This is a genomic window from Candidatus Babeliales bacterium (assembly GCA_040879965.1).
In the GTDB taxonomy this organism is placed as follows: domain Bacteria; phylum Babelota; class Babeliae; order Babelales; family JACPOV01; genus JBBDJI01.
Genome location: JBBDJI010000013.1, coordinates 346,029 through 461,371, shown reverse-complemented (window position 1 = coordinate 461,371; position 115,343 = coordinate 346,029). Strand labels below are relative to the sequence as shown.

Genomic DNA, 115,343 nt, shown 5'->3' with positions numbered 1-115,343 from the left:
ACAATCATATGCGCAAGCGCAAGCAGCAGAAAAACAGCAAAATATTACTGCCGCTATTAACTTATATCAAAAAGCGTATGAAAGCTTTGTGCGTGGTGGCGATGCAGTTGATGCACAACAAGTAAGTAGTAAAAAAAATCAATTGCAAGCAGATTACAATATAAAAGAAGGTGCTGCATATCTCTCTGCTTTTTTAAAAAATTATAACGCATTATTTAAATCATATATGGCTTATATTAGTTCAGTTGATGATGATAAAGAAGCTTTAAATTATAAAGATATATTGGATGAATTTACACAAGCAATTGAAAAAGCAACACAAGCATATCAAAAAGCAAAACCTTATTTTAAAGCAGTCGGTAAGAATACTACCTTTTTAGATAATTCTATAAGCGTGCTTGAGAATATTAATAAAGCATTTGAACAAGTATTAAATGCAGATCGATTAGCAACATTAGCCACTACTAATGGATTAAATCAGGCAAAGTCTATTTATGCACAATCACTGCAATTTGCAAAAAATGCTGATGATATATTTAATAAAGCTTTATCGAGTTATGTTTTAATTTATCCTTCTTTAATCGCTGATCAAGCATTAAATAATACACTTACTAAAGACCAAGTATGGACGATTCAGACATTGATCAATCGGCATATTGCGCGAATATATATCAAAGTAGCAAGCGCATTAAAAGCGGAGCCACTCGTTGCTCTTCAATATTATATTCAAGCAAGTGGTGGTAGAACACGTTATCTTTCAGAACAAATGAATGCTTTTTTAGCCGAACAATTGCAAGCAATTTCAGAAACAAAAGAAAATGTTATGGCACTATACGAAGCTGCGCAAACGCAAGAAAAAAATGTATTACAATTAACTCAAGATGCTTGGCAATCAAAAGATAATAATGGTTATACAAGTGAAGCGAATGATATATGGCAAGATGTATTACAAAAATATTTAACCGCTTGGCAATTCGGTAAAGCAGAAGCTCGCGGTGATTATTTACGCGTAATCTCCGAATATGCCGAACAATACAAGCAAAATGTATCAGAATTGTATTATCCAAATATTGGTACCGCATTAATTTATTATCGCCAATATGTTATCTATGTTAAAGATAAAGAAGATGAAAAACGCAATGCGATATTCAAAAAAATAAAAAATTTAAGCCAACCATTTTTCAATACCATTCAAGCATTAGTTAAAAAAATAACGATAACGCAAGATATAGAAACATTAAAATCTGACACAAAAAATATTACTCGATGGTTTGAGCGATTTGATCAAGTATTAAATACGCAGCAATCAATTATTACGGCATTGGCACCACAGCAAGATCAGAAACAATTTATTTTATTTGAAAAAAACATTGATAATGCTTCAGGCAACATTACTTATCAATTAAAACCTATGAATAATAAAGCAGAATTATCAATTACTATTTCTTATCCGGATGCTATGTTTGCTGAAGCATTTAAAAAATTGGCTGATTCATTATTTGATAAGAATAATTATGAACAAGCATACCCTATTTATTATCAAGCAGAAAGTTATTATCAAAAAATTGATAATCCATTAAAAGCGGATGAGGTTAAGAATAAAGGGGATTTAGCATACACGCGTTCCTTGATAAATTCTTATCAAAAATTAGTTATTCCACATAAAGAAGATATGCATGGCATAAAAGAAGTTAATGTTGCGGGATTATCAGTCCCTGAACGATACGAAATTTATAATTTTATACAACCATTACCTGATTATTTTCCGTTGCCAATTAATTTGCAAAATCTTGCAAAAAATCCAACAAAGGAGGGATTAAAGCAGGCAGAAGAAACATTAAAAGTATATGCCTATCTTTTATATGTAGGCAATATTTTAAAAGATAAGGGAATAGCATTTTTTAATGTTTTTACGCCAGAATTGCAATTAAGAAGTGCACCAAATGTATCTCAAGAACAGCTATCAGTTGTGACTGATATACTTGCACAAGCAAATACATTTAGAGAGATGCTTAATCAAAGAATACAACAACAGAAATCCTCTATTCATTTACAATTACGCCAATCACCGATGGGTGATACTTATTTGTTATCAATCTTATACCAACCAACTTTCGCCGTGCCGCCATTAAATCAAACGCCAATGTCTGAATTACCATATCGTGGATATCCAATGGCCTATACTTATTATTTTTGGACGCAAAAGCTCGCTGATCCATCAGTTAAAAATATACAATATGGCCAACAATTATTAGTTTCTGGTGGCCAACAAGATATTTATCAAGAAATGAATGATAAATTGGGTAATGCTTATCTTTCAGCAGCTTATTTGGCAAAAAAAAGAGTTGATTTCCTATTGAATGGAGGAAATGTAAATACGATTGATCCAATGATGAATGTTGAAGAATTAAATCAGCTTGAAAAAGCGCGTAAAGATATTGTTGCAATAAAAAAAATTAATAAAGAAAATATGCATGTAAAATTAGCTGATTTTATTGATTCATATGCGATTATTAAGGGATATATAAAAGACGTCATTATTACTTACTACCAACTAGGTGCTAATTTTTACAAAAAAAATAACAATGTGCTTGAGAAAGTTAATCAACTATTAAGTGAAAATTATATATTACTCGGTGATACTGCTCAACTATTTTTAATTGGCAATCCGCAAGCGTTTGAATATTTTGCTGGAGCTCGAGGTTCATGGAGTGGCGTGCTTGCAGAACTTATGAATTTTTATCAATTGGCACGAGCCTTAGAACCTGACCGTGTTGATGAATTACAATTAAAAATTGCACAACCATTTATTAATGCAGGCGATTTACTTATAAAACAAGGAAATAATTTTGGCTCATTACGTTATTATAAAATTGCGATTGCGGCAATAAAAGCAATGAAAAATATAAACCCACAAAAACTTTCTGAAATAAGTATCAAATTTTTACGTGCCGCATTTGAAGGATCTACTGATAATATGATGCAATATCGGCAAGCATTGTTAGCACCTTTAAAAATAGATCAACAAGAAATAACTTTAGAACAACTAGTAGGCAAGATTCAAATTTGCCCATCCCCATTAGCGAGCCCTGCTGAGTGCGAAAAATTTGAACAATTACGAACAACCTTGCTTGATGCATTAATCTATTATCAAGATTGTTCAGCATGGGCAAATATTTTTAGAGAAACAAAGAATGGGCAAGCAGATTATTCTGAGCAAACCAAAAAAGCAGCGGAGCTCGTTGATGCATATATGAAACAAAATAATCTATCATTTGAAACATTTGATGAAGTCAAAAAAGTAATTATTCGTTCTGATTTCAAAACAATTATAAATGGTGGTTTTGAACAATTTAGTAAAAAAATAACGGCGGCAAGTTCAACTGAGCGTATGATTGGTTATTTAGCAATTCAAAAATGGGCCAATACGTTATTTTTATCATTTGGTAAAATATATATAGAATACTATTTAAGCGGCGTATCTCCTGAAGGACGATTTGCCGAATTTTTTAAAGCAATTTCTGCTGAACGTGGCAGTATCAATGCGCCCGCAGAAGAATGGCTTGGAGAGCAGTAAATATAAATTTAGCTTAATGCTTGCTTGAATTTTTTAGCTTCGTCTTCCGGATTTTCTGCTTCTGTTATTGCTTTACTAATAACAATGCCATCAGGTTTAAGAAGCCTCATTTTATCAATATTATCTGCGGTAATTTTCCCCGAAACATATATTGGTAATGATGAGTTGCCTTTTACCATATCCCATGTATCCATGAATTTAAGGGCATCTTCTTCATCATGAGGACGATGTAATAAGAGCGCATCAACACCCATACTTTTTGCTTCTAGGGCAGATTGTCCTAAAGAACAAGAATCAAGAAGATCAAGCATTACTTGTTTGCCAAGATCATGTGCTGTAGTGCTTACTGAATGGATAATATTCTTTCGGGTTCCTGCCATGACAGTTACCCAATTAGTTCCTGCTTCTGCTAATATTGTTACTGCATTTTTGCCGTTATCAACTATTTTTGCATCAGCAAGCAACACTTTATCAGGAAATTCTTTGCGAAATTGTTCAATGGCATGTAAACCATATTTATAAATGAGAATTGAACCTATTTCAAGAGAGTCCGCATAAGGAGCGACTTTTGTAGCAATAGAAAGTGCTTTATCTAAATCAGTTAAATCAAAAGAAATTTGAATTTTCATACGAACCCTTCATATACACAAAATTCATTTATGTTCTAGCAGTGTACCAATATTAAAAGCATTTGAAAAAAGGTACCCTTAGCATAGCATTATTTTTAGTTTATTTTGAAGTAATTTGCTTTGAAAAATATGTATCAGACTGCTTTTTGACAGTATAATCTATTGGGCTAAAAAAGTGTTTAATGGTTAATAACCATAATGCGCGCGCTATTAAATTTATTGATTTTTTTGCATACATATCAGGTAAATAAATTTGAGGATTTTTATTTGTCAGCTTTTTGCCAAGCGGAATAAACATATTTTGTGGTTTACTAAAAATAACAATAGTATCAAGTGATATTATATTGTTTTCTGGCAAATCAATTTCTGTAGTATTCCAAAAATATTCTTTTGTTTCAGGATTTTGTTCGCGTTCGATAACAAATAATTGTGCTGGTACGGTTGGATTTAATTCCCAATGATGTACCGTAGCGCCAATCATCATAATAGGCGTTATTTTTTCAGTGATAAGTATTTTAAATATATCTTTTTGATGTTTGCGAGGAAAAATAATTTGGCCATTAAAATTGGAAATTGCTAAATAACCAGTATAAGTACTAAAAATACCTTCAGGGCTAAATGTTAAGTAATTTTTTTTAAGTATTTTACCTATTGTTTTTCCAGGAATAGTTAGTTTATGCATAGCATTATCATCGTTATCTATTTTTTCTGTTTTTGGATAAGGACGAATAAAAAAGGTAATAATATTAATACTAGTAGTATTCTGATACCCTACTATTAGTACAAGCAAAATAGAAAAGCGAATACTTTGTTTCATTAGTATCCTACTTTATAGAAGTTTTCATATGGGTAGATTAACAGAGTTGAAAATACAAAATCTATGGTTTGAAAAGAAAGGTTTAAATAATGTATAAATTAAACCCACAAGAAGAACGTTTGTTTGAACAATTTATTATAGATGAAAAAATTGATGCTGATAAAGCACAAAAATTTAAACAATATCTTTTGGAATTATTTTCATGGAATGAGCGTATTGATTTAACTGCTATTACTACAGTAAAAAATGCGCTGTTATATCATTTTCAGGATTCGTTACAGATTAAAGATTATGTTGATTTTCAGCAGATATCAATGATTGCTGATATAGGAACCGGCGCTGGATTTCCCGGATTACCATTGAAAATTTTTTATCCTTCTTTGGCGCTTATATTAATTGAAGTGAGTTATAAAAGAATACAATTTTTAGAGTCAGTAATAGAAACTTTAGGTCTTGAAAATATTGAAATCGTTCGTTTAGATTGGCGTACTTTTTTAAGAAAAACAGAATATCCAATTGATATTTTTTGTGCACGCGCTTCTTTAGCACCGAGTGAATTACTTAGAATGTTTAAACCTGGTTGTATTTACAAAAAAGCTCAATTAATTTATTGGGCATCAACTGATTGGCAACCGGCGGATAAGGAATTGCCATTTATAAAAAAAGAGAAACATTATAAAGTTGGCAATAGAAAACGAAAATTTGTGTTTTTTAGTGCACAATAAAAAGGAGAGAGAGTGAATAATTTAACCCAAAATGAAGCGCTTAATAAGTCGCACAATGCTATGCGCAAAAAATCATTAGTTGAAAGTTATGCGGAAGGTATTTTTGATGTGAGTAATGGCGAATCATATGGAAAAATTCTTTCTTATTTTTTCCCTGAGTTTATTACCGCGCTTGTTTTGTATGCGCTTATTCCGCTGATTGATACTCGATGGATTGCAGGATTAAAATCGACCTCTTTATATGCTACTGTGGGGGTTACCAATACACTTATACATTTTATTATTAAAGCAGCCGAAGGCTTTTCTATTGGCACGGTTATTTTGGTTGGCCAATATAATGGCAAAAAAGAATATAAGCAAGTAGGGCATTCATTAGCAAGTTCTTTTTGGATAACTTGTATCGTTGGGGGTTCTATAGCGCTGATGCTTTATTATAGTGCTTACTGGATTTACTTGTTATATGGTGTGCCACCAAAAATGATTGCATTTGGGGTACCGTTTTTACGTTTAAAAGCCATTGCGCTCTTTTGTATGTTTGTATTTTTTGCCTGTATTGGTTTTTTGCGTGGCATAAAAAAGCCAAGAATTCCCATGCAAATTTTTTTAATTGGAGGTCTTATTTTTCTGGTTTTAGATTACGGGCTTATTTTTGGGCATTTTGGATTACCAGCTTTGGGATTAATGGGTTCGGCATGGGCGTCGGTATTTCAATACGCAATAATGCTTATTTTAGCAATTGGATATGTATTGTTTGATGCGGAAAATAGAAAATATGGCATTTATTTATTTACGCATTTGGCACATTGGGATCATATTGTTTCAATTTTTAAACTAAGTTGGCCGGTAGTGCTTGATAAAGCAATTTTTGCGGCTGCTTATATTTGGTTGGGTTATTTAATCAATCCAATGGGCAAATATGCAATCGCGAGCTATAGTGTTATCAAAGATTTAGAACGATTAGCTATTCAGCCGGCCGGTGCTTTTGCGCAAGTAATTACGTTTTTAGTTAGTAATGCTTATAGTATTGGTAATTGGCAGGGAATAAAATCAAACATTAAAAAAACCATTCTGATGGCTTCTCTATTTGTATTTTCAATATTGGTTGTGTTTTCTTTAAATCCAAAGTTTTTTATTCAAATATTTGATCAAAAAGGCAAATTTACTGATTTTTCAACAAAAATTTTTCCGATTATCAGTGTACTTGTGTTTTTTGATTTGCTACAATTGATTTTATCGGGAGCTTTACGGGGTGCTGCAAACGTTAAAATTGTTATGTATACACGTTTATTCATATTTTTAGCGTATTTTGTTCCGGTATCATATTTTCTTGCGCACTTGACGATTGAAAATCAAATGCTCAAATTTTTATTTATTTATGGATCTTTTTATATCGGTAATGGATTAATGAGTCTTGTATATATCTATCGATTTCGTGGTGAACGATGGAAGCAAAAAGCAATTTAGTTAGGTGAAATATGACAAAAATTTCTAAAGAAGAATTACTCAAAATAGCACAAATATCACAATTGCGGCTTGATGAACATGAAATAGCACCATTAGCTAAACAAATTCAAGATTTATTAACTTATGCTGAGCGTGTACGCGAAGTAGTCGCTGGTGATATCGAGCAACCATCAAATCAAAATGTAAATGTATTACGAGAAGATGTAGTGGCAAAAACTAATCCCGAACCTATATTAGAACGTGCTCCTGAACGCGAGCAAGATTATTTTGTTGTTCCAAAAATTATTGAAAATAAATAAGGATGTACATGAACTCGTTGGCATTTGCAACTATCAGTGAACTACGAGAAAAACTTGATAAAAAAGAAATTTCTCCTGAAGAACTATTAGATTATTATTTAAAACGCTTTGCAAAGTATGATAATAAAATTGGTTCAGCGCTTCAAGTATTCGATAAAGAATCGATTTTAAAAGAAGCGGGTAATGGTTTTTTATCGGCTATTCCTGGTATTATCAAAGATAATATTTCCCAAAAAAATAGAAAATTAACTTGTGCATCAAAAATACTTGAAAATTTTGTAGCAACATATGATGCTACTGCAGTTGCCCGTTTAAAAAAAGCAGGCGCATTTTTAATAGGCCGCGCAAACTTAGATGAATTTGCAATGGGCAGTTCAACAGAAACTTCAGCGTTTCAAAAAACAAAAAATCCTTGGGATTTAGAACGTGTACCGGGCGGTTCAAGCGGCGGTTCAATTGCTGCAGTTGCAGCCGGATTTGTACCATGGGCTTTAGGGTCTGAAACTGGTGGATCAGTTCGCCAACCCGCCGCTTTTTGTGGTATTGTTGGTTTAAAGCCAACTTATGGATTAGTTTCAAGAAATGGGTTAGTTGCCTACGGTTCTTCATTAGACCAAATTGGTATCGCTACTCGTACGGTAAAAGATAATGCATTAGTGTTATCGGCTATTGCAGGGCATGACGTTAAAGATTCTTCAAGTGTATTTGTTGATAAAAAAGATTATACGCAATTGCTGGATGGCAAAATAAAAGAAGGTCTAAAAATAGGCGTCATTGAAAATGCGCTACATGCTGAGGGTGTTGATCCTGAAGTGTTTGAAGCGATAGAAACAGCTATTAAGCAGTTAGAAAATCAAGGTGCTATTATTAAACGCATTCAAATGCCTATTTTAGATTATGCGGCAGCAGTTTATTTTGTTTTAAGCCGTGCAGAAGCAGCATCAAACTTAGCACGCTTTGACGGTGTACGTTATGGCATGCGTGATAAAAAAGCAAAAACATTAGCGGATATGTATGCAAATACACGGCATGATGGTTTTGGGCAAGAAGTTAAAGCACGTATCATGACCGGTAATTATGTATTATCAGTTGGGCATGCTTCAGACTTTTATGTTAATGCCAAAAAAGTGCAGCGAATGATGCATTATAATTTTATAGAAACGTTTAAGGAAGTTGATATGCTCGTTGCACCCACAACGCCGGCACCAGCTTTTAAATTCGGTGCTTTTGCAGAAAATAAACTACAAATGGATTTACAAGATTATTTTACTTGTGCGGTAAACATTGCGGGTATTCCTGCAATTTCCATTCCGTGTGGATTTACGAAAGATAAATTACCAATTGGTTTTCAAATAATTGGCCCACGTCTTTCTGAAGCGCGTTTGTATCAATTGGCATATGCATATGAGCAAGCAACGCCGTGGCACAAAATGCATCCGGAAGATTTTAGAGATTAAATATTAAAGGTGCGAGAAGAGGATTTTTTGATAAAAGAATATGCAAATTCCTTTATTTGATCTCTAATTTTACGAAAAATTTCTAATTTTTTTTCTTCATTTCCTGAAATTTTTGAAGGATCTTGAAAAGGTATATATAATATATTTTTTATATCTCCTGAAAAAGTTGGGCATTCATTGTTTGCTTCATCGCACACGGTGATCACATAATCAAAGGATTGGTTAAGAAAATTTGATACATGAGCTGGCTTATGAGCACTAATATTAATAGAGTCTTCAGCCATGACCTTTACTGCTAATGGGTTTACTTTGTCTGAAGGTTGAGTGCCAGCAGAATATATTTTCCATATTGGTTTTAATTGCTTTAAATAGCCTTCTAGCATAACCGAACGAGCAGCATTATGTGTACAGATGATTAATATGCGCATATATCCCTTTGGGTTCACATTAAGTTGAAGGATTTTTCAAGGAATAAATTTTTGTATAGTAAGAAAAATTTATAATATCTACGCATTATTTTTTAGGTTTCAATTTTTGTATTATTCCTTGTTCATGTTCAGCGGGAGCATAAATGGTAAATAATTTTAAATCTTGCTTGCCAGTGTTAATAAAGTTGTGTTGAGTTCCTGCTGGCACTAAAAAAATATCTCCAGGGGAAATATTATATTCTTTATCATTAATGCGAGCTAAACCATTACCTTCTGTAAAAACCAAAACTTGATCCACATCATGATGAACTTCGTATCCGATGTCCTCACCCGGTTTTAAAGACATTAATACAATCTGACTATGTATGCCCGTTGCTAAAACATTACGAAAGTTATCATTCTCTTTGGTTAAATGCATAATATTTTTGTGAAAAATCATATTATTTTCCTTTGTATGGGTCAGAATTGAAACAAAATAGGCGATATATAAAAACGTAAATATAAATAAGAATTTTTTCATAGCTCTTTTCCCTATAATTATTCTATATGCGATTATTTTTTATTTTACGATAATGATTCTCTATTTGTCAATATACCATTCGGGTTTTTCCTTTTTGTTTTGCTAAGGATAGTTTAAAAAAAATTGATATTTTAACTGTTTTATTCATGAATACTAATTGATTTTATTGCTCATTGATTCTATAATAATAGTGAATAGATTATGCATATTCAGAGTAAGGGTACCCTTCTTAAGGCTTTCATTGAAAAAATGATTCTCATGTTGGCAAAATGCCATTGAGGATCATTAGTATTTAAACGTCTTATTAAGAAAGGACCTTTATGGTTACGAATATCATACATTATTTTTATCCCGATCTAAAAAAAGATGAAATCAAAAAATTTTCCTTATTATCAGGTATATTTTTTCTTATAATAGGCGCTTATTGGCTTTTACGTCTTTTAAAAAATACCATTTTCTTAAAAATAGCTTTTCCGGAATGTTTAGGCTGGGCAACAGAACAAGGATGTTTATTCCAGCCAGTCGCTAAATTTTGGTCTCCATTCGTCGTCCTTTTGATGGTACTTATTTATTCAAAATTAGTAGATATTGTCAAAAAGCATCAACTTTTTTATATTATTTGTACATTTTATACTATTCTTTTTGCAATAGTTGCAGGATTACTATTTATTAAAGATTTATATGGTGCAGAGTATGTGGGAAAAATGGCGCTTGCTGCAATTGGATGGATAACTTATTTTGGCATTGAGAGTTTTGGTTCATTAGTAGTAGCTTTATTTTGGTCATTTACTAATAGTATTACGAATTCTGACTCAGCAAAACGTGGATATCCTTTTATAGCAGCAGTAGCACAATTGAGCGCAATTTTAGGCTCTTCAATGTTATTTTTTTCTGCATATATCGGTTCAGTTTGGCCTATTTTATTATTGGCAAGTGTTTTAGTGGCTATGGTAATTCCTCTCGTTTCTTATTTTTTAAAAGCAGTACCGAGTGAGCAATTAGTTGGTAATGTTGAGGCTGCGCAAACAGAGAAGAAAAAAGAAGGGTTTATTGAAGGATTTCTTTCAGGACTAGTTTTATTATTTTCTCGTCCTTATTTACTTGGAGTTCTCATTATTTCTACTTTATATGAGGCAGTTGCGCAAATTGTAGAATATCAAATGCAAGTCTTTGCAAGCATGTCACCGCAATATACGAGTGAAATTGCTTTTGCTCAGTTTCAAAGTTTGTATGGGGTAAGTGTAAATTTTATATCATTTCTCGTTGCGCTTTTAGGCACTCGTTATATTATAAAGAATTTTGGTATTCGTATCAGTCTTTTAATTTTTCCGGTAGTTTTTGGTGGTGTATTACTTTCCTTGTTTTCATATTTTATTTTAATGAAGCCAGATACTGTGTACCTTCTATGGGCTACATTTGCCGCGATGGTAGTTATTAAAGGAGTTGGTTATGCCGTTAATAATCCAACAAAAGAAATAATGTATATTCCAACCAGTAAAGATGCAAAATTCAAATCCAAGGGATGGATTGATACATTTGGTAGTCGTTTTTCAAAAGCTGGTGGTGCGCAAGTTACGAATGCTTTTAAATATAATATGGCCGATTTAATGATTTATGGGTCAATATTTGGTTTTGGTTTTATTGGAATTTGGATAGTCGCCGCTTTATTTGTTGGATCTAAAAATAAACAGCTTATTCAAGATAAAGAAATTATAGAATAAAAAAAATTATTGAAAAATTGTAGCAATTGAGGGGCCTTGAGGCCCCTTTTTATTTCTGTGCTTCTTTGATTAACTCTGTAAGATCGATTGAGGCATTTACTGTTTTTTCGCCTTGATCGGTATCGGTTTCATTTATTTTAAGTGCAAGATATAAAACAAATTTTGCTTGTAATTCAGCAGTGGTGATCTCATCAATGTTTGCAAACCCATTATTTTTTAAATGTGCCTGTATTTCAGCTTTCAATGTGGGTATAGATTCAATTTGCTTTGCGAGTTCTTGTAATTGTGATTTAAGATTTTCAATTATTTTTTCAACACCCGCTTCAGAATATTCAAGCCCTTGTTGTATCATGCGCATATCTTTTGGCTCTGGATTTTGAGCTTCAGGTATTTCGACCTTTTTTTTCAAAAAAGAAGGCAGTTCAAATGAATAAAGCGCTGAAGAAGCTAAAGTGGAAATTAAAATAAAAGCTAATTTTTTCTTCATTATATCCTTTCCAAAAAAAGTTATTTTTTATGCAACTCAAAATCAACTTAAAGAAAATCGAATTTTAAAACAATGCTTGGTAGCTAATTGATGGGATACCTGTATAAATGTATACTTTTTAATTGAGAATTTGACATCAAATGAATACAATTTAAGCTAAAAATATATTCATTGGCCTAGGCAATATTTTCATTGTTGAAAGGAAAGGATCATAATGAAAAAGTATCTTGTGTTAGTTTTATTGAGCGCGGCGACAAATATTTGTGCAGAAAAATTAGAAATCGTAGTTTCAGCACCAGATAGAGAAGTGACTGAAGCAATCGTAGCAGAAGATGTAAGAAATGATATTACGGTAAATGCAAAAGTAGAACCGATGGATGAACGCGTTTGCGTTTCTTTTGTTATTGAAAAAGAAGGTATGCCGATCGCAAATCCTCATGTAATAAACTACTGGGGAGAAAAAAGCTGTATTAAGTTTGATGATGAATGTGCGCCTCTAGAAGTTGAAATAAGAACATGCAAATCACCAAATCGTTCTATGACCGTTAGAGTTACTGACGAAGAAAAAGAAAAAGAAGAACAGGAAGAAGAAAACGGTGAAGAAGTAAACTAAATAACCAGCCTTAAAATTTAGTTTGCCACAATATTGCTTAGCCATGAATAAAAAAAAGGTAGGAAAAATCCTGCCTTTTTTATTATAGAGCAAAAAATGCAAATACTTCTGATACTGGTGCGCTTTACCAGAAGTTAAATCTAAAAAACTGTCCAAAAAATATTGATTACCTTAATTCTTAGGCCTATAGCGGTTGTTAATTGAAATATTCTATTGTAAAATAATAGATAGAAATTAATATGTATATAAGAATCCAAAGATTATTGTGGAGTTTCAATGAGTAAAAAAATAAGCTTTCATGTACTCTTATTATTTACAAGCTATTTAGGATTTATTATTTCGAGTAGTAGTCTTTTATCGGTTGTTGTGGGTATCTCTTGTTTGGAAAACAAATCATTGAGCCAAAAAATTATATTACTTCATGATAAACATGAGAATGCATCTGATCGGAGTGAAGATGAAACAAAGCAGCATCAAAGAGAATTATCAGAATTTATTGCTGCTTTAGTTAAACATAGTAATAAAAGTTCTTTTTTTATAGAATTCCCTTACAAAACTAAAAATTTCAAAAGTACATACAACAACAGTACAATCCACGTTCCGATAAAAGATGCGATCGCTCATGATATGGAACATGCTTCAATAGAATATTGTTCTTTCGATGAAAGAAATGAAGGTGACTTTTGGGTGCGTGAAATGTTAACAAATACCGAAGGAGTGGCGCAAGCGCTTAAAAATGGTTGTCAGATCCCTGAAGAATTTAATAAAACTTCGATTGAATCTTATTTAGATAGTTTGCAAATACAAGAAAAAATTGCAAGTGAAATCATAAAAAAATTACCTAATGAATTACAAAAAATAGTCTTTGAAAAATTAGATTTTTATAAAAGTGTTAATAGCTTTATTTCTTACCAAGTAAAAAACAAAAATATGAATAATGAGTTGCATTTTTTCTATTTAGTTAAAGCATTGCAACCTGATTTAAAAGCTCAATTGTTTATCAATATTAGCTATGCGCAGTCAGTTGTCTCAGATTTATCTTTACTCCATAAAATTCTGAATAATAAAAATAAATTTTTAGTGGTTTGCGCTGGCGCTTTTCATACTTACAATTTAGAAAAACACTTATTAGTAAATGGATTTGAGATATATGCTAATAAAGATCAAAAAAATGGTCTTAATGCCGAATATTTAAGCAATATAATTTGGCCGAGTAAAATTCCTTCTTCTGTTAAGGCTCCAATATATGAATTTTTTTCTTTATGCGATATCTGTGGAAAAGAAACAGCAAAAAAATGTGGTAGTTGTAAAACAACCTATTTTTGCAGCAGAGAATGTCAAAAAAATGGTTGGTCTAAACATAAGCTCAACTGTAAAAAATAAATTTTATCGATCAAAGAATACAAATGCTTCTGAAACTGGGCGTGCTTTACCAGAAGTTAAATCAAAAGAATTACTGAAAAATTGTTAAATACTTTTTCATTTTCAAGAGATGTAAGCTGCCATTTTGAGCATGTACATGTTTTTTTGATTTTTTTTTTGTAGAATCTAACTTTTAGAATTTATTGACAATCGCTGTGGTATTTCTTATATGATATCTTTATATTTTAAACCTAATGCGATATAACATGAATCATTATAAACTATGTTTTTAAAAAAAACTATGAGCATAAATATGTCTTTTGGATTGAAAGCTAATGTTTAAAGATCGTTATGATGCGGCTAATCAATTGTTGACGCAATTAAAAAAATACAAAGATCGCGATGATGTAGTAATACTTGGCATACCGCGTGGGGCATTGGAAATTGGCTATGTGCTAGCCAAAGAATTACATGCACCATTAGATGTTACTTTTTCAAAAAAAATTAGTGCGCCTGGTCAATCAGAATTAGCCATTGGTGCAGTTAGTTTGCATGCAGAAAATATCAACCCTCTTTATCAAAATGCATATCCGGATCATATAAAACAAGAAAAACAGAAAGTTCGCGAATTATTAGAAAAAAGATACAAGCAATATCGACAAGATAAGCAACCGATTGATTTAAAAGATAAAATTGTAATTGTAACCGATGATGGTATTGCAACCGGTCAAACAATGTTGCTTGCTTTAGATGAAGTAAAAAAACAAAATCCTAAAAAGATAGTAGTGGCAGTACCAGTAGCTCCACAAGATATTTTAGATCAATTAGAAAAAAAAGCGGACGAAGTAATTTGTTTATTAACGCCAACTACTTTTTGGGGTATTAGTCAATTTTATAATAACTTTGCACAGGTTGAAGACGAAGAAGCAATTCGCTTATTACAAGAGGCCAATGCATGAAAGTTTTTGCTACCCGTTCTTGTGCACATCTATTAAATCAAATGAATCTTCCACAGGGACGTCTTACAATTAAAACATTTTCTGATGGTGAGCTATATATTAAAATTGAAGAAGAAGTTGCTGACCAAAAAGTTTGGGTTATTGCTTCTACTGAAGCACCGGCAGAGCATTTAATTGAATTATTTTTATTACTAGATGCACTGGAGCGGGCTGGAGCACAAATTCATATTTTGTTTACTTATTTTGGTTATGCACGTCAAGATCGTATGCTGCCAGGTGAGCCACTTAGTGCAGCAATGATTTTTCGGTTTTTACAAAATTTCGTAATTCAGCAGACGATAATCATACATATTCATAGTACGCGCTTAAAAATGTTTTATGATTTTGAAGATCTTATTTTGCTTGATTTTTTTGTTCCTTATATTGATATGGTTGATTCGGTAATTGCACCAGATAAAGGAGCGGGTGCATTAGTTCGTATTTTAGCTGAACATGAAAAGAAAACATCACGAGTAATAGAAAAAATACGCAATACGCATGAGCATATTGAACGCATGATTATTCATGATGGTTTGCAAGGAAAAAATGTTTTAATTGCTGATGATATGATTGCTACCGGAAGTACGGTGATTAAAGCAGCGCAGCTTCTAAAAGAGCATGGCGTCAAAGATATTTATGTGGCAGCTACACATGGAATTTTTTCTGCAGATGCCATTAAAACTATTGAACAAAGTCCAATAAAAAGAGTTTTTGTTACTAATACGATAGATCAAAGAAAAGAATCCGAAAAAATAGAAGTTATTGATTGTGCCCCGATGCTTGAAAATATTATTCTTGCTCAAGAAGATAATAATCTTTGGTAATATTAATCATAGTGATTGATGCAAAATTATTTAACTGAGTATAAGAATGAGACGATTTTTTCAAGTCTGCATCATCTTTTTACTGAGTATTGTTTTTTTTAAAGAAGAATTGTTATTTCCAGCATCGAATAATGCTAATCCATTTATATGTATGCACAAAATAAAACCTACAAAACAACGATTTGCGCATAAAGCAGGGTATTTTTTAGGCGATGTGATTATGGATGCTTTGCGTTTGCATCGCTATTTATTTTCAGTAACAACGGCACAAGTTATTACCGGTATTACGCCATTTTATATTATTTCCCGAAGTATTGATGAAGATTTACAATCACGATTTTATGATTCTACATGTCATAAAAATAGAAATCAATTTTCTTCAAAATGCCACAAAGTAGCTCAGCATGGTATTGGCGTGCCAATGATAGCATTATCAAGTCTAGCGTTATTTGGTTGGAATGAAGATGTGCGGACTACCGCGCGTGTTTTTGCCATCGGATTGCCATTTGTGCATTCAGGCAAAGATATCATAAAAAAAATAGATACCAAGGCATGTTTACGTCCATGGCATGAAGAGTTTAGTTGTAAACAACGATCGTGTGGTGGATTTCCGTCTGGCCACATGGCAAATATTACGTATGCAACCGCACTTTTTGGGATGCGGTTTGGGCTAAAATGGGCAGTGCCGCTTGGATTATTTGCTTCTTTTGTTTTTGCCGATTTTATCAATTGTAATCGTCATTATCTTTCACAAATTATTGCTGGTGCTGGTCTTGGTCTTGTTTATGCTTTTGCAGCAAATAAAGTTATTGAACAAAAATTGAACGAACGATTTTCGGTTTGTTTAACGTGTGATCCTGCAGGTAGACCAAATCTGAAAATGGCATTTAATTTTTAAATCTAATTTTTTTTTAAATCCTGTATATATATTTTACATATAAAATTTGGCCTAATGCCAGCCAGCGTCATAAGAGTATTGCGTGCCCAATGCTTTTAACCAAACGTTCCTATCCTGAAAAACTCAGTCATTTATACTTCAGGTTCTCAATCGTTGTCTTCAGGTATTTCAAACAGGTTTAGCTCAATGAAATTAATAAAATAAAAAAATCTTTACATTCGCATGGTATACAATTGCAAATGAAAAAAATATAATATTATACGTTTTAAAGGTTTCTTTTGAATGGAAAAAAATTAAAATTGGAAAGTAGTTATTAATTTGAAGGTTTCGGTTTGAATAAACCATTACGCTTTGTAGCTTATTTTTTAATATTTTTAATAGGTGTTTTTTTACTTGGCAATATAGCTGGGTCGATTGACCAAAAAAGCAAATCAGTTATTAGCGTAATCCTTTATCCATTTTTAAAATTACAACATTTAATATTATTTCCTTTCAAGACGCTTTCTGCCAATATTTTTACCTATAATATTACGCAAAATCAATTCGATAGCTTATTAGTTGAACGGGATATGCTATTAGCAGAAAATATTGCATTACAAAGTTCAATACAATTTAAAAATGAAACTGATGAATTGCTTAAATTTAAATATCGGTATCAAGAGAGCGAAAAAAAATTAACCCAGATAATTCTTAAAAATTTTTCTCAAGAACGATGTTTTTTTCTGGTGGATAGTGGCAGCAATCATGGTATTTATAAAGATATGATTGCAATCTATAAAAATTGCTTACTGGGAAGAGTTGTTGAGGTATATCCTTTTTATAGCAAAGTGATGTTAATTTCTGATCGCAATAGTAAAGTAGCGGCATTTTGTACAAGATCAAAAACGCGTGGAATTTTAGAAGGATTAAATGATATTGAAAAAGTTGCGCTTGCGCATGTGAGCCATTTTGAACCATTGCAAGAAAATGATTTAATTATATCGAGTGGTGAAGGGCTTATTTACCCGCGCGGTTTTGGCTTGGGCAGAATTTACTCATTTAAAAAAGATGGCGTTTATCAGATAGTTCAAGTTACGCCGCTTATTAATGTTGAAAAAATCAGTTATTGTTATCTTATTGGCAAAGGCCAGGAGCATCTCTAGAAAAATAAGGGGGGCTTTTGGCAATAAAATACAAAATATCTAATATAGAGTACTGGTTAAGTGAAGTTTGCATAGTATTGGAAAATTCATTTATATCGCGGCTTCCGGTAAAAAAACTCCATAGCCCTTGATCTTTTGGTGGTATTACCCATTCAATTTCACCATCAATAATAGCTAATTTTTTAAGTTGATTGATAGCATTTGTTTGAGAACCTACTTCATTAATAAGCCCTAATTTGAGTGCTTGGCGTGCCGTAAAGAGTTTGCCATTGGCCCATTCTTTTGCATTATCAAGCATAACTTGTGAGCGATTTTTGGCCACATGTTCAATAAAATTCTGATAACTATCATCAGTAACGCTTTGCAATTGTGCTATTTGTTCAGAGGTGATTTCAGCAAAAGGATCGGTTGAATCTTTATATTCTCCTGATTTTATAGGAATATATTTAATATTAAAATGTTTAAGAAAGTCATTCAGCTTAAATTGATAGGGTATTTTAGTGCCGATACTGCCAATGAGTGCAGAAGGAGGTGCGATAATATAATCGGTAGTTGAAGCAATATAATAACTGCCAGAAGTGCAAAGGTTTTCGCAAAGTGTGACAATTGGTTTAGGAGATTCTCGCTTCATAATCTCAATTTCGTTGGCAATAGCCTCAGAAGAACCGGCAGCACCACCGGGGGATTCTATTTTGAGTAAAATCGCTTTGATATTGGTATTTTTAAAAAATTGCTTCAAAAATTTAATATAATAATCGGAATCATAAACTATTCCTTTAATAGTTAAAAGCCCAATTTGCGTTTTTGGCTCCAAAACCTCAAGATATTGCTTTTTTAGGCTTTGAAGGATGGGCGGAGCGATTTGTAATAAAATAAGGATTAAAAATATATTTTTTAAATAATCAAAAAGCCTTGCCATACGAACTTCCTTGCCGATCTGAATTAATTGAGTTGAGAATTAAATTTTGCTATAATTATATACAAGAATAATAGATTCTTAAAAGAGTCTAATTTTTATTTTGACTTTTTTTATCTTTTTATTTACCATTTTAGAGTCGTAAGACGTAGGGCGGTTAGCTCAGTTGGTAGAGCACCAGTCTTACAAACTGGGGGTCGTAGGTTCGAATCCTACATCGCCCACCAAAAAAAATTCTGTTCCTCGGTAGCTCAGTTGGTAGAGCACACGACTGTTAATCGTTAGGTCGCTGGTTCGAGTCCAGCCCGAGGAGCCAAATTTCTTGAAATTCATCTCAGATTTGGGGGCTGTAGCTCAGTTGGTTAGAGCGTTCGCCTGTCACGCGAAAGGTCGTGGGTTCGAGTCCCATCAGCCCCGCCAGTCTTCGCCCAAAAGGGCTACGCCTGGCACAGCCAGTTTTTTAAATGAATTTATTTAAATAGTAAGACAATTCTGATATTACAAATGCGAAGTACGCCTTTCGTAGCTCAAAGATCGAAGTAGGGCAGTCAAACTAACTTAGCCAAGGCTTCGAATGGTATGTCACTTTTATTCTGCAAATATTAATATTTTATGGGGGATTTTTATGTTATATCAAACAAAATTACGTAATTTTGTTTCCTTTCTTATAGTAGTTGTTTTATCAATTACTTATTTAGAAGCAATGGAAAATAATAATCTTGTTCCTGATGTGTGTGCAAATATAAAAAAAATTAATTCTGCAGCATTGCCAGAAGATTATGAAAATCTTGTTTCTAAGATACATAATGCAGGATTAACAGTAGAAAAATGCATTAAGTGTATTCAGCAACAACGATATGAAAAAGTAAAAACAGCGCTAAAAAATCAATATAAACTTTCAGATGAAGATTTGCAGCAATTTGAACTTGCAATTAAGCAGGTAAAGAAGGAAGATAAAGAATATTATACGAAAAATAAATCTGAAATTACAATATCTGGTGAAGATATGCTTGAATTTTCTAAGTCAGATTTAATTAATGAAGTAAGGAACAAAGCTGCGCAATTAGGAGTAGATATAAATATTGAAGTAGAGATTATTTCTAATTATGAGTATTATCCTGGATCACTTAGTTCTTATCGCGAAAAGTCAAAATATAATGAAAAATCAAGCGGTTATATTGCTTTTCAACAACAATTTATTAATGATGAATTACAGCGTAAAGGGATGTTATCACATGAATTACAGCATATTAAAAATTACGATATGCTTATTCAACAGGAGTTACAGAAAGTTATTGTTGAAAAAAATGAAAGTATAAATTGCGATACATCAGATTGGCAAAAAATGAGGAGATGGCAGGAAACGAATGCAGACCGTAAATCGGCAGTTAAGAATCTGCGAACAGCAAATGATACTAAAAATTGTATTGATTGGGTATTTAGTTCTACTCCAGAAATACCAAAAGGTGAATATCCTACCAATTTAAAACGGAAATTATGGATTGATCGTATTGTTTGCTTGCTGAAAGCAGAAGAAAAGCTAACAAAGTAGCTTTATTCATCAAGGCAAATGATGAAGAGATGAATCAATTCATTTTTGCCAAAAATCCTCTAAAATTAATTAACTTTTATACCTGAAATCCAAAATAACGCTGCGATGGTACTTGCCTGCATCTCAAATTATATATTAGGGAAACGATTGTTTTTAAGATAATAGTTATATTTTCTTAGTAATCGTTTTGAGTATCTGATCCAATTTTTTTAATGCAATTTCCAAATTTGTTAACTGTTGGGATAAATCATTAAATTTTTTTACAGATTTTACTCTCGGTTTTTTTTCGATAAATTTTTTTAATTCGGTTAAATTTTCTTCAAACACTGAGCCGGGAATTTTTGCTTTTTCACTTCTAATGGAAGCGGCAATATTTAGCCATTCGGTTAAGTAATCATTTTTGAGAATGGTCAGATTTTCTAGTTCACCTTCGGATATTAATATTTTTTCAATTCCATCAACGTCAAGAGAATGCCACCAGCTTCGATAAAAAGTGTCATTAATTGTAAAATAAATGCCATCGTGAGGTTTTTCTTGCTGATTCAAAGGGTCTTTAATCGAGTTAAAAATGATAACGTTGGAAAGATTCAGTATCTGATTTTCCACTGGCTTAGGCCAATTCTTGATATCATTTTTTACCGAGAGATTTTTAATAATGAACATTTTTTGGGGATGTAAGCCGCCAAAACTCGAATCAATTATATTCCATAGACCAAAATCTAAAGCATTTACACCGACTAATTCATGTACCGCATTGCCACTAATCATCGAAATAAAAGTTGGAAAATTTAACTCCTCAGCCTTAGTACCTGGTGGGGCACTAAGGCGAAGCTCAAATGGAATTTTCTCAGCATAAAGCAATATTACTTCAGGATAAATCATATTCAGTTTTTCTCTTTTTTTTCCTAGTCGACCAGCAAAAAATTGTGAGACATTTAGTGAATGATGTGGACTTCGAGAACGAGCAAGTGACTTACCTATAGAAACAATTTTTTCAGGAATATCGACCATCGATACCCATTCAAGACCGGGAAGTTTAAGAAGTGGTAAGTTTCCTGGATAAACAATTTCTTTTTCTTCAGGCAAATAGAAGCCAAACACATAATTGAGTGTTTCTTCAAAATCAATAGGCTTATCAGTACGCAGTGCCCTAAAAAATTTATTAAAGTTTAAAAATTCAATGCTGGTGACCGCTTCTACTTCTGCACTTGCGGCTGAAGCAATAATATAGTTATAAATTTTTTGCACCGTATTTTTTTGAGCTTGATATAAACGGTTAAGGCTTTCTCCGCCTGCATAGCAGGTAAGAAAGCAAAGAATTTTAGTTTTTATTTTGGTATCAAGAAATGATAAGAAATTTTGAAAGTTAGGCATAGATAATCCTGCAAAAATATTGTAAATATTTTTGTTCTGCATTTTTTGTTCTGCAATGGATAATTCTTCAATTCTGAAAAATTTAGTTACTTCATCGAGTTGTGATTGCAAATCTTCTCTTCTATTGTGCATTTTTTCTACAAGTGTTTTTAGGCTTATTTTTTTTTCTTTGACTAAATTAATCATTTTTTTTAATGGCTCTGTTGCTAATTCGCGAATGTTAATAATTTTTGAAACCTGCTGTAATAAGTTGTTAGCTGCCTCAAAGATTTCAATTTGCTTGATAATATTTGTGATTTTTTTGTCAAAGTCGGTTTCTTTATCATGTTCCCGTTCTTTTTCTAATAAACTTTTCCATAATACTGAAACCTGATTTAAAAAGGTATATATTTGCATAAGTTGTTCTTCAGTAATCTTGTTTTGTCTATCATGTTTTTCTAGGATGCTTCCGTGACCGATAAGATAAAATGCCCAAACAGGTTTTTTTTGAATAGGTTTAGCTTTTTCGTATTTTTGATTCAAAACAAAAATATTGCTCAGATTTTGAATAAGACTATTTTCGAAATCAATAGTTAATGTAGGTGGATATAATTCATTGACTATAGTTTTTGGGTTAACCTTTTCAAAATGATCAATTTTTAAGCCTAATAACCACTCAAGCGTAGTTAGAGGAGCGTCTTTTTTGAGGTTTTGAGAAGTGTAATTTTTTAATTCTGGGATCTCATTATAGTTAGTTGGAATAAGTAAGTAAAAATCATTATCAATTTTTTTGTAGATCCATCCATCTTCTAAATTTAAATCATGATATTTCTTTTTGATCAGATCTATATTTTCGATAACCTTTTTTAATACAGAAAAAGAAACAAAAACTGGAGCAGCTTTTTCTTTTAATGCAGCAATAAGCGTTAGTTCATTAACCATAAAATCTTCGAATTTTTTTTTTGGATGCAGAAATTCAGTGTTGTCGACTATAAAGATTAAGCTGCTATTTGTGAAATTTTGAGCAAAAGATTCACCAAAATATGCATTAAAGAAACACAAAATAAATATAAATTTACGCATTGATAATCTCCTCTTATGGATCAAACAATACTCGAATTATAACTTTTTGATCAATGGTTTACTCCTGAAATATTTTGTTAAGAGACGAGTAATGATTTTTACTTTAAGTTTCCAATTATTTAGAGATTTAAAAAACAAAGATATTATTAATTGGAACAATTAATCTGGACTTTTTAACTAAAAATCCAATAAAATTGCCCGATGATCACTTGGTGTTAATCCACCTATTTGGTAATCAATTACATTATACTGTTGCACTTCTATAAGATTGCTGTTCTGCAACAAGAAATAGTCGAATGTTCTTTCAGAGGGGATAAACGTAGCTAGTTGGTTGACTACATTTTTTGCAATGAGTTTACCATCTTGAAAATTATAAGGTTCCTCAAAAATCCAGGGCACAGAATAAAGTAGATTTCTCATGTTTAAGTCACCAGCTAAAACAGCAAGCTCATTGTTGGATTGTAGTTTTATTATTGTTGCCAGTAGACGTAATCCTTCGATGCGTGCTTCATTAGATCTGTGATCAAGATGAGTATTGTAAACCCAGAATTTCTTATTTAAGATATTATCTTGAAATTGAGCGTAAGTACATGTGCGATTGGTGTTTACGCCCCAATCTGTTGAGAATGGCTTATTATCCCTATTAATCCAAATAACGCCGGTTTGGAGTAATTTATATTGGTTTTTATTATAGAATATAGGGTTCCAATCGGCATCATCATTGCTATCGTTTTTTAAATTTTCGCTTAATGCTTGAGGATCAATTAAAGCATAATTTGGAAGTTTTTCGTTAAATACAAATTTGTCATAATTATTTTCTTGAAAACAAATTATATCTGGTTGTTGTTCATTAATTACTATAATTGCAAGTTCGCGACGTATTAGATTCAATGTGTGTTTAAGGTTTTCAAGTTCCAAAAACTCAGGTAAAGAAGTTACTTGCGAAAGACCTTTATCTTTTATAATTTCCACTATATTTTTTAATGGATCTATTAGAGTGTTATAAATTTCACCGCCGACTGATAATGAAGTAAGGTAGGCTTGGCTTGCTATCAAATTTACTTGTGCTTGTGAAAATTTAGATTGAATATATGCAATGCCATCTAAACTCTTTTTTGCAACCTCAAGCGATGCTGAGGCAGTTTTATAAGCATATTCGAGAGCAAATTTTTGGCTTAAAAGTATAACTTTATTAAAATAAGAAGCCTTTTGACATTCCGCTTCAATTTGTTTAATTTTTTGTTTTAATGAGTTTACTTTATCTTGTAAGCTATCAATTTCTTTTTTAATTGGATCATATTGTTCTCTTTTTTCTACTTGCAAATCGGCAACTATTTTTTTATTTTCTTCTACAATAATTAACTGTTTTTGATATAGTTCTTGCAGTTTTTTTTGCTTACTTTCTAATTGTGCAACTGCATCTTGCAATTCTTCATCAAGTTTTTTTCTTTCATCATTAACAATTGCAGATAATTTATCTCTTTTTTCTAATAAATTTCTTATATTGTTGTCAGATAGATCAAATGTAGTTGGTTCTTCAAAAAATGCAGAACCAAAAGCACCAGTCCTTGTACTCTGAAAATTAAAAGTCATGAGGCGTACATCTTGGCTTTGGATTTGGATAAAATTAATGCAGAGAAAAAATATTAGTTTCCGTTTCATAAAAAAATCCTTTTTTTAAGCCTATTTTTCCTAAAATTTACTTTGATTTTACGATATGTTTTTTATTATTATCAAGGATTTTTTTTAAGATAAATTTGTGAACAGTTATAAAATAAGCTTTTAATAAAAGCGATTAGCGATTCAACCTGAAACTTTATATTGATTTAGAAGGTTAAAAAGTTCATTTAGAAACAATTTACACCAATATGTTGGTTTAAAGCTAGAATCTTGATTTTTTATTTATTTAACTTATAATTAAAATTACAAATTGTTAATATTCTTAAAAAGAAATAAGGTTAAAACTATGAAAAAGATAATATTTTTTATTCTAAGTGTATTTTGTATAAGCATGTCAGGTGCATTTAACGCTATGGAGTGTCAACCTGAACAAGATATCATTGAAGAGGGAAATGAAACTGAACTCGTTTATAATTATTTATTCCAGAAAAATGATGAAGATAAAAAAGCGATAGTTCTTAAAAATAATGATTTTCGAGACATTTTACCTCAAATAGGAGGCTTTGTATTAGCACGTCCTGAATACAAATGTTCGTTAAATGAGGAAATGAAAACTTGGTTGCTTAAGCAATTAATTTTTGTAAATAATTATCATAGAACAATGGATGATCAATTAAAATATCCAGAACAAATCAAAACATTTAATTTAAAAGTGGATCTTAAAGAAAATCATATTCAAGGTGATTATTCTATAGAGATAATTTGTTGGGTAGGTATTTATACAAAATTTAAGAATCTTAACCAGACTTATGCTTCTTCATTTGATATAACAAATTTCCATAGTTCGGAATTTCCAAAGCCAATAATAAGAGCTGCGATATATTTAGATGAAAAAATTAGTAAATTACACAAAAAGTTATTGAATAATATTTATGCAAAAGGCATAATGCAAAACAAAAAATATAATCTAAGTGAATCAGAAGAAAAGCATTTTAAACTATTGCCTGTTTCATTTCAAAAAGCTTTAAAGCCTCATGTTAGTGGGCAAATAATTGATTCTGATTCTAGTTCTAATTATGTAATGTTTGGCCAGATCAAAAAGTTTTTAGGTTGGTAACTATTTAAAAATAAAACAATTTTTTTAATACAAAATAAAGGCCTACATAACTTGTGGGCCTTTATTTTGTATTTCAGGTCTTTTCACTATTTTCTTGATTGTTTTTACTTTTTTAATTCTTTTGATAAAAGCATTAATACATATGCGCCGATAGCCATTGCAATATCACGCACTGCCACATCATAATGTACCATAGCATGTCCATTATGTGTATGGGTACCCATAGAAACCAAGTTAATAGAAATAAGAATCAACCAAATACAAACAACCAAACCACCAATTTTTGGTTTAAAAAATACCAATAATCCTGCAAAGATTTCTATGATACCTACGCCAAGCATAAAATTATGTGGTTGTATTCCCAAAAATTCAGGAATTGCATGATTTAAATACATAGACCAATCAGCCAAAAAATAAAAATATTTATCAAGGCCAGCTATAATGGGAATAAATCCATAAGTAAAATATAATAAATACCAAGATATTAATACATTTGTTCTTTTATCATTCATATATATCCTTTATTTATTAAAATTATTCATAATTTTTTTGTTATTAATCAATAGTTTCATTATGGCTCAATAGAAATCTCATTCTAAAAAGCCTTAAAATTGCTGCAGCATACACTGAAACTGAGCAGCAATTGTAGTTAGAATGATCATAATGTTATAGTGATAAAAAGTTTGCTAGGTTTTAGAATTATATTATTATGCGTACAGTGTTTTAAATAAAAAATATAATATCTATTACCTGAAAAATTTATGATGAAAATTGCTTTTTTTACCATATTATTGGGTATATGTATGAATATAAATGCAATCTCAAAACCGACTGATATTGATAGACCAAAAGTAGGGGTAGGAGTTCTCATTATAAAAGAAACAAAAATTTTATTAGGAAAACGAAAAAATGCTCATGGTGCAGGAACGTGGGGATTGCCGGGTGGCCATTTAGAATTTAGAGAGTCTTTTGAAGATTGCGCAAAGCGAGAAGTATTAGAAGAAACTGGCTTAGAAGTGATGAGTAGCAGAAGATATAGTTTTACCAATGATATTTTTGAACAAGATAATAAGCATTATATCACGATTTTTATGTTAGTAGATAAATTTACTGGTGAACCAAAAGTACTCGAACCTGATAAATGTGATTGTTGGACATGGTTCGATTTAAATGAATTACCGGAAAATTTATTTGAACCTTTAAAAAATTTAATAGCACAAGAACATATTTTTCATCATTCAAAATTTTAGGTTATCTATGGAACTTGTACAGAAAAATGGAAAAACTAAATCTTGATTAAAATTAAAAGTATGAAAAAACAAAAAAAGAAAAAGGCCGAGAAACTCCCGGCCTTTTTCTTTTTAAATTAACTTTTCTTCTCGCAATATATCTTTTGCGATATTAATGGTATTTATTCCTTTTTCTATGGTAAATGGATAAACAAATTTTCCATTTATTTTATATGGCGCGCCTACTTTATAATTTGCAAAGTTCTTGGATGTGCGTTCTAATGCAGTAAGTTTTTTGTAGTGCGTTGCAAAAACAAATATAGAATTTTTCTTTTTGCCAAAATTATTCGCAAGTTCATATGCACACTCTTGGCCATCTTCAGATGCAGTTCCCGTAAATAATTCATCTATTGCACAAAAGCCAAATTCATTTTCTTTTAAAAAATTTAAGGTATTTAATAAGGTTTTTGCGCGTTCTACTTCTGCTTTAAATAGAGATAGTCCATTTGCTAAATCATCAGCGATGTTTAAATATGATGAAATTTTTGAAAATGGCGTACATTTAAATTCGCAAGCAGCGGCAATACCAAAAGTTTGCGCCAGAAGTAAATTTTGTAAAAATGCTTTAATAGTAGTTGATTTTCCACCTGCATTCGGGCCAGTTAGAACAATGTTTTTATCAATGCTTAAATTGTTTGTAATAACATTATTTGAATCGATAAAAATATTCCAAAAATCCTTTCCAATAATTATTGGATTTTTTTCATTCAAAAATTCTACAAAACAGAAGCGAGGTTTATCAGGATTGGATGTATAAAGTTTTGCCATTGAGACATAGGAATCAATATATCCAATTTGAACAAATAAATTAGATAATTGATCTTTCATCTTTTTAATTTGATGATAACATTTTAGTACTCTTCCCTCAAAATAGAAAAGCGATGGATTTTCAAAACTACTTGAATGTAAATCATTAATTAAATTTTTTGCTTCTTCTGTTAATTGTAATTCTGGTAAAGAAATGCCGAGATCATTTTCAACAACAGCGTTAATAGTATCTAGTGATTTTAAAATTACGCTTATTTCACAAAGTTTTGTTTGGAGTGAATCAACAACTGCTTTTCGGTGAACTTGTTTTTTATAAAAGTTAATTTTTAAATATAATGAATATAACTGTATCAAAGATCCAATCCCTATACCTATTAAAGCGCTCCCTCTTAATATCCTATTACTTTTTTCTGATATCTGGATATTATTTTCTTGATACGCTTTCTGTATATCTTTTATATTTTGGTCTACCGTATCATATTTTTGTTTAATATCTGAAAAAGGAGCCCATAGATTCTTTGGATTAATATTATGTTTTACAAAATCTTTTAATATAGAAGTAGTTTTTTTACTTATATTCGCTGCAGTATAGTCTTTAATTATATATTCATTTAGCGCGCCAACAGGAAGTAATTCAAAGCAATGAGCAATAATCCATTGGCCGAAGGTCAAAATATTATTTGCTGCTGATGCTGTATAAGCATTATTATTAAGCTTTTTTAAAAAAAATTTTTTGAAAAATAAGTTTTCAGTGCTTTCCTTATCCTGTTCCCATAAACTAAGAAAAGCATTTTGATTTTGTTGAATATTTTTTAATTCAACTTCCAATATTGCAAGAGCTTCTTTATTTTCTACCAATTTCTTTAGTAAGTGTTGATTAATATTTAGTTGCTCTTGATTGTTGGTGGGAGATACTAATTGATTAATTAAATGTATTTCTCCGAATACGGTAGTGGTATTATTAATTTTAGCAAAAAGATTTGCCCCATCTTGCCCGGTAGTAAATAAATTGAGATCAGAAATAACATTATCATTTAATATATTTGAACTTTCTTTATTATTTAATGAAGAATAGTTATTGTTGAAAAAAAAGTTAGAAGTAATTTCTCTTTTTTTAAGTTCACTTATTTGTTCTTTTGGCTCTGACAATCCATTTTTTTCAGCGACTATAAAATTTTTTAAATAAATATCAATAAAATTGGTTATTTTTTGTTGGCCATTTGCTAAAGAAGTAGTCAAAAATAAAATAAAAAACAGTTTTTTCATTATATCCTATGGGTGAATTGATTAATAGAATTTTTTTCTCTTTTTGTTTTGCCTTAATTAAATACCAAATGAATAAAAATTGAATTAGTATGCTTAGGATAGTTTTTATAAAAGGTAATAATAATTTTATTTTAGCAATAAGGGTAATTTATTCAAGTATTTTGCTGATTTTATCATGGAAAAAAGAAATTTTAAAAATTAAGATTATTATTTTTTTTGATAGCCATATGTTGCGCATCGGTATTGTGTATTACTTATTGGGCATGGTTTTTTAAAAATAAAGCGTGGTATTCCTGAACTGGTATGGACATGGTTCGATTTAAATGAACTACCGGAAAATTTATTTGAACCTTTAAAAAATTTAATAGCACAAGAACATATTTTTTCATATCTGGGATAACGATTTTTTTGCTATTTCGTAAACTCTCCCCATTGAGATATTCCCGCTTTAATCTGTTGTTTTGCAAGTTCAAAATATGGGACATCTTTTAAATAAATAAGATGAGAATGATCACTTGAGCGTTTTTGATTTAAATTAACGGTTTCAAAAATTTTACAGAGCCAGTCCATATGCGGTAGAGGTGTTGTAACAAATAATTTGCCGCCTTCTTTTAATAAGTTAAACATGGCATCATAAAAATCTCCGTGTTCAATTACTTCAAAAGCAATAATGACATCGAATGATTCTTTTTTGAGACCTAATTTTTGCCATTGATTAATATCACCATGAATAAATTGGTGTGGATACTGATATCCGGCATCAACAATGTCAATGCCAACAAAATTTTTCCAGCCTTGCTTAACCGCCCAACGTCCTATCCAACCATCTGCGCATCCAACCTCTAGAATGCGATGATCTTTGGGTATTTTTTCAAAAAAATAATGTAATTTTTTGCGCTGTGCAATTTTGCTTAATAATGGCATAATTCTCCTTTCAGAACATTCAATTATTTAAAACATTCATATTATCTTTAGCAAATTAATACTGCAATAGGTAAAAAAATTTGAAAAATTATTGGATTTCAAATGATTTTTTTTGCAAATACAAGGATTTAAGAACAACAAATTCATATATTTGCTGTATTAAAAGGCATAAACTTGTATAAAAAAATATATGTATATTTTTTACTTATTTGCAAAAATATACATATATTTGGCATAGTAGATAAAATTAAGCAATTTTAAATAACATATTATTTTAGGAATGGATTTCTTATGAAAAAATTAGGAATGTTTTTTTTGATATTTAATTTTTATTTTTTATATGCCATGGAATCTGGTAGGGAAAATGGTTTAAAAAGGAAACAGATGTCATCGCAGGGCTTAAAGTTTGATCAATCTGAGGATGAAGTACTAACAGGAGATAATCAGTCACAAGGTTTTAAAGATCAGCAAGTTGCAGCTGCATTACAAGGGAATATTAAAAAAATAAAGAAATAAATTTAAAGGTCCAAGATGCAAAGAAAAACACTTAATTTCATAATTTTAATTTTATTCTTCATGCAATCTAATATAAGTAATGCGATGGAGAATGAACTTGAAAATATTAACAATGAAGTTAAATTCGCAATATTTTTTGCTGAAATAAATTTGGACTTATTTAAAATGCAAAGAAAATCAAAAGTGCCTTATGATGATCTTGCTATGAATCTTTATATTGCTGCAAAATATGTTTCAGATTTAAATAACATATTAATACATTTAAATCCAAAAACGCTTGTAGAGTTTAACGTACAAAAATTACGATTACAAAAAATGACTTTGCAAACCAAAGTAGAAACCGGTATTCTTCATGAATTGCAAAATACTAAAGCTAAATATCAAGAAGGATTAGCTTTAGAGGCAAGAGAATCCATGAAAAAAATAGATGAGATTGTTGAATTATTAGGAAAAAATATTAAATATTTAACTAAGTTTGCAATAGAATCTACCAAAAAAGAACTAGAACTCAAATAAGGAATTTTTATGGAGTTAATTATTTCATCTACCCCTCAATTAAATGCTATAGCGCTTACCATGTTGCGGATCGGTATTGGTATATTATTTATTGGGCATGGTTTTTTAAAAATAAAGCGTGGTATTCCTGAATTGGTATGGACTGGAGAACAAATGCGTAATTTAGGAATAACCTTTGTGCCACTCTTTTGGGGCATTTGTGCTATGTTAAGTGAATTTCTGGGTGGAATTTGTCTGACGTTGGGTTTAGGTACTCGTATAGCAGCTTGCTTTATGAGTTTTACTATGCTTGTTGCTATTATTCATCATATTGCAAAAGGGGATAGTTATGGCTATATCTCTTTTCCACTCTCTCAACTCATTATTTTTATCAGTTTAGTAATTGCTGGTAGCGGTATTTTTTCTTTAGATAATTATTTTTTTCTTACATAAAACGCAATAATTTTTTTTACTAATTGACTTGATTTATGGTTGCTTAAGGATAAAGCTTCCCTCTTTGATAGCTTTATGAGCAGATTGTTTTTTCTTTTATATTCTAATAGAAATGATTAGGGTATTGTTGCTTGGCGATAACCATTTTCTCTGATACAATAATAAGCAGTTTAGAAACACAATTCTCTATGGGGGGAACTATGCGTATTCAATTTTTTTCTTTAATACTTTGTGTAATAATGGCAGTGCCTTTATTGGCTGTTTCCGGTGATATAAGGATTAGATTGGTTGATCTTCCTGTTCCTGGAAAGCCTATGGAGAAAGAAGTTTTAAAAGACAACTTTAAATATGATCTGTATAGAAGGCAGCGAGCACTTATGGGTTATAAAGCTTATGGGGCATTTATTGAACCATATCTGCAAAAAGCGGAAAGTACGCAATTGCCGAAATATTGTATGGAAAATAATGAAAGGCCTCAATGCCAACAGTTTTTTACTTGTTTATTGAATTATAATGTTGCATGGTTTCATCATTTTGTTGCGTCAACTGCTGTAGCTTCTAATAAGCGTATTGCAGATAAGAAGAAAGTTTTAGAAGATGCAAAAGAATCTTTGCAAGAAACAATAAATCAAATAAAGCAAGATGATTCGCGACTTAGTGATTTAAATGTTGAAAGTGCATTAAATGAAACCTGTGCATTGTTTCAAGAGGCAAATAAAGAGTATTATAAAAAACTTAGTGCACCAGTTAAGTTTTTGTTTTTTATGAGATCACTATTTTTACGATAATTTAATGAAAAGGTATATAATGTTAAAAAATATAATGAAATATACAGTTTTAGTAGCTTTGGGAGTAAGTGTATTAAATCAGCCAGTATTGGCTACTTCAGGTCTTGTTAAAATCTTAGGAAAAGGTAATAGTCCTGAAGATTTAAGACGAGCAGTTCAATATATAACCAATGAAAATAACTTAAAGGATGAACTAACGGAGCTACAAGCTTTTAAAAAATCAAACAAAAGCAGTACTCAATGGTTCAATAATCAGCGACAATGGCTTAACTCTGCTGCTATTTATACTGGAATCGGTGCCGCTTGGCATGCATTATGTTATTCTGTATCGCCTGCACTAATAGGAGATGTAAGAAGTTTGAAGACATCATTAGCTATCGCTGGTTTTGCGGTTGCAGTTGAAGGATTTAATCAGTTTTATTCTCGCAAACAATATTACGCTAAGAAAAAAATGACTGAAGATGCAGGTATTGTTATTTCGCAAATAGAAAAAGTACTTAATCCACAAGATTCTCAAAAGTAATTTTTCCATAGATTTTAAAAAAAGGCTAAAGTTGATAATTCAGTTTTGGCCTTTTTTTTGTTAAAATTCTTTAAAAAGTAAAAGGAATTTTATCATGCATATTTGGGCTCAAACTATTAATATTAATCAAGATTTAGCAAAACAGTTAATTGAATCACAAACGAACTTAAAAGTTGTATCTATAAAAATCTTTGGCGAAGGTTGGGATAATATTGTTTATCTGATAAATAATGAATATGTTTTTCGATTTGCTCGTAGGCAAATGGGCGTTACTTGTATGGAAAATGAAATAGCGGTACTACCATATATTGCAAAAAATGTTTCTTTTTCGCTCTCATCTCCTCAAATTATCGGTCAACCTTCAAATGCTTACCCATATTTTTTTTCTGGATATCGCATATTGCCAGGCGAGCCATTAAGTGAAACGCAAGCGCATTTAATCAATAATAAAATTTTTGCCGAAACGTTAGCTCTTTGGCTAAAAGAATTGCATGGATTGAACATACCCCAATCATATAATTCATTAATAAAAGGTGATCAATCTTGGCGATTAGATGTACCTGGGAGAATAGAAACATGCAAAAAAACTATTTCCGATTATGCGCACTATTTTTTGCAAGCTGATTTTGATAAAAATGATCTTTTTATTGCACTTGATATTTTAGGTTCATTTAATTTCGCTAAAGCAGAAAAAGCAAGTTTTGTGCATGGCGATTTATATAGTCGGCATATACTTGTTGATGAAAATATGAATCCTACGGGTATAATTGATTGGGGCGATATTCATATTGGTAATCCCGGCATTGATTTATCAATAGGATTTATGCTTTTCGATCAAGAAGCTCAAAATGTCTTTTTTAATACGTACGGTAATATCGATAATCAAACAAAAAAAATTGCAATTTTTCGGGCTCTTACTCATTCCATTAGACTTTTACCCTATTGTTATGAAAATAAAGATGAACATCTTAAGGATTGGACAATTCTTGCATTAAAAAAAGTTTTTCAAGAACTAAATACATAAAATAGCAAAAATATAATTAATCTTTTCTATATTGTTTTTCCTATAAAAAATACTAAATGAAGATAGTAATTTTTGTAATATCTGATATTGTTGCTTTTTAATTAAAGAATTTTTATACGCAATAATTTATTATAAAGGTTATGTTGTGATCCAATTAAAAAAAGTATACTCAATTTTTTTATTGTTAATTAGTATTGTTCAATTACAGGCGATGGTTGAATTTAATTTATTAGAAAATAATCAAACAAAACAAAAGGTATTTTTAATAGGGCAATTTGGAGATAATTGCGTAGAAAACTATACATTTGATAAAAGTAAAGCATTTTTGCAATCACTTAATCAGAAATCATTGGAGAAAAAAGCACCTATTAACTTTATCTATGATTATAATGTAGGTAACGCTGAACCAGATTATGCGAATGTATCTGAAATTATTAATTATATACATTGGCAATTTTCAAAAGAAGTTAAAAACAATTCGTATTGTAAACTAAAAACGTGTCATCATAGAGGATTTGAGCGTACAATAATTTCTCGTCATATAAGGTTATTAGAAGAAATTTTTGTTGATCTTGTTAATCATTCTATAAATGATTTTAAAAGTGATGCTCGATATATAAATCATATGAATTCTTTGCTGCAAAGATTTTATAATAGAGACATTGCGGATATGCTTGCAGTTGAATATATTAACACGCTTGAAAAAGAAGAAAAGCAATTTAGTTCTATGGTAGATGATTATAAAAAGGATAATCAGGTAGATATTGCTTTAATGTTTGAAGAAAAAATTGAAAAAATTAAAGAACATAACAAAGATATTCAAAATATTCTGAATATAAAATCCAATAAGGACGTATTATTATTATTTGCTTTAATTTCATACTTAGAAAAATTTAAGACAAGTCGTGAAGCATTAGATGCAATTGATAATAAACTTCCTGGTGCCTTACTTCTTGGTTCTGATGCTCAAATTGGTAGTATGATTTATTTACGCAACTTGTTAAATGCTAAAGCATCAAATTCAGTGTTTATTGTAGGAGCTGCTTATCTTTCAAAAATTTTAGATGGATTGCAACGATTAAATTACAATATAATTAAAAAAAATTGTGTCATGAATGATGTGAATAGATATGGAGCAACAATTAGTTGGCATAAAGAGCAGGATGATTTTATTGAAGAAGTGATAAATGGATTAGTCAATTATCAAGCAAAAGAAAATACTCTAATTTCATCTTTTGCAAAAGATTTACTTCCAAAAAACAGTAATAATATTAAAGCTGAAAAAGCATGTAATATTTGCAATAAAACATCTGCTGAAATTTCACTAAAACATTGTGGATATTGTAAATCGATTTGGTATTGCTCAGTCAATTGTCAAAGAGCAGATTGGCCAAAACATAAAGTTAATTGTAATAAAAATTAAAAAAACGATTGATTAATTGATGCTGACAAATTTGTTTAATCATTGAAATTGAAAATTGTATGCTATTAAAAGTTAAGTATTCATTATTTTTATTATTAGTTATTGCTATTGTTTTTAATCAATTGCAGGCAATGGTTGAATTCAGTTTATTAGAAAATAAAGAAAGCAAACAAAAAATACTATTAATTGGGTGTTTTTTGCGCGAAGATATTGAAAAAAAACTTGTTGAAAAAAATAAATTAATAATGAAGGTTCTTAATAATAAGTCATTAGAAACAAAAAAAATGATTCAATGTATATATGATTATGATACGTTAAAAACTGAACCAAAATATATTGATAATTCTCTGACTAATAATTATTTGCACTATCAATTTTCTAAAGATATAAGCAAAAATCCTTACTTGAAATTGGAATTCTATCATCAAAAAGTATTTGAATGGACGGTTATTAATGAGCATAGGCAATGCTTAATAGAAGTTTTTTCAAAACTTGACCCTGATGCTATAAAAAATTTTAAAAAATTTCCAGAACCACTTCATCTTTATCAGGCTATGAGAGATTTTTATGAATTGAATGAATATAAAGATATGTCCTTAGCTGAATATTTTGAAGCCATGAAAGCACAAGTAAAAAAATCAAAAGAAATTAGAGATCATTATAACAATTTACAACAAATTAAAATCGTATCTCTATTAGATTCGAGAATAAAAAAAATTAATGAAAGCAGAAATAAGATTTACGAACTATTTGATAAATATAATGAACGGATGTCATTATTATTAGTTTTTTTGAATCATCTTCAACAGTCTGATACCATTGATGAAATTCTCCAGGAAATTGACAGAATTCATAAAATTATGCTTCATGGATTTGCTTTTAATACCGGTGTTGTACATTATTTACATGGGTTATTAAAATTACCAAGAGAAAAGACGATATTTGTTCTTGGTATATCTTATGCGCAAGATATTGCAAATGTTTTACAAAACTTAAACCATACTATGATTAAACAAACTACCGTTTTGAAAACAGATTCTTCTTCTTCTTTTTCTTCAGTAAACGTAAATTGGGATAATGAGCATGAAAAATCTATATTTACTATTCTTAATGAATTTATGGATTGAACAGAATAACAATGATTTTTCATAAATTTGCCAATTTTTTACTTAGTTTTCCTATTATTATTTTCGATTGACAAAGCAAAATAATATTTTTTAAAGTCTCAGATTGGCTTTAGCAACTTTATGTATAACAAAGCATGGTGGCTTATAAGATTTTATATTCTTTTTTTTGGAATGCTTGGCGAGTATTTTTTCTCTCAATTTTTTAAAAACTTAGTATTATAATATAAGTTAGTAAAGATTGTTAAGATAAGTATTTCGTGGATTATTAATGCAGTTTATAGTTGTAATAGATAATCATTAAATAAACAATCGGTACTGATATTCCAATCTACATGCTTTGATATTACATTACCAAGATATGGTTTTGCTATTTTCAACACTTTTTGGTGATCTAAATCTTCCGGAAAGCAAATGCCTTTTTGTGGATTTTCTATTATAAAGTCTAATGCAGTTAAAATGCCGGCAGCTACTTGCATGACAGTTGCATTATGTCCTGGCAATAATTTATTACTTTCTTGAATACTTATGAGGCTTCCTGTCCACCAAGAAAAAGAACTATTTATTAATAAAGAACCCATCCTTTCTCCGCCATCAGTTATTTCATTGGTGATGACATGTTCGGGATAAGTAATTTTATTTGAATCAAAATTTTTTAATAATTGTTGTGCTGCAGGGCATGGCTTATAGACAAAAAGAGTTGTAGGGCGATAAGTATGCGCAATCGAAAGATAATCTGCAACAGTATATGTTTCATCATGAGGAATTATCATACCAGAAAAAGTTTCATGAGGAATCCATGATTGTAAGCGTGAATGGAGCCCTTTATTTGGTAAAAAAATATTTCCGTTATCTATTTTTGCGCCCGGTGGATGAGATTTTTCATGATATCCCCATGCAAACTCAATATCAGCAGTACATTCACTGATAAATTCATTAATGCTCCAGGTATTACAAAATTTATTAATTGATTCAGTGGAAATAGTTTGTGAATCAATCTCTGTTATGTGAATTGTTTTGATAGCTAACAGATAAGCAAGATTACTAAAGTTTGCATTTTCCAGAGCGCGTTCAATTTCTCTTTGCTTATTTGTTTTTTGCATAAAATAATGGGCAGCGTCTATTAAACCTTGTTTGACAAAAGAAGAAATGAGACCGGGATTTGCACCGTGAGTTAATACGGCAGTGGTCGTATTTTTTTGATGTTGTTTTTTCAATTTTAATATTATTTGATAGAGTTTATAAGCTGAATATTGTTCATTATTGGGCCAGCTATTCAAGCAGGTATTTAAATAGAAAACATTATGATTTTGGCACCAATTGAGGATATCCAATGTATCCACTTCATTTGCTAAATCAATGCATAGATCACCTGGCTTTAGATAATGAGCAAGAATCATAGAAAAGTTATTCTTTATAATGCTTGTTTGCTCAAATTGTAAGCCTTGTTTTATATAATCATTTATAGCTGTTCTTACATCGAGTGGATCGATTATTGAAATTTTTTTGGGAGCTATATTAAAATATTTCAAAATTAATGGAATGCTACATTGAGCCACCGCACCACAACCAATTATAAAAATTTTCCTATTAAATTCTGCCATTGATCCCCTTTTATTTGAGATTAATAAAATTGTAAGAAAATTCAAAATGATGAAACTCTTTTATTGAATATTGACTTTTAAATTCATTAAAATTTAATGTATAAAGTAATAAAAAAAATAAGGAGAAATAATGATTAATGTCGGCTTTTTTATTACTTTTTTAATAATTAATGCTATTGTTTGGTATTTCTTTTTTTATTGCCTACTTTATAGTATAAAAAATACTGTCAATCTATATCTGTATTCTTTCTACTTGCTTATTCTTTTTTCTTTAGGATTTGCCACGTGTCCATTTATATTAGCTTGTGGAAAAGGAATGATGATGAATAATAAAATGGATATGCCGATGTAATGAAATTTGAAAGAATTAAAAATATATCGATAATTGTAACGGTTTTATTCGTAATAATTTTATTTTTTTGGATTGCAAGATATTTTGGTGGTGAAAGTGCTATGAATGAACCGCCTCAAATTGTTTGTAAAATTGTTGCTAGCAAAGAAGAATGTTTTTTAACTGCTCATATACATGCTGAGTTGAAATTACTTAAAAATAATCAAGAGCTTTCTATAGGCTATGAAAAAGGAAATCTAGACAGGAATCATACTCATTCACAAAAAAATATTAATCATTGGCATGGGCTCATAGGCATTGATCCAAAAAATAAAAATAAGAAATACACTTTTGAAAATTTAACAGATTTTGCTGATTTTCAAATTAAATTCATACCGGAAGATTTTAATTGGAATGAAAAATTTAAAGCAAAACCAAAAAAATTTATGGTTAATGGAAAAGAAGTAGATCCGTCATATAGGTGGCAAGCCAAAGATAAAATAGAGATTCATTATGATTAAATTTAAAAATAATATACCAAAAATTTTAGTAGCGATTGCGGCAATTCTTTTTATTGTTATTGTTTTAGGTTTAGCGTGGTTATTAGGTGTAAGGCAGCAAGCTGAAGTTGGCGGGACCTTTGGGTTTATGGCATTGCTCTCATTTGCATCAGGTCTTTCAATGATTGTTCTCCCATGCACTTTACCATTAGTTTTTATTATTGTTCCTATGGCCATGGGAAAAGATTATTTAAAAGGATTTATAATGGCCCTTCTTTTTGGGTTGGGCATCAGTATAACAATAATGTTTTATGGTATTTTGATGGCTTTATTAGGAAATATTTTAGGCATTAAAGGACTTACTCCTTGGATAGTTTTGATATCTGGTTTAGCTGCTTATATTTTCGGGTTATCAGAATTTTCTTTTTTTCCATTACAAATACCTTTTGCAGCAACAATTTTACCAAAAAGATTTCAGCAAAAAGGGGATTATATTAGAAGCTTTTTATTGGGATTATTATTAGGTAATGCGGGAGTAGGTTGTCCGAACCCTCTTTTTTACGTTCTGTTATTTTATATTTCCGGAACTGCAAATGTATTAGCCGGGTCATCACTTGGTTTTATTCATGGTGTTGGCCGTGCATTGCCAATTATTTTTCTCACTATTTTAGCAATGTTTGGTATTCAAGCAACCAAACCATTAGTTCAATATCGCTTTGCGATTAAAAATTTATCGGCTTGGTTTCTTATTTTAATAGGAACATTCTTAATTCCAGCAGGATTATTAAATTTACGTGGGTGGTGGATTTTTGATTATCCGATTGATTTTATTCCTTGGATCTTAGCGATTGGTTTATTAATTTTACCTATTATTTTGAAATTTTTTAAAAAGGAAGCTCTATGATAAAAGTTACTATATTAACTACCAAAGGTTGTTCTCACTGTATGCAAGCAAAAGAAATTTTAAGTAAATTAAAACCTAAATACGATCTAAATATTGAAGATATTGATGTGACTACTGATAGAGGCCAAGAATTAGCTAAAAAACATAAAATTATGACTTCTCCTGGCATTTTAATCAATGATGAATTTTTTTCTATGGGCGGTGTTACTGAAGGGCAACTAAGAAGTAAATTTGATGAATTAGCATAGTTTAATTATAGGATAATAAAATTATCAAAAAAAATTTATGGCTACCACAAGACCAAGTTTTTTGGTATTTAAACCGTGAAGCGGTAATGCCATGCAATAAAGATATCAATGTTGAGATTGCAATTATCGGCGGTGGTATGGCAGGGCTTTCAGCCGCGCAAGCTTTTAATAAAAAAGGAAAAAAAGTTGCGCTATTTGAGCAATATTATTGTGGATCGGGTGCCTCGGGTAAAAGTTCCGGGTTTATTACGCCCAATGCTGAATTATCATTAACTGATTTTGCCGATCGCTATACTATTGAAGTAGCACAACAAATTTGGAATTTTATTATTTCTGGTGTGCAAGATATTAAAACTAATATTCAAGATCATGAAATTATTTGTGATTATATTCCGCAAGATACCGTAGTGCTCGCTAATAGCAAAAAAGCGCTTAAAGAGCTTTCAATTGAGCATGCAAATTTGACCAAACTTGGCTATAAAACTTCTTATTATAATCAGAATGCTATTCGAGAATATGTTAATTCAGCTGATTATTTTGGTGGCGTACGTTATGAAGGTTCGTTTGGTATAAATGGCTATTTATATTGCCAAGCATTAAAAAAGAAATTACAGCAACAAGGAGTAATAATTTTTGAAGAAACTCCGGTAACTTCTATTGATAATCATACATTAAAAACGATGCATGCAAATATCAAAGCTGATTATATTATTGTTTGTGTTGATCGATTTATGCCAGAATTAAATGTGCTAAAACAAGAAATTTATCATGCTCAAACATTTTTGATGATTTCGCAGCAATTAACTGACCAACAAGTGAGAACACTTTTTCCAATAACTAATCTGATGGCATGGGATACTGATCTTATTTATACTTATTTTCGGCTTACTGGTGATAATCGTCTTTTAGTAGGTGGTGGCAATTTTTTAACCACTTATTCATCTAAAGCAGATCATGAATATGCACCGATGGTGCGTAAATTAACTCATTATATTCATAAAAAATTTCCACAATTAAAAACACAATTTGAACAATTATGGCCAGGATTAATTGGTTTATCAAAAGATATTGGCCCTATTGCAGGTCGCGATAATAAAAAACCCTATCTTTATTATATTTCTGCTGCAGCTGGCTTGCCAATAGCAGCGGCACTTGGCAGATATAGTGCGGAACACATACTTGAAGGGCGAATAGATTTGGATCCATATTTTTCACCATATCGTTCATTTGCAATTGGTGGTATTTTGCAATCGGTTCTCGGCAAAAAACTTTCTTTTGCTTTGTGCAACCTTAAAACAAGATATATACCGTAATAATTATTGTTAATTAATTTTTTGGCATAGAATCTTTAGTTAAAAGTGCAATTACTTTTTCATAATTTTTAGGGTACACAGATTCGAATTTTTGGACAATATCTAATGGGGTTTCATTTTTTATATTAACAACCGTTTTTAAAGCGCCATTATTAAGTAACCATTCAATTTGATCTGATTCACCTAAAAGAGCAGCGAGATGCAATAAGGTATAGCCATTTTCATCGCGAGTATCTGGATCAGCTCCTTGTTTAATTAATGAATTTATTTGGTTCCAGGAAAACTCTTCTTGTTCCAAAAAACTTTTCAATTGAGCGCTTGGTTCCATGCCATTTAGTTGAATATTAAAAGAAAATAAAAATAATAAATTCAAAAAATAAGAGACACAAATGCTTCTATTCATGCTACTTCCTTTTTAATCAGTAAATGAGGGCTTGTTAGATTAAAATATACAATAAATTTTTTGATTATCAAATGAATCAAATTTATATACATTGATATTGAAAATAAATAAAAAAAGGAAAAGTATGGAATTAACTATGTTTGATTTGTTTTTATCGTATACCAGGCAAAGTATTTCGATGATCGGGGTATTGGTAATTATTTTTGGCGCATGCCGATCGCTCTATCAATTATTTTTGCTTATTTTTTGGCAAAAATTCGATACTAATTATATTCGGCTACAATTTGGAGATAGTGTAATTTTAGGTTTAGAATTTATGGTAGGCGCTGATATTGTCGGTTCTCTCATTGATCCTGATTATTATAACTTAGGACTTTTAGCTATTTTAGTATTAATCAGAACTATTTTAAGCTATTTTTTAAATTTAGAATTGGCCGCAGTAAAATTATCACGTTAAGAAAGAATGGAAGAAATCATTACCAGAAAAGTAGTGTTGAATAACTATATTTGATGTGTTGTAAATTAAACGAATATAGTTATATTTAAGAGCAGTTTTAATTTTTTTAAAAATTTAAAGGATTTAAATATGCTCAAAAAACAATTGTTAATTTTTTTATGTTTATTGGCGTTAAAGTTAACCGACATTAATTGTAGTTGGCAAGTTACGTATAATCCGCAGAAAAATGAGTATTGTGGCACAAAACAAAAATGGCCTCATCTACCAGGTAGATTTAAATATTTTAGTATTTGTGTGTGCTCTTATTATATTAATAAGCAATTGGATGGCCAGAGTGAAGACGGTTTTGATGGTTATGCTATTAATGATTATGGTGACGGAAATGATCGTTCATTAAGTTCTGAAGCGGCAAAAAAATATTTTGAGAAATTTGAAAAATTATGTGAATCGAAGAATAAAATTTGAAAAATCTATTTAATCTGGAATTTTATTCGAAGGAGAAAAAATGAAATATGCTATTAAATTTATGATTGCTTTGGTATTGATAACAAGTTCAGTCAATGCAGGAGTTTATCTTTTAAGCGAAACCCCTGAAGGATTTATTAATGTTATTAAACAGAATCAAGCGGTGATTAGCAAGGAATTAAATCATATAAATAATCAGGCTCAAAATAAAAACTATTTATTCCAGCCAGCTCAGTTTTCTCCTCATCTTTCATTAGCATTTGTTAGCCAAGATCAAATTAATATTGAACAAACAAAAGAAAAATATCCAAGATTTATTGATGAGTTACGAAATATTGCTGCACAATCCAAAGCGATAGATATTACTCAAAGCGTTGATCAAATGAGTATTGACTATTGGCAAGGCAAATTTGAAATTGAATATGATGGAGTAAAAAAGAAAAATTATCTCAATGTTGTGTTAAAATTAGCGAATAATCCAGAGCTCATCAAATTAGCAAATCGAATTGGTGATCTATTAAAAGAAAAGTATCAGATTGAGCAACGATTTCCATTTGGCGCCCATTTTACACTTGGCAGGATTTGTGAACAGAATGATGATCAATCGACTACGGATCTTGGAAAAATGCTTTCAAATAAAGAAAAATTGGTTGATACATTCGTTGGTTCAATTTTATTGGATTCATTTGTATTAAAAGGGCATGATGGTTCTGAGGAAATTTTTAAATTACAGAATTAAATTAAATAATATAGGTATTTACACCTAGAAGAATAGAAATTTGAAAGGGCCAGATGCTCAAAACATCTGGCTTATTTTGCATACTGATTAAAGCATTAATTGAATCGTAATTTAGTGTTTATTTCCATTTTTTATGTTTTTTGTTATAATCTTTTTATTGATTTTAATTTTATTGAAAAAAACTATTTTGAACCAACTATTCTAATCATTTTTCGAATTTAAGCTCTAATTGAGCTGCTTTTGCATGAGGATATTTTTCGTGTTTATTGATCCTATAATTTATTTCTTTTTATGCGGTATTGCTTTAAAGCTAATTTGGTCTCGTATTAGATTGCCAAAAATAGCCTACGAAGTAATTAGTTTGTATTTGCTCATTTCTATTGGCTTAAAAGGTGGCATTGCATTACGTACTTGGTGTTGTTGGCGACTTATTTATCAATCATGCCAGATTGTTGGCTTAGCCATAGCATGTACCTTTATGGCATATTTTTTACTGAAATATATAGTTCGGTATTCAAAAAATGATTCGATTGTAGTTGCTGCTCATTACGGTTCAGTGAGTATTGGTACTTTTGCGGTTGCATTAAAAATTTTGCAAAGTAAAAATATATATTTTGAGCCTTATATTCCTTTATTTGTAGCGTTAATGGAATTTCCGGCAATTATTGTAGCAAATATATTATTGAATAAAAGTGAAAAAAATAGCCGTGGCATTTTTGGTATGATCTACAATGCGATTAACCACAAAAGCTTATATATTTTATTTGGAAGTATTATTGGAGGTGTTATTGCAAGCGAATGGGCAATTGGTATTTTGAGTCCAATTTTTTTTGATTCAATGCGTCCGATTTTAGCTATTTTCTTAATGGAAATGGGAATTTCAGTTGGAGAGCAGTTTTCTACGATAAAAAGAAGACTGCAACTAATTTTAGTTTGCGCGGTTAGTATAACTATTAGTTGTGCATTGCTTGGTATGTTATTTGGTATATTTATGCAGTTATCGCCTGGTGGAGTAGTTCTATTAATGGTTTTAGCGGGCAGCGCTTCATATATTGCCGTACCTGCTTGCTTAAGAACCAGTTATCCGGGCAGTAACATTGCCTTAGCTTTGAGTTATTCATTAGGTGTTACATTTCCGTTTAATGTATTGATTGGCATTTACTTATATATTTATCTTGTGCAATTATATTTTGGCATTTAAAAAGGGTTTAAGAATGGCTTAAAAGCTAAGGGCTATTTTTTGTAAATGTTCCTGGATTATAGGTAAATTAAATAACCAAATCAATAGTGCTTTTAATTTAGGATCTTCCATATATATTGCAGTCCGTCCTGCTACAAATCCTGAAAATAAATTAAGGTTAACAATTGAAGATGGATCCATATATAATAGTTTTTCAAACATTTTCTCCAAGACCATTTCTCGTGATTTTTCATCTAAGGAACTTAAATAACTAGCTACGTCTAGGATGCTGTAATTTTTGAGAAAAACTTTTATAGCTTCATCTGCAGTCTTTGCAGCAGTAATTTCGCTTAATGATCGCGTTTTTTTGGTAAAATTTTCAAATTCATAGAAACTCAATTTATGATCAGAAACAAAGCGAGACCCTCTAAAAGATTGAGCTATGGTACCACCATATTGACGAATGAGATCTACAATTTTTTTATTGCCCGATCTATAAGCCAATGGAAGTGTTGAAGATTCATGGCCTGATTTATCAACAATACTTTCTCCATGTTCATTAAGTAAATATTTTACCTTTTGATCATTTTTATCATTTATAGCTTTATGCAGTTCCTCTTTTTTTTTAGAAAGAGCTTTAATATTATTATTAAGGTTAGATATTAATAGTACTGAGCATAATAAAAATAATTTTTTGTAAATCATTTTATTTTCCTATTTTTATGAATAATAGGGACTCGATTGAGTCCCTATTTATTTAATTAGTTTTATTCTTCTGCAGTTTCAATTTCTGCAGCTTCTACTTTTGGTGTTATGGATTCTTCAAAGCTCATGAGGCCTTCTTGTTGTTTATTAAAAATGTTATTGCCTTCTTTAAAGAAACTTTCATAAAGCTCTTTACATTCTTTAGCTTGTTCTTTACGCATAGCTAGGGCTTTAGTTAATTGTTCTTTAAAAAGAACGTCTTTATCTGCCTGGCTAGTTATTTCAGTATCTTTCCATTGGGTAAGCATATTTATTTTGTAATCAAACCATGCGCTTTTATGTTTTTTCTTTAATTCCATTTTTTGGTTTTTCATTTTCATCATAAAATCGCACCACTCCATTTTGTGATCTTTGCCTAGTTGTTTAAATTCGATAAATTTGTCGCCCCAATTTATTTGAGCATTTGCAATGCTGAATGTACCAAATAGGGTTAAAAGAACGAATAATTGTTTCTTCATGTAATCTCCTAAAAATTATTATATTTTACATATATCTTCTTCCTTAATATTAGTAGAAAAAACCCTTTAAAATCAATGCTTTTTGGGATTTATTTGCGTGAACCTGGGTAAGGGGTTTTTTTGAGGAAGTACTCTCCTCTGTATTTGTTAATTCTGGCTTTTTGTATAGCGTTTTGATTAAGATAAAGATTTTAAAATTGACATCCGTAGTCGGATCTTGTTGCTCTATAATATTTAGCCTATTAAAAAAGGAGTTTTTTCATGAATAAATTATATTTTTTGCGTTATCATGCATAGGAGATTCAAGTTATATTCCCTACCAAACTATTGAAAATTGCGTTAAATGAATATAAAAAAATTTAAAGGAATAACATGTTTGAGCAAGAACGCTGGCAAGAATCTTATATGCAATTGGCAATCGATAAAGCAAAAATAGGAATCGCAAATGGACAAGCACCATTTGGTTCTTGTATTGTGCGTGATAGTCAAATTATTATTACTGAGCATAATGTTGTTTGGGCAACCACTGATATTACCGCACATGCTGAAATTCAGGCCATCCGCCAAGCATGTAAAATATTGAATTCTATCGATCTTTCTGGATGCACAATTTATTCCACTACTGAACCATGTCCAATGTGTTTTACTGCTTGCCATTGGGCTAATATTGATAAAATTGTATTTGGTACTTCAATTGCCGATGCAAAACAAGCAGGTTTTAGTGAATTGACTATATCAAATGAGCAAATGCAACAATTAGGTGGGAGTAATATTGAAATTATTCCCGATAGAATGCGTAATTCTTGTGTAGAACTTTTTACTTTGTGGAAAGATAAAAATAACAAAATTTATTAAGAAATAATTATCTTTTTTGTACTTTTAATCTTGTTCCTTTCATGTTTGGAAAAAAACCCCTATTTAGAATCCTCTTTATTTGGTCTTCCAGTTTGTATTATGATTATTAAATAGAGAGTAATTCTTTTATAATTTTGGGAGGGCAAAAATGAAGTTTAAATTTCGATATTTATCTTTGTTATCAATATTTTTCGTATGTGTGCCGAGCTCATTACTTGGCTTTAAATATTTTATTAAAAATGAAACCGGCCAGAATGGGGTTAGCGTTTTGATAAAAGTTAAAAGAGGATTATTTCGTAAGAAAAAAAACTTCGGGCCAGTTCTTTTAAATAGAGGTGAGAAGAGATTTATAAAGGGAGACAACCACTGTCTTTATGCAGTTTATGCGCGAATAACTTCAAAACCATATGCGACCGATGAAAATACCAGAAAGAAACCACCCACTCGTTTCCCCGTCACTGGTTGTGGAGATATGGATGTAACCGTAACTTTAGGCCGTGATAAAAAGGCAAAAATTTCGATAGAAAACCTTGAATAACATATTTGAAAAAAATTTATATAAATTTTTAAAATATAGTTTTTTAAATGCTTGCCTATATATCAAGCATTAGTTGCTTATTCTCTTTATTTGCATTTTCAATTTGTGTTATAATTATAAAAAAGGAATAATTGTTTTATAATTTGGGGGAGCAAGAATGAAGTTTAAATTGCAATATTTATCTTTGTTATCAATATTTTTTATATGTACGCCGAACTTATTGCTTGGTTATGAATATCATTTTCATAATCAAACTGGCTATAAAATTCAAGCTCAGGCAAAAGTAAGGAGAGGTTTAGGTCGTGAGAAGACTTATGGTCCAATCTTTATGGAACCTGATGAAAGAAAAACATTAAAACATCCAAGAAGTGGCCTTGCTGGTTCATGTCTAAAAAAAGCATACGCTCAAATAATTTCAGGACCGTATGCAAAGAGTGGATCGGTTGATGATTACTCGAGTGAGTCAACCTCGAATCCTTGTGGAAATAAAAATGTGTATGTAAAGCTTGATTCTAAAAAGAAAAAAGCAAAACTTGAAGTTAAACAAGCTTAAAGTGATTTTTTAATATCATTTTAAAAACAGAAGATATTAGAAAATATTGGAATAATACTTTTTCTTCATATAAAATGGCTTTTGATTGTTTTCTTAGCAAACATAAGCCCATTTTAATTAAAATAATTTCTTAATTGAATTGCCAATAAACCTAAGTCTATATAATCTTCTACTTTTCCCTCTAATTATCCCGCTTAAGCTCGTTTTTAGGGTGAAAAGAAACTATAGTTTGGTTGACAATTTGAATTTATTGCCTAAAATAGAAAATAAATACTTGCAATTTTATTCTATTTTAGGGCAACAATGATGAAGTTTCTTTATTCTCTTATAATTACGATAGTTTTTGCTTTTTTTCTACCAATCCAGGCAATGCATATAATTACCGGATATGATGAAGAAGTATCGTTTGATAAAAATTTGGTTAAATCGAACAAGATTCTTTCTGATATGGCAGAAAAATATAAAAATGAGACTATTGAAATGCCAGAAATCGACTCACCTCAAAAATTAGATATTTTTGCCTCATTACTTGAAAAACAGAAAGCATTCAATGAGGCTGATGAACGCAAAAAGCAATTGCTTAAAGATAACTTCATTGAAAAATTGCAAAAGATTAAATTAAATAAGAATACTACTCAGAAGTTAAAAAATTTTGGCTCATTTAAAACCGATCATCTTTTTTATAAAAATCAAAATGAATTCGATTATGCTGAAGAATATTATACTCCAGAAAATATGACTTATCTTAAAAATGTCGCCAATGAGTTTCAATTAAATGATGTACAAAATATTCTTGAGCAAATGATTCTCATCCAGGGTGAAAATAATAACAATTTTATATTACATACAAAGTATGCATTACAAAGTAAAACTCTTTGTAATATGATGCAGAGTCCGCAACCCATCTATGTACCGAATATCAATACTGATCGATGGCAATATTTTCTATTTTTGGTCATGTTTCAAGCATATATAAAAGGCATTGAAAATAATGCAGAAAAGTCTGAACAATTAATTCAACTTAAAACAACATTTATTAAATCTTATGCGCAAATGCCTACAGATGAGCAAGAAACAATACGCAATATAGCGAATTATATGGATCTTGAAAAAATAACAGAATTAATATCAGAAAATGTGTTTTTAATAGCTAGCGATGATACAAAATTGGCTTGCTCAAAAAATTTAGTTATGCAAAGCAAAACAATCCAAGATATGTTATTTGATAATCAAACAGATGCAGTAATTTATTTAGACCTTTCAGGTGTTTTAGTTCGCAGATTAATCAATCTTCTAGAGTTAGAGTATAAATTTAATAATAGTCAAGATTTAAAAAGTTTTTATATAAATAAAATCAACACTAATAATATAGATTATTCAATGCAAGAATTGAAATCGATGAGTTATTTAGCAGAATATTTTAATTTGCCTTCTGTTCAAGATATAATTTTTCGAGTTCTTGTTAATAAAATAAAAAATGGCGAAAATAATTTAGCACAATATGAATTAAGCCCTGGTCTATATCAAAAAATTATGAAGAATAGGGAAAAGCACGATATAAAGTCTGATCAAACATGGACTGATTACAGAGGTTATGGCGTGTCAGATAGTTCATATACAGTTTCTTGTGGCCCAAATGGTATATCTTATGCTTTTAGTTCAAAAAAGAATATGATAGAAGTATTTTCTGAAAATTTATGGCAAATGTTTAAGAGTGGCCAATATGGTAGTAAAAGACACTCAATGATTCATAATTTGAGGTCTTGCAGATCGTTAAAATTTTTTAATGATGATTATCTAGCAGCAACAGGAAATAATGGGGATTATAAAACATTATATCTATTTAACAGTAAAAATAATGTTAAATGCCACCAATTTCTAGTTGGTGTACCGATTTCTGATTATACCTATTTAGCACATTTACATGATAAGAATGGTCAATCAGTAATCATTTTGACAGAAAAAACAATTAGTTTTTGGGGATTTAATGACACCAGAATTGATGGCAAAAAATTATATGAGATTCCTTTGCCTGATGATATAGGATCTTCTCGTGGGGTTGTATTAAGTAAAGATGGACAGTTTTTGGCAATTTATAAAGGACAAAATATTTTGCTCTATCAAAATAAAGATGGTAAATATCAATATTATAAAACTTGTAGCATCGAAAAGTATTCTTTTGTTTCAATAGCGATAGGAACAAAAAACAAATGTGTTATCGGTATAACACCAAAAAATGAATTGATATGCTGGGATTTTGATGCTGATGCATTGATAAGGAAAACTTTTAAGCAAGACAAAACTTTGCAACGTAATATTTGTTTTTTTCCTATTGAAAAAATATTATTCAATGAAGATGAAAGTGAGATTATTATCAAAGGCAAAAAACATATTCAAACAGCAAATACAGAGGGTTTTTCGGGCGCAAAAGTAGAATATTTTTTTAATTATGAAGCTTTTGATATAGTGCCAAATGGTATTGTTGTTGGCGTAAGGCCAGTTTATAATCCTACGCAGCCATGGGAACGACCTACTTATAATAATCTTCTTTCAATCGAAACACCACTTTCAGTAACTATTGAACGCAGAACAAACAATAATAATAACGTTCATAATAGTAATAATATCGTAGCAGCTTGTAATAACAATGAAAAAGAAGAAAGCGGAAAAAGAAAAATTGAAGAAACAAAGCCTAAAATTACTAAAAAAACGCCAGGGCCGATTCAAAACAAGGAAGAACTAGGTGTTTTTGTAACAGATGAAAATGAATTGCCTATTAAAAGACTTAAAAATTGAAGATAAATTTTAGATAAAAAGATTCTCTGAGCGCTTTAAAGAGATGTTTTGCTTTACAAAAAACCTATTTTAGGCAATACTTTTATTAGAAATTAACCTTAGAAAATTACTATTAATAAATTTTAGGAGTTTTATGAAACAAAATATTCATCCAGAATTATTTGAGGTTGAAGCTCGTTGCACTTGTGGTAACACCTTCAAAACACGCTCTACTCAAGAAGAATTAAAAACAACCATCTGTTACAAATGTCATCCATTTTTTACAGGGGATCAAAAATTTGTTGATACTGCTGGGCGTATTGAAAAATTTGAAAAACGTTACAAAAAACCAGCAAAAGCCGCATAATTTATGGCAATTGATTGGATAGAATTAAAAGATCGATTTAATTCGATAAATCAACAATTGGTAGCACCGGCACTTGAAGTAGCAAAGCGATCTGAGTTGCAAAAAGAGGCAGCGCGTTTATCTGAATTGCTTGAGCATAAACAAACTTTGGAACATTTAGATGCCGTTATTACGCAAACTACTCAAGAATTAGAATCAATAAGTGATCCTGAATTAGAAGCATTGTATCAAGAAGAACTTGAAGCATTGCAAGTAAAACAAGCAAAATGCCAAGCGGAACTTGATGATATTTTGTATCCGCCTGATGATCGCGATAACCGCTCAGTTTTTTTAGAAATTCGGGCTGGTACTGGTGGTGCAGAAGCGGCTTTATTTGCGGCTGATTTAACTAAAATGTATACAACTTATGCATTAGAAAAAGGTTGGCAAGTTTCTTTGGTGGATACGAGCCAGACCGATTTGGGTGGTATTCGAGAAGCAGTTCTCCATATTCAAGGAAAAAAAGTTTTTGGCCATCTCAAAAGAGAGGCTGGTGTGCATCGGGTACAAAGAGTACCTAAAACAGAAACTTCTGGCCGTGTTCATACATCAACTGCTACAGTAGCCGTATTGCCTGAAGCAAAAGAAGTTGATATTTCAATTAATCCTCAAGATTTACGTATTGATACTTATCGTGCCAGTGGTGCGGGCGGACAGCATGTTAATAAAACTGATTCTGCTGTACGAATTACTCATATTCCAACTGGAGTAGTGGTTGCCTGCCAAGAAGAACGTTCTCAGCATAAAAATAAAGCAAAAGCGATGAAGATGTTACAATCTCGTCTTTTTGCTGTCCAGCAAGAAAAACACGAAGCGCAAGTAAGTAAAGAACGTAAAGAAATGGTTGGTACCGGTATGCGATCAGAAAAAGTGCGTACATATAATTTTCCTCAAAATCGAGTTACTGATCATCAAGTTAATGTGACGCTTAAAAAACTTGATATGGTAATGCAAGGTGAGCTTGATGAAATTATTGAAGCGCTTATGGCTTTTGATCGTGAAGAACGTAGGAAGAAAGCAACAATTTAAAAAAAATTATTTATTTGACCATAAAAAAGGGAGCTAAAAAGCTCCCTTTTTTATTTTGTTTATCAACTAATTAACAAGCAGAAGTATCTTCTACATTTTCTGGTGTATTAATTTCATTAATTTTTTGTTCAAGTTTTTCTTCAAGTTTAGTACGATTTCTTGATTTAGAAAGTATTGATTCTCTAATTTCTTCAGCTTTTTTTACTTTTCCAGCAATAATCGCTAAATAAAGGACTTTTAAATCATCATTATTTGCTACAGTTGGTAGAAATTCAAATAATGCATGCTCCGTAGTTTCTAACTGTTTTTTAAGGTTTTCTACTCTTACTGTATCAAATTCACTACTTCTAAAAATATTGGCAATAAATGTACCAATGCCGGATAATCCTAAAATTCTTACTAATTTTAAAGGATTATTTTTATTTTCTAATGTACTTTTACTCAATTCTGTTTCTTTATCTAATTTTGTCAATTCTTCAATGACATCGTTGGTAAAGTTTTTAAAATTTTCTGAGTTTTTGAAAAAGTTGCGATCAGGTACATTTGCAAATGCACTTGAAGTAACAAGTAAAAGTAATAAAGAGAATGTGTTGATCGGTTTGTTCATGAATCACCTTTTTGGTTAATATGTTAGTAAACTAATATGAATGGTTATTATTTTTACTACTATTTTAAAAAAAGTTCAAGTAAATCATTATCAATTATGATAGAAAAATTTATTCATATCTAAGTAGGCTTTATTTTTCTTTAAAAAAGTTTTTTCGTATAAGATAGAAAAAAAATAAATAAATTATGACATTAAATGTTTTTAATCAATCATGGAACCAATTTTTTTGCCCATTTTGATTGGAGCAAATGTTTGCAATGGTATTGCATCATTAATTTTGATAGTACTAGGCGGGAAAAGTAATACAACGGTTGAACCACCAAATGAAAAATACCCAGCTTCTTCACCTTTTTTATATTGCTTAAAAGGCGTATATGTTTGCGTAATTCTTCCTACACACAATGCCCCGACGGCAACAAATGCAATATCTTTATTGTTAGTTGTTTTTAACATTATAAGTTGACGTTCATTTTCTTGTAATGGCTGTAAAAAAGAAAAAACAAATGGACTGACTGATTCAAATTTACCAGTGATTGATTGAGCATGAGAAGGAATAGCATTAAAAGGAAAATGAAAGCGATGATAATCCCATGGTGCCAAATAAATAACAGCCAGTGTGCCACCATAGAATTGTTGAGCGAGTTCTTTATTTTTTAAAAAAGCTATTAAGTCAAATTGTTTTCCTTTTACCGGAAATTTTGTTTTTTGTTGAATATTTTGCACAATGTAAATCTGTCCATCAGCAGGAGAGACTATCGAATTTTGTTCAGAGTTTATTGGCCGTGCTTTTGGGTTTAGTTTACGGGTAAAAAAATCATTGAATGAGTTATATTTTTTATAATTAGGCTTTACTGTTTCGTGCATATTAATAGAGTATTTTTTAATAAATGATGGAATATGTATTTTGCTTAATCTGCTATCCGCATACCATCCTGCAACATTAGAAAACCATGGCTTTATAATAACTGAGCGTATCGCAGAGCCGATAGTAGTTGTATAAAGGAAGGGTAAGAATTGATTCAGTTGCTCTGAAGCTTCCTTTTGAGGGCTTGCCCATATAGCAAGAGGCAATAATAAAAAGATTATGATTAATTTTAATATATTCATTTCAGATTGTAATTTATTAGGGTTTGTTTAGATTCCTCCATGTATGCTATTTTTATTTTACTCTTTTTTATAGAAATAATCAATTTGAAAGAAATTGGCAAAAATACAAAAAATTCATTTGGCGTAATGTTTTTTTTGTTTATACTAAAGGACAATCAAAATTTAACCATATTCTTCAAAAGGATTTTGCAATGACATGGTATCAGTATTTATTGGAATATAATCGCTATTGTAATCTTATCGGAATTTTTTTCATCTTATTTATTGCAATATTATTTTCTCGCAAACGTGCTGCAATTAATTATAAACTTATTGTTAATGGATTAATTTTACAGTTTGTTTTAGCTTATCTTGTGCTTCGCACTACTATTGGCCATAGTATTATTGCCGCAGTTGCCGAAGTGGTGAAAAAATTATATGTCTGCGCTGATCAAGGAGCGTCGTTTTTATTTGGTAATTTAGCAAACGCTAATACACCGTGGGGCTTTATTTTTGCTATTAAGGTATTACCGATCATTATTTTTTTTGGTGCGCTGATGGCCTTGTTATTTCATTGGGGTATTGTACAAAAATGTGTATATGCTGTCAGTTTATTGGTGCGCCCTGTTTTAGGAACTTCTGGTGCAGAAACCTTATGTGCGATTGCAAATAGTTTTTTGGGTCAAACAGAAGCGCCATTATTAATTCGTAACTATTTAAAAAATATGACGCGTTCGGAATTATTGGTGGTAATGATTAGTGGTATGGGTACAATAAGCGGTGCAATTCTTGCAGTATTTGCAGCGATGGGTGTACCGGCCGAGCATCTTTTATCTGCAAGTGTTATGGCAATTCCCGGTACTATTTTGATTGCTAAAATTTTATATCCAGAAACTGAGGAGACACATACTGGTACGAATGTTCAGATTGAATATGAAGGAGAAACTAAAAATATTTTTGATGCAATTTCTACCGGTACCACTGATGGTTTATATTTAGCACTTAATGTTGGGGCGATGTTAATTTCATTTTTATCGCTTCTTGCGTTAGTAAATTTGAGTCTGGAACAAATTGCAATTTATATAAATGCTGGATTAGCTTATGTAGCGATTCCATTTCAATTACCGACATTAAATCTTTCTATCATTTTTTCTTATTTATTTGCGCCATTTGGTTATTTACTTGGTTTTACTGGTACGGAAGCATTGAAGGCCGGAGAATTATTAGGTATAAAAGTTACGGTGAACGAATTGGTAGCTTATGCACAAATGCTTGATATGCATTTATCAGAACGTGCTATATCAATACTTACCTATGCATTATGTGGGTTTTCGAATTTTTCTTGTATTGGAATTCAAATTGGCGGCATTGGAGCTTTAGTGCCAGAAAAACGGCAATGGTTATGCGAATTTGGTTTATTAACGGTACTTGGAAGTTCATTGTCTAATTTATTATCAGCAATGATTGCCGGTTTGTTGCTATAAAGTTTTGGCGTTGATAAATATTGGGCAATAGCAACCGAATTATTATGAATAATCGGCAATCCTGCCGCATGATATTCCAGCGCTTTAGTTGGGCGTGAAATCCAATTAATAATGTTATGTTCCCGGAATAATAATCCTACATCGCACGCTGCAAGGTATCGATAAATTTCTTCATGAGAAACAAAACATACATAGTAAGATGCAGGATCTAATCCAGCCTTTTTAAGAAGTTTTTTAAATTCATTTTTATTTTGTGTCAGCACAAGTAAAAAACAATTTTTTTTAATGACTTGTTCCGCTTTAAAAAAATCAATGATTTTTTCCGGACACTGCCACGGTTTTATTGAGCCATTATAACAATATACAAATGCATGAGAGCTAATGCCTAATTTAGTGCGAATTTCATTGGCATATAATGCTTTTTGTTGTTTTGTAAGAAACTTAGGAATATCGTTTGTAGCGATAGTAATTCGTGATGGTTCGATTGTATAATGTCGTATTAAATATTCCCTAAGGGCGGGACTCACTGCTTCAATAATTGCTGGCATTTCTAAAGTTTTTAGAACATCATTATTATAAATAAAATCTTCAAGGTTGCGTATATGTTTTTTGCGTAATTTTATAAACCAGCGATAATATTTATTTGCAGGTAATGTTTGATGTTGATACATAAATTCTTCAGTTAACAAGCCACGTGCCTGTATGGTGAATTGCTTGCAATTGCCCTGATTTAATGATTTGAAGCTAATGAAAGCCGCCTGAGGTCCGCGAGCAGTTAACGTATACACTTCTTTATCGAGTAAGTATTCATAGAGTTTTTTTATGGAATTTTTTAAAGAGATAAAGCCGAAGAATGGATACCGTTTAAAAATTTTAATTTCAATGTCATGCGCTGTAATAGCATTAAGTAGCGTATTACTAGGTATAGTCCTTTCAAAACTGACAATAGTAATACATAGTTTTTTTTGTTTTTTTTTTCGATTTATCAGTGGTTGTAATACTTGGCTATTAAAAACTGAGTTGGTAATACTATCATAAAGGATAAAAATTAAATGCTCATTATTCATACTAAATTACCAATTTAATAAGTTATTTGTATATCATGCTCCTCATTAAATATATCAATTAATTCAGGATTTTGAATAGGGTTATTCTCAAGGTTTAGTACGGCTAATTCAGGAAAAGCATGGCATAATCCAATAAGTGTTTCTAAAGAGATATTAACAATTTGATTATGAGCTAAAAAAATATACTGCAGTTTTTTACTCGCATTTGGCTTTAGCTTTGCTAATGGTTCGATTGTTATTATATCATTATTTTCTAAATTAATTCCACAGCAATCTGATAGATTTAATTGCTCTAATATATCTACAGAACGTAATTCTTGTGATTCAAGCTCTAGTTGAAAAGTATTAGAATTTTCAAAATTAATTATACAAGTTGGGTTATCGATGAGGGAGGTTGGAATTTTAAAACAACTTTTGCATGGTAAGCAAAGCGGAAATAGTACTAATAAAAAAAAATGAGAATAGTACATTGTTGAAATTCTCCTTTTTAATCAACTAATGCTTCTTTAGTATTTTCAAACAAAGGTTGTGGTGGGGGAGTAGGTGTATAACGTTGCCAAAAAATGTATACCACTGCCGCAATAAAAAGACCAATAAAAATCCAAACAAGAACTTTATGATTAAATTTTCTGTGCATGCTAACTCCTTTTATTTTTATATTTTAAGTTAGCATGCACATTATAAAAAAGCTAGATTATGCAAAAGACAAGCTTTTAAGCATAGGTTTCTTCTTGAGGTTCTTCCCATCCAATTTCTTTTTGTACAACGCGCGGGTTTCCAGATTCATCTGTTACTACTGGTTCACGCTGAGGTTTAGGTTTATCCCTGTTGCATGCAGGTAAACTAGCTAAAACTAAGAGACTCAATGCGAATGGTATAAGCTTTTTCATTCTCTTATCCCTTTGTATATTTGTTTAGTAATTCTATTGAGATTAAAAACATAGCATTTTGATTTAAAAATGCTAGTATTTTTTATAAGATATACGGATTTTCATTAAAAGAAAAATACTGAGCACTCAGTTATTTATAAAAAATAAACTGAATGCTCAGGCTAAGATCTAAATAAAATATGCTATGCATGAAATAATAAGTGTAATCGCTACTGGAATTTTAACCAGTTTAAAGTTAAATAGTTTATAAGCGATATTTACTAATGTCAAAACAATTAAAGCTGGATATGCGATTGTTATAATGGGCCGAGAAAATTCCAAAATTGGACCAAGCCCTAAATTCGATGGAATAAGTGTCAATAGTAATACAATGATTATTGAATTGATATAGCCTATTTTACCTTTAAAAATTTGCTTATTAATAAATTCTGAATTAATAGCAGTTAACGCTATAATGGTGGAAAAGCAAGCCATTAATACAGCCAATGCAATAATTGCGGCACCATGAGGACCAAGAATACGAAATGAAACAGCACTGAATAATTCACCTTCGTTAATATGTTCTAACCCATGGCCAAAATATACACCCAAGTAGCTTAATCCAAGGTAAACTAAACCAAGCAAAGATACGCCAATAATGCCTGATTTTAAGCTCATTAGTGCAAGTTTTTTAAAATCTGAAGAACCTAAGGTTGCAAAGTTTTTTTGCAAGATAGTAATAACAATAGATGAAAAGAAAATACCACCGAGTAAATCTAAAGTTTCATAGCCATAAATGAAGTTTTTCCAAAACATTTCTAATGGTGCTTGCGTTGTGGTAGTTACTCCTAAAGAAGGAGAAAAATATCCCTTTATAATAATAATAACTAAAGATATTAATAATAAAGGACTTATTACATAACCAAGCAAATCAACAATTTTACTTTCTTTATATGTTGCTAAAAAAGTGCAAAATAAAAAGATGATGCTGAAAAAAAATAATGATAAGCCAGGAAAAAATGGGGCAATAACGGTATAAGAAAGAGCAACAATGCGTGGCATCGCAATCAAAGGGCCAGCAATACTTAGGCAAAATAAAATGAGAAAAAATCCTGGAATTTTTCCTAGTCGATAAAAAAATCGCGCGTAATCTCCCTGAAAAAGAATGATAGCAATAAGCCCAATGAGTGGAAATAAAGTTGCCGTAATTAAAAAACCGGCAATTGCCCATGGATTTGCGTCACCAGCACTTGAACCAACTCTAATCGGATACATTAGATTTCCAGCGCCAAAAAACATAGAAAAAATAGCTAAACCAGTTGTGATAATCTCTGAATTAAAAAAACGTTTCATTAAAATCCTTTAAAATACTAATATATTAAAATAAAAATCAAAAAAATGGAGAACAAAATTATAAAATAGTTTTTGTGACGGATGTCATAAGAATTGTGCCCATGAGGGCCATAATCATAGAGATACACATTGAAATGCTAGTGAATATAGTAGTAAAATAAGGCACATTAAAATAGTACTTGAGCAGTGAATCTCTCACTATTGCTGTGTCCACGGATACTCCTTCCGTTTTGAACTTAAAACTGATTAAAACATGAGGATTACACGATTATTATACTTAATATATTCTATTTCAACAAGCTTAAGCATTATTTGCTGATTGGATCGAAGATAAGAGAAAGCACAGATGCGGAAAAACAGATGTTTGTTCTTCTTGACTCAGTCAATATAAAATAGCATATAATGAGCATATTAAATAAAAAGGAGATAGGATGAAAAAAATATTTTTGGTCATATTAGGTGTTGTGATAATCGGATGCGGTTATCATTATGTAAAAACTACTAATCAAAAAAATGAGGGGAATAAAAATATGAAACTTTTTAGTCCGGCATTTGAAAATAATCAATCAATTCCTAAAACATTTACTTGTGAAGGAAAAAATATTTCGCCAGAACTCAAATGGGAAGGAGTTCCATCAGATGCCAAAAGTTTGGCGTTAATTGTTGATGATCCCGATGCACCAAATAAAACATGGGTTCATTGGGTTGTGTATAATTTACCGGCTCATATAACTAAATTAGATGAAGGAATGGCAATTGCGCAACTTGGTGGTAAAGAAGGAAATACTGATTTTGGTAAGCCAGGTTTTGGTGGCCCATGTCCACCAAAAGGGCATGGTAAGCATCGTTATTTTTTTAAATTATATGCGCTTGATACTATTTTGGATTTACCAAAAAATATTTCAAAACAAGATTTAGAGAAAAGCATGGAAGGACATATTTTAGCAAAAAGTGAACTTGTCGGATTATATGAACGTTCTTAATCTTTGAGTTCTTGCACGATTTGTTATAATTCAATAAGCTGAATTCAACAAAATAAAATTAAACTTAAAAAGTTAAGTAGGGTATCTTGATGCGTTATATTCGGCGATTCAAAAATCTTTCAATGAAAGATGTTCCTTCTGTTGGTGGAAAAAATGCGGCATTAGGAGAAATGATTGCGCAATTAAGCACAAAAGGTATTCGTGTACCATTAGGTTTTGCGGTGACTGCTGATGCTTATTGGTATTTTCTTTCTTATAATAAAATTTTTGAGTCAATGAAAACAGCAATGGCGCGTTTGACTGATAAAAATGATCTTGTCGTATTAAGAGAAGTCGGCAAAGAAATACGTACGCTGATTGAAAATGGTGAAATGCCAGAAGATTTAGCGCAAGAAATTATCAAAGCTTATCATGAACTTTCGCAAGATTATAATCAAGAAAATGTTGATGTTGCGGTACGTTCTTCAGCAACTGCAGAAGATTTGCCAGAAGCATCATTTGCCGGGCAGCAAGATACCTTTTTAAATATAAAAGGAACAAAAAATTTACTAGAAGCGTGCAAAAAAAGCATGGCATCTTTATTTACCAATCGAGCCATTATTTATCGAGAAGAAAAAGGATTTGATCATTTTAAAGTTGCCTTATCAGTAGGTGTGCAAAAAATGATACGTTCAGATTTAGCAAGTGCTGGCGTTATCTTTACGCTTGATACGGAAACTGGATTTAAAGATATAGTAATGATCAATTCTGCATTTGGACTTGGTGAAGTAGTGGTGAAGGGAAAAGTAAATCCTGATGAATTTCGTGTATTTAAGCCAACTTTGAAAGAAGGTTTTCGACCAATTATAAAAAAACATTTGGGCGATAAACCAATTAAATTAATTTATGCCGAAGATCCTTACCATGAAGTTACTGAAGTGACTACGGGTAATAAAGAATATAATAATTTTTCATTAACTGATGATGAAATTATTGAACTTGCACAAGCATCGGTTATCATTGAAGATCATTATTCAGAAAAAAAAGGTGGTTGGCTGCCCATGGATATCGAATGGGCAAAAGATGGTATTGATAAAAAATTATATATTCTGCAAGCTCGGCCAGAAACAGTACATGCACCGCAAGAAAAATCCAATTTTTTACTGCGCTTTTCATTTAAAAATGTTACGCAAGATGAGCTTAAAGCTAAACTATTAGTTCAAGGACAAAGCATCGGAGAAAGTATTGCTACCGGTGTTGCACGCGTAGCGCAAAATATAAATGATTTAACCATATTTGATAAAGGCGATATTTTAATAACGACGATGACAGATCCAGATTGGGTACCAATCATGAAAAAAGCGGCCGCTATTATTACTGATCGTGGTGGGCGCACGAGTCATGCGGCAATTGTGAGTCGTGAGCTTGGCATTCCGGCAGTGGTTGGAACTGATAGGGCAACATCAAAAATATCGGAAGAACAAAAAATTACGGTTGATTGTAGTCGTGGCACTACTGGATATGTCTATGATGGACAATATGAAATTGAAAAAGAAAAAATTGATATTGCTCAACTACCACAATTGCAAACCAATATTTTTGTAAATATTGCTGATCCTGATCGAGCAATTCCTATTTCATTTTTGCCAGTGGATGGTGTTGGTTTGGCGCGTATTGAATTTATTATTAGTAATCAAATTAAAATACATCCGATGGTAGCAGTAAAGCCAGAAGCAATAGAAGATGAGGTAATTCTTAAAGAAGTTGCGATTATTTCACGCGCTTATCCTAACGCACGAACTTTTTTTATTGATACACTTGCACAAGGGATCGGTTCTATTGCGGCAGCATTTTATCCAAGACCGGTGATTGTACGGTTATCAGATTTTAAAACTAATGAATATCGTAATTTAATTGGCGGTAAATATTTTGAACCAAAAGAAGAAAATCCAATGTTAGGTTTGCGTGGTGCTTCTCGTTATTATAATGAATTATATGAACCGGCATTTGCTTTAGAATGTGAAGCTTTAAAAAAAGTACGTAATCAAATGGGTTTTACGAATGTTTTTATTATGATTCCATTTATAAGAACGGTGCATGAAGCAAAAAAAGTAATTGATATTATAGCAAAAAATGGCTTAAAGCGCCATGAAAATGAGTTGCAATTATATATGATGTGCGAAATTCCTTCAAATGTTATTATAATTGATGAATTTGCAAAATTATTTGATGGAATCTCAATAGGTTCAAATGATTTGACACAAATGACATTAGCAGTTGATCGCGATTCTGATTTATTAGCACCATTGTTTGATGAACGAGATGAAGCAGTCAAACAAATTATGAAGTTAGCTGTTGAAGGTGCTAAGCGCAATAATATTCGGAGTGGTATTTGTGGGCAAGCTCCTTCTGATTATCCCGAGATTGGTGATTTCCTCATCAAAATTGGTATTGATTCAATTTCTTTAAATCCTGATTCGGTTTTGCCCTTTTTAATGCGATTTAAAAAGCAAAATTAACTTTGCATATCATTTAACGCTACGCCAGAAAAAAACCCATGTTCTTAAACCATAACAGAATCCTTCCCAGTCTTCTTTAATAGGTTGTGTATTTTCTATATGAAACAATAAACGCTTCGCTACTATGGCGATTCATTTCATTGTGAAATTTTTTTACCAGAATAACCTGAAAATGATGCTTTATTGTTTCTCAAATTGACAATAATTTAGTTGAGTGTTATTTTAAAAAGGTCAGATTAATATTATTCGACTTTATTAATGGAGAATTTAAAAATGAATTTATTATTAAATTATGCACGCACAGTGCTTTTTCCTGTAATTTTACTTATTGGCGTTTCTATACAAGCTATGGAGCCAATCTCATTAAAAACACAAGCAGCTTCTGCAATAGGACGCTATCTAGATTGCAGAGAGTTGCCGATTGATGCCATTGATGCAAATCTTCCTGATTATTTGAAGGTAGATATTTTGTTTTGGCAAAAATATTCCAATAAAGATTCCTATAATAAAGCATTATTTGATAGAGATTTGCGATCAGAATATTTGGATGATCTTATCAAAGGTGGCGCTGATATAAATTGTACAATTAATGAAGAAACATCCTTAATCAGTGCGATTAAGAATAAAAAACTAGCATTATTCGAAAGTTTAGTAGCACATGGTGCAGATTTTAAAGCTTTGGAAAGTAATGGTACTACTTTATTGATGATTACAGCGCAAAAAGGCGCAATTGATATTATGCTATTTTTAGTCAAGAATGGCGCACAAATTGATCAGCAGGATAATAGCGGAGAGACCGCTTTGCTGTATGCGGCAGGTGAAGGCCATGATGTTGTGGTGCAATTTCTTATCAATCATGGTGCGGATATTAATAAGTCAAATAATAAAGGTGAAACTGCATTGATGATTGCTGTGCAAGAGGGGCATACAAATGTGGTATCGCAACTTCTTATTAATAATCGCACGCAAATAAATCAGCAAGATAATAAAGGCATGTCGGCATTAATTCATGCAGCATATAAGGGTAATCTAGATATAATACAATTACTTCTACAAAATGGTGCGCAAGTCAATATGCAAGATATTTATGGTCAAACAGCATTAATGCGCGCAGTATATATGGGTAATCTAGATACAATACAATTACTTCTACAAAATGGTGCGCAAGTCAATATGCAAGATATTCATGGTCAAACAGTATTAATGTATGAAAAGGGTAATCTAGATATAATGCAACTATTTATTCAAAATGGTGCCCAAGTTAATATGCAAAATAATGACGGATGGTCAGCATTAATGCGCGCAGTATATATGGGTAATCTAGATACAATACAATTACTTCTACAAAATGGTGCTAATATTAACCTATGTGATAATGAACATGCTACAGCGCTTATTTATGCATTACTTAACAAACAATATAAATTGGCAAAACTACTCATCACACATGGTGCGTCAATTAATGAAAATATCATAAATTTTTGCAAATATTCAACACATAGTACAAGCAAAAAAGAATTGCTCCTTAAAGCTTTATTATACAGTTGTGCATTATATGGTGGTTGGAAATTGGCAAAATATCGATAAATTTTATCACAAAACAATTAAAGAAATAATTTTTTTAAAATTATCAGAGAGACTTACTGTGCAATAACGGTAAGTCTCTTTTTTTATACACGAGTGTTAAATTAACGAAACTGCGTATTTATTTGTAACGTTCCTCTTGGTGCGCGATAATGTAAGCATTCTTCGCATCGCCCACGTTTGAACGATTGTTTGTAGCGGTAGCATGGGCAAGTACAAGAGACGTAATGATAGTTTTTAAAGTCAGGTCCAGTGCGTGTATCTAAATGCTTGCTGTTATCCATGCAACCAAATTCACCATATATATTTCCCATAAATAAACTAAGAGCTAGTAATAATTTCTTCATGAGTCTCCTGATCATTTTCAACTGCCGTACTCGTCGTATCAAAATCGATTGTTTCACTCAAATAACATTCATCTAAAAAAAATGGAGGACTTTGTTCATTTACCGTCCCTACACATGGGCAGCAATTGAGGATAAAAGATTGCATAAAAATAAATATAAAGATTATTGATTGCTTCACATATCTCTCCATAAACCAACGATCAAAAATTTTTTCAAATGCTTCATTATTAATAATAATCTATTGAATTTTCAAATTGCAATATTATTAAAAATAGTAAAAGAAAAAGTTTAAGTTATGGATGAGATTATGGATTATAAGTGATGTTCAGTAATTTTTGTAGGATTATAAATAAATTCTTCTAAAGCCTTACGATCTTCTAAAAATTTACTAATATGTGGTGCGTAATAAGGATCTTGTAATGCGCAGCCGATAATTGCTTTAATCCAACCGATTGGGTTGCCAATATCGTAACGTACACCTTGAATTTTATAGGCAAAGACCTTTTCATTTTTATGAATCATTTGGCTGATAGCGTCAGTTAATTGCAATTCTTCTTGTTCATCAGTTTCAATTTCTTCTAAACAAGAAAAGATTTTATTTGATAACACATAACGCCCAACAATTGCCAAATTAGAAGGGGCATCTTTTTGTTCCGGTTTTTCAACCACATGTGAAACTTGGAATAAATTTGGCGTAATTTGTTTTTTTATGCCAATAACGCCATATGAAGATACTTCATCCATTGGTACTTCTTGAATTGCAATAACACTTGCTCTTTCTTGACGCGCAATTTTCATCAATTGTGCTAATGCGGGTATTTTGGAAATGATAATATCATCAGGTAAAAAAATACCAAAATATTCTTTTCCAATTAAATGTCGTGCAGACCAAATGGCATGACCAAGCCCGCGCGGTTCTATTTGACGTACATAGCTGAAAGCAGCAGTTTGCGTGATTCGGGTAAGAGTATGTAGAATTTCACTATTGCCACGTTCCTTTAAAATCATATCTAATTCAATATTAGAATCAAAATGATTACTAATGGCATGTTTTTCTTTTGAGGTTATCATAATAAAATTTTTAAGTTCAGCAGCAATGCCTTCTTCAATAATGTATTGAATTGCTGGTTTATTAAGAAGCGGAAGCATTTCTTTAGGGACTGCTTTAGTAAAAGGTAAAAAGCGTGTTCCTAAACCAGCTGCGGGAATAACTGCTTTTATGATGTCCATTGAACTCCTTTTTTTACAAAAATGTGATGTCTGACATCTTAAACCTAAAATTGTTTAAGAAATTCAATATTGCTTGAATGTAGTAAACGGATATCAGGTATGCCATATTTTAACATTGCTAATCTGGTTAAACCAAAACCAAATGCAAACCCTGAATACTCATTGGGGTCTATACCACAGGAGTCTAAGACATTTGGGTGAACAAGTCCAGCTCCACAAATTTCTATCCATTCTGTTTCTTGGCAGACTGAGCAACCATGATTGCAGAAGGGGCATTCAATATCAATTTCAATACCGGGTTCAACAAAAGGAAAATAAGAAGGACGAACGCGAATATCAAGATTATTTTTTTCGAAAATCTTTTGCATAAAACTTCGAACAGTTGCAAGCAAATTGCCAAGGGAAATATTCTTGTCGACCATTAATCCTTCAACTTGCATAAAAGTATAATCATGAGAAGCATCAGTGGCTTCATGTCGATAAACTCTACCGGGAGCAGCTATAGCTAGCGGCGGTTTTTGTTCTTGCATTGTGCGAATTTGAACTGAAGAAGTATGAGTTCGTAAAAGTAGTCCAGGAATATCAAGCCAAAAAGTATCAAACATATCTCTGGCTGGATGGTTTTCAGGAATATTGAGTGCTTCAAAATTATAAAACTCATTTTCTATTTCAGGGCCATCGGCAATTTCAAAACCGAGAGAAATAAAAGCATCATTAACCTCTTCCTGTATCTGCGTCAGTGGATGCAAGCTGCCTTTTGGTTTATTGGGCAAATAAGCGGTAACGTCAAAATGAATTTTTTTTGCTTGTTCGGCGAGAATGAGCTCTTTTTTAAGTGTTTTTTGTTTAGCTTCAAAAAGAGCTTCGCATGATTGCTTAAGTTTGTTTAATAATGGGCCTACCGCTCTTTTTTCTTCTAAGGAAAGACTTTTTAGTGCACTCATTAGCTCAGCAATGCTACCTTTGCGAGCTAGATAGGTTAAGCGGATTTTTTCCAGATCTTCTTCTTTTTTTACTTGTTTTAAAGCAGATAAAAACTCTGTTTTGATGCGGTCAATACGCTCTTTAATTGAGTTCATGCGGGCTGCCTATAAAATGAATTTTTTAATAAACTACGAAACAATACTAACAAATGAAAAGTAGCTTGGCAACGTTTAATTGCGGATATTAGTATCTTTTGCAATCGCTCATATTTTAATTGACTTTCGAGGCCTAAATATGCAGTTTATCAATTAAATGAATAAATAATTCCTAAAATTCGATAATTAGTATTCTTGCGTGCAGAGGGATTCTACAGTATCAGAAAATGACTCAATTTCGTATTTCTTATTGACAAAAATCTCTACTTAAGTACCATACATAATACTTACCTAGTTAATATTTGCCGAGGTAGCTCAGTGGTAGAGCATGTGCCTGAAGAGCACAGTGTCGGTGGTTCGATTCCACTCCTCGGCACCATTTTTTTGTCAATATTATGAATTACTTCGATATTTTTATAAAATCAAATATCTTTTGGATACTGTAGATGTTTTTTTGCCATCAAATTTAGTTCTCGATAGCATGCAACTTTTTCTAAATTGATGACAAAATTTAAAATAATGTTTATCTCTTTCGTTAATTTTTATAGCACTTTCGATAAGCTGTAAATCTTAAGAATTATAAAAACGAGTAGCTTGTGTAGTAATGAATTGCTGCTTTTACTCTTCAATACTTACAGTTCCTAATTAGAGAGTTAAAAAAAGTTAAAACAATGGAAGTGAAGCAAGAAACAAAGCCAAATTAAACTCAATAAAGATAGATCTGCAATTCGTAGATCTATTAATTTCTTTTATATATATCAGGCTTGTAAATTCCTTTTTCAATAATTTCAAGCAAACGCAACGCAGCGTGACTCGGAGATCGTTGCCCAGATTCCCATGATTGCACCGTTTTTATGCTCACATTAAGAATTTTTGCAAATATCCCTTGCGAATAGCGTTGAGTTATTCTTATTTTTTTTATTTGATGAGGTTTATATTCTGAAGGTGGCTCAGGTACCTCTATAATATCGGAACGAAGATTAAGCTTGCCTTTTTTATGAGCAATTACATCTTCAAGTCCAACTTTTAGATCTTTAAAAAACTTATTTTTCATAATAACCTCTTTAAACTATTTATATATTCTTTGAGTATCTTTTTTTCTTCCATTGTTAAATTTTCTTGTTCATTTAAATTTCTTCATCATGTATTAAATAATAATAACAGACTCTGAATCCACCACTTTTACCCCTATTCACTGATTTTAATCTTATTGAAAATGATCAAAATCTTCGCTTTTTAAGCGTCTTTTCTTGAATAAAGTTTCGATAGATTTGCTAAAACTTCTGGCCTGTATTATTTTTCTCTTCATAGAATATTATACTACAGAGTAGTATAGAATAGTCAAGGACTTGTGTTGTTTTTATTTTTAAAAACAATGTTTTGACTTCAGAATGTTCCGATTAAGGACTTATTCTTTTTTTCTTTTTAAATTCATCAATTTCAACTTGATTTTTCAAGGGATCTTTTGCTAGCCTCATAAAAATATAGCGGTTTTTTATTGAATGCTATGAATATAAGCAAAAGATGATAAAAGGTCAGTAAGATGAAACAATTTTCTGCTGATAAATATAATGTTGCATGGTATAAATTAGCTGAATTTGTAGCAAGGGGTGAAAAAGAGCGTGCATTAGGTATGTATCGTTTACTAATGCATTCTTTTGAAAATGAAGCATTAGCTAGTCAGTTAGCAGGTGATATATTTCTTTCATTTAATGATATTGCTGATGCAGTAAAAAAATATGAGCAAGCAGCCTATCTTTATAAAAAAAATAATCAATGCATTGAAGCGGCAGCAGTGTATGAACATATTATTTCCTTATATCCTGATTCTGAAATATTTTTAAAAGCATTATTTGAATTATATATGCGTATTGATCATGAAAAGCGTGGTTTTGAAGTTTTAGAACAGCTTGTAGTGATCTATATTAATAAAAATCAATTAGATGCATTAGCTTCGTATATGCAAGAGGTTGAGCAAACCATTCCACAATATAAATTATTTGATATTTATGAAAAAATAATTATAACGAGTGCGCATACTGATATGATACTGACTCCATTTTTGTCTGAATATATGCAGATTGTTATGATGGCATTCATGAAAAAAAATGGCGATGCTTTGCAACTCTTTCTTGAAAAACTTAAAGCAGCAAATAAACGGTATTATGAATATTCTTGTCAATTAATTGAAAACGATATTTAGTATTCCGCTTTAATGTATACTTTGCGCTACATTTGGCCTCATGCCGGCCGGGTATCCAATATCCTTAACACAAGGGCACCAACATTCTGTTGGATTATTTTCCCGCTCATAACGAGAACTCTCATTCAGGTTTTCAACCTTCATCTTCGGATCTTGACTCGCTACCGGATTTATTAAATTTTTTATAAAAATACAAACCAAACGTGACCCAATCTGAAGACTATATATTGTCGTAGGATGAGTGGGCACGAATTTGGGCGAATGAACGATCCAACAGCATGTTGGTGTATTTTTGTCCAGTTTTTTGTACAAGCAAAAAAATTGGTGCTGCGCGCACAGCGCCGGGAGAATTACCGCTTAAAAATGATAAATATTTTAAAAGAAATATCTTCAGGTTTTAAAGGGAGTTATAATAGTTATTTAAATATGTAGTTTTATTTGAATATTATGTTTTTCTAATTCACTTAACATTGATTCATCTAAAGCAATAGATTCTTTTGTTTTTAGACGTAATTTTTTGCCATTGTCTTCAAATAAAATTTCGAGTGGAATAGTGCCATTAACCATTGTTTTTTTGATCATTTCAATTAGTTGTGCATCAAAAGCGACAGGGAGAGATAAAGTAGAACGTATTGATGGCCATTCCTGAAAAAAAAGTTCGACTGGTATAAGTTCATTTACTTTAATTTTGCATAATTTTTGTGCCGTAAGATCAAGTGAACCTTTTATTATGAAAACTTGATAGTTATTAAGCCATGCTTCAACTTTTTTAAACACTTTAGGAAAAATAATGGCTTCACATTTTGCTGAAATATCTTCTAATTGTGCGAATGCCATGCGATCACCTTTTTTTGTCATGATTTGTTTGCAAGAATTAAGCAAGCCACAACCAATCACAATGGGTTCTTCTAGCGTATTTATCTGCAATGCTTTATTAAGTATTTCATCAAAAGATTGAATTGAAAGCCATTTGATATAATTTTTGTAAGCATCGAGCGGATGAGAACTTAAATAAAATCCGATAACTTCACGTTCTTTTTCTAATTTCTCTTTATTTGCCCAATCGGGACGAGCAGTAAAGCTGTAACTATCATCTTCATCGCCATTTGATTTTTTTGCTGCTTGAAATAACCCCATTTGACCAGTTTCTAAGGCGCGTTTTTTTTCAAGCGCTTGGTCAATAATAATTTCGAGCTCTTCATGTTGTTGTGCTCTGTTGCCGGGTAATTGATCAAAAGCGCCCGCACAAATTAAGCTTTCTATAACTCGTTTATTAACGGTGCGCAAGTCAATTCTTGTGCAAAAATCGAGCAAATCTTTAAATGATTTTTTTTCTCGTTCGCGTACAATAGCTTCTAGTGCGGCGAGACCAACATTTTTTATTCCTTGCAAGCCAAATTGAATTCCATTATGCACAACACTAAATGCAATATCTGAAGTATTTATTTCCGGCGGTACAATGCCTAAGCCCATGTCTTTTGTTTCGCGCAAATAAAATACCATTTTATCCGGGTGAGTTGCCTCTAAAGAGATTAAGCATGCCATAAATTCGGCAGGATAATGTGCTTTTAAATAAGCAGTTTGATAGGCAATGAGGGCGTAAGCTGCAGAATGTGATTTATTAAATCCATAGCCGGCAAAATAAGCCATAAGATCAAAAAGTTCACCAGATTTTTTGTTATCAAATTCTTTTTGTGCGGCACGAGATAAAAATATTTCTCGTTGCTCAGCCATTACTTCAATTTTCTTTTTTCCCATTGCGCGGCGTAAGATATCCGCTTCACCGAGTGAATAACCGCCTATAGCAGAAGCAATTTTTATTACTTGTTCTTGATAAACAATAACGCCGTACGTTTCTTGCAATATTGGTGCAAGTTCATCAAATAAATACGTAATTTTTTGGCGGCCATGTTTACGTTCAATAAAATCATCCACCATGCCTGAACCAAGTGGGCCGGGACGATATAAGGCGTTTACTGCAATAAGATCTTCAAATTTTTCTGGTTGTAGTTTGCGGAGAACTTCTTTTACCCCTTCTGATTCAAATTGGAACACACCAGATGTGTTGCCTTCACGCAACAAAATAAATGCTTTTTCATCATCAAGCGGTAACATATCGATATTGATATCAACGTCATAATTTTTTTTAATTAATTGTACCGCGCGATCAATGAGTGTTAAGTTTTTAAGGCCTAAAAGATCTATTTTTAAAAAACCGATACTTTCAAGTTCAGTCATCGCATATTGGGTAACAAGCTCAGTGCTTTTTGATGGCACGTATACTGGTAACACTTCATCGATTGGCTCGGGAGAAATTACAATACCAGCTGCATGTTTAGAAGCATGTCGTGTAATTCCTTCAAGTTTAAATGCAATTTCAAACAATTTTGCTACTTTAGGATTTGCATTAATTAATTCCTTGATTCGTGGTTCTTGTTCCAACGCATCACGCAAGCTAATTTTCAACTGATCTGGTATAAGGCTCGTGATAGCATTTGCATCTTCGAATGGAATACCAAGTACACGAGCAACGTCTTTCACTACCCCTTTGGCCATCATAGTACCAAAAGTGATTATTTGCCCTACATTATCATGGCCATATTTATCACGCACATAATTAATAACCGTCTCACGGCCTTCGATACAAAAATCGATATCGATATCAGGCATTGTGACACGTTCAGGATTTAAGAATCGTTCAAAAAGAAGATTGTACTTAAGTGGGTCGATATTTGTTATTTCAAGTGACCAAGCAACAAGTGAGCCAGCAGCAGAACCACGTCCTGGACCTACCGGAATGTTATTTCTGCGTGCCCATTGAATAAAATCACTCACTACTAAAAAATAACCAACAAAACCCATTGAAGTAATTAAATCTACTTCTATTTTTAAACGATCTTGATAAGTTTTAATTTCCGCTTGATCAATACGGCCTTGCGTAATTAATGTTTCAAGACCTTTTTCACATAACTGTGTAAAATATGTTTCTGGGGTATGTTCTTGTGGGATTTCAAATTTGGGGAAAAAAAGTTTATCTGTTTGAAAATCAAACGTGCACATATCGGCAATTTTACCGCTATTCCAAACTGCTTGCGGATGATCTTTAAATATATTCAGCATCTCATTTGCAGTTTTTACATAAGCACGTACATCGCCAAAAGAAAAACGATCGGTATCAGTAAGTTTATGCTGCGTTTGAATTGAAAGCATAACTTCATGTGCTTCATGATCTTCGGGCAATAAATAATGGCAATCGCCGGCCGCAATTAGCGGAATATTTTTTTTAGTACTCCATTCATACAATTTTTGATTTAAAATTTTTTGTTCTTCTTGTTCTTCCGGCTGTACTTCAAAATAAAAGCGATCATTGCCAAATACTGATACAAACCAATCCATACGCTGTTCTGCTTCAACCTCATTATTATGTTTAAGCAACGAAGGAATATGGCCACCAAGACAAGCTGAAGTTGCAATAAGACCTTCTGAATGCTTTTCTAAAATATGGTAATCGATACGTGGCTTAAAATAGAATCCTTGCTGATAAGAATAAGAAATAAGTTTACAGAGATTTTTATAACCGATTTCATTTTGCACTAATAAAATTAGATGATAATACTTTTTTTCAACCGATTTTACTGTTACATCTGGGGTAAAATAAGCTTCCATGCCTAAGATCGGTTTAATACCAGCTTTCTTACATTTTTGGAAAAATTTAACTGCACCAAAAATATTACCATGATCAGTCATGGCAAGTGCTTTAAATTCTTGCTCTTTTGCAAAGTTAATTAATCGATCAAGACTAATAGCTCCATCTAATAATGAAAATTCTGTATGCATGTGTAAGTGCGTAAAATGCTGCGCCATATAATTCCTGGATTAAGAAAAAGCGATAATTTATCTAGATATTTAAAACGGTATGATAATTATCCAAAAAAAGTTGAATTACTGTGTTGCTTTATTGTACCTAATTTTTCTTTAAATTGGTACTGAAAAAAAATTTACTGAAGAGAGCAAATAGTTTCTTTTTCTGGAGATATTTCGATAAATGGCGCACCTGACCATATCTCTTCAGGATGTATCTCTGCAAAAATATCGGTTAATTTTTCATTAGCAAGACCATCTAAAATATTTTCAAGGCAATAAATTTCAGAATAAAAAGGGAAAATAATAACTTGTTCTTTATTGGTAAAACCAATAAGCCGATTGCCTTGCGCATTAAATTGTAATGAAGAGATGAAATCGTTTTCTTGCTTTAGAAAATTATCAATCGGAATAATGGTTTTTTTGCCAGTTTTAATATTTAAAACAGAAAGTGTTTGATTGCTTGCGCTTGAAATAAGTATATAAGGTATGATCGGGTGAAATATCATCGCATAAATATGTATGATTTTATCAGCTATATTTTCAGTATGGACATTATAAAATTCTTTTTGTGAATATAATGTTGTTTGGCTCACAAAATTGCATTTTCCAATTTGATAGCCAATTTCATAATCCTCATTCGGCGTTAATGAATAAAAAAAGATATTATTATTTCGTGGGGTAATTAAAAAAAGATTATCAGGAGAAAAAGCAATAGTATGGATATTATCGTCTATATTTAGTCTTCTGTATGAATGTTTTTTTATATTCCATAAAGTTAGTTGTTTGTTTGCAACCAATGCAATGAGATCATTATTATTGATAATAATTTTAGTAATAATATCTTGAAAGGGAATCGCAAAGTTATTGAAGTTTACTTTCCAGGATTTATTATCTAATTGTGCTATATAACTGACATTACTTTTACTAAAGATAATTTGATAAGCAAGAAGAGTACTCGCATCTATTTTTTGTAAAGCTTCATGCTTGTATACAAGGGCAGGTTTATATATATTTTTTGTATCATATGCCTCAATATTATGATCCGCATGAACTAATAATAATGATCCATCTTGATTAAATTCTAGCTTTTTTATTTTCTTGGTAGTTTGTATATCAAGAATAGATTTGTATTGATAAGTAGAAAGGTTTAAAAACAATAAGCGTGGATTATCAAAATGCTCAATATTTGAATTAGATAAAAACAAATCACTGAATTGGGTAGTTTTTTTATCATAAATACTTATTGCTAATAAATTTCTAGCCGGATGTAGTGCGGCAGTGCTTATAGAATAATTTAATTTCTGTAGCGCAATTGGTTTAAGAAGTGTTTTTATATTTTGAAAATATAATTCTTTAACAATTGTTTTTTCAAGTTCTATAGGAAGTTTTCTTTCTTTTAAAAATCTATTTTTTTCAATGTTATTTAAGGTTGCAAAAAAGCTTACTATTTTATTAATACAAAGCTTTTTTAGTGAAGAAATGGGTTTTTTATCTTCCATTGGGTATAAAATGAAAAAAAAAGAACTCAATAAAATAATGCAATAATGGCGCATGTTTTCCTTATGTAAAAAATATATTTGATCCTATTATGCAAACAAAATTCTAAGAAAGTAAACTTTTGCTTGCTTTGTATAAGATTTTTTTTATAATTGGCATCTGTTTTATTCTAAATTTTTAATAAATTGGAACAGTAATGAAATCGACAAAATTTTTCTTATCATTAAACATTATATTGTTTTTTCCCATTTTGTGTATGGAAAGAGAACTTGCTAATTATCAAGCAGCGGATGCTTTCAATAGATCTGCAATTGTTTCAATAGATAACTTTGCGGTACGGCATTTGCAACAAGAATCAAATCGCTTTTCTTGTGATATGCGTGTTATCCCGCAAAATAGATCGTTTATTGCGCAACGAGAAATATTTCAAGACAAAATAAAAAACGATTATTACCGATATCTACATTCTAGGGAGGGTTATAAGTTATCAACTAAAATGCAGGTTATTGAACAAGAAATAAATCATACATTAAATATTTTACGAAATTGCTGTTTAAAAGATGAAAAATATCGTCTGTATTTGCCAGAATTTGTGAGCCTTAAAATTCAAGAATCAACCTTAAATAGCTATTTAATTTCGACTAAAGAAAAAATGGCCAGAATTTTGTTTAAAAATGGCGTACCGCAAAAATTAACTGAATCAGATCGTAAAGATCTTAATAAACTTATCGATTCTTTAGAGAAACAAACAAAGGAATGGTTTAAGTATGATTATTATACCATCGTTAAAGAAATTGATAACGCGAGTTCAAGTTATAAATGTTTTAATGATTCACAATTAGAAAAACAATTAAGCTCGAGTCAGCCACTACAGCAAATTACAGAAGTAATGGATCTGTGTAAAAAAGATGAATTTCAAAAAGCTGCAGAGATAATCAATCAAAATAAAGGATTTTGGCATTTTGTTAACGAATCACGACAGGTACATAAATCTTTTTTAAGAAAATTATATCTTACGCATTTTAAAAATAAATTTGATGAATTTGGTATTGATAAAAAGTTTCAAAAAGATCCATTATATAAAACAATTAGAAAGCATATTATTGCAGAACAGTGTTCATTATCCACTGTTGAACGCATAAAAAAAAATAATGCAATTCCAATTCCTGATGAAAAAATGAAGGAATTTTTTATATATCGTGAAGAGCTCTATAATAATTTGTTACAAACGGTGGGTATCACTAAGCCTTCTCCAGAAGTCAGTGAATTCTTATATAATGTAGTTTTATTTCTTGATGATACGCAAAATTTTCATAAGATGGCTCATTTTTGTGCTCATGGTGCTTATCGTGATAGTTACATGCTTGAAGAAAAAGACGTATATGATCAATTATTTGATGAACGTGGCTTGCCAAAATTTCTTGATATCTTCAATAATGAGTTGCTAAAAGATATTAATATTCCTGCTAATATTCATTTTAAAGAACATGCGATTGAACGAGAATGTTTATTCAATTTGGCTCGTTTAGATGTAAATGATGAACAATTAAAAAATATTGTAAATGATGGTATTCAATGCATTATGAAGGCATGTGATACCGAAAATCTTAAAGTAGCGTTAGCCTATCGCTCTTTAGCACAATCTTTTGTACACGCAATTTATCATCAACAAAGCGATGCGTTATTAAAATGCGGCAATGTTTTGCAAATCAATACAAATGAACGTCATATTAAATTACAGTTACGTCTTATTCCAATTATCGCTTCACTTGCAGAAAGAATACATCATTCAAATTTAGTTGTTAATGAAGAAAAAAAGTATGCAGAAGACATTCTTTTATCAATTGATGATTTATATGGAAAAGTGATACATCAAAATTCGGTATTTAGTGAAAATAAATTGCAAAAAATATGCAATCGTATTGAGCAACAAAATCTTGTAGGTGCTTTTAAAAATGATGGCCTATTTATTAATCCCCAAGAAACAATTATAGCAAGATTTGATATTGATGAACAAAAACAATTCGGTTTGCTTAATATAATTGAAGAAGAAAAAAATGCATTAATAAAATGTAACCCTATAGAAACGGTTGAAAAAACATTTGGTCTAGATGCGCAATGCTTGGAGTATATATTTTTAAATGAACAAGAACGAGCAATAGTAAGTGATATTGATAATAATCAAGTATTGATTGAAAAAATTAATACAATTGTTACTGATATGCAGAATGAAGCGCCATCAATTCTTACCACAACTATTCCTTCAAATATTGGTGAATTAAGCTTGAAAGAATACATTGCATATATCAATGAATTACAAGAAAAAATAGCACTCCGTCGAGATGCTTTTTTCATAGGCTTAGGTAGCAAACATCGTCAAGCCATAAATAAATGTATAAACATTTTAAGCAAGTATTCTGAAATTGCTGGATTAGAATTACTAAAAAAAGCGGTTGAAACAACTGATATGATACAGCATCCAATAGAAGCAACATATAATTTAGTTAAAGGCACCGGCCAATTGTTACATTTTATGGGTAAATTTGCAGTTGCTTATTCAGGTGATCTGCCGTTGCAAGATTTACAGATACAATACCGTAAAGAAATTGATGAGGTTTTAACTACGCTTTATGAATTGCCGACTTACCAAAAATTTAGCCTTCTTATAAATTATTGCGCTGATACATTTGTGTGGCGTGGTTTTAGTACCGTGCTTGTAAAAACAAAACCATTATTGATTAATGCGAGCAATCAATTATTGCAAGTCGGGCAGCAAGTAATAAAAGTTCCAGAGCAATTTAATCTTATTAATAAATTACGTAACCTTGCTCAAAAAGAAGTACGAGCAATTGAAGCGATCGAATGGGGACAAGGAGCAGTCCGTTCAGTTGAGCATGGATCAAAAGAAGCATCAGATATTATCGGAAAAGTTAAAGATACCATTTGCAAAGAAATGGATTTTGCACCCAAAGATATAGATCTTAGTAATGCACATAAAGTAGCAGAAACAAGTGAAAATACTAGTCAAATAAGCAAAATGCAAAAAGCAGGCAATTCTTTGACGCGCAAAACAGTACGCAATAAATCAGGAAATTGTATTGATCCCTCAAAAAATAAATATAAGCCAAAAAGCAAAGTATCTGCAAAAAAAGAAATAATAGAAACGCCGGAAAAAACTAAATTTAGTAAACGTGCTGAAAAACAAAATATTAAAAAAAATAAAAAAATTGCCGAGCAACCTGGCAAAAAGCTTTCAAAAGAAATAGAAGAATTACACTCCAAATTTGATGGTCTAGAAAAAGGTTATGACGTTTTTGAAGGAAAAGATATTAATTTTAATTATGAACATGTTTGCCAACCGGATATAACCATTTCGGGCAAAGCCTCTGGTTGGCACCATGATGTTGGTGGTTGGTTTAAAAATCAAATCAGGCGTTTTAAAGGGAAAGAAATTGAGATATTATCAATGGAGAAAGTGCAACATGGTATTTATGAATTAGAATGGAGATATATGAATGGTAAAGTTAAAACTTCAACTTTTTTCCCCTCTGATTGGAGTAGGACTAAAGTTCATGAAAAAGTTTTTGAAGCATTTAATTATTGTAAGCAAAAGAAAAAACTATTTGAATTTAATCCCCAAAAAAGTAACTGGATATTAATCGGGAAAACCAACGAAGGAATTAAGATAAAAATGGTATTTAATAAATCTGGAAAAATTATAACTTATTATCCAGTTTTTAAAGGTTAACATGAAAAGTGCACATTTTTATAAATATGAAAATGATTATGAGTCATTTGGTCAATTGCCATTAGGTTCAGCTATTGGAAATTTATGTGAGCTTTTACTCTATGATTTTGGATTTTGGGGTAAATGGATTTATAGATTTTTAGATGGTTCATATCAAGAATGTGAAGGTAATTGTATGCTTTTGAAAAAGATTAATGATAATAAAATATTAATTACTTCCCCTGATTTAGATTATGATCCTAATTCCCTTATAATATTTGCAGATGAATTGCGTTATATTATTGACCAATGGATTGAGCTTCGTAAGCAAAAAGTTGATGAAATTATCATTACTCAAGATAATGATAGTATAAATATTGAGGGTAAATTTTATCAAGAAATTCAACAATCATCAGTTCATTTTATTAAAGAAAACGATCAATATGAGATTATTAATGATAACAATAATGCACTTGAGTTACTTGCCTATTTTTTAATAGAAGATTTAAAGAAACCTAATGCTCGTAAAGAAATTATGAAAAGATTACATGGACACAAATCTTTTGAAAAAGCTTATCAACGCTGTTATTTAGAAATAGAAAATAATAAAGTTGCTATATCTGACCTTCAATTTCATGAACGATTGCCTAAAATAACAGTTTCTTGCTTATCTTTATTAAATTTAATCAATGAATGGCAAGTGATAATAAAACAGCAACCAGAATTTATTTCAATAGATCGATATAAAGATAATTTTCATATTAAAATTGGTTAAAATTGAACAAGCTTGATTATAGACTCAATTACCATAAAAAGGGAAATAGTGGGCGATATACTACTTTAACTTTTGGTTTAAAATAACGATGCGGGAATCTATTGTAAATTCCTTGAAGAATATTTTTTAATAAATCTTTAACTTTTTCTTTAACTATTGGATCATAGCAATCTGTTTTATAGATTTCATAGAGTTCATCGAATGATTCATGAAAACAAATAGGGGTATAATTTTTGTGGTGCGGCCAGTTTTTAATAAATTCCAATAATTCATAGTATGCAAAATAGTTTCTTAAATGTTTTTTTGCAAAACCGTTGATATATTTTACACAAAAATAATTCGATACAATTGATAAAATTGATGCGGCTAAAAAACATCCATAAAAAAAAGTAGCAGGATATTTTAGCTTTTTGTTATTTTTCTCACTAAAGTGAATGAAAGATGCTATTGTAGTATAGCTCAGTGTAATGCCGCTACATGCCAAAACTTTAGGAATATAAAATGCGGTTTGAGCTTTTTCAATTGAATTTCGGATGAATATTTTTTCTAAATATTCCCATTCTCGACTTATAAAATCATTTGCAGCATTAATAGTTGCAAAGGTTATTAATGAAAGAAAGATCAAAGAAAAATATTTTTTTTTCATTTGTATAATCTCTGAGAAATTTTATAAAGGTTAATAAGTCAGTAATCTTATCTTTAAATAAATTTTTTTCAAGAGTATTATTTTTGATTGTATTATTCAAAATTTTAGATATATTTGGCTCGAGTTAGTCCAGCATTTTTTATTAAAGAGGAAGAAAGGTGAAAAAATTCTTTTATTGTAGTGTTTGTTTAAAATCATAAGCTTCAATGTTATGGTAGGAACTTGTTCATCTATCTATACGGCTTTTGAAAGAATAAATAAAGGAGCGAATAGACAAATCTACCATTACAAGAGGATTAACTATTTAAAATAATATTTTTCATGAATTTATTGCTTGTCCTTAAAATAGAATATTTTTCAGAAAAATAAGCTGAATTTAAATAAACTCGCTTGATAATATTTATACGAAAATTTATGGTAAATACTCGTTTGTATTTTTTTTAATAAAACAAGTGCTTTTTGTTTGAATTGCTTAGTTTCTCCATATTTTTGATACTCTTCGTATAATTCGTCAAATGATTCTATAAAGTATTCCGGTACTAATTCTTTTTGAATAGGCCAATTTTTTATAAATTCAAGGAATTTTTGATATAAAAAATGGTTTCGTAAATATTTTTTTTCATAGATAGAGATTGCAAATAAACCAAAAATTGTTGCGCAAAAAGTAGTAAAATTATGAGTTCGTGGTAATTCATATAAACAAAGATCCGAATTGGTTATTACTATCTCTTTAATATTTGTGCTTAATGGAGAAGAGTTCTTTGAGAAAGCAGTGTATTTGTGCTTATAATTAATTAATTGGCTAAAACAAACAAAAGATCCTAAGCTGATAATTCCTAATTTTTTATTAAATACAGAATTATTAGCATGTTCTACAGGATTTATAATGAATAACTTTTCTACATGTTCCCATTTTTGTTGTTCAAATTCAATATGAGATTTAAGAATCATAGGTATGTTGATCGCTAAGTAACAAAATATTGGTAGGAATAGTCTCTTATACATATAATCCTTTAGTTTTATATTTAAAAAATCTGTAAAAATATTTTCAAAATAATACCAAAAAAATTAGATTTGTTTAAAAAAAATCTATATAATTCTCTAAAATTTAAATGTCTGAAAGGATAATTTGGATTAGGTTTGCTTGAATTATTTGATAGAGTTAATGAACTTTCAAAAAAATTTAATATTTTGAAATCTTAAGGATATAATATTTATAATTTAGAGTTCGAGCTGGAGAAGACGAGATATCAGGAAATTACATTTTGATTGTGTTATTTGTCAAGAAGAACAAGTAATGCAATTTTTTTATATGCGTAAATGGTTTACATTTTTCTTTATACCGGTTTTTCCAACAAGCCCTAAAAAATTGTATATTGAATGTTCTGATTGCGGTAATTCTTATAAACCTAAAAAAGAAACAGTAGAGTTATTGAACCAAGAATTTCTGAAAAAAATTGAATAACTAATTAATTTGAAATATTGGCCGTAAAGTTAATTGCTGCCACCGCAGAAGGTGAAACAATCACATTAGGTACACCCACAAAGTTTGCCGTTGTATTGTCACTTGAAAAATTGCTATAAATACGGTTAACAGTTGTTGTACTATTTTGAATACCCGTGCTGTTTGCTACAGCAGTATTGCTTCGTACTTGGCATCGATTACTAGCAGCAAGCAATGAAAAACCAATCGCCGTATTGTTTTTTGCTAAATTGTTTAAAAGGCAATGATTATTATTAGTAATCTGGAAGCCAGTAGCATTGCTTTTTGCTTCACAATTTTCCAAGACATGGCTATTGCCATTGATGATAAAGCCAATTTGAGTATTGGCATCTGCAATACAATTTTGCAAAGAATTATTATTACTCCGCACCATAAATCCATTTGTTCGATTTGCTTTTGCTTGGCAATTAGTGATAGTTTGCTGATTACCATCAATTAAAAAGCCATCAAGCCTGTTATCATTTGATTGGCATTGATCAAAGTTATGATTATTACCAGTACTAATAAAACCTTCTCTGACGTTACTTAGTGCTTGGCAGCCATTAAAATTAATTTGCCTGCCTAATGTTTGATCAAATCCATTTGCTTGATTGCTAAATGAAAAGCAGTCAACTAAATCACAATTGAAGCAACTAGTTAATTGAAAACCATCAAAGGCATTGAATGAACTGATACAATTGCGAATGAGGAAGTTTTGACTAAAGCTTCCATTAATGCTACCAATCAAAAAACCATCATTACGATTAAAACTCGATAAGCAATTTTGAATGCGACAAGTGCGTACCCCAAGAAGTTGCATGCCATTTAAATTATTTAAAAACTTAATATTTTCTAGAATAATTTGTCGACAACCAGGATTAATGAGAATGCCATTCCCACCGAGGTTTACGATAGTGCCATTTCTTATTGTTATATTGGATAGATTACTGTTTACTACAATACCAGTTAGAGAAGTAAAATTTGCACCGTTTGCACTCATAATAATGCGATTGTTCAGATCTAAAATGACATTGCTGGTATTAATGAAAATACCATTTTGAAATGCAGGCACGGTTAAATCGGTGATAACACAATATGGGCCAGGCATGGTGATCATGTTTGGTGATATACCATTTTGTGTTAATTGAATTTGATTGGCTAACTGACAATTACCCTTGCAAGAAGCTTGTGGTACTTCAGTATTTTGAACAGTGATTTCAAATTGATTATCTATTGATTGAGTGAGTAGCTCATCAAGATTTATCGGATTACTTGCTAATTCAATTTGTGTTTCTAAGTTCTCTGCAAATACTAGATTGGGTATAACGAAAAAAATTAAATAAACAAATCTTTTCATGATTCTCCTTTTGCTTCACTTATTTTGTACATCAATTGTTTGGGATGAATCAAGAAAACTTTATACGCAATAAGATTTTTGCAGCTAGTCTACTATTATTTCTTAAAATATTTCCATGCTAGATAGCTTGTTATTGCACCGAGCAAAAAAGCCTGTGGAGTACAAATGGGAGCTTGTTTAAACCAATTTTTTGTTGCATAAAACATGGAAATTAATCTGTCCTTAAATGTCACCTTATGAGGAGAAAATGGCTTTAAAGAGAAATTAATACAGGTTTGATTTTCATCATATTGAAAACCATATTTTTGATTTGAGCTATGATTGATGATAAGTGTAAAATTTTCATTATCATTTTTTTGCTTCATTTTTTCATTTTTTGGGTCATTGAATAATGAAATACAACCAGTAGGATGGATACAATCTGGTGCTTGTATTAATTGACCGATTTTTGTAACTATTTTTAATTTAGTATTAATAACCATTACATTTTTATTTTGAGTATAGGCAATAAGGCAATTGGGAGCCTGATGAATATACGTTAAAGCATAAATATCATCATCGCAAAGTTCCAAATTAATCAATTCATATTTTTCAGTATTCAAATCATAGATTATAATTGATTGTTTTTTTTCATTATTTATTTTACAAGCAATAGCGACTAGATTAGTTTCTTTTGGATTCCAAACCATACCCCCGGTAAGTTCAAATTGAGGTAAATTTTCATTTATATTGTAGTTTTTGGTTATTTCAAAATAATGAAATGGTTGTCCATTTCGGCTTGTATATTGCTTAAATTCTAATTTTTTTATTGTTTTATTCTTATGAAGATCAGAAGTGATGAGAAGAGCATGATTTGATACAGATGGATTAGTTATAATATTATTAATCGCCTCTTCGCGTGAAAGTGCTTCTTGCTCAAAATAAAACTCAGCGGTTTTATCTTTAAAGCAGACAGTATCAATATATTTTTCATTATCTAGGCTTATTCTGCCTTCTAGCCAAAGCGGTATGTATGGATATTTTTTATTTTCATGAGTAAGTAATGAATTAATTTGCAATGGATAATTACTTTTATTTATAGGCATTAAAACAAGTCTATAAGAACTCAATATATTCTTTTTTTTGTTTATTATATCCCCGGAAAGAATTTCTATTGATTCATTGTCAATGAGCGGAATGAGCTGAGATTTTTGAGAAACATATTTTTTTGCGCAAATAGAAGAAAGTTCAAAAGAGAGATTTTTTTTATCTGGAAATTCTAAATCTTGTAAAAAGTTACAATTATTAGCAGAAGGTTGCTTTATGATTTCTTTATGGGCTAGATTGTTTAGTGATGGTATTTCCATTCCCTTCATTATCGAAAAAGAGAAAAAAATAAGAGATATAAGTGAATGTTTCATATTGAAAGCCTTTTGTTTCGTTTACTTTTAATTTGTTAATTTTTAAAATATTTCCATGCTAGATAGCCAAGGCATACAGAACCTAAAGTATATACTAAAGCCAATTTTTTTGGTGATGAAATTTTGAATGGATTAATGCTTGAAAAATTCGGTAGTTTATTTCTAATCCAGCTTTTAGCTCCACAAAACAATGAAGGCTTTTTTTGATTAGAAGGTATTTTTATCTCTTCTTCGATTATTTCTTCAAAAGCAATTTTTTCGGCTAGTTCTTGAGTAGTGGATTCAAGTGAAAAATTAATAATAATTTGTTGCTTAGCGCTATCTAATCCACTAGTTACTTCCGAATAGAAAGTAGGTATATATTCAGATACGTGTTTAGAAAGAATATTAAGAATAAGGCTAAATTCTCCTTGTTTAAAAGGATTACTGAATAATGAGCAACATAGAGGGTTGGAAGTGATAGAATCTAATTGTAATTTTGTTGGTATTGTTCTAATGGCTTTATTTTCAGTGTTAATGGCGAGTATGTCCCTATTATTGGCATACGCAATGATTAGATTAGGTGTATCATAATGAAAAGTTATGGCATTGATTTTATGATGATTAATGTTTATAATGGTACTTTTTTTCAAATTTGTATCATAAAGAAGTAATACATTCTTTTCACAATCATTATCATTAATTTTAATATTTGCTGCTATAGCAACAATATTTTTGTTCTGCGGATGCCATGCTATTGCTCCAGTCGGTAAACACATAGTGAAATGCTCGCTTAAATTAAAAGATTCTTTAATTGAATATACATCATCTATTGGATTGAAGTGTATTTTTCGAAGAAATATAGCATTAGGCTCATGTTGCGATGGTGATGAGAGGAGTAGTATTTCATTTGGTACTGATAAATTTGTGCAAATACCTCGAATGCTATAATTATTAATATTATTAAGATCTGCTATTTTTTGCCATTGATTATCTCGTTTAAAATATAATTGTGGGTTGATTTGTTTATTAATCCCTAAATGTACAAATTGTTCAGATGAAGAATTATTATTATTTAAAACGTTTTCAAGAGGCATGGTAAAAGTTTTTACGAAAAAAGGATTATTGTTTAATCCTAAGTCATAATGGGTATGATTTGCTATTGATTGATTTTTTATATCTGGAATCCAAGTGAAGTAAGAAGATCGATCACTAATACTTATGCTTATATTTTTTATTAAAGATAAATACAAACATATATCATCTTGAGTATTTTTATCACAGTATGGTAAAATTTGAGAAATATTAGTATATGGTGGTTTTTTTACCATTTCATAAGCAATCATTCCAACTATTGGTTTAGGAAGGATTTGAAGATATTGAGCAATAGAATTGGGCCTTGATTGTCTTAATTCTATTTCCATCCCATTCGTTATGAAAACCAAAAAGATTGGTAGCAAAAATATGATTCGCATTATTTTATCCTTTAAATATAAGGCAATAGAATTGAGCCTCCATAACCCCATTATAAATAAAAAATGCAAAAAATGAAAATGGCTATCAAATAGAAAGGATTTTAGGGATTATTTGAGCAAAGCAAATATTTTCAATTTGAAACGTGTAGGATGATTACACAATATTTTGAATTTGCTCGCGGGCTTTTTCAAGTTCTACTTTAATATTTATCGCTTGCGCGCTAATTTGTGCATTACTGCATTTGGCTGCAATGGTGTTCGTTTCTCTGCCTAATTCTTGTACTATGAAATCAAGGCGCCGTCCTTTTTCAAGCTCATCAGAAAGTAAATGCTTTTTGAATGTTTCAAGATGATTTTTAAAACGAACGATTTCTTCATGAATATCAATTTTATCTAGTTCATAATAAAGCGCGCTACGTTGTGCTTCGGTAACTTCAGTAGATGCTTCATCAAGTGCTGCCAAGCGGGCGATAATTTCTTTTTTTCGTTGTTCCATCATTTCATTTGCAAGAATTTCAATTGAATCCATAAGCTGCTTCATAGAGGCAATACGGTTTTCTAAATCAGCCTGCAATGCTTTGCCTTCAGTTATGCGTGCATGCATAAGTTTATCAAGAACTTGTTTGACTTCATTAAAAATAAATTTTTTTGTTTGTTCATCGATAGTTTGTTCTTCAATGCTAAAAACATTCGGTAGCATTATCAGATTGGCGATTTCTAAAGAACCAGATACTTCATAAGATTTTTTTATCTGTTGTGCGGCATCAAGATATCCTTTGACGGCCGATAAATCTACTTGAATGGGGCCTTTAAATATGGCAGGATTACTAGCTTGAATGGAAAAAACTATATAGCCACGATGCAAGTTTTCTTTAAAAATTTTAGTAAATTCTGTTTCTAGATGATGGAGCGCATAAGGGAGTTTGCAATTTGCTTCAAAAAATCGTGAATTTAGAGATTTTAATGTAATTGAAAGCTGTGTTTGAGAACCATCTTTTGCAGTAAGCACTGCAGTGGATGAAGCAAAGCCGGTCATACTCACTACCATTATTATTCCTTATGCTAAATTTGCATATACATTTTGTACGTCATCATGTTCTTCTAATTCATCAAGAAATGCAATTGCTTTTTCAGTTTGTGTATCATCTAAATTAGCCGGATTATTGGCAACCCATTCTAATTCAGCATTTTCAATAACAATACCAGCAGATTCCAGCTCTTGCTTAATTGGTTCGAGTGATTTTGGCTCACAAGTGATAACAAAAGTATCTTCATCGCGTGAAATATCTCTTACATCAAAATCTAATAGTTTTTCAAGGAGTTGATCTTCAGATATATCTGTTTTTTGCGTGCGTACTACGCCAAGCTTTTCAAACATCCAGCTTACTGAGCCACCTTCGCCTAATGACCCACCTGAGCTAGAAAATAAACGGCGTACATCAGCAACCGTACGATTTTTATTATCAGTTAATGCTTCCACAATAACCGCAACCCCATAAGGACCATAGCCTTCATATAAGTGTGCTTCATAATTCACGCCTGGTAATTCACCAGTTCCACGTTTAATAGCACGATTAACATTATCCATTGGCATGTTAACAGCACGCGCTTTATCAACTAACTGACGCAAGCGTGGATTAGCTGCCAAATCACCACCACCAACGCGGGCAGCAACCGTAATTTCTTTAGTTATTCGTGTAAATGCTTTGCCGCGCTTTGCATCCATAGCGGCTTTTTTATGTTTAATATTTGCCCATTTGGAATGGCCTGCCATTGTTAAAACCTTCTAGTATCAAAAAAGGGCTTTTTGCCCAAGATATTTATTTTTTAAATAGGATAACGCTTTGAATGGAATTTGTCGACCTCGCGGAGTTTTTTCAAGCAATCCCTTGCGCATTAAAAATGGTTCAAATACCGCTTCAATAGTATCTTTATCTTCGCCGATTAATGAAGCGAGCGTATCAAGGCCAACCGGTCCGCCATCAAAATGTTCTATAATTTTGCGGAGCAACATGTTATCGACAATGCTCAAGCCGTCATCATCAATACCCAAAAAAGTAAGTGCTTCAATAACAAGCGGTTTATCAATGATATTTTTGTTTTGCACTTGAGCAAAATCACGCACACGACGGGTAATTTTTTTAGCAATTCTTGGCGTGCCCCGCGCACATTTTGCAATACGTAAGGCGCCGTCAGATGCTAATGATAATTGTAAAAATTGTGCACTTTGCAAAACAATATCACGCAATTCTTCATCGGTGTAAAAATCAAGCCGTTCAGTGATGCCAAATCGGCTTCGTAATGGGGCAGAAATCATGCCGCTTTTGGTAGTCGCACCAATTAAGGTAAATGGATGAAGTGGAAGGGTAATCGTTTTAGCGCCAGCACCTTGGCCGATAATCACGTCAACGCTGAATTGTTCCATCGCACTATATAATACTTCTTCTACATTGGTTGGCGTACGATGAATTTCATCAATAAATAAAATATCACGTGGTTCTAGACTTGATAAAATAGCAACCAGATCACCGGTGCGTTCAAGCATCGGGCCACTGGCCATTTTGATGCCCACATCCATTACGTTTGCCATAATGTGTGCCAACGTAGTTTTGCCAAGCCCTGGAGGGCCAAAGAGTAATAAATGATCAAGCGGTTCTTTACGCATTTTTGCTGCTTGCGTATAAACAGCTAATTTCTTTTTAAGTTCTGCTTGCCCTAAATAATCATCGAACGTTTTTGGAATAAAATCATGCGTACGTTCTTCTGGCGTTTCTTGCTTGGCAAGTAATTCAATAGATTGCATTTCATTCATCATGTTCCCATATTATCTTTGAGCATTTAGCTTAGTCAATAATAGGGCAATTGTCATGATCTTGCAAAATAAAAAAGGCCTGCACGATGGCAGGCTTATTTTATTTGTTTAGCTTCTATTATTTCTTAAACCAAGACATAACGTAATTTTTTGAATATTGGAATGCAAGCGACAGCACAATCCCCTTCAAGAACTTTTTAATTCTGTCTCCACGGCTTTTTAATTGAGCTGCTTTTTCTTTAAAGAATTTGCGAAAATGCGATCTATTTTCTGAATGATTTACTTCATTTGTGAGTTTGGTTGCAAAAACAGTAGTAAAGTCTATAGTTTCTTGTAAATCGCAAGTATCTGCAAACTTCTTAATGGCTTTTTGGCGTGCTTTTAGAATACTATTGCCTGAAATACTTTCTGGATCAGGTAGAAAAATTAGAAATTTTGCTAGTACCAGATTTGCCTTCTGTTCCTTAGGAAATGTTTCAGCAATAGATTTTATGTTTTCAGTATTTAGCGTTTTTCTTCCTGGAGAGAATTCATTGTTTATATAAAAAATATTTTTTTCAATTATTTTTTTTAGTTCCTGTTTTGCGTTTTCATCATATCTTGTAAAAAAAGATTGACTTGCTGTTCCTTTAGGAAATCTATCTTCTAGTGAAAATTGCATACCATATGTTTGATGAATTGCTATAGAAGTAAAGAATAATAAAAAGAGCGTTTTTTTCATAATTTATTTTCCTAGTTAAATAATTTATCTGCTAAACCAAGATATAATATAATTTTTTGAATATTGAGCCAATAAAGTGATGCTAGCGCCGAGAATTAGAGGAGTGCCAAGAATCATCTAATCGATCTTATTTCTAATAAGAATAACCCATTCGCTTTCTACAGTCAAAAGGGGGGATTATCTGAATAACGGATGTACTTTTACAGGCGGGCTTATATTTTTATTGGATTTATGCTACTCTGAAGGCAATGTTTAAATTTTTATTCTATTTGATACAAATATGCTGATTTTAAAAAATATCTCATTACATTTTTTAGAGCGAAAACTGTTTGATAATATTAATCTTACTATTTCGTTTGATCAAAAAATAGGTTTGGTGGGCCGTAATGGCGCCGGCAAATCAACGCTTTTAAAAGCTATTGCAGATCAACAACTGCTTGATGAAGGGCGGATTGTTGTTGATAAAAAGAAGAAATTGGGTTATTTGCCGCAAGAAGTAGTGTTGCAATCTGAAAACTCCGTATTTGATGAAGCATTTTCTGCTTTTGATGAATTTGTAGCTATTCGTGATGAAATTACCGCACTTGAAGTATTGCTTGAACAAAAATTAGATGCCAAAAAAGCTGAAACAGCAGTAAATCGTTATGCTGAGTTGCAAGAGCAAATTCAACTTTTTGATGCAGCCGCAGCACAAACCAAAACGCAAGAAGTATTAAAAGGACTGGGATTTTCTGAAGAAAACTTCAAAAAGCCGGTATCTCAGTTGAGTGTTGGTTGGCGAATGCGTGTGGTGCTTGCAAAATTATTGCTACAAAATGCCGATTTTTATTTATTTGATGAGCCAACGAACCATTTAGATTTACCAACTAAAGAATGGTTTGTGTCATTTTTAAATGAAGCTTCATTTGGTTATTTACTTGTTTCTCATGATAAATATTTTTTAGATCAAGCATGCGAAAAAATTCTTGAATTAGAACGAGGGAATGGACATCTTTTTGATGGTAATTTTTCTGATTATGTACGGCAAAAAGAAGAACAACAAAGCCGATTGCACACTGCGTATCATCAACAACAAAAAGAAATTGCACGCAAGAAAGATACTATTGCTCGATTTCGTGCCAAAGCAACAAAAGCAGCTATGGCCAAGAGTATGATGAAACAATTGGAAAAGATGGATGTCATAGAAATTGAGCCCACAATGCCTTCAGTAAATTTTTCGTTCCCACCGGTAGTCCGTGCTGGTCAGATAGTATTGACTGTTGATAATGTTGGACATGCTTTTGGTGAAAACAAATTATTTAGTAATGCATCAGCAGAAATTAAGCGTGGTCAAAAAGTTGCGTTAATTGCACCAAATGGGGTAGGTAAAACGACATTATTTAATTTAATTACAGGCAAATATCCGTTACAATCTGGCTCTATAGAAGTTGGGTATAATGTTTCTTCTGCATATTTCCAGCAAGATCAAACGGCAGTGCTTAATCCTAAAAAAACAGTTTTGCAAACAGTAATGGATGAATGTCCAACAATTCCTGAAACAAAAGTACGCTCATTTTTAGGATCGTTTTTATTTTCTGGCGATGACGTTAAGAAAAAAATACAGTTTTTAAGCGGTGGTGAAAAAAATCGGGTAGCAATGGTGATTGTTTTGTTACAAGATGCTAATTTTCTTTTATTAGATGAACCAACCAATCATTTAGATTTATATGCCAAAGAAGTAATGTTGCAGGCATTGCAACAATATCAAGGTACTATGCTTTTGGTAAGTCATGATCGTGATTTTATCGAGCAAGTGGCAAATGTTATTTTAGAATTGACGCCAAATGGTTTATCTGCTTATGAAGGTAATTATGAAACATATTGCTATGCAAAAAAAGTACAATTAGATGGAAATAATAAAAAAAATTATAGCCAAAATCAAAATGCTCAGAATGAAGAATCGGATGTTCCGAAAACAGATCAGAAGCGTCATGAGCTTAGTAAAAAAACTCGTTCGATTGAAGCGAAAATTATCAAATTAGAGCAAGAGCGTAATAAACTTGGTGAAAAAATGGCTAATTTTGAATATGGTACTCCTCAGTACAATAAAATTATGTACCAATTAGAGGCTGTTCAGAGTGAACTAAGTCAACTTGAACAAGAATGGTCCGGGTTAGCCGAAGAACTATAAAATTCTATACTCTGAATCCGTGTAATAATCTATTTTGATTTTCGGCGTATCACCATAATACCCAATTGTTCCATCAGTAAGATTAAGCAGAACCGAAGTTGTATCATCTATTTTTTCGTGAAACGTTATGAGCACATCGTTAGCATTAAATGATTCGAGTTTACATGGTGGAATAATTCCCCTTTTTACTGATTTTTGTGTAAGCAATTCTTTTTTTAAATCAAATGTTTTTTCTATTTTGAATGCTTCTTTATCAAAGAGAATTATATCGAGATATGTATCATCATTTTTTTTCCTGATGATTACGATTCGTTCTTCATCTAAAAATTTTGCATGTTCAATAACACTATTTTCAGAGGCTTGAATACGTATTTTATCCAGTGCTTGGTTTTTACCAAAAGTATAGATATGTAAACGATCTGATAATTGAACCATTACAATATTTTTAAAATGATTAAGATCTACATTAGTAAAATTAGTATCAAGTTTATCGTTAATAATCGTCTGATCAGTATGATTATCCAGCGAAAGGCAGGTGATTTTGTTCTGCGTTGGAATCATGAGATAGTTATGTTGGTTGATGGGTAAAAAAACTTTATTCTTTTTTTGTTTGCGCCATTGGCATAGTGCATCGATTGCACTTTTATTCAATAAGATTAAAGAATCAAGATAACTTTCATCTAAATTTGATGAATCATTTTTTTTGTAAAAAAGCGAAAATTGTTGTCTATTTAATGTGTATGATAAATATTCCTGAGCCAATGAGCCAAGATCAATTGGCAATTTTAAGCTATAATATAATAATTTTTTAGCATCAGAAATATCGGCATTAATAATTTTTTCATCTAATGATTCAGTTAATGAGGTAAGAGATGTTTTTTGTTGTTTAAAATAAACTGGAAGATATTTTTTTTCTGAAGCAATCTGAATTTTTTTGCCTTTAATGATAGGTTTTTTATAGGATGATTGATCGCAAGAGAGCGATGAAACTATCTCTTGATTTTCCATTCCATGTAAACAAAGAGTCAAAAAGAATAGCGTTGAAAGCATTTTAATTTTTTTCATTTATTCTCCTTTTTTTATTCACCAATATAAAATTGTCGTATTTGAATACCATTTATCCAGCCAAGACTTGCGAAGGTAATCCATAAATTACTAACACCATAACTCATTAATGGCAATGGGATACCGACAATTGGTAAAAGCCCAGTAACCATGCCAATGTTAATCAATGCTGATAATATAATATGAATCATTAAGCCACAAATTAGCAATTGTGCATAAAAATTAGTAACAATATATGCAATAAATATTAATCTAAAGCATAATAATCCATATAAAAGCAAAATAATAAATGCACCGGCAAATCCCCATTCTTCACACAATATTGCAAAAATAAAATCAGTTCTTCCTTCCGGCAAAAACATTAATCGGTTTTGTGTGCCTTGTGTTAATCCTTTGCCAAATAAACCTCCAGAGCCAATAGCAATTTTTGATTGTTCCAATTGATAGCGCTCCTTATTTGATTGACCAGCACCTAAAAATACCGTAATTCTATTTTTTTGATATGGTTTGAGTATATGCCAAAATAGCGGTGCAGTAAGGATAAAACATCCAAAAAATAATATAAAAAATCTGCTAGATAATCCAGCAAACCAAAGCAAAATTAATCCAGAAAATAAAATAATTAATCCGGTACCTAAATCGGGCTGTTTAATAATAAGTACTACCGTTATCATTAATATGCTGAATAATGGTAAAAAATCGTACCATTGTTGAGAATTATCATGGTTGGTATACAAATAATAAGTGATAAATCCAGGAAAAAAAAGTTTGGCCAGTTCAGATGGTTGAAATTTAAATAATAATACATTTATCCAACGTTGCGCACCCATGCCTATTGATCCTTTAATTAAAGTAAAAATTAAAAGACCACCTATGGCCCAAAACACAAAATAACCAAATCGCGAAAGAAGTCTGTAATCGATTGTGGTGAATAAAAGATAAATAAAAATACCTGAAATAATGCCAAGTGCTTGTTTTTTAAAAAAAATTGAATAGGGATAATGTTCAGTATAAGTAGCACTAAAAACAAAAATAAGTCCGCATACAGATAATGTTATGCTTAGGCAAAAACTTATCCAATCGAAATATCTAAAATAACGCTGGCTTGCAATAAACATAGTATTATTTTTTTTAGGTTTTATATTTCAATCAAACTATAGTCAAGATTTATGCAAAGAGCGAGAAAAATTACTGAAAATTTATGAATATAAAATGCAATTTTTGTAAAACATTGAAAAATTAGGTCAAATTTCACTAAACTAAATAAAAAGAATGCTGAAAAATATGAACTTAAAACGGAGAAACTTTTGAAATTCAAATATATTTTCTTCTTGATGTTTGTAATATTATGCATCGAACATAATCTTTTTGGGTATACGCAGACTGTTACAAATGGTTTAAAAAAAGATGTAACCGTTCGTATAAAATATACTTTTGGGCATAAAGTCCAGCATAGTGGTATAAAACCAGGAAAAACAGAGAAATTTACCACTAAAGGATGGTATGCCGGCGTTTGTATACGAACTATATTAGTGTTCGTTCCTGAAGTGAAAGATTTTAGAGTTGCTCGTTTTGCAAAATACGATAAAAAAAGGAAAAAATATTTTCGGCTTTATGGTGGTGATTTTATTACGTGTGCTGATCATAAATGGGAAATTAAAAAGGGCGCAATACATATACCAGGGGATGTGAGAAGTGGGATTCAATTATGGAAGCCCAATACGTATATAGCCGTATTAAAGTAATCCATAAGGCTTAAATTCCCTTGCATACATTCTCAGCTTCTTGAAGAACTTTATTTAATGCTTGCGGATTCAAATTGAGCTGCTTAAGTGCTTCTTTTTTACGATAAACGTCTTTACACAATACTAAGTTATTTTTTATCAATTCTTTTTTTTGGTGCATATTCAATGTGGTAAGGCAAGTGATAGGATACAATCCTGCCCTATCAATTCTTTGAGCTAAATTATTATCAGCCGGAAAAGACCAGCTTAACAAATCCAAATCCACGCATACACCATAAGTTATTGCTTCAGTAGTAAATTTTGTGTTTGTAACCAATCCTCCTTTGAGCGATTTTTCATTATTTTTTATATCTTGGTCCCACTTTTTCTTTACATCTTCAAAGCGTGCTTGTACATAAAGAACCACTTTAACATCAGTTTTTAATCCTTGTCGGTTATGGAATTTAGATTCAAATATCTGATGATGATTGTTTTTTTTGGCAATGATATCAATTTCATGCTCAACGCAAAAACCAGCCATAAAAAGATTAACGGTTACGGCAAATCCTTCATGCTTAAATAATTCGCCTACAAATTGTTCAAAAGGAAATCCGGTAGGCCCAAAATCATAAAGTCCTTTTTTTAAATTGTAGCGCGCGGCAATGCCACTTTTTTCTTTTTTTAATGCATTCAAAGCAAATCGATAAATTTCTTGTGTTGTTTTTAGATCAGGTCTTTGTTGTATTTGTTCGGCAAGCTTAATGATAGTGTTTTCTGATGCACCAACTTTACGCAAAGATCGGTTAAATTTTTCAATGCTGAATGGTTCCTTTTCTCCTGATGCTTTGATTATATCTTTCGTCATTATTTTTTATCGTTCAGACCGTTCAAAAAATGGGAGATTATTATCAGTAAAAGGATCTTTGAGTATTTTGGTTGTTGGATCCAAAGCTACTACACAATTGTCTTCAAAAAGTGGTACAAAATATTCAATATCAATAGCACGTTCTTGCATGCCATCATAGATTGTTTTGTAATAAATATAAAAAATTAAAGAGCCAAATTCCTGCATTTGCTGCATAACGGTACTCACTGAATCAACAACGGTCAATAATTTCTGTACATTTTCAATAAGTGTTGTTTGCGCAAGGCTTTGTGCTAAAGTAATTTTTTGTACTTCGGTTTTTGTAGAATCATCAAAAGGATAAGAATTATCAATTAATGCTTGATAAGTACCACCTGTCATCGCGATGCTTGACTGCGTAGGTTTAAATAAAGCTATAGATTTATTGAGTAGTTGATTAATCGATTTGTCTTCTTGTTTTGCAATATAATTAATTAAATGGCTTGCGTGTTGAGCGATAATATCAATCACAGTTAATAAGCGGTTATTTTCACTATTTTGGATAACATCATCCAGATCTAAATACGCTTGCCCAAGAATATGCTTTGCTTTAAGTAAATTACGGAATCGGTCTATTGATCGTTCAAACATTGAAAAGTGATCGACATTTTCAAGTAATTGATCATTATTATAACGGCATTGTAAACCCATATGCGCTATAAATTTTCCTTCTTCTTGCAATTGATGTTCAGTATTAATTAATGCGTAAGTTACACAAGTAAAATTGAGCAAAATCTGTAATTGTTCGGGTGATAAATTAGCTTCCCATACGACCGCGGCTGCTTCTTGTTGCATTGCGCGCAGTAAAGAAAGACGTGCTGTTGTTGTTTCATTACTTGTATCAATACTTAAAATATTTGTGCTTATGATTAAAATAAAGAGAATTAAAAAAGAACGATATTTATTCATAAATACTCCAATAAAATTATTTTCTTGCGTCAGTATGGCATTCTTAAAAGATCAAATCAAGGATTTGTACCGTTCAAATTAATTTTTAGCATGCCCAGCCTGTGTTACTTTATGTAGTTGATAACCAGCAATCAGATTCATAATTTTAGTTATATTATCACGTATTTGCATAATTTCTTGGTTTGATAAATTGTGTGGAATCTTTTTTGGCAAATTTTTTCTAAAAGTACGTAGAGAATTAATAAATTCTGGATCGTACGCATCAAATTCTGTTCTATGTAATTCAAGTTTATCTAAAATGGTATTACTATTTTTTAGATTTTTATTCAATTGATCAGTTTGTTTTTGTATGTAATTTTTGTGTTTTTCCATACTTATAATAGACGAAGAAAAAATTAAAAACATTATATTAATTAAGAATAATATGCGGATTTGCATATCGAAATCCTTTTTTTATAAGAAACAAGCTTTTTGAAAAGTATACTTTATTGGAAAATAAAAAGAGAAGAAAAATGGTCGGGGCGGCCAGACTCGAACTGACAACCCCTCGCTCCCAAAGCGAGTGCGCTACCAATTGCGCTACGCCCCGACTGATTTTTATCTGAATAGTATTAAGAGTGTAGCCGTTTTTTTATTGCGTTTCAAGCACAATGTTGAACAAATTTTGTGTGTTCAATAATATTGGATACATCACGGGTTTTATGGTAATTATGAGCTAAGGTTCTTCTGGCTCAATTTAATCTAGAATATGCTTATTCTTCTTTGTTATCGGCAAAACAAATGTGATAGGTAGAAGAATGAGTATCAGGAGTATGGATTGTTTGATTGCGAAAAACTATACCTTTTTTCTTGCTTGGGCTTAAAATTATCGAAATACCTAAATAAATAAGAAAAACTGCTATTAATGGCCGTATGATCGGTAAATCGATGCCGAAAATTGCTTTTATGATGATGGAACTACCCAGTAAAATTAAAAAGGCACCCCAAAAAAAACCTGAAAATAGAAAATTCATTGTCGTAAAACTCCGTAAAAATGGACTAAATTTACTATTTAGTATGGCTAAAAGAGGCTTTTTGGTCAAATTTACTCAGTTAGATAATTTCCGCTTTAACTTTCGGGCACCAACGTTCCGTTGGATTATTTTTTCCGCTCATAACGAGAACTCTCATACTTCAGGTTTTCAACCTTTGTTTTCAGATCTCGACTCGCTACCGGTCGTCATTCATCCAAGTTTTAAAAACATTGAGGTTTTCTGGCATAAGTAGAATAAAATAAATTAAAAAATTCATGTGAGCCCACGTGTGGCCTGATCCGAGGCCTTACTGGCCGCAGGATGAGTGGGCACGAATTTGGGCGAATAAGCGATCCAACAGTATGTTGGTGTATTTTTGTCCAGTTTTTTTGTACAAGCAAAAAACTGTGCTGCGCGCACAGCGCCGTGAGAATTAGCTTAAATGAAGATAAATTTGAATTTTTCCTGTAAATTATCTTATTATCTGAATTTATTTTCTGTAGCGGTTATTGTAAAAGAGCCGCAGACATGCCATCCAGGAGAGCTCTTCGAGCTAGTAAAAAAAAACTTATTTTTTATGGGGCCGGATAGGCCTACAACTATATACTCCGTTAAACAAGAGCCTATTTGCAAGCCTTTAACTTTAATAGTTTTTCTTTCTTTTCCTTTAAGTACAGCTTTTTTAGTAAATTTGAATATTCCTATGCCACCCTTCAAATGAACCTCTATTGGATAATCAGTTTTATTAATAATATGATAGTTATAGGCATCAAGGTTAATTGATAAATTTAACCCGATTAAACCAAATGCGATTAAAAATAACTTTTTTAAAAGTTTCATTTTTTTCCTAATGAAAATAGCTGCCCAAAATATGAGCAGCTGTTCTTTATTTAAGTTAATCAATGCTAATTTCAATACCTTGTTTGGTATTTGCATCTTTGTAATTTATGTAAACAGTTCGGCCAGAGCATTTATTTCCTCCAACACCCTTTTTTTGTCTGCCCAAGGATGAACGAACATCAAATGAATTGGTACAAATTCCACCCATGTTTATTGAGGCTTTACCAAAATCACCGCCTCTTGCAGCAGGTACATCTTTAGACTTATATCCACCCCATAATTTATTAGCACGGACATAAGCTTCGTGATTTGTAAAATTAATAATTGTATGCTCATAACCGAACATAATACTGGATGTTCCAAACATTGTTATCAATAATAATGATATTTTTTTCATTATTTCTCCCTTTTTCAGAAAATATGATTTGCGATTTTTCACACTTTTTCTTATTCTTACTACTAATTATAAGAGTAATTCAAATAGAAAATCAATGGATTGGGGTAGATTTAAGCAAAAAATAAAATGAGCGAAGATTTAAGAGTAGCTTCTTGCTTTTTTTATAATTTAATTTTCTTAAATATTGGTGGTAAATTCAGTTAGTGCTTTTTCTTGCAAAAACTTTACAAGTTTTTGTAAGAAAAAATATTGCTTTAGTTATGAGCACAACCCAAGAAGAGATAAGAAAAAACATAAAATTTTCTCATGCGCCCTATTGTTGGATTGTTAAGCAAACATTTGGCATTCTTCTTGGTTTCGAGGCTTAAAAAATTGTTGGTGTAAAACTTTTGAAACTAGCAATGCATAACTTCAAAATTGCCTGTTCAATAAGGCTTTTCAAAATGATTGGAATTTATGGATAAGCTCTTAGTTAAAAATTGTTGAACGTCCAACTTTGTATTTATTGCCATATTTATGAATATAGTAGGTACCCGCCTTGGAAGCTGATCTTCTTCGAGTTTTTTGATTAACAATTATTCGGCCAACACTACATAGCCCTCCAGTTTGTACATCGACCTTTTGGCCGGGGGTAAGATCTAATTTAGTAAGTCTACGCTCTTTGCAAAGGCCAAAAACTGGATCTCCTAGTTGCCAAACTTCGAAACGTACTGACTCTGGAGTACTATTTACGAAAGTATAATCTTTGCTAAAGATCCGCAATGAAATTGTGCTGAATAATACTAAAAAAAATATTTTAAATAACTTCATACTATTTTTCCTTTTTAAGAAAATATTATTTTCGATTTTTCGCGCTTTTTCTTACTACTAATTATAAGGAAAATTCAAATAGAAAATCAATAGATTGAAAGGGGGGTTGATTTTTTAAATATTAATATCTATTTGTCGAATTAATTTCAAATTCGAACCGCGCTTTATAATACGCCATTCAATATCTTCGTATTTCGAGAGACTTAGTACAGGTTTACGAGCCTCCATGCCTTCTGGTTCTTTCGCTTGTAATTCTTTAGTAGGAAAACGACTACTAACACTCCATTGTTGACCGGGAGCAAGATTTGTTTTTCTTTGCGGGCGGGGCCGAGAAGCTTTATATAGGAGTAACCCCATAAATAATAGTAACATCAATCTTTACATCTGTATCATTGTGGACAATTGTCGTATGTTTTCTTATTTTTTCTTTCTCTTCAATTGCAAAAATACTTCCGATTGTAAATGTTAAAATTATCATTAATAAGGTTAAAGTTAATTTTAACATTTTTTTCTCCCTTTTTTAATAGAAAATCAATGGATTAGGGGAGGTTTAAGCAATAAATAAAGCGAGAAGATTTATGTTGAGCTTCTCGCTTTTATTTATTCGAATTTCGTTAAATATCAAATTTAGTAGTAAATTCAGTTCGATAGCCACCATTTTCTGAATAAATATTAATATAAGGTTTACATTGATTATCTGGTTCTATTTCAATTAGAGCAGGCCCTAAAGTGGACCTTATAATAAGTGTTGCTGGACATAGCTCAGGGAAAAATTCAACTTGTTTAGTTTCATTAGAATTAATTCTCACTGTTTCTGATAATCTTTCTTTTTGAGCTTTTTCGATGACTTCACCATTTCTTATAGTTTTAGTTCGGACCTGTTTAGTCAGAAGTGCCGTGATATCTATTGGATTTTGGGTATAATTAGTGATATTTTGAGTGACTCCAAAAGCACTATCAATGTTAAAAAGTAACAGTACGGCAAAAGCCATTATTAATTTAGTTTTCATGAGATCTCCTTTTTTTTTCTTCTTTTTTAACTATAAGTACTGATCTATTATTATTTTGACATATATTCAAATAGAAAATCAACATTAGGGAAAGCTGGAAAAAAGGTTAAATCGGGGAAAAATAGTAAAAATGGGGTGAATGGTGGGACTCGAACCCACGGCCACCAGAGCCACAATCTGGTGCTCTACCAACTGAGCTACATTCACCATAGTAAGAAAAGTATACCCAAAGTATAAGAACTTTGGACTAAATTGCAAATTTATTCATTCATTTATTGAACTTATACATTATATTTATGATTAAGCAGTTGGGATTACCACTTGTGCCCTATTTTCTGGCAGTGGCACAATCAATTGGGCCTTATTTTCTGCCGTGGATATAGGTGTTTGCAGAAGGGGCGTGCTGAATGCATAATTTCCGCATGTGTTTTTGATTAATGCAACTAATTTGCTGGTTTCTATAGGCTTCCAAGTAAGTGGAATAGTAGTCAATCCATTATCGGTTTTGAACGTACATTCTGTGATTTGTTCCGAATATGGGTTACCTAAATCTACCAAAAGATAAGGCGCTAATCGTTTAGAATCTTGATTTTGGCCAAAATAGAGTTCAATATTAGCTTTTAATAACTCTTCAGGGTCTTTGCCATTGCAGGCAATTAACTGAGCATTAGATGGCGGTATGTTTTCATCTTGCGCATTTTCAGCCGTAGTTGCTACCACGAGAGCATTATCTTTTTCTTTTACTAAAAATCCGGGCCATTTAACTGTTGTTTCATCGTTTGTAATAAGCTGTAATTTTGGATCATGAAAACCGCTTAAATAATAGCGCAAGGCAAATTCATAGCCTTTAATTGAGGTTGCTTTTGTGCTTAAATCGATTGCTTTATGGCATCCAGTGCTTAACCAGTCTTTTAATGGGCTATTTTTATCAGTGTGCGCAATTTGAGGATATTTTTCTTTTATGATTTGATATACTTCTTTTAAATCATTTTGAGTGATTTTTGGCCATTGATTTTGCGGTTTGAATGAAAAAAATCCTTGCAAAAAACAGAGGGTGGCCATTAATCCGAGAAAAAGTGGATTCATAAGTAAGCCTCCTTTATTATTTCTAGTGCCCGATATTGGTAAAAATCGTTTTTTCTGCTATATTATTCTAAATATTCAAATTATAATAAAAGTGTAATTAAAATTAATCATATTTGCAATCGGATAGCTATGAATAGAGAGAATTCTCCAAAAAATACTAAAAAGTCGACCGAATGGATCAAAATCATCGGTGCTCGTGAGCATAACCTGAAAAACGTTGATTTAGAAATTCCTAAAAATAAATTGACGGTAATTACGGGTCCCTCCGGTTCAGGGAAAAGCTCTTTAGCGCTTGATGTACTCTATACTGAAGGTAAGCGACGTTATATGGAATCTTTATCATCATATGCGCGTCAATTTCTTGGCATTGCTAAAAAGCCAGATTTTGACCGTATTGAAGGGCTTTGCCCGGCGATTGCGATTGAGCAAAAAACGGTAGGTCATAATCCTCGTTCCACGGTAGGTACCATTACTGAAATTTATGATTATTTGCGGGTACTTTATGCACGAATAGGTAAGCCGCATTGTCCTGATTGTGGCCTAATAATCCAACAACAATCACCCGAAAATATTGCAAGTCTTATTTTGACTCAATTTAAAGAAAACATGATTACTATTGCGGCGCCAATCGTTAATCAAAAAAAAGGCGAATTTAAGCAACAATTATTGCAGTTGTATCAAAATGGATTTTATCGATTTATTATTGATGGCACTTCATATCGTTTTACAAGTGAAGATGAAATTAAATCATTAAAGTTAGCAAAAACCTATAAGCATTCTATTGATTTGCTGATTGATAAATTAGAAATTACTAATGATGAACGTTCTCGCGTGCAAGAAGCCATAGAAAAATCTTTTCAACTTGCTGAAGGGCTATGCAAGATTATGGTTGGGACTGATGAGCATTTATATTCGTCGCATCGCATGTGTTTGCATTGTTCGACTGCATTTCCTGAATTAGAACCACGATTTTTCTCTTTTAATTCGCCCATCGGCGCTTGTAAAGAATGTAATGGATTAGGTGTTATTCATATATGGCCATGGAAAGAAGGCGATAAAGAAAATTGGAAATCAAACTATCCTGATTTTTTTGGTTCTCATGCACAAGAGAAAACATGTCGCAGTTGTTTTGGCAAGCGTTTACATAAGCATGCTTTAGCAGTCACGATACAAAATAAGCATATTGTTGATGTATGTGATTTTTCAATTAAAGAGGCTTTAGCTTTTTTCAAAGAACTTTCATTGCCGGAGACTGATCAGGCAATTGCAGAAAATTTAATTAAAGAAATAACCAGTCGTTTCCAATTTTTATACGATGTTGGTCTTTCATACCTTACGCTTAATCGTTCAGCCCGAACATTATCAGGCGGTGAAGGGCAGCGTATTCGCTTAGCAACGCAAATTGGTTCTGCATTAAGTGGCGTATTATATATTCTTGATGAACCAAGCATTGGTTTGCATCAACGTGATAATGATCGCTTAATTCAAACATTAAAAACATTGCGTGATCAAGGTAATACCGTTGTTGTAGTAGAGCATGATACCGATACCATGTTAGAAGCTGATTATATTGTAGATATGGGCCCTGCTGCTGGAACACTTGGTGGCCATGTAACTGCAGTCGGTAATCCAAAACAATTAGCAGAAAATACCGCATCATTAACTGGTGCCTATTTAGCAGGACGTCGTGGTATTGCAATACCTAAAAAACGACGTACATTAAAACATTTCCTAACACTTTCGCATGCGCAAAAAAATAATTTAAAAAACTTAGAAGTTAAAGTCCCACTTGAAGTATTGTGTTGCATATCAGGTGTATCCGGTTCTGGCAAAAGCACTTTAGTTCTTGATGAAATTGTACCCGCGGTACAACAAGCATTTGCTGGTTTTGCGCGTAAAGCTCGTACTATTAATGATACTGATGAATTAAAAGGCCTAGAGCATGTTGATTCATTAGTGGTTATTGATCAATCTCCAATTGGCCGTACGCCGCGTTCAAATCCCGCAACGTATTTAGGTATTTTTGATGAAATTAGAAAATTATTTACGCGGTTACCAGAAAGCCAAGCACGCGGATATAAACCAGGGCGATTTAGTTTTAATGTAGCTGAGGGGCGTTGTTTTGAATGCCGCGGTGATGGAACTATTACCGTTTCAATGCAATTTTTAGCTGATGTAGTTATGACTTGCAAAATATGCAAAGGAAAACGATATAATATTGAAACATTAACTATTCGTTATAGAGATAAAAATATTGCTGAAGTGCTTGATATGACGGCGCTTGAAGCAGTTGAATTTTTTGCTGCACATAAAAATATTGCAAAACGATTACAATTGCTTTGTGATGTGGGGCTTGATTATGTAAAACTAGGTCAGTCTTCTATTACGTTATCAGGTGGTGAAGCGCAGCGTATCAAGTTAGTTGACGAACTTGCAAAACGAGGCAATAAAACTTTGTATATTTTAGATGAACCGACGACTGGATTACATAACAGTGATATCGAAAAATTATTGCTTGTTTTAAATCGATTGATTGATAAAGGCAATTCAATGATAGTCATTGAACATAATATTGATGTGCTCAAAACAGCCGATTATATTATCGACATGGGCCCAGAAGGTGGTGATGCAGGAGGCCAAGTTGTCGCGCAAGGCACACCTGAACAAGTAGCAAAAAATACCCAAAGTCATACTGGAAAATATTTAAAAAGAATGCTTGCATCCAAATAAAATTTGTTAAATAGAAATTAAAAACAACAAGCACCAATAAAATACTTTCAAATTGATTAGTATTTTGACAATTAACTTAAGTTCTGATAATTTTAGCCTATAATTAACATAAGACTTTAATGTGGAGGTTTAATATGAATAAGTCTATAAAATCAATATTATTAGGTATACTTTTTGTTTCTTTTGCCGGCGCAAATATGCAGGCAGGAATTACTGATTGGTTTAAAAAACCAGTTAAAAGTGTTACAAATGCTACGCAATCTGCATGGAATGCAGAAGTTAGTAAAACAGCGCGTCGATTTGCTTCGATTAACGCACGTGGATTAGGCCATGTGCTTACTTTTATTGGCTGGATTAATCTAGCAGGGTATTTTTGTAATAATCATTGGTTTGAACAATTTTGTGAATTGAATGATACAACGGTAATTCGCGCTCTTGGAAAACCTTTTGCTTTTGCTTTAGCTGCTTATTGCTTAAGTACTGCAATAAGAGTGGATAAAAAGCCTGAAAAGTTATAGAAACTAACACTGCAACAACAATAGAAACGGTATCAGAATAAAAAAATTAGATTAATAATTAAACAAGAAGAGTTAGGTTCCTAGCTCCTTTTCCTTTTTTAATTATTAACTTACTTATGGGGGTTTAATTATGAATAATTCTGTAAAATCAATATTATTAGGTATGCTTCTTATTTCTTTTGCCGGTGCAAATGTGCAAGCAGGAATTACTGATTGGTTTAAAAAACCAGTTAAAAGTGTTACAAATGCTACGCAATCTGTATGGAATACAGAAGTTAGTAAAACGGCACGTAGATTTGTTTCTAGTAATACTTATATGGCAGCTCAGATATTTTCTATTTTTGGCTGGATGAATTTAGGACTTTACGCCTTATGGTATCCCGAATTTAAACAAGTTTGTGGATTGAGTGATAAAACTATGATTCAATCTATTGGAAAAACTTTTGCTTTTGCTTTAGCTGCTTATTGTTTAAGTAAAACATTGGAAGTGGATAAAAAGAAAAGTGTAGAAACCAAAACTGAAACTGAATCTCAACCTGAGATTGGCAACGAAACTGAAGAAAATAAATAATTTTTGTCCTGTTAATTATTAACTTACTTATGGAGATTTAATTATGAATATGTCTATAAAATTAATGTTATTAAGCATGCTTTTTATTTCTTTTGCCGGTGCAAATGTGCAGGCCGGAATTACTGATTGGTTTCCATCAATCAAAACTGTTAAAAATGGTGTTCAACAAGCTGCATGGCATTTAAAAAATGACAAAACGGTGCGCAAATATATATCTGATAGTGCGTTTTATGTGGGTCTTGTGATGGTTGGTGTACCTTATGCAGCTGCGCTGCAAGGTGATTTAAAAAAAATTACGGATAAACTTGATTTTCATCCAAGTAAAAAATTTTTAGCGGGATATAGTTTGACTGCAGTAACTTTAGCGGCTTTATCATGTTTTTTAGCAGAAGATAGGCCAAAAAATAATTGAAAAAGCTCAATAAAAATAATTAAAATTAACAAATTTTGGCCCGATTTACTTTTTGCAACTGAGAGATAAGATAAAAAATATCGGTTAAATAAAACAGCTTACTTGGGGGTCTTAATGAAAAAATTAAAAATAGTTATTTTAATTTTCAGTATAGCGTTATTTCAGGCGGCTTGCGCTACTTGGAGTGATTGTTTTAATATTAAAAAACCAACGCAATCAATAATGCAAAATCCTGAAATAAAAACGGCGTTTGTTGCTTCAATAATGAGTTCTTTGATGACTGCAGTGCTTATCAAAAGTATTGAAAATGAACCAAATAATTTTATGCATTCTAATTATCAAAAAATAAAAAGAATATTAAAAAAATTCTGGGATTTAAAAACGGTAAAAACAGCACGCCAATTTTCTTCGAATACTGTTTATACGTTCGGGTTTCTTTTTCATGTTCTTTCTTGGAGAACTTTTGCAGATTATTTTTTTGACTGGGGAGAGGTAAGGCAAGCGAGTCACAAATTAAATATTTCTGAAGAAAAAATAGTTTTGAAAGGTTTTGTTTATGCGCTTATGTGTTATTGTGCAAGCAAAGCGTTAGAAGTTGAAGAAGAAAATGAAAAGAAAGAATACAATGCATAAATGTTTTCACTTGATATTTAGCATCTTTTTGATATCGCAAATATATTCGCTTAATGCAGTTCCAAAACAATCACCGGAAATAATAAGTAATTTTATAAAAGATTTGCGATACAATACCGCATTAACGGCAAAAATAGGTTATGGAATTTGTGCTTTAAGTTCTTCTTTTTTAACGAGCATATTAGTTATCGATAAATTATCCACGAGCAATACTTTTTCAGGAGTTCTTCCAGCCGATGCGTTATCAATAAAACAAATGATTGGCTTGTTGGCAGCAGGTGCTTGTACGCTCTATGGGTTGGAAAAATTTATTCGACCCAAGGGTTGATATTCATATATTATTGCAGAAAAACATGTGTTACAAAATGAAAAATAATTATTTAAATTGTTTTTGATAGAGCTTTACGCTGTCTTTGACTATATTAAGTGCATCTTCTCGATTCATGATATCTTGAATAATAACGGTTTTACCTTCAGGCTTTTTATAATTTTCAAAAAAGTTCTGAATGGTATTTAATGTTTCTGGATTGATATCCGATAATTCTTTTTTCCCTTTCATAAAGGGATCATTGCTTGCAACGGCGATAATTTTGTCGTCTTGCTGGCCGCCATCAAGCATTTTTATTGCGCCAAGTACGGTAGCTTCTACAATACTCAGTGGTAATAATGCTTCAGAACATAAAATTAAAATATCTAAAGGGTCATTATCGGGGCAATAAGTTTGGGGAATAAACCCATAATGAAAAGGATAGCTCAAGTTTGAAGCTAGGATACGATCTAATCTCAAAAACCCGGTTAATTTATCAAGTTCATATTTAGCTTTTGATCCTTGTTGAATTTCGATAATACTTTGCACTTTATTCGGCGCTTCAGGGCCAATTGGCAGTGAATGCCAAGGATGAAAAAAGCGGTCATGAGAATTATTTTGCATTTTTTTCCTAAAAACTAAGGGAATTTGATATTTTTAGAATAACATTGATATAGCTGAAAATAAAGTATTTTTCGTATGATCTTTAAACGGTAATTCTCACGGCGCTGTGCGCGCATCACCAATTTTTTTGTTTGTACAAAAAAACTGGACAAAAATACACCAACATGCTGTTGGATCGCTTATTCGCCCAAATTCGTGCCCACTCATCCTGCGGCCAGTAAGGCCTCGGATCGGGCCATACGTAGGCTCACATGATTTTTTAATTTATTTTATTTTACTTATATCAAGAAAGCCCAATGTTTTTAAAACTTGGATAAATGACGACCGGTAGCGAGTCGAGATCCGAAGACGAAGGTTGAAAACCTGAAGTATGAGAGTTCTCGTTATGAGCGGAAAAATAATCCAACGGAAAGTTGGTGCCCTTGTGTTAAGGGTATTGGGCACGCAATACCCTTATGCCTTGGCCGGCATGAGGCCAAATGTGCTCAAAGTATAAGTTAAAATAGGAATACTATAAGATTTTATCTAAAATTATAAATAGGTAGAAAAATGTTTGTTTTAATTATATAGTAGTTACCTTAAAATATTTATAAAATAGTTAAATAAGACATTGGGCTTTTATGAAAGTGGTTATTCAGCGAGTACAATCAGCTTGCGTGGTTGTCGATCAAAAAGAAGTAAGTTCGATCAAACAAGGATTAATGGTTTTAGTTGGCATCGGTATAAACGATACGCCAGATGATGCGCGATATATTGCCGATAAATTAATAAAATTACGTATTTTTGCTGATGATCAAGGCAAAATAAATAAAAGCGTGAGCGATATTGATGGTGAAATTTTACTGGTATCTCAATTTACTTTGTATGCAGACACTAGTAAAGGCAATAGGCCTTCATTTATTTATGCGATGGCGCCTGATTTAGCGGAACCATTCTTTAGTGCATTCGTGCAAACAGTTAAAGAACGCTATGAAAAAGTAAAAACAGGCATTTTTGGTGCTGATATGAAAGTACATTTAATTAATGATGGCCCGACTACTATTATCTTAGAAACTAAAAAATAAATTACAGTCAGGAATTATATTCCATTCGTACGTTTTTCCGAGTTGTTCAGTTGCTATTTTCGCTTTATACTAAGTAATTATAGTAATTTTTATTAGGGGAATATCAGTGAAAATTAGTCAATTTATTTCTTTAACTCTTTTCAGCTTTATGTTTAATGCCTTTTTGTATAGTGATGAAACTATCGTTCGCATTGAACAGTCTAAAATCGATTCCTATAAACAACAGATAGCACAAGAATTAAGAAATAATTCAATTATAAAAACAGGGATGGTTGCTGCAGGATTGTTGAGTATTGGTTATTATGGCTATAAAATTTTTTTTGAGGCGCCAAAAATAGTAGAAAATTTATCTCCTGTTTTGTCTAGCAAGATTAATATGGATGATCAATATTCATTTGTAATAAAACAGGCAGAAATTATTCAAGCGCAACAAAAAAGTTTACAAGATAGAGATAAAGCTTTTGAAGTAATACGCGAACGCTTAGCAGACTATGGAGAAGATGTCGGACTTCCAATGAAACGTAGCGGTTATTTAAAAGGATGGGGACGATTCTTGGGTAATCAATGTTTATTAATTGCGGTTTCACAAATAGTAACGAGCGCTATGAACCCATTTGGTAAATATTTTAAAATTTTTGATACAACGGTTGACCGATTTATGGCTAAATTTTTCCATAATCGAGATTTGAATTGGTTTTTAACTAATAAAGTAAATATAAACGATTTATCAAATGAGCTTGAAAATTATGCTACGCAAATGAGCAAAACAAATGAAACTATTAACAATATCAATAATCCAGCGCTGGTAAACGGAGAAAAAAAGGAATATAATCGTGTTTTGTTTATCTCAACTTGGGAGTTATATATTCAGCAGCTCTCCGCGACACTTGGGTTTATGTATTATAAAGTTGAATTAATAAAGAAAACATCTCCGGTAAATGCCATACGCTTGCAAAAAATGGCCGAAAAATTAATACAAGAGATTAATAATTCAGCAACTTGGTTGGATAATATAATTAATAGCTTTTCTCAAATAGCAAACCCTACATTTCCAGCGCATATAAAAGAATTGCAGACTAATGTGCAACAATCATTACAAGAATTTATATTTGCTGAAGCACTTATTAATTACTAATTTTATAGTTGTTTGATTAAGATATATATACAAAAAAATTTTTCTAAATATTCATGATCTTTAAACGGTAATTCTTCCGGCGCTATGCGCGCAGCACCAATCTTTTTGCTTGTACAAAAAACTGGACAAAAATACACCAACATGTTGGATTGCTCATTCGCCCAAATTCGTGCTCACTCCTCCTTGCAGCTAAAGCCTCGGATCTGGTCACATGAATTTTTTTAATTTATTTTATTTTAATCCGGTAGCGAGTCGAGATCTGAAGACGAAGGTTGAAAACCTGAAGTATGAGACTTCTCGTTATGAGCGAGAAAATAATCCAACGGGACGTTGGTGCCCTTGTGTTAAGGGTATTGGGCAAGCAATACCCTTATGTCTTGGCCGGTATGAGGCCAAATACTTGAAAGTTAAACTATAAACATGTTATAAAAACGATATGTTCTATGCTACAATCTCCATTGCTTCTGTTGAGGGCGTAGTCATTGCATAACCATATTTTTCCACAAGCACATCTTGAATTGATTGTTTTATGAGTTCTTGTTGTTCATGCAATGCAAATTCTGCAAAGCCACATAATAATTTTGCTTCTTCTGGTTTATAACTAAAGTTGAATGTATTGCAATAATCCCCTTCAATGCAATATTCAGGGTCAAATTCCATTGAATAATTTATATTTTTTATGCGTGGAAAATAAATAACCATTGGTACCTGCGGATCTTCAGTATCTTTAAAAATACTTACTGGTTGCTTATCAACTATTTCATAATTAATAGGTGGAAATTTAAGGCCATTTCTCTGCGCATATCGTTCTGCTCGTCTTAATTCCGGTGCATTTTCAATATCTGCTGAAGCATCATACACAATTAGAATGTCCATATTGCGTGCCGGTCTGAGTAATGGCGGAAAAGGTAAATTAAAATCAATACCGGCATCAACCAGTGGAATTGTTTTTTCATCACAAATAGGGCTTTGCTCGCATAGATAAGTAAAATTAGAAAGCATTGAAGGAAATAATCTCATTTCACCTAAAAAAGAATCTAAAATAAGACGAAGGCATTTTTTTAAAGCACCGGCAAGTATTCCTGGTAATTGATGACCATAATAAGAAAGATTAGTAGCACTCATGCGAACAATATCCTTCAAGTTTACTTCAAAAGCTGAACCAAAAATACCCAAAAAATAACCTAATGTTTGTTCTGGTGCATAATCATGTGAGGAACCACCGGAGAAGCTTCTGCCATAGGCCCATGTTGGCACATATGATTTTAAATATGAACTTCCCACTTCAAATGGCGTAAACTCCATCCATTCATATGGATCGCGATGTGTTTGTATCGCGGTATAAATTGGTAACGGTGCAGAACCATTTAAAATATGTGCGTGAGATTCTGTCATGCGTATAAGCATAGGCTTATCAATCAAATCTCTGAGTAAGGTATTTACAATAACGTTGCCATAAATATCCATAGTAGATATAAATTGACCACATAGTAATTTTGTAACAAAAATTTCTAATAATTCACTCAGTTCATAAGGGGTATCTATATGATCTATACCATAGGATAATTTGTTGGTAAGTTCTTTGGTAAATTGTAGAAGTGGTTTTTTAGAAGCAATCCAAGGAGCAAGAGCCCATGTTGAACCAGAAAGGCCAGTACAGTATAAAGTATTATCAAGAAGTCCTATCGTTTGCGCGCCACATAAAAAGCCAAGTGTGGTAATCATAGCGCGAAAACCACCACCACTAAAAATTAGGCCAATTCGTGGTATTTTATTTTCATCTAAAGAAATATTAAATTCTTTTTCTAAATTTTCTTTCACAAATTTTAAACGTTGCTTAATGAATTCCTTCTCTATATCAGAAATATCATCATTTTCAGAAAATCGTACTATAGCTTGTTCTTCAGCATGCGGATGTTTGCCGATAAATTTAAAATATACGGCTTGCGGAATGCTCGTTATATTTTCTTTAACATCATATAATGTTTCTTGAATTGCATTGTAAAAATTAACTAAAAATTGAGGCCATTTTTTGGTATGATAATTTTGAAACTCGGCTGGAATATCCTCTGAAGCATAAGTAGTTGCAACAATATTAAGAAAAATTAAAAAAATTATTTTTTTCACGACCCCCTCCTTTTTTATATGCTTGATGTTAATAATTTGTTCAAGGAGGGGGCAAGATTGTTGATTGGCTTATGCCTTTTTCTTGAAGATATAGAGCATCCATGATATGTTTTTGAACATATCTCTAAACATTAAAGTATAAGTTTAATTATGAGTGGAATATATAATCCAACAACTCCTTTGATGAAACAATATGCAGATATAAGGCAGCAATATCCTGATGCATTATTATTATTTCAGGTTGGTGATTTTTATGAGCTTTTTTTTGAAGATGCAAAAAAAGCGGCGGCTTTTTTGGGTATTACTTTAACCGCTCGTGGAAAAAATAATGGTGAACCTATTCCATTGTGTGGCGTACCTGTTCATGCGCTTGAATTTTATTTAGCTAAATTAGTACGAGGTGGTTTTCATGTTGCGATTTGTGATCAACTTGAAGAAGCAAAACCGGGAACAGTCGTCAAACGCGGTGTTACACAAGTATTAACACCTGGTACTTTAACCGATGGAAAATTGCTTGATGCAAAATCAGCATCATATCTACTTTCTTGGTATCCACATGCAGATTATTGGGGCTTAGTTTTTGGTGAATTATTAACCGCACAATTATTTGCAACGGTTTTGCCTGCTGAAGCAATGCGATTACTTGAAACTGAATTATCGCGTTTTTTGCCTGATGAAGTTATTATGCCGCCTGTGCAACAAGTTACTAAATTTAGGCAACAATTTTCACAGCTTGGTTATGCTGTTTCGCTCAATGAATACGATGAATTAGACAGTGCTGCCCAATCTTGGATGACTAATCAATTTCCTATGCAAGCGTATACCTCGGTTCAAAAATTTCCAGCAATGGAAAATGCTTTAGTGAATTTTTTTTGGTATTTAAAGCGAAATCAATCAACATCATTAATGCAATTTAAGGATATTCAATTATATCAGGCGGAAGATTTTCTAATATTAGATGCGGCAACGCAGCGCAATTTAGAATTAATTAAAAATAATCAAGATGGCGGAAGAAAAAATACTTTATTTGCGCTGTTGGATGAAGCAGCAACCCCAATGGGTTCACGTACCATAAAAAAATGGTTAGTACGGCCATTACTTAATAAAGAGCATATCATAAAACGACAAAATATTGTGCAGCAGTTTATTGAAAATCCTCACTTAACACAACAAATACGAGAATTATTAATGCAAATTGGTGATCTTGAGCGGGTAGTCGGTAGAATTGCATTAATGCGGGCACAAGCAAGTGATTATATTTCATTAACAAAAGTACTTACCACTATTCCTACATTATGCGAATTGTTAAATGCTTTTAATGCGATTCCCTCATTAAAAAAGCAATATGAAGGGCTTGATGTTTTAAAAAAATTATTAACATCTGCTTTGAACGATGATACCAGTAATGAGTGGATTATTAATAAAGGATTTGATCAGCAATTAGATTATTGTCGAGAATTAGTTGAGAATAGCCATCAAATTTTATTGGATTTAGAAAAAAAAGAACAGAAACGTACAGGCATAAATTCATTAAAAATTCGGTATAACCAAATATATGGTTATTACATTGAAGTAACAAAAGTAAATTTAGCTTTAGTACCAGATGATTATATAAGAAATCAAACATTAGTCGGCAAAGAACGGTTTACTACCATTGAGTTAAAACAATGTGAACAAGAAATGATGGCTGCACGCTTACAAGTAGACAAGCTGGAGCAAGAAGTTTTTGAACACATTAAAAAAGAAGTGAGTAATTATATTTCACAACTTCGCAACATTGCACAAACACTTGCCTATCTAGACGGATTGCTTGGCTTTGCTCAAGTAGCATATAATCGTAATTACATTCGTCCTGCTTTCAATGATAAAAATGAGATAAAGATTTTAAATGGTAAGCATCCAGTTATTGAGCAAAAATTAGGTAATCGTTTTATTCCGAATGATATACAAATTACTGATCAAGAAAGATTACTTATTATTACTGGACCAAATATGGGTGGAAAATCAACCTATTTAAGACAAGTGGCGTTATTGTGTTTAATGGCTCAGTGTGGTGCTTTTGTGCCGGCAGAAAGTGTGAATGTTCCTATATTAGATCGTATTTTTACGCGAATTGGTGCTGGTGATAATGTAGCAGATGGTAAAAGTACTTTTTTAGTGGAAATGGAAGAAACTGCTGGCATTTGCTCATATGCAACCAAAAATAGTCTTGTTATTTTAGATGAAGTAGGAAGAGGTACCAGTACTTTTGATGGGTTAGCAATTGCACAAGCAGTAGTGGAATATCTTTATAAAGTAGTAAAAGCACGGTGTCTTTTTGCTACGCATTATCATGAATTAACAAAATTAGATGAGCAATATCAAGGCATAATTTCATATCATGCGGCAAGCAAAAAAACGAATTCTGGTATTTTATTATTATATAAAATTTTAAAAGGGGCCGCCGATGGTAGTTTTGGGATTGAAGTTGCCAGGTTAGCACAGTTGCCGGCTGCAGTTATTGAACGAGCTGATATGCTACTTCATAATTTTACTGTACATAAAACAGAAAATAATCAATCTTCTATTTTTGATATAAACAATACCGATATCAATCAAGAGAATCAAAATCTAAAAGAGAGAATTACTGAACTTGAAGCAAAACTTAATGCGAAAGGTGATTCCTTAAACATACTCCATTCACTTGATTTAAATGATATATCTCCTAAAAAAGCATTAGATCTACTTTGGCTTATAAAAGAAAAGCAATGATTAGGCGGTTTCTTTTTTCTGTCTGCATACTTTTTTGTTTTTGAATTGTTATTATCAGTTGTATCGGCTTTGGCCAAAACTTCTGATAATCGCTCTGGTTCGATTAAAAAATCGACGAATAATTTGTTTCCACCTCTCTTTTTCATGTTCATAGGGTAGAAAATATCTTCCTTTATCATGTTGTACATTACATGCAGTTTGTTTAATGATTTGAAATATTTCAGAAAATTCTGATTTAGTTAATTCTTTAGTGGGTTTATCACAAGCAGTTCTAGGATTAGTATTTTCTAATTGAGTGATATTTCTAATCAAAATTTCAATATCAGTTTTATCAAGTGGGTGCCCATAAAATAATTGTTTTTTATATACTTGTTGCTTAATACGTGCATTTAATTCAATTTCATTAAGTTTTTGTAAAACGAATGCTTCTGCTTGATGTAAAGCATTTTGCTCATTTTCAGCTTTATTAATTCGTTCTTCAGTATGTTGTGCGACAAGTGCTGCAAATGATAGACAATTGAATGCAAGTATAGTTGCTATATGTTTAATTTTCATTTAATACGTCTCCCCCTTATTACTCCAAGCGATAAATTTATAATAGCAAAAAATAATATTGTCAATCAATATTAAATATTTCTTTTTTATATATAAATAAAAAATTTATTAATCTAGTACAAATTTTGTATAATCTATTATTTTTTTACTAAAAATGGATAGGCGCGATACATGCGATTAATAGTTGCAATTTTTTGTGGGATTGAAAACTCAAGTGAATCGAGTTCTGATAGATCACGAATAAATCGTGCTTGATCACCAACTGGAATGCAATCGATATTATTTAAGATTTTATATTCATGATAATGAATAAGACCTAATGCAGTATAATCTATAGACATTGACGAGTTGTTATACTTATTTAAAATACTTTCAATTGATATCAATTCTTTTTGTATGTAATCAAATGGATTTTTTTTAAATAAATTATAAGCTTTTTTTATCGTATAGCATCCACCGAGTATCGTGAGTACGGCAGGTATAGCAACTAGAATTTGTTGATTGAGCGAATTTGCTTTAAGTATATCTTGCCCAAGTAATAAAGCAGATTTTCCAGTGATAATACCATCATCTATTTTCAAAAGAGCGAGCCAAATGGCATCTTTATTACCGATATATGGTAATCTTGTGCTTCCAATTAATACATTCCACAATGCATTTGGTGAGGTCTCTAACCATTTTTTTCTAATCAATTCTGGTAAAGTTTTTTGTTGAATTGCTTCTTCTGCAATTTTTTTAATTTCTTGTTCAGCAAGATTAGTATGCTTTTTATAAAAATTAATAATTCCTTCTCTTTTCATTTCTTCTAAATTTTTTATTTCTTCGGTAGTAATTAGTTCTTTAGTTTCATATTTACCATAAAAAATATCGATTATATTTTGTATTGGTTGATATGCATAATTATGATAAAAATTTTTGCCAGAAGTATGGGTGTCATGTACCCATTTATTTACTTTATCATGATTTTTATACCAGTAAGCCAAAGAACTAAGTGCGGAAAGCGCTCCAATAGAATATTCGAGCCAATGCCGAGAAAAATGAGAGGGTTTTTTATGTATTGCAATGCGACCGTTCATAGTATTTTTAAAATGAGCTAATTTTTTTTTATTTTTCATCAATAGTATATTGAGTTCTTGTTCAAGATTTTCTTTTATAATCGGTTGCGTATTTGGATCAGAATAATCCAGACATTTATTGATAATATGCGCTAACCGATAAAGTTCTTGATGGGCAAAATTAGCGGAAGCAGATTTTTTTTGTTGTTTAATTTCATGCAAATAGCCAATATACCGGCTAATATTTTCAATTTCTTGTTGTAAAACTTTGACGTGGTCTTTAATTTCTATCGTTTGCGATTGAGATTTAAACCATTTTAAAGGGCCGTTACTGATAAAACGCCGAATTGGACGCAATTGTAATTGTTCCCAGTATTCTAAATGATCATGTAATGCAGTGAGTATTTCAAGAAGTGTATATTCCAATGTGTTTAATTGATTCATACATATTTCATAGGAAAGAGTAAAATTACTTTGCTTTGAAGGTGTTTCATGCTGATTGCTATTGGTTATATGAAAATTATTAATGAACAACGTAAGAAATAAACAAAGAATCCAGTTCATAATAAAAGTCCTTTATACAAAATTTAAAAGATTATAGTGAGTATAGCAGAATATTAAAAATAGGTTAAAGTTAGCTTCTTCTGTCATTTTGAGCATTTCTATTTGAAAACATAGGTTTGATGGCAGAAAAATTATAAAATAGAGGCTAGCTAGACAGAAAAGAGTAATTTATTTATAATTATAGTAAAACATGAAAAAGTTCAGCTAAAAGGTAAGATTCAATGGAAAATAAAGCAGAAATGACACCCAACGGTATTACATTTGATAGATATGCGATTATACAGACAGGTGGCAAGCAATATCAAGCGATAGAAGGTAAAACAATTGCTATCGAGAAAATTGAAGGCGAAGTAGGGCAAGAAATTGAATTTCCAGAAGTATTGCTCCGCAAAGAAGGGCCGGAAAATATTGAGATTGGTCAACCATTCATTAATAAGCCAGTTAAAGCTTCTATTGTTAAACAAACAAAAGGGCCTAAAGTCGTTATTTTCAAATTCAAACGACGCAAAAAATCTCGTGTAAAAA

Annotated in this window: 113 protein-coding genes and 6 tRNA genes (2 of these 119 cut by a window edge); 61 read left to right on the top strand and 58 right to left on the bottom strand. The window is 31.5% G+C overall.

The window, feature by feature from the left end:
* A protein-coding gene (locus tag WDZ41_05940) for a hypothetical protein (GenBank protein ID MEX0940872.1) crosses the window boundary here: on the top strand, nt 1-3,577 show its 3' portion. 1,406 nt of this gene lie to the left of the window's left edge; 3,577 of the gene's 4,983 nt are visible here — the last part of the coding sequence; the start codon falls outside the window, past its left edge; the stop codon is at nt 3,575-3,577.
* Between the two features lie 8 nt (nt 3,578-3,585).
* On the opposite strand, the gene WDZ41_05935 is transcribed toward WDZ41_05940, so the two are convergent.
* The gene (locus WDZ41_05935) at nt 3,586-4,206 is read right to left on the bottom strand and encodes an orotidine 5'-phosphate decarboxylase / HUMPS family protein (GenBank protein MEX0940871.1); all 621 of its coding nucleotides are present in this window, start codon (nt 4,204-4,206) and stop codon (nt 3,586-3,588) included.
* A gap of 100 nt (nt 4,207-4,306) precedes the next feature.
* Nucleotides 4,307-5,023, bottom strand: a complete 717-nt coding sequence (locus WDZ41_05930; protein ID MEX0940870.1) for a hypothetical protein — start codon at nt 5,021-5,023, stop codon at nt 4,307-4,309.
* A gap of 89 nt (nt 5,024-5,112) precedes the next feature.
* Here WDZ41_05930 and rsmG point away from each other — a divergent pair, with 89 nt between their 5' ends.
* From rsmG to gatA, 4 genes are read left to right on the top strand one after another with little or no spacing between them, the layout of a single operon-like run.
* Nucleotides 5,113-5,748, top strand: coding sequence for a 16S rRNA (guanine(527)-N(7))-methyltransferase RsmG (gene rsmG, locus WDZ41_05925; GenBank protein MEX0940869.1), 636 nt, complete (start codon nt 5,113-5,115; stop codon nt 5,746-5,748).
* 12 nt (nt 5,749-5,760) lie between these two features.
* Complete coding sequence (locus tag WDZ41_05920; GenBank protein MEX0940868.1) at nt 5,761-7,212, top strand: MATE family efflux transporter; 1,452 nt, start codon at nt 5,761-5,763, stop codon at nt 7,210-7,212.
* Between the two features lie 11 nt (nt 7,213-7,223).
* Nucleotides 7,224-7,511 (top strand): Asp-tRNA(Asn)/Glu-tRNA(Gln) amidotransferase subunit GatC, encoded by a 288-nt coding sequence (gene gatC, locus WDZ41_05915; GenBank protein ID MEX0940867.1) that lies wholly within the window; start codon nt 7,224-7,226, stop codon nt 7,509-7,511.
* Between the two features lie 8 nt (nt 7,512-7,519).
* The gene (gene gatA / locus WDZ41_05910) at nt 7,520-8,968 is read left to right on the top strand and encodes an Asp-tRNA(Asn)/Glu-tRNA(Gln) amidotransferase subunit GatA (protein MEX0940866.1); all 1,449 of its coding nucleotides are present in this window, start codon (nt 7,520-7,522) and stop codon (nt 8,966-8,968) included.
* On the opposite strand, the gene WDZ41_05905 is transcribed toward gatA, so the two are convergent.
* Together WDZ41_05905 and WDZ41_05900 are read right to left on the bottom strand one after the other, a co-directional pair.
* Nucleotides 8,965-9,396, bottom strand: coding sequence for an arsenate reductase ArsC (locus WDZ41_05905; GenBank protein MEX0940865.1), 432 nt, complete (start codon nt 9,394-9,396; stop codon nt 8,965-8,967). The two genes, gatA and WDZ41_05905, sit on opposite strands and share 4 nt — an antisense overlap.
* Nucleotides 9,397-9,481: 85 nt before the next feature.
* Nucleotides 9,482-9,835 (bottom strand): cupin domain-containing protein, encoded by a 354-nt coding sequence (locus tag WDZ41_05900; GenBank protein MEX0940864.1) that lies wholly within the window; start codon nt 9,833-9,835, stop codon nt 9,482-9,484.
* Nucleotides 9,836-10,236: 401 nt separating this feature from the next.
* On the opposite strand from WDZ41_05900, the gene WDZ41_05895 reads away from it, so the two are divergent.
* Nucleotides 10,237-11,637, top strand: coding sequence for an Npt1/Npt2 family nucleotide transporter (locus WDZ41_05895; GenBank protein MEX0940863.1), 1,401 nt, complete (start codon nt 10,237-10,239; stop codon nt 11,635-11,637).
* Nucleotides 11,638-11,686: 49 nt separating this feature from the next.
* Here the strand turns inward: WDZ41_05895 and WDZ41_05890 are convergent, their stop codons facing one another.
* Nucleotides 11,687-12,124, bottom strand: coding sequence for a hypothetical protein (locus WDZ41_05890; GenBank protein ID MEX0940862.1), 438 nt, complete (start codon nt 12,122-12,124; stop codon nt 11,687-11,689).
* Between the two features lie 214 nt (nt 12,125-12,338).
* On the opposite strand from WDZ41_05890, the gene WDZ41_05885 reads away from it, so the two are divergent.
* The 6 genes from WDZ41_05885 to mreC all read left to right on the top strand — a co-directional run bounded on the left by WDZ41_05885 (nt 12,339) and on the right by mreC (nt 17,961).
* Entirely contained in the window at nt 12,339-12,737 is a 399-nt protein-coding gene (locus WDZ41_05885) for a hypothetical protein (protein MEX0940861.1), read from the top strand.
* Nucleotides 12,738-13,013: 276 nt separating this feature from the next.
* Complete coding sequence (locus tag WDZ41_05880; GenBank protein MEX0940860.1) at nt 13,014-14,120, top strand: zinc finger MYND domain-containing protein; 1,107 nt, start codon at nt 13,014-13,016, stop codon at nt 14,118-14,120.
* Nucleotides 14,121-14,434: 314 nt separating this feature from the next.
* Nucleotides 14,435-15,058, top strand: coding sequence for a phosphoribosyltransferase family protein (locus WDZ41_05875; protein ID MEX0940859.1), 624 nt, complete (start codon nt 14,435-14,437; stop codon nt 15,056-15,058).
* A complete protein-coding gene (gene prs / locus WDZ41_05870) occupies nt 15,055-15,921 on the top strand; it encodes a ribose-phosphate diphosphokinase (protein MEX0940858.1) in 867 nt (288 codons plus the stop codon). Before WDZ41_05875 ends, prs begins: the two co-directional genes overlap by 4 nt.
* A 46-nt stretch (nt 15,922-15,967) precedes the next feature.
* Entirely contained in the window at nt 15,968-16,819 is an 852-nt protein-coding gene (locus WDZ41_05865; protein MEX0940857.1) for a phosphatase PAP2 family protein, read from the top strand.
* 332 nt (nt 16,820-17,151) lie between these two features.
* Complete coding sequence (gene mreC, locus WDZ41_05860; GenBank protein ID MEX0940856.1) at nt 17,152-17,961, top strand: rod shape-determining protein MreC; 810 nt, start codon at nt 17,152-17,154, stop codon at nt 17,959-17,961.
* Here mreC and sppA read toward each other — a convergent pair.
* Nucleotides 17,933-18,880 (bottom strand): signal peptide peptidase SppA, encoded by a 948-nt coding sequence (gene sppA / locus WDZ41_05855; protein ID MEX0940855.1) that lies wholly within the window; start codon nt 18,878-18,880, stop codon nt 17,933-17,935. The genes mreC and sppA overlap by 29 nt on opposite strands.
* Nucleotides 18,881-19,028: 148 nt before the next feature.
* Here sppA and WDZ41_05850 point away from each other — a divergent pair.
* The 4 genes from WDZ41_05850 to WDZ41_05835 all read left to right on the top strand — a co-directional run bounded on the left by WDZ41_05850 (nt 19,029) and on the right by WDZ41_05835 (nt 20,429).
* Nucleotides 19,029-19,104 (top strand) — tRNA-Val (locus tag WDZ41_05850).
* Between the two features lie 13 nt (nt 19,105-19,117).
* Nucleotides 19,118-19,193 (top strand) — tRNA-Asn (locus WDZ41_05845).
* Between the two features lie 27 nt (nt 19,194-19,220).
* A tRNA-Asp gene (locus tag WDZ41_05840) sits at nt 19,221-19,297 on the top strand.
* A gap of 205 nt (nt 19,298-19,502) precedes the next feature.
* On the top strand, nt 19,503-20,429 hold the full coding sequence (locus WDZ41_05835; protein ID MEX0940854.1) for a hypothetical protein: 927 nt from the start codon (nt 19,503-19,505) through the stop codon (nt 20,427-20,429).
* Between the two features lie 165 nt (nt 20,430-20,594).
* Here the strand turns inward: WDZ41_05835 and WDZ41_05830 are convergent, their stop codons facing one another.
* Together WDZ41_05830 and WDZ41_05825 are read right to left on the bottom strand one after the other, a co-directional pair.
* Nucleotides 20,595-22,865, bottom strand: a complete 2,271-nt coding sequence (locus tag WDZ41_05830; GenBank protein MEX0940853.1) for a hypothetical protein — start codon at nt 22,863-22,865, stop codon at nt 20,595-20,597.
* A gap of 177 nt (nt 22,866-23,042) precedes the next feature.
* Nucleotides 23,043-24,527 (bottom strand): endonuclease/exonuclease/phosphatase family protein, encoded by a 1,485-nt coding sequence (locus WDZ41_05825; GenBank protein MEX0940852.1) that lies wholly within the window; start codon nt 24,525-24,527, stop codon nt 23,043-23,045.
* 304 nt (nt 24,528-24,831) lie between these two features.
* Between WDZ41_05825 and WDZ41_05820 the strand changes: the two genes are divergently transcribed.
* Nucleotides 24,832-25,602 (top strand): hypothetical protein, encoded by a 771-nt coding sequence (locus WDZ41_05820; protein ID MEX0940851.1) that lies wholly within the window; start codon nt 24,832-24,834, stop codon nt 25,600-25,602.
* 104 nt (nt 25,603-25,706) lie between these two features.
* Here the strand turns inward: WDZ41_05820 and WDZ41_05815 are convergent, their stop codons facing one another.
* On the bottom strand, nt 25,707-26,114 hold the full coding sequence (locus WDZ41_05815; protein MEX0940850.1) for a hypothetical protein: 408 nt from the start codon (nt 26,112-26,114) through the stop codon (nt 25,707-25,709).
* 291 nt (nt 26,115-26,405) lie between these two features.
* On the opposite strand from WDZ41_05815, the gene WDZ41_05810 reads away from it, so the two are divergent.
* Nucleotides 26,406-26,852, top strand: a complete 447-nt coding sequence (locus WDZ41_05810; protein MEX0940849.1) for an NUDIX hydrolase — start codon at nt 26,406-26,408, stop codon at nt 26,850-26,852.
* A gap of 111 nt (nt 26,853-26,963) precedes the next feature.
* Here the strand turns inward: WDZ41_05810 and WDZ41_05805 are convergent, their stop codons facing one another.
* Together WDZ41_05805 and WDZ41_05800 are read right to left on the bottom strand one after the other, a co-directional pair.
* Nucleotides 26,964-28,925, bottom strand: coding sequence for a hypothetical protein (locus WDZ41_05805; protein ID MEX0940848.1), 1,962 nt, complete (start codon nt 28,923-28,925; stop codon nt 26,964-26,966).
* Between the two features lie 411 nt (nt 28,926-29,336).
* Nucleotides 29,337-29,849 (bottom strand): class I SAM-dependent methyltransferase, encoded by a 513-nt coding sequence (locus WDZ41_05800; protein MEX0940847.1) that lies wholly within the window; start codon nt 29,847-29,849, stop codon nt 29,337-29,339.
* Between the two features lie 291 nt (nt 29,850-30,140).
* On the opposite strand from WDZ41_05800, the gene WDZ41_05795 reads away from it, so the two are divergent.
* From WDZ41_05795 to WDZ41_05760, 8 genes are all read left to right on the top strand, one after another.
* Nucleotides 30,141-30,365, top strand: coding sequence for a hypothetical protein (locus WDZ41_05795; protein MEX0940846.1), 225 nt, complete (start codon nt 30,141-30,143; stop codon nt 30,363-30,365).
* A gap of 15 nt (nt 30,366-30,380) precedes the next feature.
* On the top strand, nt 30,381-30,881 hold the full coding sequence (locus WDZ41_05790; protein ID MEX0940845.1) for a hypothetical protein: 501 nt from the start codon (nt 30,381-30,383) through the stop codon (nt 30,879-30,881).
* Nucleotides 30,882-30,890: 9 nt separating this feature from the next.
* Complete coding sequence (locus WDZ41_05785; GenBank protein MEX0940844.1) at nt 30,891-31,313, top strand: DoxX family protein; 423 nt, start codon at nt 30,891-30,893, stop codon at nt 31,311-31,313.
* Between the two features lie 200 nt (nt 31,314-31,513).
* The gene (locus WDZ41_05780) at nt 31,514-32,101 is read left to right on the top strand and encodes a hypothetical protein (protein ID MEX0940843.1); all 588 of its coding nucleotides are present in this window, start codon (nt 31,514-31,516) and stop codon (nt 32,099-32,101) included.
* Between the two features lie 19 nt (nt 32,102-32,120).
* Nucleotides 32,121-32,624, top strand: a complete 504-nt coding sequence (locus WDZ41_05775; protein MEX0940842.1) for a hypothetical protein — start codon at nt 32,121-32,123, stop codon at nt 32,622-32,624.
* A 94-nt stretch (nt 32,625-32,718) separates the two neighbouring features.
* A complete protein-coding gene (locus WDZ41_05770; protein MEX0940841.1) occupies nt 32,719-33,648 on the top strand; it encodes a phosphotransferase in 930 nt (309 codons plus the stop codon).
* Nucleotides 33,649-33,793: 145 nt separating this feature from the next.
* A complete protein-coding gene (locus WDZ41_05765) occupies nt 33,794-35,071 on the top strand; it encodes a zinc finger MYND domain-containing protein (GenBank protein ID MEX0940840.1) in 1,278 nt (425 codons plus the stop codon).
* A gap of 59 nt (nt 35,072-35,130) precedes the next feature.
* Nucleotides 35,131-36,198 (top strand): hypothetical protein, encoded by a 1,068-nt coding sequence (locus tag WDZ41_05760; protein ID MEX0940839.1) that lies wholly within the window; start codon nt 35,131-35,133, stop codon nt 36,196-36,198.
* 275 nt (nt 36,199-36,473) lie between these two features.
* On the opposite strand, the gene WDZ41_05755 is transcribed toward WDZ41_05760, so the two are convergent.
* On the bottom strand, nt 36,474-37,799 hold the full coding sequence (locus WDZ41_05755) for a saccharopine dehydrogenase NADP-binding domain-containing protein (protein MEX0940838.1): 1,326 nt from the start codon (nt 37,797-37,799) through the stop codon (nt 36,474-36,476).
* Between the two features lie 130 nt (nt 37,800-37,929).
* On the opposite strand from WDZ41_05755, the gene WDZ41_05750 reads away from it, so the two are divergent.
* From WDZ41_05750 to WDZ41_05730, 5 genes are all read left to right on the top strand, one after another.
* A complete protein-coding gene (locus WDZ41_05750; protein ID MEX0940837.1) occupies nt 37,930-38,151 on the top strand; it encodes a hypothetical protein in 222 nt (73 codons plus the stop codon).
* Nucleotides 38,151-38,651 (top strand): hypothetical protein, encoded by a 501-nt coding sequence (locus tag WDZ41_05745; protein MEX0940836.1) that lies wholly within the window; start codon nt 38,151-38,153, stop codon nt 38,649-38,651. The genes WDZ41_05750 and WDZ41_05745 overlap by 1 nt, the downstream gene beginning before the upstream one ends.
* The gene (locus WDZ41_05740) at nt 38,644-39,534 is read left to right on the top strand and encodes a cytochrome c biogenesis protein CcdA (GenBank protein ID MEX0940835.1); all 891 of its coding nucleotides are present in this window, start codon (nt 38,644-38,646) and stop codon (nt 39,532-39,534) included. The genes WDZ41_05745 and WDZ41_05740 overlap by 8 nt, the downstream gene beginning before the upstream one ends.
* On the top strand, nt 39,531-39,782 hold the full coding sequence (locus WDZ41_05735; protein MEX0940834.1) for a glutaredoxin: 252 nt from the start codon (nt 39,531-39,533) through the stop codon (nt 39,780-39,782). Before WDZ41_05740 ends, WDZ41_05735 begins: the two co-directional genes overlap by 4 nt.
* Nucleotides 39,783-39,868: 86 nt before the next feature.
* Nucleotides 39,869-41,095, top strand: a complete 1,227-nt coding sequence (locus tag WDZ41_05730) for an FAD-binding oxidoreductase (GenBank protein ID MEX0940833.1) — start codon at nt 39,869-39,871, stop codon at nt 41,093-41,095.
* A gap of 13 nt (nt 41,096-41,108) precedes the next feature.
* On the opposite strand, the gene WDZ41_05725 is transcribed toward WDZ41_05730, so the two are convergent.
* A complete protein-coding gene (locus WDZ41_05725; GenBank protein MEX0940832.1) occupies nt 41,109-41,498 on the bottom strand; it encodes an ankyrin repeat domain-containing protein in 390 nt (129 codons plus the stop codon).
* Between the two features lie 124 nt (nt 41,499-41,622).
* Between WDZ41_05725 and WDZ41_05720 the strand changes: the two genes are divergently transcribed.
* The 4 genes from WDZ41_05720 (at nt 41,623) to WDZ41_05705 (ending at nt 44,360) form a co-directional block, all read left to right on the top strand.
* Nucleotides 41,623-41,955 carry a DUF1622 domain-containing protein gene (locus tag WDZ41_05720; GenBank protein ID MEX0940831.1) on the top strand — a complete coding sequence of 111 codons (333 nt, stop codon included), beginning with the start codon at nt 41,623-41,625 and terminating at the stop codon, nt 41,953-41,955.
* A gap of 129 nt (nt 41,956-42,084) precedes the next feature.
* Nucleotides 42,085-42,420, top strand: a complete 336-nt coding sequence (locus tag WDZ41_05715) for a hypothetical protein (protein ID MEX0940830.1) — start codon at nt 42,085-42,087, stop codon at nt 42,418-42,420.
* Between the two features lie 40 nt (nt 42,421-42,460).
* On the top strand, nt 42,461-43,159 hold the full coding sequence (locus WDZ41_05710) for a hypothetical protein (protein ID MEX0940829.1): 699 nt from the start codon (nt 42,461-42,463) through the stop codon (nt 43,157-43,159).
* 259 nt (nt 43,160-43,418) lie between these two features.
* Entirely contained in the window at nt 43,419-44,360 is a 942-nt protein-coding gene (locus WDZ41_05705) for a sodium-dependent bicarbonate transport family permease (GenBank protein MEX0940828.1), read from the top strand.
* A gap of 18 nt (nt 44,361-44,378) precedes the next feature.
* Here WDZ41_05705 and WDZ41_05700 read toward each other — a convergent pair whose 3' ends face one another.
* Together WDZ41_05700 and WDZ41_05695 are read right to left on the bottom strand one after the other, a co-directional pair.
* Nucleotides 44,379-45,044, bottom strand: a complete 666-nt coding sequence (locus WDZ41_05700; GenBank protein MEX0940827.1) for a hypothetical protein — start codon at nt 45,042-45,044, stop codon at nt 44,379-44,381.
* Between the two features lie 62 nt (nt 45,045-45,106).
* Nucleotides 45,107-45,562, bottom strand: a complete 456-nt coding sequence (locus WDZ41_05695) for a hypothetical protein (GenBank protein ID MEX0940826.1) — start codon at nt 45,560-45,562, stop codon at nt 45,107-45,109.
* Between the two features lie 372 nt (nt 45,563-45,934).
* Between WDZ41_05695 and WDZ41_05690 the strand changes: the two genes are divergently transcribed.
* From WDZ41_05690 to prfA, 6 genes are all read left to right on the top strand, one after another.
* Nucleotides 45,935-46,417, top strand: a complete 483-nt coding sequence (locus tag WDZ41_05690; GenBank protein ID MEX0940825.1) for a nucleoside deaminase — start codon at nt 45,935-45,937, stop codon at nt 46,415-46,417.
* A gap of 148 nt (nt 46,418-46,565) precedes the next feature.
* Nucleotides 46,566-46,955 carry a hypothetical protein gene (locus WDZ41_05685; GenBank protein ID MEX0940824.1) on the top strand — a complete coding sequence of 130 codons (390 nt, stop codon included), beginning with the start codon at nt 46,566-46,568 and terminating at the stop codon, nt 46,953-46,955.
* Nucleotides 46,956-47,112: 157 nt separating this feature from the next.
* A complete protein-coding gene (locus tag WDZ41_05680; protein MEX0940823.1) occupies nt 47,113-47,508 on the top strand; it encodes a hypothetical protein in 396 nt (131 codons plus the stop codon).
* 306 nt (nt 47,509-47,814) lie between these two features.
* On the top strand, nt 47,815-50,304 hold the full coding sequence (locus WDZ41_05675) for a hypothetical protein (protein MEX0940822.1): 2,490 nt from the start codon (nt 47,815-47,817) through the stop codon (nt 50,302-50,304).
* A gap of 133 nt (nt 50,305-50,437) precedes the next feature.
* Nucleotides 50,438-50,650: a 50S ribosomal protein L31 gene (gene rpmE / locus WDZ41_05670; GenBank protein ID MEX0940821.1), complete on the top strand. Its 213-nt coding sequence runs from the start codon at nt 50,438-50,440 to the stop codon at nt 50,648-50,650.
* Nucleotides 50,651-50,653: 3 nt separating this feature from the next.
* The gene (gene prfA / locus WDZ41_05665; GenBank protein MEX0940820.1) at nt 50,654-51,718 is read left to right on the top strand and encodes a peptide chain release factor 1; all 1,065 of its coding nucleotides are present in this window, start codon (nt 50,654-50,656) and stop codon (nt 51,716-51,718) included.
* A gap of 70 nt (nt 51,719-51,788) precedes the next feature.
* Here the strand turns inward: prfA and WDZ41_05660 are convergent, their stop codons facing one another.
* Both WDZ41_05660 and asd read right to left on the bottom strand, forming a co-directional pair.
* Nucleotides 51,789-52,325 (bottom strand): hypothetical protein, encoded by a 537-nt coding sequence (locus tag WDZ41_05660; protein MEX0940819.1) that lies wholly within the window; start codon nt 52,323-52,325, stop codon nt 51,789-51,791.
* Nucleotides 52,326-52,526: 201 nt separating this feature from the next.
* Nucleotides 52,527-53,432, bottom strand: coding sequence for an archaetidylserine decarboxylase (gene asd, locus WDZ41_05655; GenBank protein ID MEX0940818.1), 906 nt, complete (start codon nt 53,430-53,432; stop codon nt 52,527-52,529).
* A gap of 191 nt (nt 53,433-53,623) precedes the next feature.
* Between asd and WDZ41_05650 the strand changes: the two genes are divergently transcribed.
* Nucleotides 53,624-54,895 carry a nucleoside transporter C-terminal domain-containing protein gene (locus tag WDZ41_05650; GenBank protein MEX0940817.1) on the top strand — a complete coding sequence of 424 codons (1,272 nt, stop codon included), beginning with the start codon at nt 53,624-53,626 and terminating at the stop codon, nt 54,893-54,895.
* A 1,081-nt stretch (nt 54,896-55,976) separates the two neighbouring features.
* Here the strand turns inward: WDZ41_05650 and WDZ41_05645 are convergent.
* The 4 genes from WDZ41_05645 to WDZ41_05630 form a co-directional block, all read right to left on the bottom strand.
* The gene (locus WDZ41_05645) at nt 55,977-56,432 is read right to left on the bottom strand and encodes a hypothetical protein (protein MEX0940816.1); all 456 of its coding nucleotides are present in this window, start codon (nt 56,430-56,432) and stop codon (nt 55,977-55,979) included.
* Nucleotides 56,433-56,449: 17 nt separating this feature from the next.
* Nucleotides 56,450-56,599, bottom strand: a complete 150-nt coding sequence (locus WDZ41_05640) for a hypothetical protein (GenBank protein ID MEX0940815.1) — start codon at nt 56,597-56,599, stop codon at nt 56,450-56,452.
* A gap of 76 nt (nt 56,600-56,675) precedes the next feature.
* Entirely contained in the window at nt 56,676-56,852 is a 177-nt protein-coding gene (locus tag WDZ41_05635) for a hypothetical protein (GenBank protein ID MEX0940814.1), read from the bottom strand.
* A gap of 168 nt (nt 56,853-57,020) precedes the next feature.
* Nucleotides 57,021-58,184, bottom strand: a complete 1,164-nt coding sequence (locus WDZ41_05630) for a branched-chain amino acid transport system II carrier protein (GenBank protein MEX0940813.1) — start codon at nt 58,182-58,184, stop codon at nt 57,021-57,023.
* Between the two features lie 431 nt (nt 58,185-58,615).
* Between WDZ41_05630 and WDZ41_05625 the strand changes: the two genes are divergently transcribed.
* From WDZ41_05625 to WDZ41_05615, 3 genes are all read left to right on the top strand, one after another.
* Nucleotides 58,616-59,167 carry a YbhB/YbcL family Raf kinase inhibitor-like protein gene (locus WDZ41_05625; GenBank protein ID MEX0940812.1) on the top strand — a complete coding sequence of 184 codons (552 nt, stop codon included), beginning with the start codon at nt 58,616-58,618 and terminating at the stop codon, nt 59,165-59,167.
* 89 nt (nt 59,168-59,256) lie between these two features.
* The gene (gene ppsA / locus WDZ41_05620; GenBank protein ID MEX0940811.1) at nt 59,257-61,665 is read left to right on the top strand and encodes a phosphoenolpyruvate synthase; all 2,409 of its coding nucleotides are present in this window, start codon (nt 59,257-59,259) and stop codon (nt 61,663-61,665) included.
* 273 nt (nt 61,666-61,938) lie between these two features.
* Nucleotides 61,939-63,252 carry an ankyrin repeat domain-containing protein gene (locus WDZ41_05615; protein ID MEX0940810.1) on the top strand — a complete coding sequence of 438 codons (1,314 nt, stop codon included), beginning with the start codon at nt 61,939-61,941 and terminating at the stop codon, nt 63,250-63,252.
* Nucleotides 63,253-63,353: 101 nt separating this feature from the next.
* On the opposite strand, the gene WDZ41_05610 is transcribed toward WDZ41_05615, so the two are convergent.
* The 4 genes from WDZ41_05610 to WDZ41_05595 form a co-directional block, all read right to left on the bottom strand.
* Nucleotides 63,354-63,596: a hypothetical protein gene (locus WDZ41_05610; GenBank protein ID MEX0940809.1), complete on the bottom strand. Its 243-nt coding sequence runs from the start codon at nt 63,594-63,596 to the stop codon at nt 63,354-63,356.
* Entirely contained in the window at nt 63,571-63,774 is a 204-nt protein-coding gene (locus WDZ41_05605; protein ID MEX0940808.1) for a hypothetical protein, read from the bottom strand. Before WDZ41_05605 ends, WDZ41_05610 begins: the two co-directional genes overlap by 26 nt.
* Before the next feature lie 134 nt (nt 63,775-63,908).
* On the bottom strand, nt 63,909-64,826 hold the full coding sequence (locus tag WDZ41_05600) for a UTP--glucose-1-phosphate uridylyltransferase (GenBank protein ID MEX0940807.1): 918 nt from the start codon (nt 64,824-64,826) through the stop codon (nt 63,909-63,911).
* A gap of 44 nt (nt 64,827-64,870) precedes the next feature.
* Nucleotides 64,871-65,905 (bottom strand): phenylalanine--tRNA ligase subunit alpha, encoded by a 1,035-nt coding sequence (locus tag WDZ41_05595; protein ID MEX0940806.1) that lies wholly within the window; start codon nt 65,903-65,905, stop codon nt 64,871-64,873.
* Nucleotides 65,906-66,209: 304 nt separating this feature from the next.
* Here WDZ41_05595 and WDZ41_05590 point away from each other — a divergent pair.
* A tRNA-Phe gene (locus tag WDZ41_05590) sits at nt 66,210-66,284 on the top strand.
* 360 nt (nt 66,285-66,644) lie between these two features.
* Here WDZ41_05590 and WDZ41_05585 read toward each other — a convergent pair.
* Nucleotides 66,645-66,959, bottom strand: a complete 315-nt coding sequence (locus WDZ41_05585) for a helix-turn-helix domain-containing protein (GenBank protein ID MEX0940805.1) — start codon at nt 66,957-66,959, stop codon at nt 66,645-66,647.
* 489 nt (nt 66,960-67,448) lie between these two features.
* On the opposite strand from WDZ41_05585, the gene WDZ41_05580 reads away from it, so the two are divergent.
* Nucleotides 67,449-68,108: a hypothetical protein gene (locus tag WDZ41_05580; protein MEX0940804.1), complete on the top strand. Its 660-nt coding sequence runs from the start codon at nt 67,449-67,451 to the stop codon at nt 68,106-68,108.
* A 9-nt stretch (nt 68,109-68,117) separates the two neighbouring features.
* Here WDZ41_05580 and WDZ41_05575 read toward each other — a convergent pair whose 3' ends face one another.
* The 3 genes from WDZ41_05575 to WDZ41_05565 all read right to left on the bottom strand — a co-directional run bounded on the left by WDZ41_05575 (nt 68,118) and on the right by WDZ41_05565 (nt 73,525).
* Nucleotides 68,118-68,252 (bottom strand): hypothetical protein, encoded by a 135-nt coding sequence (locus tag WDZ41_05575; GenBank protein ID MEX0940803.1) that lies wholly within the window; start codon nt 68,250-68,252, stop codon nt 68,118-68,120.
* 276 nt (nt 68,253-68,528) lie between these two features.
* The gene (gene dnaE / locus WDZ41_05570; protein MEX0940802.1) at nt 68,529-71,972 is read right to left on the bottom strand and encodes a DNA polymerase III subunit alpha; all 3,444 of its coding nucleotides are present in this window, start codon (nt 71,970-71,972) and stop codon (nt 68,529-68,531) included.
* A gap of 134 nt (nt 71,973-72,106) precedes the next feature.
* Nucleotides 72,107-73,525, bottom strand: a complete 1,419-nt coding sequence (locus WDZ41_05565; protein MEX0940801.1) for a hypothetical protein — start codon at nt 73,523-73,525, stop codon at nt 72,107-72,109.
* A 140-nt stretch (nt 73,526-73,665) separates the two neighbouring features.
* Here WDZ41_05565 and WDZ41_05560 point away from each other — a divergent pair, with 140 nt between their 5' ends.
* Together WDZ41_05560 and WDZ41_05555 are read left to right on the top strand one after the other, a co-directional pair.
* Nucleotides 73,666-77,217, top strand: a complete 3,552-nt coding sequence (locus WDZ41_05560; GenBank protein MEX0940800.1) for an EndoU domain-containing protein — start codon at nt 73,666-73,668, stop codon at nt 77,215-77,217.
* A gap of 1 nt (nt 77,218) precedes the next feature.
* Nucleotides 77,219-77,971 carry a hypothetical protein gene (locus tag WDZ41_05555; GenBank protein MEX0940799.1) on the top strand — a complete coding sequence of 251 codons (753 nt, stop codon included), beginning with the start codon at nt 77,219-77,221 and terminating at the stop codon, nt 77,969-77,971.
* 28 nt (nt 77,972-77,999) lie between these two features.
* Here the strand turns inward: WDZ41_05555 and WDZ41_05550 are convergent, their stop codons facing one another.
* From WDZ41_05550 to WDZ41_05510, 9 genes are all read right to left on the bottom strand, one after another.
* The gene (locus tag WDZ41_05550; GenBank protein ID MEX0940798.1) at nt 78,000-78,617 is read right to left on the bottom strand and encodes a hypothetical protein; all 618 of its coding nucleotides are present in this window, start codon (nt 78,615-78,617) and stop codon (nt 78,000-78,002) included.
* Between the two features lie 357 nt (nt 78,618-78,974).
* Nucleotides 78,975-79,622, bottom strand: a complete 648-nt coding sequence (locus WDZ41_05545; GenBank protein MEX0940797.1) for a hypothetical protein — start codon at nt 79,620-79,622, stop codon at nt 78,975-78,977.
* Between the two features lie 464 nt (nt 79,623-80,086).
* Nucleotides 80,087-81,457: a right-handed parallel beta-helix repeat-containing protein gene (locus tag WDZ41_05540; protein MEX0940796.1), complete on the bottom strand. Its 1,371-nt coding sequence runs from the start codon at nt 81,455-81,457 to the stop codon at nt 80,087-80,089.
* A gap of 95 nt (nt 81,458-81,552) precedes the next feature.
* Nucleotides 81,553-82,857, bottom strand: a complete 1,305-nt coding sequence (locus WDZ41_05535) for a hypothetical protein (protein MEX0940795.1) — start codon at nt 82,855-82,857, stop codon at nt 81,553-81,555.
* 35 nt (nt 82,858-82,892) lie between these two features.
* Nucleotides 82,893-84,311 (bottom strand): hypothetical protein, encoded by a 1,419-nt coding sequence (locus WDZ41_05530; protein MEX0940794.1) that lies wholly within the window; start codon nt 84,309-84,311, stop codon nt 82,893-82,895.
* Nucleotides 84,312-84,465: 154 nt separating this feature from the next.
* Nucleotides 84,466-85,359, bottom strand: coding sequence for a YicC/YloC family endoribonuclease (locus WDZ41_05525; GenBank protein ID MEX0940793.1), 894 nt, complete (start codon nt 85,357-85,359; stop codon nt 84,466-84,468).
* 9 nt (nt 85,360-85,368) lie between these two features.
* The gene (locus tag WDZ41_05520; GenBank protein MEX0940792.1) at nt 85,369-86,085 is read right to left on the bottom strand and encodes a YebC/PmpR family DNA-binding transcriptional regulator; all 717 of its coding nucleotides are present in this window, start codon (nt 86,083-86,085) and stop codon (nt 85,369-85,371) included.
* Nucleotides 86,086-86,103: 18 nt separating this feature from the next.
* Nucleotides 86,104-87,123, bottom strand: coding sequence for a Holliday junction branch migration DNA helicase RuvB (gene ruvB, locus WDZ41_05515; GenBank protein MEX0940791.1), 1,020 nt, complete (start codon nt 87,121-87,123; stop codon nt 86,104-86,106).
* Between the two features lie 118 nt (nt 87,124-87,241).
* Nucleotides 87,242-87,784, bottom strand: coding sequence for a hypothetical protein (locus tag WDZ41_05510; GenBank protein ID MEX0940790.1), 543 nt, complete (start codon nt 87,782-87,784; stop codon nt 87,242-87,244).
* A gap of 340 nt (nt 87,785-88,124) precedes the next feature.
* On the opposite strand from WDZ41_05510, the gene WDZ41_05505 reads away from it, so the two are divergent.
* Nucleotides 88,125-90,014, top strand: coding sequence for an ABC-F family ATP-binding cassette domain-containing protein (locus WDZ41_05505; protein ID MEX0940789.1), 1,890 nt, complete (start codon nt 88,125-88,127; stop codon nt 90,012-90,014).
* Here the strand turns inward: WDZ41_05505 and WDZ41_05500 are convergent.
* Both WDZ41_05500 and WDZ41_05495 read right to left on the bottom strand, forming a co-directional pair.
* A complete protein-coding gene (locus WDZ41_05500; protein ID MEX0940788.1) occupies nt 90,009-91,079 on the bottom strand; it encodes a hypothetical protein in 1,071 nt (356 codons plus the stop codon). The two genes, WDZ41_05505 and WDZ41_05500, sit on opposite strands and share 6 nt — an antisense overlap.
* A 14-nt stretch (nt 91,080-91,093) precedes the next feature.
* Complete coding sequence (locus tag WDZ41_05495; protein ID MEX0940787.1) at nt 91,094-92,197, bottom strand: FtsW/RodA/SpoVE family cell cycle protein; 1,104 nt, start codon at nt 92,195-92,197, stop codon at nt 91,094-91,096.
* 216 nt (nt 92,198-92,413) lie between these two features.
* On the opposite strand from WDZ41_05495, the gene WDZ41_05490 reads away from it, so the two are divergent.
* Nucleotides 92,414-92,824 carry a hypothetical protein gene (locus WDZ41_05490; protein MEX0940786.1) on the top strand — a complete coding sequence of 137 codons (411 nt, stop codon included), beginning with the start codon at nt 92,414-92,416 and terminating at the stop codon, nt 92,822-92,824.
* A gap of 10 nt (nt 92,825-92,834) precedes the next feature.
* On the opposite strand, the gene WDZ41_05485 is transcribed toward WDZ41_05490, so the two are convergent.
* From WDZ41_05485 to WDZ41_05425, 13 genes are all read right to left on the bottom strand, one after another.
* A complete protein-coding gene (locus tag WDZ41_05485) occupies nt 92,835-93,668 on the bottom strand; it encodes a hypothetical protein (GenBank protein ID MEX0940785.1) in 834 nt (277 codons plus the stop codon).
* 6 nt (nt 93,669-93,674) lie between these two features.
* Nucleotides 93,675-94,616: a hypothetical protein gene (locus WDZ41_05480; protein MEX0940784.1), complete on the bottom strand. Its 942-nt coding sequence runs from the start codon at nt 94,614-94,616 to the stop codon at nt 93,675-93,677.
* A 78-nt stretch (nt 94,617-94,694) separates the two neighbouring features.
* Nucleotides 94,695-95,054 (bottom strand): hypothetical protein, encoded by a 360-nt coding sequence (locus WDZ41_05475; GenBank protein ID MEX0940783.1) that lies wholly within the window; start codon nt 95,052-95,054, stop codon nt 94,695-94,697.
* Nucleotides 95,055-95,129: 75 nt separating this feature from the next.
* Nucleotides 95,130-95,205, bottom strand: a tRNA-Pro gene (locus tag WDZ41_05470).
* Nucleotides 95,206-95,368: 163 nt separating this feature from the next.
* Nucleotides 95,369-95,629: a hypothetical protein gene (locus WDZ41_05465; GenBank protein ID MEX0940782.1), complete on the bottom strand. Its 261-nt coding sequence runs from the start codon at nt 95,627-95,629 to the stop codon at nt 95,369-95,371.
* Between the two features lie 480 nt (nt 95,630-96,109).
* Nucleotides 96,110-96,469 (bottom strand): hypothetical protein, encoded by a 360-nt coding sequence (locus tag WDZ41_05460; protein ID MEX0940781.1) that lies wholly within the window; start codon nt 96,467-96,469, stop codon nt 96,110-96,112.
* A 55-nt stretch (nt 96,470-96,524) separates the two neighbouring features.
* On the bottom strand, nt 96,525-96,866 hold the full coding sequence (locus tag WDZ41_05455) for a hypothetical protein (protein MEX0940780.1): 342 nt from the start codon (nt 96,864-96,866) through the stop codon (nt 96,525-96,527).
* 468 nt (nt 96,867-97,334) lie between these two features.
* On the bottom strand, nt 97,335-97,676 hold the full coding sequence (locus tag WDZ41_05450; GenBank protein ID MEX0940779.1) for a hypothetical protein: 342 nt from the start codon (nt 97,674-97,676) through the stop codon (nt 97,335-97,337).
* 114 nt (nt 97,677-97,790) lie between these two features.
* A complete protein-coding gene (locus tag WDZ41_05445; GenBank protein MEX0940778.1) occupies nt 97,791-98,033 on the bottom strand; it encodes a hypothetical protein in 243 nt (80 codons plus the stop codon).
* A complete protein-coding gene (locus WDZ41_05440) occupies nt 98,014-98,181 on the bottom strand; it encodes a hypothetical protein (protein ID MEX0940777.1) in 168 nt (55 codons plus the stop codon). Before WDZ41_05440 ends, WDZ41_05445 begins: the two co-directional genes overlap by 20 nt.
* 109 nt (nt 98,182-98,290) lie before the next feature.
* Nucleotides 98,291-98,686, bottom strand: a complete 396-nt coding sequence (locus tag WDZ41_05435; GenBank protein MEX0940776.1) for a hypothetical protein — start codon at nt 98,684-98,686, stop codon at nt 98,291-98,293.
* Nucleotides 98,687-98,817: 131 nt separating this feature from the next.
* Nucleotides 98,818-98,893 (bottom strand) — tRNA-His (locus WDZ41_05430).
* A gap of 93 nt (nt 98,894-98,986) precedes the next feature.
* Nucleotides 98,987-99,772 (bottom strand): hypothetical protein, encoded by a 786-nt coding sequence (locus tag WDZ41_05425; GenBank protein MEX0940775.1) that lies wholly within the window; start codon nt 99,770-99,772, stop codon nt 98,987-98,989.
* 129 nt (nt 99,773-99,901) lie between these two features.
* On the opposite strand from WDZ41_05425, the gene uvrA reads away from it, so the two are divergent.
* The 6 genes from uvrA to WDZ41_05395 all read left to right on the top strand — a co-directional run bounded on the left by uvrA (nt 99,902) and on the right by WDZ41_05395 (nt 104,964).
* The gene (uvrA, locus tag WDZ41_05420) at nt 99,902-102,502 is read left to right on the top strand and encodes an excinuclease ABC subunit UvrA (GenBank protein MEX0940774.1); all 2,601 of its coding nucleotides are present in this window, start codon (nt 99,902-99,904) and stop codon (nt 102,500-102,502) included.
* A 134-nt stretch (nt 102,503-102,636) separates the two neighbouring features.
* The gene (locus tag WDZ41_05415; protein ID MEX0940773.1) at nt 102,637-103,020 is read left to right on the top strand and encodes a hypothetical protein; all 384 of its coding nucleotides are present in this window, start codon (nt 102,637-102,639) and stop codon (nt 103,018-103,020) included.
* A 130-nt stretch (nt 103,021-103,150) separates the two neighbouring features.
* Nucleotides 103,151-103,591 (top strand): hypothetical protein, encoded by a 441-nt coding sequence (locus tag WDZ41_05410; protein ID MEX0940772.1) that lies wholly within the window; start codon nt 103,151-103,153, stop codon nt 103,589-103,591.
* Between the two features lie 43 nt (nt 103,592-103,634).
* Nucleotides 103,635-104,003 (top strand): hypothetical protein, encoded by a 369-nt coding sequence (locus WDZ41_05405; protein ID MEX0940771.1) that lies wholly within the window; start codon nt 103,635-103,637, stop codon nt 104,001-104,003.
* Nucleotides 104,004-104,117: 114 nt separating this feature from the next.
* Complete coding sequence (locus WDZ41_05400; GenBank protein MEX0940770.1) at nt 104,118-104,636, top strand: hypothetical protein; 519 nt, start codon at nt 104,118-104,120, stop codon at nt 104,634-104,636.
* Complete coding sequence (locus tag WDZ41_05395; protein MEX0940769.1) at nt 104,629-104,964, top strand: hypothetical protein; 336 nt, start codon at nt 104,629-104,631, stop codon at nt 104,962-104,964. Before WDZ41_05400 ends, WDZ41_05395 begins: the two co-directional genes overlap by 8 nt.
* A gap of 48 nt (nt 104,965-105,012) precedes the next feature.
* On the opposite strand, the gene WDZ41_05390 is transcribed toward WDZ41_05395, so the two are convergent.
* A complete protein-coding gene (locus tag WDZ41_05390; protein ID MEX0940768.1) occupies nt 105,013-105,567 on the bottom strand; it encodes an inorganic diphosphatase in 555 nt (184 codons plus the stop codon).
* Between the two features lie 620 nt (nt 105,568-106,187).
* Here WDZ41_05390 and dtd point away from each other — a divergent pair.
* The gene (gene dtd, locus WDZ41_05385) at nt 106,188-106,631 is read left to right on the top strand and encodes a D-aminoacyl-tRNA deacylase (GenBank protein ID MEX0940767.1); all 444 of its coding nucleotides are present in this window, start codon (nt 106,188-106,190) and stop codon (nt 106,629-106,631) included.
* 106 nt (nt 106,632-106,737) lie between these two features.
* Nucleotides 106,738-107,766, top strand: coding sequence for a hypothetical protein (locus tag WDZ41_05380; GenBank protein MEX0940766.1), 1,029 nt, complete (start codon nt 106,738-106,740; stop codon nt 107,764-107,766).
* 2 nt (nt 107,767-107,768) lie between these two features.
* Here WDZ41_05380 and WDZ41_05375 read toward each other — a convergent pair whose 3' ends face one another.
* Together WDZ41_05375 and WDZ41_05370 are read right to left on the bottom strand one after the other, a co-directional pair.
* Nucleotides 107,769-107,909 carry a hypothetical protein gene (locus WDZ41_05375; protein MEX0940765.1) on the bottom strand — a complete coding sequence of 47 codons (141 nt, stop codon included), beginning with the start codon at nt 107,907-107,909 and terminating at the stop codon, nt 107,769-107,771.
* Nucleotides 107,910-108,207: 298 nt separating this feature from the next.
* The gene (locus WDZ41_05370) at nt 108,208-109,893 is read right to left on the bottom strand and encodes a hypothetical protein (protein MEX0940764.1); all 1,686 of its coding nucleotides are present in this window, start codon (nt 109,891-109,893) and stop codon (nt 108,208-108,210) included.
* Nucleotides 109,894-110,043: 150 nt separating this feature from the next.
* Here WDZ41_05370 and mutS point away from each other — a divergent pair, with 150 nt between their 5' ends.
* A complete protein-coding gene (mutS, locus tag WDZ41_05365) occupies nt 110,044-112,644 on the top strand; it encodes a DNA mismatch repair protein MutS (GenBank protein MEX0940763.1) in 2,601 nt (866 codons plus the stop codon).
* Between the two features lie 54 nt (nt 112,645-112,698).
* On the opposite strand, the gene WDZ41_05360 is transcribed toward mutS, so the two are convergent.
* Nucleotides 112,699-113,199 carry a hypothetical protein gene (locus tag WDZ41_05360; protein ID MEX0940762.1) on the bottom strand — a complete coding sequence of 167 codons (501 nt, stop codon included), beginning with the start codon at nt 113,197-113,199 and terminating at the stop codon, nt 112,699-112,701.
* Between the two features lie 137 nt (nt 113,200-113,336).
* A complete protein-coding gene (locus tag WDZ41_05355; GenBank protein MEX0940761.1) occupies nt 113,337-114,818 on the bottom strand; it encodes a hypothetical protein in 1,482 nt (493 codons plus the stop codon).
* Nucleotides 114,819-115,039: 221 nt separating this feature from the next.
* Between WDZ41_05355 and rplU the strand changes: the two genes are divergently transcribed.
* A protein-coding gene (gene rplU, locus WDZ41_05350; GenBank protein MEX0940760.1) for a 50S ribosomal protein L21 crosses the window boundary here: on the top strand, nt 115,040-115,343 show its 5' portion. 47 nt of this gene lie beyond the right edge of the window; only the first 304 of its 351 coding nucleotides appear in the window; its start codon is at nt 115,040-115,042; its stop codon lies beyond the right edge, outside the window.

Bases quoted from the DNA above. Each gene is read 5' to 3' on its own strand.
- WDZ41_05935 (MEX0940871.1), bottom strand. From the start codon at position 4,206: ATGAAAATTCAAATTTCTTTTGATTTAACTGATTTAGATAAAGCACTT.
- WDZ41_05930 (MEX0940870.1), bottom strand. From the start codon at position 5,023: ATGAAACAAAGTATTCGCTTTTCTATTTTGCTTGTACTAATAGTAGGG.
- rsmG (MEX0940869.1), top strand. From the start codon at position 5,113: ATGTATAAATTAAACCCACAAGAAGAACGTTTGTTTGAACAATTTATT.
- gatC (MEX0940867.1), top strand. From the start codon at position 7,224: ATGACAAAAATTTCTAAAGAAGAATTACTCAAAATAGCACAAATATCA.
- gatA (MEX0940866.1), top strand. From the start codon at position 7,520: ATGAACTCGTTGGCATTTGCAACTATCAGTGAACTACGAGAAAAACTT.
- WDZ41_05905 (MEX0940865.1), bottom strand. From the start codon at position 9,396: ATGCGCATATTAATCATCTGTACACATAATGCTGCTCGTTCGGTTATG.
- WDZ41_05900 (MEX0940864.1), bottom strand. From the start codon at position 9,835: ATGATTTTTCACAAAAATATTATGCATTTAACCAAAGAGAATGATAAC.
- WDZ41_05895 (MEX0940863.1), top strand. From the start codon at position 10,237: ATGGTTACGAATATCATACATTATTTTTATCCCGATCTAAAAAAAGAT.
- WDZ41_05890 (MEX0940862.1), bottom strand. From the start codon at position 12,124: ATGAAGAAAAAATTAGCTTTTATTTTAATTTCCACTTTAGCTTCTTCA.
- WDZ41_05885 (MEX0940861.1), top strand. From the start codon at position 12,339: ATGAAAAAGTATCTTGTGTTAGTTTTATTGAGCGCGGCGACAAATATT.
- WDZ41_05880 (MEX0940860.1), top strand. From the start codon at position 13,014: ATGAGTAAAAAAATAAGCTTTCATGTACTCTTATTATTTACAAGCTAT.
- WDZ41_05875 (MEX0940859.1), top strand. From the start codon at position 14,435: ATGTTTAAAGATCGTTATGATGCGGCTAATCAATTGTTGACGCAATTA.
- prs (MEX0940858.1), top strand. From the start codon at position 15,055: ATGAAAGTTTTTGCTACCCGTTCTTGTGCACATCTATTAAATCAAATG.
- WDZ41_05865 (MEX0940857.1), top strand. From the start codon at position 15,968: ATGAGACGATTTTTTCAAGTCTGCATCATCTTTTTACTGAGTATTGTT.
- sppA (MEX0940855.1), bottom strand. From the start codon at position 18,880: ATGGCAAGGCTTTTTGATTATTTAAAAAATATATTTTTAATCCTTATT.
- WDZ41_05835 (MEX0940854.1), top strand. From the start codon at position 19,503: ATGTTATATCAAACAAAATTACGTAATTTTGTTTCCTTTCTTATAGTA.
- WDZ41_05830 (MEX0940853.1), bottom strand. From the start codon at position 22,865: ATGCGTAAATTTATATTTATTTTGTGTTTCTTTAATGCATATTTTGGT.
- WDZ41_05825 (MEX0940852.1), bottom strand. From the start codon at position 24,527: ATGAAACGGAAACTAATATTTTTTCTCTGCATTAATTTTATCCAAATC.
- WDZ41_05820 (MEX0940851.1), top strand. From the start codon at position 24,832: ATGAAAAAGATAATATTTTTTATTCTAAGTGTATTTTGTATAAGCATG.
- WDZ41_05815 (MEX0940850.1), bottom strand. From the start codon at position 26,114: ATGAATGATAAAAGAACAAATGTATTAATATCTTGGTATTTATTATAT.
- WDZ41_05810 (MEX0940849.1), top strand. From the start codon at position 26,406: ATGAATATAAATGCAATCTCAAAACCGACTGATATTGATAGACCAAAA.
- WDZ41_05805 (MEX0940848.1), bottom strand. From the start codon at position 28,925: ATGAAAAAACTGTTTTTTATTTTATTTTTGACTACTTCTTTAGCAAAT.
- WDZ41_05800 (MEX0940847.1), bottom strand. From the start codon at position 29,849: ATGCCATTATTAAGCAAAATTGCACAGCGCAAAAAATTACATTATTTT.
- WDZ41_05795 (MEX0940846.1), top strand. From the start codon at position 30,141: ATGAAAAAATTAGGAATGTTTTTTTTGATATTTAATTTTTATTTTTTA.
- WDZ41_05790 (MEX0940845.1), top strand. From the start codon at position 30,381: ATGCAAAGAAAAACACTTAATTTCATAATTTTAATTTTATTCTTCATG.
- WDZ41_05785 (MEX0940844.1), top strand. From the start codon at position 30,891: ATGGAGTTAATTATTTCATCTACCCCTCAATTAAATGCTATAGCGCTT.
- WDZ41_05780 (MEX0940843.1), top strand. From the start codon at position 31,514: ATGCGTATTCAATTTTTTTCTTTAATACTTTGTGTAATAATGGCAGTG.
- WDZ41_05775 (MEX0940842.1), top strand. From the start codon at position 32,121: ATGTTAAAAAATATAATGAAATATACAGTTTTAGTAGCTTTGGGAGTA.
- WDZ41_05770 (MEX0940841.1), top strand. From the start codon at position 32,719: ATGCATATTTGGGCTCAAACTATTAATATTAATCAAGATTTAGCAAAA.
- WDZ41_05760 (MEX0940839.1), top strand. From the start codon at position 35,131: ATGCTATTAAAAGTTAAGTATTCATTATTTTTATTATTAGTTATTGCT.
- WDZ41_05755 (MEX0940838.1), bottom strand. From the start codon at position 37,799: ATGGCAGAATTTAATAGGAAAATTTTTATAATTGGTTGTGGTGCGGTG.
- WDZ41_05750 (MEX0940837.1), top strand. From the start codon at position 37,930: ATGATTAATGTCGGCTTTTTTATTACTTTTTTAATAATTAATGCTATT.
- WDZ41_05745 (MEX0940836.1), top strand. From the start codon at position 38,151: ATGAAATTTGAAAGAATTAAAAATATATCGATAATTGTAACGGTTTTA.
- WDZ41_05740 (MEX0940835.1), top strand. From the start codon at position 38,644: ATGATTAAATTTAAAAATAATATACCAAAAATTTTAGTAGCGATTGCG.
- WDZ41_05735 (MEX0940834.1), top strand. From the start codon at position 39,531: ATGATAAAAGTTACTATATTAACTACCAAAGGTTGTTCTCACTGTATG.
- WDZ41_05730 (MEX0940833.1), top strand. From the start codon at position 39,869: ATGCCATGCAATAAAGATATCAATGTTGAGATTGCAATTATCGGCGGT.
- WDZ41_05725 (MEX0940832.1), bottom strand. From the start codon at position 41,498: ATGAATAGAAGCATTTGTGTCTCTTATTTTTTGAATTTATTATTTTTA.
- WDZ41_05720 (MEX0940831.1), top strand. From the start codon at position 41,623: ATGGAATTAACTATGTTTGATTTGTTTTTATCGTATACCAGGCAAAGT.
- WDZ41_05715 (MEX0940830.1), top strand. From the start codon at position 42,085: ATGCTCAAAAAACAATTGTTAATTTTTTTATGTTTATTGGCGTTAAAG.
- WDZ41_05710 (MEX0940829.1), top strand. From the start codon at position 42,461: ATGAAATATGCTATTAAATTTATGATTGCTTTGGTATTGATAACAAGT.
- WDZ41_05700 (MEX0940827.1), bottom strand. From the start codon at position 45,044: ATGATTTACAAAAAATTATTTTTATTATGCTCAGTACTATTAATATCT.
- WDZ41_05695 (MEX0940826.1), bottom strand. From the start codon at position 45,562: ATGAAGAAACAATTATTCGTTCTTTTAACCCTATTTGGTACATTCAGC.
- WDZ41_05690 (MEX0940825.1), top strand. From the start codon at position 45,935: ATGTTTGAGCAAGAACGCTGGCAAGAATCTTATATGCAATTGGCAATC.
- WDZ41_05685 (MEX0940824.1), top strand. From the start codon at position 46,566: ATGAAGTTTAAATTTCGATATTTATCTTTGTTATCAATATTTTTCGTA.
- WDZ41_05680 (MEX0940823.1), top strand. From the start codon at position 47,113: ATGAAGTTTAAATTGCAATATTTATCTTTGTTATCAATATTTTTTATA.
- WDZ41_05675 (MEX0940822.1), top strand. From the start codon at position 47,815: ATGAAGTTTCTTTATTCTCTTATAATTACGATAGTTTTTGCTTTTTTT.
- rpmE (MEX0940821.1), top strand. From the start codon at position 50,438: ATGAAACAAAATATTCATCCAGAATTATTTGAGGTTGAAGCTCGTTGC.
- prfA (MEX0940820.1), top strand. From the start codon at position 50,654: ATGGCAATTGATTGGATAGAATTAAAAGATCGATTTAATTCGATAAAT.
- WDZ41_05660 (MEX0940819.1), bottom strand. From the start codon at position 52,325: ATGAACAAACCGATCAACACATTCTCTTTATTACTTTTACTTGTTACT.
- asd (MEX0940818.1), bottom strand. From the start codon at position 53,432: ATGAATATATTAAAATTAATCATAATCTTTTTATTATTGCCTCTTGCT.
- WDZ41_05650 (MEX0940817.1), top strand. From the start codon at position 53,624: ATGACATGGTATCAGTATTTATTGGAATATAATCGCTATTGTAATCTT.
- WDZ41_05645 (MEX0940816.1), bottom strand. From the start codon at position 56,432: ATGTACTATTCTCATTTTTTTTTATTAGTACTATTTCCGCTTTGCTTA.
- WDZ41_05640 (MEX0940815.1), bottom strand. From the start codon at position 56,599: ATGCACAGAAAATTTAATCATAAAGTTCTTGTTTGGATTTTTATTGGT.
- WDZ41_05635 (MEX0940814.1), bottom strand. From the start codon at position 56,852: ATGAAAAAGCTTATACCATTCGCATTGAGTCTCTTAGTTTTAGCTAGT.
- WDZ41_05630 (MEX0940813.1), bottom strand. From the start codon at position 58,184: ATGAAACGTTTTTTTAATTCAGAGATTATCACAACTGGTTTAGCTATT.
- WDZ41_05625 (MEX0940812.1), top strand. From the start codon at position 58,616: ATGAAAAAAATATTTTTGGTCATATTAGGTGTTGTGATAATCGGATGC.
- ppsA (MEX0940811.1), top strand. From the start codon at position 59,257: ATGCGTTATATTCGGCGATTCAAAAATCTTTCAATGAAAGATGTTCCT.
- WDZ41_05615 (MEX0940810.1), top strand. From the start codon at position 61,939: ATGAATTTATTATTAAATTATGCACGCACAGTGCTTTTTCCTGTAATT.
- WDZ41_05610 (MEX0940809.1), bottom strand. From the start codon at position 63,596: ATGAAGAAATTATTACTAGCTCTTAGTTTATTTATGGGAAATATATAT.
- WDZ41_05600 (MEX0940807.1), bottom strand. From the start codon at position 64,826: ATGGACATCATAAAAGCAGTTATTCCCGCAGCTGGTTTAGGAACACGC.
- WDZ41_05595 (MEX0940806.1), bottom strand. From the start codon at position 65,905: ATGAACTCAATTAAAGAGCGTATTGACCGCATCAAAACAGAGTTTTTA.
- WDZ41_05585 (MEX0940805.1), bottom strand. From the start codon at position 66,959: ATGAAAAATAAGTTTTTTAAAGATCTAAAAGTTGGACTTGAAGATGTA.
- WDZ41_05580 (MEX0940804.1), top strand. From the start codon at position 67,449: ATGAAACAATTTTCTGCTGATAAATATAATGTTGCATGGTATAAATTA.
- WDZ41_05575 (MEX0940803.1), bottom strand. From the start codon at position 68,252: ATGAAGGTTGAAAACCTGAATGAGAGTTCTCGTTATGAGCGGGAAAAT.
- dnaE (MEX0940802.1), bottom strand. From the start codon at position 71,972: ATGGCGCAGCATTTTACGCACTTACACATGCATACAGAATTTTCATTA.
- WDZ41_05565 (MEX0940801.1), bottom strand. From the start codon at position 73,525: ATGCGCCATTATTGCATTATTTTATTGAGTTCTTTTTTTTTCATTTTA.
- WDZ41_05560 (MEX0940800.1), top strand. From the start codon at position 73,666: ATGAAATCGACAAAATTTTTCTTATCATTAAACATTATATTGTTTTTT.
- WDZ41_05555 (MEX0940799.1), top strand. From the start codon at position 77,219: ATGAAAAGTGCACATTTTTATAAATATGAAAATGATTATGAGTCATTT.
- WDZ41_05550 (MEX0940798.1), bottom strand. From the start codon at position 78,617: ATGAAAAAAAAATATTTTTCTTTGATCTTTCTTTCATTAATAACCTTT.
- WDZ41_05545 (MEX0940797.1), bottom strand. From the start codon at position 79,622: ATGTATAAGAGACTATTCCTACCAATATTTTGTTACTTAGCGATCAAC.
- WDZ41_05540 (MEX0940796.1), bottom strand. From the start codon at position 81,457: ATGAAAAGATTTGTTTATTTAATTTTTTTCGTTATACCCAATCTAGTA.
- WDZ41_05535 (MEX0940795.1), bottom strand. From the start codon at position 82,857: ATGAAACATTCACTTATATCTCTTATTTTTTTCTCTTTTTCGATAATG.
- WDZ41_05530 (MEX0940794.1), bottom strand. From the start codon at position 84,311: ATGCGAATCATATTTTTGCTACCAATCTTTTTGGTTTTCATAACGAAT.
- WDZ41_05525 (MEX0940793.1), bottom strand. From the start codon at position 85,359: ATGGTAGTGAGTATGACCGGCTTTGCTTCATCCACTGCAGTGCTTACT.
- WDZ41_05520 (MEX0940792.1), bottom strand. From the start codon at position 86,085: ATGGCAGGCCATTCCAAATGGGCAAATATTAAACATAAAAAAGCCGCT.
- ruvB (MEX0940791.1), bottom strand. From the start codon at position 87,123: ATGAATGAAATGCAATCTATTGAATTACTTGCCAAGCAAGAAACGCCA.
- WDZ41_05510 (MEX0940790.1), bottom strand. From the start codon at position 87,784: ATGCAATTTTCACTAGAAGATAGATTTCCTAAAGGAACAGCAAGTCAA.
- WDZ41_05505 (MEX0940789.1), top strand. From the start codon at position 88,125: ATGCTGATTTTAAAAAATATCTCATTACATTTTTTAGAGCGAAAACTG.
- WDZ41_05500 (MEX0940788.1), bottom strand. From the start codon at position 91,079: ATGAAAAAAATTAAAATGCTTTCAACGCTATTCTTTTTGACTCTTTGT.
- WDZ41_05495 (MEX0940787.1), bottom strand. From the start codon at position 92,197: ATGTTTATTGCAAGCCAGCGTTATTTTAGATATTTCGATTGGATAAGT.
- WDZ41_05490 (MEX0940786.1), top strand. From the start codon at position 92,414: ATGTTTGTAATATTATGCATCGAACATAATCTTTTTGGGTATACGCAG.
- WDZ41_05485 (MEX0940785.1), bottom strand. From the start codon at position 93,668: ATGACGAAAGATATAATCAAAGCATCAGGAGAAAAGGAACCATTCAGC.
- WDZ41_05480 (MEX0940784.1), bottom strand. From the start codon at position 94,616: ATGAATAAATATCGTTCTTTTTTAATTCTCTTTATTTTAATCATAAGC.
- WDZ41_05475 (MEX0940783.1), bottom strand. From the start codon at position 95,054: ATGCAAATCCGCATATTATTCTTAATTAATATAATGTTTTTAATTTTT.
- WDZ41_05465 (MEX0940782.1), bottom strand. From the start codon at position 95,629: ATGAATTTTCTATTTTCAGGTTTTTTTTGGGGTGCCTTTTTAATTTTA.
- WDZ41_05460 (MEX0940781.1), bottom strand. From the start codon at position 96,469: ATGAAACTTTTAAAAAAGTTATTTTTAATCGCATTTGGTTTAATCGGG.
- WDZ41_05455 (MEX0940780.1), bottom strand. From the start codon at position 96,866: ATGAAAAAAATATCATTATTATTGATAACAATGTTTGGAACATCCAGT.
- WDZ41_05450 (MEX0940779.1), bottom strand. From the start codon at position 97,676: ATGAAGTTATTTAAAATATTTTTTTTAGTATTATTCAGCACAATTTCA.
- WDZ41_05445 (MEX0940778.1), bottom strand. From the start codon at position 98,033: ATGGGGTTACTCCTATATAAAGCTTCTCGGCCCCGCCCGCAAAGAAAA.
- WDZ41_05440 (MEX0940777.1), bottom strand. From the start codon at position 98,181: ATGTTAAAATTAACTTTAACCTTATTAATGATAATTTTAACATTTACA.
- WDZ41_05435 (MEX0940776.1), bottom strand. From the start codon at position 98,686: ATGAAAACTAAATTAATAATGGCTTTTGCCGTACTGTTACTTTTTAAC.
- WDZ41_05425 (MEX0940775.1), bottom strand. From the start codon at position 99,772: ATGAATCCACTTTTTCTCGGATTAATGGCCACCCTCTGTTTTTTGCAA.
- uvrA (MEX0940774.1), top strand. From the start codon at position 99,902: ATGAATAGAGAGAATTCTCCAAAAAATACTAAAAAGTCGACCGAATGG.
- WDZ41_05415 (MEX0940773.1), top strand. From the start codon at position 102,637: ATGAATAAGTCTATAAAATCAATATTATTAGGTATACTTTTTGTTTCT.
- WDZ41_05410 (MEX0940772.1), top strand. From the start codon at position 103,151: ATGAATAATTCTGTAAAATCAATATTATTAGGTATGCTTCTTATTTCT.
- WDZ41_05405 (MEX0940771.1), top strand. From the start codon at position 103,635: ATGAATATGTCTATAAAATTAATGTTATTAAGCATGCTTTTTATTTCT.
- WDZ41_05400 (MEX0940770.1), top strand. From the start codon at position 104,118: ATGAAAAAATTAAAAATAGTTATTTTAATTTTCAGTATAGCGTTATTT.
- WDZ41_05395 (MEX0940769.1), top strand. From the start codon at position 104,629: ATGCATAAATGTTTTCACTTGATATTTAGCATCTTTTTGATATCGCAA.
- WDZ41_05390 (MEX0940768.1), bottom strand. From the start codon at position 105,567: ATGCAAAATAATTCTCATGACCGCTTTTTTCATCCTTGGCATTCACTG.
- dtd (MEX0940767.1), top strand. From the start codon at position 106,188: ATGAAAGTGGTTATTCAGCGAGTACAATCAGCTTGCGTGGTTGTCGAT.
- WDZ41_05375 (MEX0940765.1), bottom strand. From the start codon at position 107,909: ATGTTGGTGTATTTTTGTCCAGTTTTTTGTACAAGCAAAAAGATTGGT.
- mutS (MEX0940763.1), top strand. From the start codon at position 110,044: ATGAGTGGAATATATAATCCAACAACTCCTTTGATGAAACAATATGCA.
- WDZ41_05360 (MEX0940762.1), bottom strand. From the start codon at position 113,199: ATGAAAATTAAACATATAGCAACTATACTTGCATTCAATTGTCTATCA.
- WDZ41_05355 (MEX0940761.1), bottom strand. From the start codon at position 114,818: ATGAACTGGATTCTTTGTTTATTTCTTACGTTGTTCATTAATAATTTT.